Source organism: Leptospira saintgironsiae (genome assembly GCF_002811765.1).
GTDB lineage: Bacteria > Spirochaetota > Leptospiria > Leptospirales > Leptospiraceae > Leptospira_B > Leptospira_B saintgironsiae.
In genome coordinates this window covers 56,921-172,263 of sequence record NZ_NPDR01000006.1, presented here as the reverse complement: position 1 = coordinate 172,263, position 115,343 = coordinate 56,921, and the positions used below count along the sequence as shown (strand labels likewise).

107 protein-coding genes (2 of these 107 running past the window's edge) are annotated in these 115,343 nt (G+C 39.1%); 55 read left to right on the top strand and 52 right to left on the bottom strand.

Annotated features, from left to right (window positions below; all coding sequences use genetic code 11):
- The 3 genes in view from CH362_RS14470 to CH362_RS14460 are tightly spaced (at most 20 nt apart) and all read right to left on the bottom strand, a layout consistent with a single transcriptional unit that may run on beyond the window.
- Nucleotides 1-195, bottom strand: the 5' portion of a protein-coding gene (locus CH362_RS14470) for a rhodanese-like domain-containing protein (protein WP_100711139.1). 156 nt of this gene lie to the left of the window's left edge; 195 of the gene's 351 nt are visible here — the first part of the coding sequence; the start codon lies at nucleotides 193-195; the stop codon falls past the left edge of the window.
- 20 nt (nucleotides 196-215) lie between these two features.
- A complete protein-coding gene (locus tag CH362_RS14465) occupies nucleotides 216-1,091 on the bottom strand; it encodes a CheR family methyltransferase (RefSeq protein ID WP_100711037.1) in 876 nt (291 codons plus the stop codon).
- Nucleotides 1,092-1,094: 3 nt separating this feature from the next.
- The gene (locus CH362_RS14460; protein WP_100711138.1) at nucleotides 1,095-1,364 is read right to left on the bottom strand and encodes an STAS domain-containing protein; all 270 of its coding nucleotides are present in this window, start codon (nucleotides 1,362-1,364) and stop codon (nucleotides 1,095-1,097) included.
- Between the two features lie 176 nt (nucleotides 1,365-1,540).
- Here CH362_RS14460 and CH362_RS14450 point away from each other — a divergent pair, with 176 nt between their 5' ends.
- A complete protein-coding gene (locus CH362_RS14450; protein WP_100711035.1) occupies nucleotides 1,541-2,290 on the top strand; it encodes a menaquinone biosynthetic enzyme MqnA/MqnD family protein in 750 nt (249 codons plus the stop codon).
- A gap of 23 nt (nucleotides 2,291-2,313) precedes the next feature.
- On the opposite strand, the gene CH362_RS14445 is transcribed toward CH362_RS14450, so the two are convergent.
- The 4 genes from CH362_RS14445 to CH362_RS14430 form a co-directional block, all read right to left on the bottom strand.
- Nucleotides 2,314-2,988: an LIC11874 family lipoprotein gene (locus tag CH362_RS14445; protein ID WP_100711034.1), complete on the bottom strand. Its 675-nt coding sequence runs from the start codon at nucleotides 2,986-2,988 to the stop codon at nucleotides 2,314-2,316.
- Nucleotides 2,989-3,071: 83 nt separating this feature from the next.
- Nucleotides 3,072-4,427 (bottom strand): ammonium transporter, encoded by a 1,356-nt coding sequence (locus CH362_RS14440; RefSeq protein ID WP_100711137.1) that lies wholly within the window; start codon nucleotides 4,425-4,427, stop codon nucleotides 3,072-3,074.
- Nucleotides 4,428-4,487: 60 nt separating this feature from the next.
- Complete coding sequence (locus CH362_RS14435; protein ID WP_100711033.1) at nucleotides 4,488-6,344, bottom strand: SpoIIE family protein phosphatase; 1,857 nt, start codon at nucleotides 6,342-6,344, stop codon at nucleotides 4,488-4,490.
- Nucleotides 6,345-6,581: 237 nt separating this feature from the next.
- Nucleotides 6,582-7,808: an alpha/beta fold hydrolase gene (locus CH362_RS14430; protein WP_100711032.1), complete on the bottom strand. Its 1,227-nt coding sequence runs from the start codon at nucleotides 7,806-7,808 to the stop codon at nucleotides 6,582-6,584.
- Between the two features lie 98 nt (nucleotides 7,809-7,906).
- Here CH362_RS14430 and CH362_RS14425 point away from each other — a divergent pair, with 98 nt between their 5' ends.
- Entirely contained in the window at nucleotides 7,907-8,341 is a 435-nt protein-coding gene (locus CH362_RS14425) for a hypothetical protein (RefSeq protein WP_100711136.1), read from the top strand.
- A 1-nt stretch (nucleotide 8,342) separates the two neighbouring features.
- On the opposite strand, the gene CH362_RS14420 is transcribed toward CH362_RS14425, so the two are convergent.
- A complete protein-coding gene (locus tag CH362_RS14420) occupies nucleotides 8,343-9,890 on the bottom strand; it encodes a glycerol kinase 5 (protein WP_100711031.1) in 1,548 nt (515 codons plus the stop codon).
- A gap of 106 nt (nucleotides 9,891-9,996) precedes the next feature.
- A complete protein-coding gene (locus CH362_RS14415) occupies nucleotides 9,997-10,425 on the bottom strand; it encodes a host attachment protein (protein ID WP_100711030.1) in 429 nt (142 codons plus the stop codon).
- 410 nt (nucleotides 10,426-10,835) lie between these two features.
- Between CH362_RS14415 and CH362_RS14410 the strand changes: the two genes are divergently transcribed.
- The 8 genes from CH362_RS14410 to CH362_RS14375 all read left to right on the top strand — a co-directional run bounded on the left by CH362_RS14410 (nucleotide 10,836) and on the right by CH362_RS14375 (nucleotide 19,048).
- Entirely contained in the window at nucleotides 10,836-11,588 is a 753-nt protein-coding gene (locus tag CH362_RS14410) for a hypothetical protein (RefSeq protein ID WP_244280597.1), read from the top strand.
- A gap of 67 nt (nucleotides 11,589-11,655) precedes the next feature.
- Nucleotides 11,656-12,285, top strand: coding sequence for an HmuY family protein (locus CH362_RS14405; protein ID WP_100711028.1), 630 nt, complete (start codon nucleotides 11,656-11,658; stop codon nucleotides 12,283-12,285).
- Nucleotides 12,285-14,786, top strand: coding sequence for a TonB-dependent receptor plug domain-containing protein (locus CH362_RS14400; RefSeq protein WP_100711027.1), 2,502 nt, complete (start codon nucleotides 12,285-12,287; stop codon nucleotides 14,784-14,786). The genes CH362_RS14405 and CH362_RS14400 overlap by 1 nt, the downstream gene beginning before the upstream one ends.
- A gap of 6 nt (nucleotides 14,787-14,792) precedes the next feature.
- Nucleotides 14,793-15,143: a bleomycin resistance protein gene (locus CH362_RS14395; RefSeq protein ID WP_100711026.1), complete on the top strand. Its 351-nt coding sequence runs from the start codon at nucleotides 14,793-14,795 to the stop codon at nucleotides 15,141-15,143.
- Nucleotides 15,140-15,997 (top strand): heme/hemin ABC transporter substrate-binding protein, encoded by an 858-nt coding sequence (locus CH362_RS14390; RefSeq protein WP_100711025.1) that lies wholly within the window; start codon nucleotides 15,140-15,142, stop codon nucleotides 15,995-15,997. The genes CH362_RS14395 and CH362_RS14390 overlap by 4 nt, the downstream gene beginning before the upstream one ends.
- A complete protein-coding gene (locus CH362_RS14385) occupies nucleotides 15,994-17,124 on the top strand; it encodes a FecCD family ABC transporter permease (protein ID WP_100711024.1) in 1,131 nt (376 codons plus the stop codon). The genes CH362_RS14390 and CH362_RS14385 overlap by 4 nt, the downstream gene beginning before the upstream one ends.
- Nucleotides 17,121-17,948 carry an ATP-binding cassette domain-containing protein gene (locus CH362_RS14380; RefSeq protein ID WP_244280596.1) on the top strand — a complete coding sequence of 276 codons (828 nt, stop codon included), beginning with the start codon at nucleotides 17,121-17,123 and terminating at the stop codon, nucleotides 17,946-17,948. Before CH362_RS14385 ends, CH362_RS14380 begins: the two co-directional genes overlap by 4 nt.
- Before the next feature lie 14 nt (nucleotides 17,949-17,962).
- Nucleotides 17,963-19,048: a hemin-degrading factor gene (locus CH362_RS14375; RefSeq protein WP_100711023.1), complete on the top strand. Its 1,086-nt coding sequence runs from the start codon at nucleotides 17,963-17,965 to the stop codon at nucleotides 19,046-19,048.
- Between the two features lie 56 nt (nucleotides 19,049-19,104).
- On the opposite strand, the gene CH362_RS14370 is transcribed toward CH362_RS14375, so the two are convergent.
- From CH362_RS14370 to CH362_RS14360, 3 genes are all read right to left on the bottom strand, one after another.
- Nucleotides 19,105-19,533, bottom strand: a complete 429-nt coding sequence (locus tag CH362_RS14370) for a DoxX family protein (protein ID WP_008595326.1) — start codon at nucleotides 19,531-19,533, stop codon at nucleotides 19,105-19,107.
- 145 nt (nucleotides 19,534-19,678) lie between these two features.
- Nucleotides 19,679-20,251 (bottom strand): MORN repeat-containing protein, encoded by a 573-nt coding sequence (locus tag CH362_RS14365; protein ID WP_100711022.1) that lies wholly within the window; start codon nucleotides 20,249-20,251, stop codon nucleotides 19,679-19,681.
- 56 nt (nucleotides 20,252-20,307) lie between these two features.
- Nucleotides 20,308-21,543, bottom strand: coding sequence for a metallophosphoesterase (locus CH362_RS14360; RefSeq protein ID WP_100711021.1), 1,236 nt, complete (start codon nucleotides 21,541-21,543; stop codon nucleotides 20,308-20,310).
- Between the two features lie 133 nt (nucleotides 21,544-21,676).
- Here CH362_RS14360 and CH362_RS14355 point away from each other — a divergent pair, with 133 nt between their 5' ends.
- Nucleotides 21,677-23,440 (top strand): GAF domain-containing SpoIIE family protein phosphatase, encoded by a 1,764-nt coding sequence (locus tag CH362_RS14355; protein ID WP_100711020.1) that lies wholly within the window; start codon nucleotides 21,677-21,679, stop codon nucleotides 23,438-23,440.
- 43 nt (nucleotides 23,441-23,483) lie between these two features.
- Here CH362_RS14355 and CH362_RS14350 read toward each other — a convergent pair whose 3' ends face one another.
- Nucleotides 23,484-24,629, bottom strand: coding sequence for a M14 family metallopeptidase (locus tag CH362_RS14350; protein ID WP_100711019.1), 1,146 nt, complete (start codon nucleotides 24,627-24,629; stop codon nucleotides 23,484-23,486).
- 373 nt (nucleotides 24,630-25,002) lie between these two features.
- On the opposite strand from CH362_RS14350, the gene CH362_RS14345 reads away from it, so the two are divergent.
- Together CH362_RS14345 and CH362_RS14340 are read left to right on the top strand one after the other, a co-directional pair.
- The gene (locus CH362_RS14345) at nucleotides 25,003-25,287 is read left to right on the top strand and encodes an LIC10816 family protein (protein ID WP_100711018.1); all 285 of its coding nucleotides are present in this window, start codon (nucleotides 25,003-25,005) and stop codon (nucleotides 25,285-25,287) included.
- Nucleotides 25,288-25,344: 57 nt separating this feature from the next.
- Nucleotides 25,345-26,043 carry a DsbA family protein gene (locus CH362_RS14340; RefSeq protein ID WP_100711017.1) on the top strand — a complete coding sequence of 233 codons (699 nt, stop codon included), beginning with the start codon at nucleotides 25,345-25,347 and terminating at the stop codon, nucleotides 26,041-26,043.
- A 43-nt stretch (nucleotides 26,044-26,086) separates the two neighbouring features.
- Here the strand turns inward: CH362_RS14340 and CH362_RS14335 are convergent, their stop codons facing one another.
- Nucleotides 26,087-27,109: a zinc-dependent alcohol dehydrogenase gene (locus CH362_RS14335; RefSeq protein WP_100711016.1), complete on the bottom strand. Its 1,023-nt coding sequence runs from the start codon at nucleotides 27,107-27,109 to the stop codon at nucleotides 26,087-26,089.
- Nucleotides 27,110-27,199: 90 nt separating this feature from the next.
- On the opposite strand from CH362_RS14335, the gene CH362_RS14330 reads away from it, so the two are divergent.
- Complete coding sequence (locus CH362_RS14330) at nucleotides 27,200-27,811, top strand: TetR/AcrR family transcriptional regulator (RefSeq protein ID WP_100711015.1); 612 nt, start codon at nucleotides 27,200-27,202, stop codon at nucleotides 27,809-27,811.
- On the opposite strand, the gene epsC is transcribed toward CH362_RS14330, so the two are convergent.
- The 4 genes from epsC to CH362_RS14310 are packed head-to-tail and all read right to left on the bottom strand — an operon-like array spanning nucleotide 27,808 to nucleotide 29,623.
- Nucleotides 27,808-28,353, bottom strand: a complete 546-nt coding sequence (gene epsC, locus CH362_RS14325; protein ID WP_100711014.1) for a serine O-acetyltransferase EpsC — start codon at nucleotides 28,351-28,353, stop codon at nucleotides 27,808-27,810. The genes CH362_RS14330 and epsC overlap by 4 nt on opposite strands.
- Before the next feature lie 9 nt (nucleotides 28,354-28,362).
- Nucleotides 28,363-28,764, bottom strand: a complete 402-nt coding sequence (locus CH362_RS14320; protein ID WP_100711013.1) for a phage holin family protein — start codon at nucleotides 28,762-28,764, stop codon at nucleotides 28,363-28,365.
- Between the two features lie 8 nt (nucleotides 28,765-28,772).
- Nucleotides 28,773-28,961, bottom strand: a complete 189-nt coding sequence (locus CH362_RS14315) for a hypothetical protein (RefSeq protein ID WP_100711012.1) — start codon at nucleotides 28,959-28,961, stop codon at nucleotides 28,773-28,775.
- 59 nt (nucleotides 28,962-29,020) lie between these two features.
- Nucleotides 29,021-29,623 (bottom strand): hypothetical protein, encoded by a 603-nt coding sequence (locus tag CH362_RS14310; RefSeq protein WP_100711011.1) that lies wholly within the window; start codon nucleotides 29,621-29,623, stop codon nucleotides 29,021-29,023.
- 235 nt (nucleotides 29,624-29,858) lie between these two features.
- Between CH362_RS14310 and CH362_RS14305 the strand changes: the two genes are divergently transcribed.
- The 3 genes from CH362_RS14305 (at nucleotide 29,859) to leuA2 (ending at nucleotide 32,683) form a co-directional block, all read left to right on the top strand.
- On the top strand, nucleotides 29,859-30,584 hold the full coding sequence (locus tag CH362_RS14305) for a hypothetical protein (protein WP_244280595.1): 726 nt from the start codon (nucleotides 29,859-29,861) through the stop codon (nucleotides 30,582-30,584).
- Complete coding sequence (locus tag CH362_RS14300; RefSeq protein WP_208859590.1) at nucleotides 30,532-31,143, top strand: tetratricopeptide repeat protein; 612 nt, start codon at nucleotides 30,532-30,534, stop codon at nucleotides 31,141-31,143. The genes CH362_RS14305 and CH362_RS14300 overlap by 53 nt, the downstream gene beginning before the upstream one ends.
- A 298-nt stretch (nucleotides 31,144-31,441) precedes the next feature.
- The gene (gene leuA2 / locus CH362_RS14295; protein WP_244280605.1) at nucleotides 31,442-32,683 is read left to right on the top strand and encodes a 2-isopropylmalate synthase LeuA2; all 1,242 of its coding nucleotides are present in this window, start codon (nucleotides 31,442-31,444) and stop codon (nucleotides 32,681-32,683) included.
- Here leuA2 and CH362_RS14290 read toward each other — a convergent pair.
- From CH362_RS14290 to CH362_RS14270, 5 genes are read right to left on the bottom strand one after another with little or no spacing between them, the layout of a single operon-like run.
- Nucleotides 32,669-35,101 carry a hypothetical protein gene (locus tag CH362_RS14290; protein WP_100711009.1) on the bottom strand — a complete coding sequence of 811 codons (2,433 nt, stop codon included), beginning with the start codon at nucleotides 35,099-35,101 and terminating at the stop codon, nucleotides 32,669-32,671. The two genes, leuA2 and CH362_RS14290, sit on opposite strands and share 15 nt — an antisense overlap.
- Nucleotides 35,102-35,122: 21 nt before the next feature.
- Entirely contained in the window at nucleotides 35,123-35,740 is a 618-nt protein-coding gene (locus CH362_RS14285) for a TetR/AcrR family transcriptional regulator (protein ID WP_100711008.1), read from the bottom strand.
- Between the two features lie 40 nt (nucleotides 35,741-35,780).
- Entirely contained in the window at nucleotides 35,781-36,380 is a 600-nt protein-coding gene (locus CH362_RS14280; RefSeq protein ID WP_100711007.1) for a TetR/AcrR family transcriptional regulator, read from the bottom strand.
- Between the two features lie 5 nt (nucleotides 36,381-36,385).
- Nucleotides 36,386-39,685 carry an efflux RND transporter permease subunit gene (locus CH362_RS14275; protein WP_100711006.1) on the bottom strand — a complete coding sequence of 1,100 codons (3,300 nt, stop codon included), beginning with the start codon at nucleotides 39,683-39,685 and terminating at the stop codon, nucleotides 36,386-36,388.
- Nucleotides 39,682-41,244 carry a TolC family protein gene (locus CH362_RS14270; RefSeq protein ID WP_244280594.1) on the bottom strand — a complete coding sequence of 521 codons (1,563 nt, stop codon included), beginning with the start codon at nucleotides 41,242-41,244 and terminating at the stop codon, nucleotides 39,682-39,684. Before CH362_RS14270 ends, CH362_RS14275 begins: the two co-directional genes overlap by 4 nt.
- 146 nt (nucleotides 41,245-41,390) lie before the next feature.
- Here CH362_RS14270 and CH362_RS19175 point away from each other — a divergent pair, with 146 nt between their 5' ends.
- The 5 genes from CH362_RS19175 (at nucleotide 41,391) to CH362_RS14250 (ending at nucleotide 48,006) form a co-directional block, all read left to right on the top strand.
- Entirely contained in the window at nucleotides 41,391-41,576 is a 186-nt protein-coding gene (locus tag CH362_RS19175; protein ID WP_125169724.1) for a hypothetical protein, read from the top strand.
- Nucleotides 41,577-41,745: 169 nt separating this feature from the next.
- Nucleotides 41,746-44,043, top strand: a complete 2,298-nt coding sequence (locus CH362_RS14265; RefSeq protein WP_100711004.1) for a hybrid sensor histidine kinase/response regulator — start codon at nucleotides 41,746-41,748, stop codon at nucleotides 44,041-44,043.
- Nucleotides 44,044-44,085: 42 nt separating this feature from the next.
- Complete coding sequence (locus CH362_RS14260) at nucleotides 44,086-45,057, top strand: YheT family hydrolase (protein ID WP_100711003.1); 972 nt, start codon at nucleotides 44,086-44,088, stop codon at nucleotides 45,055-45,057.
- A 113-nt stretch (nucleotides 45,058-45,170) separates the two neighbouring features.
- Nucleotides 45,171-46,382 (top strand): acetyl-CoA C-acetyltransferase, encoded by a 1,212-nt coding sequence (locus tag CH362_RS14255; RefSeq protein ID WP_100711002.1) that lies wholly within the window; start codon nucleotides 45,171-45,173, stop codon nucleotides 46,380-46,382.
- Between the two features lie 349 nt (nucleotides 46,383-46,731).
- The gene (locus CH362_RS14250) at nucleotides 46,732-48,006 is read left to right on the top strand and encodes a sensor histidine kinase (RefSeq protein ID WP_100711001.1); all 1,275 of its coding nucleotides are present in this window, start codon (nucleotides 46,732-46,734) and stop codon (nucleotides 48,004-48,006) included.
- 11 nt (nucleotides 48,007-48,017) lie between these two features.
- Here the strand turns inward: CH362_RS14250 and CH362_RS14245 are convergent, their stop codons facing one another.
- Nucleotides 48,018-49,226 carry a sensor histidine kinase gene (locus tag CH362_RS14245; RefSeq protein ID WP_100711000.1) on the bottom strand — a complete coding sequence of 403 codons (1,209 nt, stop codon included), beginning with the start codon at nucleotides 49,224-49,226 and terminating at the stop codon, nucleotides 48,018-48,020.
- 59 nt (nucleotides 49,227-49,285) lie between these two features.
- The gene (locus CH362_RS14240) at nucleotides 49,286-49,819 is read right to left on the bottom strand and encodes a chemotaxis protein CheD (protein ID WP_244280593.1); all 534 of its coding nucleotides are present in this window, start codon (nucleotides 49,817-49,819) and stop codon (nucleotides 49,286-49,288) included.
- A 696-nt stretch (nucleotides 49,820-50,515) separates the two neighbouring features.
- On the opposite strand from CH362_RS14240, the gene CH362_RS14235 reads away from it, so the two are divergent.
- From CH362_RS14235 to CH362_RS14215, 5 genes are read left to right on the top strand one after another with little or no spacing between them, the layout of a single operon-like run.
- Complete coding sequence (locus CH362_RS14235; protein ID WP_100710998.1) at nucleotides 50,516-51,046, top strand: chemotaxis protein CheW; 531 nt, start codon at nucleotides 50,516-50,518, stop codon at nucleotides 51,044-51,046.
- 47 nt (nucleotides 51,047-51,093) lie between these two features.
- Nucleotides 51,094-52,710 carry a HAMP domain-containing methyl-accepting chemotaxis protein gene (locus tag CH362_RS14230; protein ID WP_100710997.1) on the top strand — a complete coding sequence of 539 codons (1,617 nt, stop codon included), beginning with the start codon at nucleotides 51,094-51,096 and terminating at the stop codon, nucleotides 52,708-52,710.
- Between the two features lie 3 nt (nucleotides 52,711-52,713).
- Nucleotides 52,714-54,537 carry a chemotaxis protein CheA gene (locus CH362_RS14225; protein ID WP_100710996.1) on the top strand — a complete coding sequence of 608 codons (1,824 nt, stop codon included), beginning with the start codon at nucleotides 52,714-52,716 and terminating at the stop codon, nucleotides 54,535-54,537.
- Nucleotides 54,538-54,543: 6 nt separating this feature from the next.
- Nucleotides 54,544-55,590: a chemotaxis-specific protein-glutamate methyltransferase CheB gene (gene cheB, locus CH362_RS14220; protein ID WP_100710995.1), complete on the top strand. Its 1,047-nt coding sequence runs from the start codon at nucleotides 54,544-54,546 to the stop codon at nucleotides 55,588-55,590.
- 17 nt (nucleotides 55,591-55,607) lie between these two features.
- On the top strand, nucleotides 55,608-55,976 hold the full coding sequence (locus tag CH362_RS14215; RefSeq protein ID WP_100710994.1) for a response regulator: 369 nt from the start codon (nucleotides 55,608-55,610) through the stop codon (nucleotides 55,974-55,976).
- Here CH362_RS14215 and CH362_RS14210 read toward each other — a convergent pair.
- Nucleotides 55,973-57,106, bottom strand: a complete 1,134-nt coding sequence (locus tag CH362_RS14210; protein ID WP_425269067.1) for an acyltransferase family protein — start codon at nucleotides 57,104-57,106, stop codon at nucleotides 55,973-55,975. The two genes, CH362_RS14215 and CH362_RS14210, sit on opposite strands and share 4 nt — an antisense overlap.
- Before the next feature lies 1 nt (nucleotide 57,107).
- Nucleotides 57,108-58,130 (bottom strand): DUF2804 domain-containing protein, encoded by a 1,023-nt coding sequence (locus CH362_RS14205; protein ID WP_100710992.1) that lies wholly within the window; start codon nucleotides 58,128-58,130, stop codon nucleotides 57,108-57,110.
- 137 nt (nucleotides 58,131-58,267) lie between these two features.
- Between CH362_RS14205 and CH362_RS14200 the strand changes: the two genes are divergently transcribed.
- Together CH362_RS14200 and CH362_RS14195 are read left to right on the top strand one after the other, a co-directional pair.
- Nucleotides 58,268-59,155, top strand: a complete 888-nt coding sequence (locus tag CH362_RS14200) for an LIC_13029 family protein (RefSeq protein WP_100710991.1) — start codon at nucleotides 58,268-58,270, stop codon at nucleotides 59,153-59,155.
- Nucleotides 59,156-59,194: 39 nt separating this feature from the next.
- Nucleotides 59,195-60,982 (top strand): transglutaminase-like domain-containing protein, encoded by a 1,788-nt coding sequence (locus CH362_RS14195; protein ID WP_100710990.1) that lies wholly within the window; start codon nucleotides 59,195-59,197, stop codon nucleotides 60,980-60,982.
- A 51-nt stretch (nucleotides 60,983-61,033) separates the two neighbouring features.
- Here the strand turns inward: CH362_RS14195 and CH362_RS14190 are convergent, their stop codons facing one another.
- A complete protein-coding gene (locus CH362_RS14190) occupies nucleotides 61,034-61,627 on the bottom strand; it encodes a DUF6962 family protein (protein WP_100710989.1) in 594 nt (197 codons plus the stop codon).
- Nucleotides 61,628-61,656: 29 nt separating this feature from the next.
- On the opposite strand from CH362_RS14190, the gene CH362_RS14185 reads away from it, so the two are divergent.
- The 7 genes from CH362_RS14185 to CH362_RS14155 all read left to right on the top strand — a co-directional run bounded on the left by CH362_RS14185 (nucleotide 61,657) and on the right by CH362_RS14155 (nucleotide 67,324).
- Entirely contained in the window at nucleotides 61,657-63,003 is a 1,347-nt protein-coding gene (locus tag CH362_RS14185) for a hypothetical protein (RefSeq protein WP_100710988.1), read from the top strand.
- Nucleotides 63,004-63,065: 62 nt separating this feature from the next.
- The gene (locus tag CH362_RS14180; protein WP_100710987.1) at nucleotides 63,066-63,887 is read left to right on the top strand and encodes an aldo/keto reductase; all 822 of its coding nucleotides are present in this window, start codon (nucleotides 63,066-63,068) and stop codon (nucleotides 63,885-63,887) included.
- 83 nt (nucleotides 63,888-63,970) lie between these two features.
- Nucleotides 63,971-64,420: a MarR family winged helix-turn-helix transcriptional regulator gene (locus tag CH362_RS14175; RefSeq protein ID WP_100710986.1), complete on the top strand. Its 450-nt coding sequence runs from the start codon at nucleotides 63,971-63,973 to the stop codon at nucleotides 64,418-64,420.
- Between the two features lie 104 nt (nucleotides 64,421-64,524).
- A complete protein-coding gene (locus CH362_RS14170) occupies nucleotides 64,525-64,962 on the top strand; it encodes a DoxX family protein (RefSeq protein ID WP_100710985.1) in 438 nt (145 codons plus the stop codon).
- A 322-nt stretch (nucleotides 64,963-65,284) separates the two neighbouring features.
- On the top strand, nucleotides 65,285-66,640 hold the full coding sequence (locus CH362_RS14165; RefSeq protein WP_100710984.1) for a sensor histidine kinase: 1,356 nt from the start codon (nucleotides 65,285-65,287) through the stop codon (nucleotides 66,638-66,640).
- A 64-nt stretch (nucleotides 66,641-66,704) separates the two neighbouring features.
- Nucleotides 66,705-66,986 (top strand): GNAT family N-acetyltransferase, encoded by a 282-nt coding sequence (locus tag CH362_RS14160; protein WP_100710983.1) that lies wholly within the window; start codon nucleotides 66,705-66,707, stop codon nucleotides 66,984-66,986.
- Entirely contained in the window at nucleotides 66,983-67,324 is a 342-nt protein-coding gene (locus tag CH362_RS14155; protein ID WP_100710982.1) for a VOC family protein, read from the top strand. Before CH362_RS14160 ends, CH362_RS14155 begins: the two co-directional genes overlap by 4 nt.
- On the opposite strand, the gene CH362_RS14150 is transcribed toward CH362_RS14155, so the two are convergent.
- Both CH362_RS14150 and CH362_RS14145 read right to left on the bottom strand, forming a co-directional pair.
- On the bottom strand, nucleotides 67,321-68,559 hold the full coding sequence (locus CH362_RS14150; protein WP_100710981.1) for a BaiN/RdsA family NAD(P)/FAD-dependent oxidoreductase: 1,239 nt from the start codon (nucleotides 68,557-68,559) through the stop codon (nucleotides 67,321-67,323). The two genes, CH362_RS14155 and CH362_RS14150, sit on opposite strands and share 4 nt — an antisense overlap.
- Nucleotides 68,560-68,569: 10 nt before the next feature.
- Nucleotides 68,570-69,436, bottom strand: a complete 867-nt coding sequence (locus tag CH362_RS14145) for a pirin family protein (protein ID WP_100710980.1) — start codon at nucleotides 69,434-69,436, stop codon at nucleotides 68,570-68,572.
- Between the two features lie 75 nt (nucleotides 69,437-69,511).
- On the opposite strand from CH362_RS14145, the gene CH362_RS14140 reads away from it, so the two are divergent.
- Nucleotides 69,512-69,982 carry an LIC13081 family protein gene (locus CH362_RS14140; protein ID WP_100710979.1) on the top strand — a complete coding sequence of 157 codons (471 nt, stop codon included), beginning with the start codon at nucleotides 69,512-69,514 and terminating at the stop codon, nucleotides 69,980-69,982.
- Between the two features lie 102 nt (nucleotides 69,983-70,084).
- The gene (locus CH362_RS14135) at nucleotides 70,085-71,788 is read left to right on the top strand and encodes a hybrid sensor histidine kinase/response regulator (RefSeq protein ID WP_100710978.1); all 1,704 of its coding nucleotides are present in this window, start codon (nucleotides 70,085-70,087) and stop codon (nucleotides 71,786-71,788) included.
- Nucleotides 71,789-71,790: 2 nt separating this feature from the next.
- Here the strand turns inward: CH362_RS14135 and CH362_RS14130 are convergent, their stop codons facing one another.
- From CH362_RS14130 to ilvB, 3 genes are all read right to left on the bottom strand, one after another.
- Nucleotides 71,791-72,381, bottom strand: a complete 591-nt coding sequence (locus CH362_RS14130) for an anthranilate synthase component II (protein ID WP_100710977.1) — start codon at nucleotides 72,379-72,381, stop codon at nucleotides 71,791-71,793.
- Nucleotides 72,378-73,796 (bottom strand): anthranilate synthase component I family protein, encoded by a 1,419-nt coding sequence (locus CH362_RS14125; RefSeq protein WP_100710976.1) that lies wholly within the window; start codon nucleotides 73,794-73,796, stop codon nucleotides 72,378-72,380. The genes CH362_RS14130 and CH362_RS14125 overlap by 4 nt, the downstream gene beginning before the upstream one ends.
- Before the next feature lie 134 nt (nucleotides 73,797-73,930).
- Nucleotides 73,931-75,658 carry a biosynthetic-type acetolactate synthase large subunit gene (ilvB, locus tag CH362_RS14120; RefSeq protein ID WP_100710975.1) on the bottom strand — a complete coding sequence of 576 codons (1,728 nt, stop codon included), beginning with the start codon at nucleotides 75,656-75,658 and terminating at the stop codon, nucleotides 73,931-73,933.
- 311 nt (nucleotides 75,659-75,969) lie between these two features.
- On the opposite strand from ilvB, the gene tpx reads away from it, so the two are divergent.
- From tpx to CH362_RS14095, 5 genes are all read left to right on the top strand, one after another.
- Nucleotides 75,970-76,485: a thiol peroxidase gene (gene tpx / locus CH362_RS14115; protein ID WP_100710974.1), complete on the top strand. Its 516-nt coding sequence runs from the start codon at nucleotides 75,970-75,972 to the stop codon at nucleotides 76,483-76,485.
- A gap of 31 nt (nucleotides 76,486-76,516) precedes the next feature.
- Nucleotides 76,517-77,173: an SGNH/GDSL hydrolase family protein gene (locus CH362_RS14110; RefSeq protein ID WP_100710973.1), complete on the top strand. Its 657-nt coding sequence runs from the start codon at nucleotides 76,517-76,519 to the stop codon at nucleotides 77,171-77,173.
- Between the two features lie 10 nt (nucleotides 77,174-77,183).
- Nucleotides 77,184-77,990 carry a hypothetical protein gene (locus tag CH362_RS14105; RefSeq protein WP_100710972.1) on the top strand — a complete coding sequence of 269 codons (807 nt, stop codon included), beginning with the start codon at nucleotides 77,184-77,186 and terminating at the stop codon, nucleotides 77,988-77,990.
- A gap of 69 nt (nucleotides 77,991-78,059) precedes the next feature.
- Nucleotides 78,060-78,479 (top strand): DUF3995 domain-containing protein, encoded by a 420-nt coding sequence (locus CH362_RS14100; protein ID WP_244280591.1) that lies wholly within the window; start codon nucleotides 78,060-78,062, stop codon nucleotides 78,477-78,479.
- Between the two features lie 107 nt (nucleotides 78,480-78,586).
- The gene (locus CH362_RS14095; RefSeq protein WP_100710970.1) at nucleotides 78,587-79,012 is read left to right on the top strand and encodes an acyl-CoA thioesterase; all 426 of its coding nucleotides are present in this window, start codon (nucleotides 78,587-78,589) and stop codon (nucleotides 79,010-79,012) included.
- Nucleotides 79,013-79,062: 50 nt separating this feature from the next.
- Here CH362_RS14095 and CH362_RS14090 read toward each other — a convergent pair whose 3' ends face one another.
- A complete protein-coding gene (locus tag CH362_RS14090; protein WP_100710969.1) occupies nucleotides 79,063-80,550 on the bottom strand; it encodes an aldehyde dehydrogenase family protein in 1,488 nt (495 codons plus the stop codon).
- 402 nt (nucleotides 80,551-80,952) lie between these two features.
- Between CH362_RS14090 and CH362_RS14085 the strand changes: the two genes are divergently transcribed.
- The 4 genes from CH362_RS14085 (at nucleotide 80,953) to CH362_RS14070 (ending at nucleotide 85,745) form a co-directional block, all read left to right on the top strand.
- Nucleotides 80,953-82,476: an HDOD domain-containing protein gene (locus CH362_RS14085; protein ID WP_100710968.1), complete on the top strand. Its 1,524-nt coding sequence runs from the start codon at nucleotides 80,953-80,955 to the stop codon at nucleotides 82,474-82,476.
- A gap of 146 nt (nucleotides 82,477-82,622) precedes the next feature.
- Complete coding sequence (locus CH362_RS14080) at nucleotides 82,623-83,915, top strand: LruC domain-containing protein (protein ID WP_100710967.1); 1,293 nt, start codon at nucleotides 82,623-82,625, stop codon at nucleotides 83,913-83,915.
- Between the two features lie 109 nt (nucleotides 83,916-84,024).
- Entirely contained in the window at nucleotides 84,025-85,074 is a 1,050-nt protein-coding gene (locus CH362_RS14075) for a PAS domain-containing sensor histidine kinase (RefSeq protein WP_100710966.1), read from the top strand.
- The gene (locus tag CH362_RS14070) at nucleotides 85,071-85,745 is read left to right on the top strand and encodes a response regulator (protein ID WP_008594648.1); all 675 of its coding nucleotides are present in this window, start codon (nucleotides 85,071-85,073) and stop codon (nucleotides 85,743-85,745) included. The genes CH362_RS14075 and CH362_RS14070 overlap by 4 nt, the downstream gene beginning before the upstream one ends.
- Here the strand turns inward: CH362_RS14070 and CH362_RS14065 are convergent.
- Genes CH362_RS14065 through CH362_RS14050 form a run of 4 tightly spaced genes read right to left on the bottom strand, consistent with a single transcriptional unit; the run spans nucleotide 85,742 to nucleotide 91,036 of the window.
- A complete protein-coding gene (locus CH362_RS14065) occupies nucleotides 85,742-86,347 on the bottom strand; it encodes a DUF1554 domain-containing protein (RefSeq protein ID WP_100710965.1) in 606 nt (201 codons plus the stop codon). The two genes, CH362_RS14070 and CH362_RS14065, sit on opposite strands and share 4 nt — an antisense overlap.
- A 3-nt stretch (nucleotides 86,348-86,350) precedes the next feature.
- A complete protein-coding gene (locus tag CH362_RS14060; protein WP_100710964.1) occupies nucleotides 86,351-87,178 on the bottom strand; it encodes a hypothetical protein in 828 nt (275 codons plus the stop codon).
- Nucleotides 87,179-87,187: 9 nt separating this feature from the next.
- Nucleotides 87,188-88,699, bottom strand: a complete 1,512-nt coding sequence (locus CH362_RS14055; protein WP_100710963.1) for a FecR family protein — start codon at nucleotides 88,697-88,699, stop codon at nucleotides 87,188-87,190.
- 3 nt (nucleotides 88,700-88,702) lie between these two features.
- Nucleotides 88,703-91,036, bottom strand: a complete 2,334-nt coding sequence (locus CH362_RS14050) for an adenylate/guanylate cyclase domain-containing protein (RefSeq protein ID WP_100710962.1) — start codon at nucleotides 91,034-91,036, stop codon at nucleotides 88,703-88,705.
- A 152-nt stretch (nucleotides 91,037-91,188) separates the two neighbouring features.
- Between CH362_RS14050 and CH362_RS14045 the strand changes: the two genes are divergently transcribed.
- From CH362_RS14045 to CH362_RS14035, 3 genes are read left to right on the top strand one after another with little or no spacing between them, the layout of a single operon-like run.
- Nucleotides 91,189-92,208, top strand: a complete 1,020-nt coding sequence (locus CH362_RS14045; RefSeq protein WP_100711133.1) for a mechanosensitive ion channel family protein — start codon at nucleotides 91,189-91,191, stop codon at nucleotides 92,206-92,208.
- Nucleotides 92,209-92,257: 49 nt separating this feature from the next.
- Nucleotides 92,258-93,115 (top strand): LA_0991 family prenyltransferase-like protein, encoded by an 858-nt coding sequence (locus tag CH362_RS14040; protein WP_100710961.1) that lies wholly within the window; start codon nucleotides 92,258-92,260, stop codon nucleotides 93,113-93,115.
- A 42-nt stretch (nucleotides 93,116-93,157) separates the two neighbouring features.
- Nucleotides 93,158-93,961 carry an SDR family oxidoreductase gene (locus CH362_RS14035; protein WP_100710960.1) on the top strand — a complete coding sequence of 268 codons (804 nt, stop codon included), beginning with the start codon at nucleotides 93,158-93,160 and terminating at the stop codon, nucleotides 93,959-93,961.
- A 161-nt stretch (nucleotides 93,962-94,122) separates the two neighbouring features.
- On the opposite strand, the gene CH362_RS14030 is transcribed toward CH362_RS14035, so the two are convergent.
- The 8 genes from CH362_RS14030 to CH362_RS13995 form a co-directional block, all read right to left on the bottom strand.
- On the bottom strand, nucleotides 94,123-95,073 hold the full coding sequence (locus CH362_RS14030; protein ID WP_100710959.1) for a class I SAM-dependent methyltransferase: 951 nt from the start codon (nucleotides 95,071-95,073) through the stop codon (nucleotides 94,123-94,125).
- Nucleotides 95,070-95,729 carry a M15 family metallopeptidase gene (locus CH362_RS14025; protein WP_100710958.1) on the bottom strand — a complete coding sequence of 220 codons (660 nt, stop codon included), beginning with the start codon at nucleotides 95,727-95,729 and terminating at the stop codon, nucleotides 95,070-95,072. Before CH362_RS14025 ends, CH362_RS14030 begins: the two co-directional genes overlap by 4 nt.
- 136 nt (nucleotides 95,730-95,865) lie before the next feature.
- On the bottom strand, nucleotides 95,866-96,420 hold the full coding sequence (locus CH362_RS14020) for a C40 family peptidase (RefSeq protein ID WP_100710957.1): 555 nt from the start codon (nucleotides 96,418-96,420) through the stop codon (nucleotides 95,866-95,868).
- Between the two features lie 72 nt (nucleotides 96,421-96,492).
- Nucleotides 96,493-97,437, bottom strand: a complete 945-nt coding sequence (locus CH362_RS14015) for an alpha/beta fold hydrolase (protein ID WP_100710956.1) — start codon at nucleotides 97,435-97,437, stop codon at nucleotides 96,493-96,495.
- An 18-nt stretch (nucleotides 97,438-97,455) separates the two neighbouring features.
- Nucleotides 97,456-98,256: an SDR family NAD(P)-dependent oxidoreductase gene (locus CH362_RS14010; RefSeq protein ID WP_100710955.1), complete on the bottom strand. Its 801-nt coding sequence runs from the start codon at nucleotides 98,254-98,256 to the stop codon at nucleotides 97,456-97,458.
- Nucleotides 98,253-99,101, bottom strand: coding sequence for a metal-dependent hydrolase (locus tag CH362_RS14005; RefSeq protein WP_100710954.1), 849 nt, complete (start codon nucleotides 99,099-99,101; stop codon nucleotides 98,253-98,255). Before CH362_RS14005 ends, CH362_RS14010 begins: the two co-directional genes overlap by 4 nt.
- Before the next feature lie 46 nt (nucleotides 99,102-99,147).
- Nucleotides 99,148-100,110: a M24 family metallopeptidase gene (locus tag CH362_RS14000; RefSeq protein WP_100710953.1), complete on the bottom strand. Its 963-nt coding sequence runs from the start codon at nucleotides 100,108-100,110 to the stop codon at nucleotides 99,148-99,150.
- A gap of 77 nt (nucleotides 100,111-100,187) precedes the next feature.
- Complete coding sequence (locus tag CH362_RS13995; protein WP_100710952.1) at nucleotides 100,188-101,282, bottom strand: AraC family transcriptional regulator; 1,095 nt, start codon at nucleotides 101,280-101,282, stop codon at nucleotides 100,188-100,190.
- Between the two features lie 128 nt (nucleotides 101,283-101,410).
- Here CH362_RS13995 and CH362_RS13990 point away from each other — a divergent pair, with 128 nt between their 5' ends.
- Nucleotides 101,411-102,694 carry a citrate/2-methylcitrate synthase gene (locus CH362_RS13990; RefSeq protein WP_100710951.1) on the top strand — a complete coding sequence of 428 codons (1,284 nt, stop codon included), beginning with the start codon at nucleotides 101,411-101,413 and terminating at the stop codon, nucleotides 102,692-102,694.
- 103 nt (nucleotides 102,695-102,797) lie between these two features.
- Here CH362_RS13990 and CH362_RS13985 read toward each other — a convergent pair whose 3' ends face one another.
- The 4 genes from CH362_RS13985 to dusA form a co-directional block, all read right to left on the bottom strand.
- On the bottom strand, nucleotides 102,798-103,781 hold the full coding sequence (locus tag CH362_RS13985; RefSeq protein WP_100711132.1) for a cytochrome-c peroxidase: 984 nt from the start codon (nucleotides 103,779-103,781) through the stop codon (nucleotides 102,798-102,800).
- 110 nt (nucleotides 103,782-103,891) lie between these two features.
- On the bottom strand, nucleotides 103,892-105,601 hold the full coding sequence (locus tag CH362_RS13980) for a 7TM-DISM domain-containing protein (protein WP_100711131.1): 1,710 nt from the start codon (nucleotides 105,599-105,601) through the stop codon (nucleotides 103,892-103,894).
- A 258-nt stretch (nucleotides 105,602-105,859) separates the two neighbouring features.
- On the bottom strand, nucleotides 105,860-106,801 hold the full coding sequence (locus CH362_RS13975; protein ID WP_100710950.1) for an MBL fold metallo-hydrolase: 942 nt from the start codon (nucleotides 106,799-106,801) through the stop codon (nucleotides 105,860-105,862).
- Nucleotides 106,802-106,848: 47 nt separating this feature from the next.
- Nucleotides 106,849-107,898, bottom strand: coding sequence for a tRNA dihydrouridine(20/20a) synthase DusA (dusA, locus tag CH362_RS13970; RefSeq protein WP_100710949.1), 1,050 nt, complete (start codon nucleotides 107,896-107,898; stop codon nucleotides 106,849-106,851).
- A gap of 184 nt (nucleotides 107,899-108,082) precedes the next feature.
- Between dusA and CH362_RS13960 the strand changes: the two genes are divergently transcribed.
- The 4 genes from CH362_RS13960 (at nucleotide 108,083) to CH362_RS13945 (ending at nucleotide 113,658) form a co-directional block, all read left to right on the top strand.
- Nucleotides 108,083-108,988, top strand: coding sequence for an LIC10647 family lipoprotein (locus CH362_RS13960; RefSeq protein ID WP_100710947.1), 906 nt, complete (start codon nucleotides 108,083-108,085; stop codon nucleotides 108,986-108,988).
- Nucleotides 108,985-110,922, top strand: coding sequence for an FAD-dependent 5-carboxymethylaminomethyl-2-thiouridine(34) oxidoreductase MnmC1 (gene mnmC1 / locus CH362_RS13955; RefSeq protein WP_100710946.1), 1,938 nt, complete (start codon nucleotides 108,985-108,987; stop codon nucleotides 110,920-110,922). The genes CH362_RS13960 and mnmC1 overlap by 4 nt, the downstream gene beginning before the upstream one ends.
- Nucleotides 110,923-110,937: 15 nt before the next feature.
- The gene (locus CH362_RS13950) at nucleotides 110,938-112,803 is read left to right on the top strand and encodes a RecQ family ATP-dependent DNA helicase (protein ID WP_100710945.1); all 1,866 of its coding nucleotides are present in this window, start codon (nucleotides 110,938-110,940) and stop codon (nucleotides 112,801-112,803) included.
- A gap of 105 nt (nucleotides 112,804-112,908) precedes the next feature.
- Nucleotides 112,909-113,658 carry a hypothetical protein gene (locus tag CH362_RS13945; protein WP_100710944.1) on the top strand — a complete coding sequence of 250 codons (750 nt, stop codon included), beginning with the start codon at nucleotides 112,909-112,911 and terminating at the stop codon, nucleotides 113,656-113,658.
- A gap of 1 nt (nucleotide 113,659) precedes the next feature.
- On the opposite strand, the gene dinB is transcribed toward CH362_RS13945, so the two are convergent.
- Together dinB and CH362_RS13935 are read right to left on the bottom strand one after the other, a co-directional pair.
- Nucleotides 113,660-114,763 carry a DNA polymerase IV gene (gene dinB, locus CH362_RS13940; RefSeq protein WP_100710943.1) on the bottom strand — a complete coding sequence of 368 codons (1,104 nt, stop codon included), beginning with the start codon at nucleotides 114,761-114,763 and terminating at the stop codon, nucleotides 113,660-113,662.
- Between the two features lie 42 nt (nucleotides 114,764-114,805).
- Nucleotides 114,806-115,343 carry the 3' portion of a ComF family protein gene (locus CH362_RS13935; RefSeq protein WP_100710942.1) on the bottom strand. Its footprint extends 191 nt past the window's final position, so only the last 538 of its 729 coding nucleotides appear in the window; its start codon lies off the right edge, out of view; it ends in the stop codon at nucleotides 114,806-114,808.

Here is a 115,343-nt window from a genome sequence, read left to right as displayed (position 1 = left end):
TCTCAAAGGCAAACTATCGATTGGGATATTTACCGCTCCAGGAAAATGACGTTTTTCATATTCACTAGGATTTCTTACATCCACAACTAGAGCGCCCTTCTCTACCCATTCTGCGAGTTCTTTATCTTCTCTATTCTTGCAGGAAGAAAAAGAAAAAAGAGAAATAATTAGAAAAACATAAAATGTTTTGAACATAAAATTTTCTCCAACCAATATCAAATTTTAGGTTTTTTCTGATAAACAGTATGACCTAAGAACTTATATGCTTCTGAAATCCCAAAAAGAGTTTCAGAATGGCCTATCACCAAAAGACCTCTGTCCTTCAAAACATGCTCGAAGTTCTCAAAAATTTTCTTTTGAGTAGGCTTATCGAAATATATAATCACATTTCTGCAAAAAATACAATCCACCTTCTCCCTTATCGGATAAGGAGTTTCCAAAAGATTTACCTTATGGAATTCGATCATAGATTTGATCTCAGGTTTTACCTGGTAAGTATCCTGATTTTTTCCGGAAAGATCTTTCACTTTTAGAAAATATCTTTTTTTAAGAGCCTCACTCACAGGCTCCAAACGATCCGCTTTATAAATACCTTCTTGAGCGGTTTGTACCACATTTGTGTCGATATCGGATGCGTGTATTTTAATGTCCCAACCTGGCTTATGCATAAAATATTCCGCACAAGTTACAGCGATTGTATAAGGTTCCTCGCCCGTCGAACAAGCACTAGACCAGATACGAAGCTGTTTTTTTCCGGACTTCAAGGCCTTCTCCTCTACTGAAGGGAAGAAGGTATCTTTCAAAAATTCGAAATGGTGATTTTCTCTGAAAAAATCAGTTTTGTTGGTGGTGATACGATTGATGAGTTCAGTAAGTTCGCTTTGAAAAAACTTACGGTCGGCTTGCAGTCCTCGGATATATTCCGAAACATTCTGCATCTTATGCATTCTTGCCCTGGAATTCAACCTGGATTGGACCATTATCTTTTTATGATCCGCCAAGAATATTCCGGTTTCCTTATACATCAAATCCTTGATGAATTTGAACTCTTCGTCTGTGATCTGAGAGAAACTGGAAAAATTATCATCCATATATCAGCGAATACCTAATGCTTGGTCCAGAGAAACTAACTTAATAATTTCCAGTAATTTAGGACTGACATTGATCGTTTCCAAAAGTACACCCTGGCCTCGGAGACGATTTGCAAAAGCAACCAGGCTCCCTAAAGCGACCGAGGTAAGCACTTGCACTCCATCCAAATCCAAAATTACAGAAGCAGGATTCCCTTCTACATGAGAATTCAAATAGGCACGCAAAGCCTCATGATCACCATTTAGGATCTCATAATCTACTTTGATCAGCATCGGTTTTGACGGACTCATTCCATAGATTGGACGAACAGGTCCCTACCTCGGAATACAGTCGGGAAACAGCCTGGAAAAGGAAAGGAAAAACTAATTTTTCTGGCTAGGAAGGGATATATCGTTTTTCTGGTAAATAGGCTAAAAAAACGGATCTTTTTTCTGGAAAAAAACAAAAAGTGAGAATCGGAATCGTCAAACACCTGAATGCGCGCCCCCTAACCTGGGGATTCGAGCAGAATTCAGAGCATAAAGTCGTACCAGAAAATCCCTCCCTCTTAAAGGATTATCTATTACGCGGCCTGGTAGATGTTGGATTAATATCCTCCATCGAATGTGTCCGAAACTCGGACGTACTTTCAGTTTCTATGAAAGTCGGAGTCTGTGCCTCCAAACAAGTTCGCTCCATTAAGTTTTTCAAAAATAAAAAAGAACCTTACCCTCCTTACAGAATTCTCACAGACAACGGTTCCAGGACCAGCATGGCCCTGGTAAGAGTATTAGTACATAATGATTCTGGAAAATTGCCAGAAGTGGCTCCTACAGATCCAAAGATCATTAAAGAAGAAATTTCTATAGGCCGAGGTTCCCATATGCTTTTCGGGGACAACGCGTTATTTGCAGAATGGGATCCGGATGTTTATGAAGTAAAAGATCTGGCAGAATGGTGGTATGAAACCACAGGAACTTCTTTTATCTTCGCACTCTGGGCTTCCAAAAAGCCTTTGGAATTACCCGACAGCTTCTATGAGGATTCTCTAAAGTACGGTCTGGCACATATCGAAGATATCATCCAAAAGGAATCCAGACTTCCTACCGATCTGGTCAGAACCTATCTCACCCAAGAACTACATTACGAAATAACGGATAGCGACCGAAAAGGCTTTGAATTATTTGGCAAGTATTGTAGCGAACTGGGGATTTTGTAAGTACCCAATCTCCACTTAAAAACTTAAAAAACGAATGTAATCCTGTAATCCCAGGACTTGTTCCCGAACTTCTCCACAGTGTCAGCTAAAGGCAATCTATAAGCTAGTCTTCCTAAACTTTGTTCTCCACGGTTTGTATAACAAACAGAAGTGATTGGAAAATTCACTTTGAAGTTAAGCGCATTTCCGCGGATCAATCTCAAAGTTTCGCTTAAGACCTTTTTCTCTCCGTCCATCTGCATGGACTCCAAAGATTTGCTGATAGAAGGAAATTCTCTTTTGATATAGATCGTATTCGCCTTCTCTTTTTTGATCTGAACATTTCCAAGAAGCACATTCTCTAACTGAGAAATATCAGTAAAATCCACCTTATAAGTGACCTTTGCTTTTTCGCGGAATACTCCAGGTTCTGCTTCAGAACTTTCTAATTTTTGGAAGGTATAATCTTTTAGTACGAGGCTTTTGGAAAAAAATCCTTTGTTCAATCTGTTCTGTATTTCTTCTTTTCTGGTGGGAAGGAATTTGATCAAAGATTCTTCCGACTTACGTTTAGTTGGAACCACATAAGAGATTTCCAAAGTTCCGCTTAGATTAGAATTGATAGTCAGAGTTTCTTCATATTCGAAACAGCCGAAAAAAAGAAAACAGAGTAAGAAAAGCGATTTTTGGAAGAAGCGGATGGAAAAACCCGAACGCATACCTCAATTCGGGCGGAACCTTTCTTTTCGTCAACGTAAAAGAAAACCCCCACAGTCACCTGCGGAGGTTTTCGTAAGTCCGATTATTTGGAAATTGGATACGCTTCGTTTCCGTGTTCCAGAATATCCAGACCTTGGATCTCTTCGTCTTCTGAAACTCGTAGACCGATGGTGAATCTGAGTCCTAAGAAAATCAGTAAACTTGCTCCGAATGCCCAAACAAATCCGAGCCCCACACCTTGTAGCTGGACCAATAACTGCTCAATCCCGCCACCGAAGAATAAACCATTCACTCCGCCAAAAGCCTGTTCTGCGAATAGACCCACAGCAATAGTTCCCCAAGCTCCACAAACTCCGTGAACAGAAACTGCTCCCACAGGATCATCCACTTTGATCTTATCAAAGAATAAAACGCTGAATACTACAAGCACCCCGCCAACGAGTCCAATGATGATCGCAGAACTGATACTTACGTTTGCACAAGGAGCTGTGATTGAAACAAGTCCTGCCAAAGCACCATTCAAAGAAAGACCTATATCAGGTTTTTTGAAAAGTATCCAAGTTACCACCATAGAAGAAACTGCACCTGCAGCTGCCGCAAAGTTAGTCGTAACTGCGATAATAGCGAAAGTTCCTCCACCTACTGAAGTAGTAGATCCAGGGTTAAATCCGAACCAACCCAACCATAAAATGAAAACTCCAAGAGCTGCAATCGTCATGTTATGACCTAAGATCGGAAGAACTTTCCCATCCTGGTATTTTCCGATACGAGGCCCAAGAACTATTGTTCCGGCAAGTCCAGCCCATCCACCCACTGAGTGAACTATAGTGGAGCCTGCAAAATCTATAAATCCTGCCTCTACCAAATAACCTTTGTTATCCGGGTTGAATAAGTTGGACCAACCTACTGAACCGAAGATTGGATACACAAAAGCTGTGATCAATACGGAGAAGATTACATAATCTACGAACTTGGTTCTTTCTGCCATGGCTCCCGAAACGATGGTAGCAGCAGTTCCAGCAAACACCAATTGGAAGATGAAGAATGTAAACTTACTTGGATCAGGTTTTCCATCCACCATCAAAAGACTATCAGCCAAGGATATAGAACCGAATCCGATACCACTAATGATCTGAGGTCCGAACATGATCGAAAATCCGATCAACCAGTACGCCAAAGAACCTAAGGAAAAGTCCATGAAGTTCTTCATTAGAATATTTACTGTATTTTTTGCTCTTGTAAACCCGGCCTCGACTAAAGCGAAACCTGCCTGCATAAAAAATACTAAAAAGCCCGCGATACAGGTCCATAACCAATTCGTTTCATCTCTTAAAGTTGCGACTGCGCTTAACGCGGATTCAGCAGTCACAGGATTGGCTTCGTCAGCCCAAATTCCGCTCGAGGCAAAGGCGAGCGTAAGTAATATCAATATGCGCATATGTTTTCCTAAATCTCCTATATATTTTTTGAACACGATTCCTGAACTTCGCTTTATCGATTAAACCGCTTCTTTCCTTTGTTCCGAAACGACTACATCTCCTGATTTTCTTTTTACTAGTTCCTCCAACTTTTTAAGGGAAATTTTTAGATACTCGTTCGTAGGCGCACTTTTGATCCCTTGTTGCAGGACCTTGATCGCCTTAGGAGTTTCATTATCTTTCAAATAACATCTAGCTAATCTTAAGCTGGACTTTGCGTATGTATGATCGATCGCGAGAGAACGTTTTAATGCTCTCTTTGCTTCTGGAATATTCTCCAGTTCGTAATACGCTCTTCCTAAAAGATAATGGATATGCTCGGATTCTTCTCCGCTGGTTTTGATATATTTCTCTAAGAACTGTACGCTCTTTTCGAAATTTCTATCTCTGTAATACATTTTTCCGAGAAGGACCAAACTGTCTTTGAGAGACTCGTCCATAGAGAATACTTCCAGTGCCTTGTCGTAAGCTACTTGGTCTTTTTTTGCTTTCGCAGCTGACTTTGCTAAAGAGAGCAATGTTTTAGCTTTTCCAAGTTCTGGATTGCATTGGAGTGCAAGTAAAGAAACGTCATCTCCGTTTCTCATATCTCCTTTATATCTTTTGAATCTTCCGATCAAAGAACCTACCAGGTCGGCAACATAGATCTTATCTCTTTGTTCTTCAATGGTTGATTTTTCTTGGCGGATCCATTCTATAAAACGTTGATTCCCTAACTCTTGGCGCTGTTCATTCTTCTGCTCGGTAATACCGTCAGTAGGTAAGAATAAAATATCTCCAGGTAAGATCCTTCCGTGTTTCTCTTCGAAATTACTTCTTTCTACTTCGAAGATACCAAGAGGAACACCTTGGGTGTCTAGCTCTTCTATCCTTCCATGACCGTTATGGTAATGTAGCATTTTTTGGTGAGCTGCATTCACATAAGAGTAAGTATAGTCGCTATAAACTTTCAGAATGAAAGCAGTGAAATAAGTTCCATCCGGAAGCTGTGGCCGGATGGATTCACCCAACTCGGCCAAAGTTTCGGATAGTCCCATACCAAGGGAAGTACAACGTTGGAATTGGTAGTGGATGGACATTGTGACTAACGCGGCAGGAATACCGTGTCCAGATACATCCACTATGATTGCGGTGATCGAGTTTCCTTGTCGGACCACATTAAAATAGTCTCCAGAAACTTCAGTCATCGGTTCATAATAAGTTCCGAAATGTAAACCATTCCAAGGAGCAATCGTAGTCTCTACGATCTGGCTTTGGACGTTACGGCCCATTCTCATATCCCATTCCAATTGTTTTAGGATCTGAGCCTCTCTTTCATTCGCATGAACCAAACCTTGGATCAGACGAACACTTGTGATTGCAAGGGCAAGCTGGGAGCCGAGTGCTTCTAAAATTTCGAGATCGTCTTCTCTGTAGAAAAATTCTGTGTCCGATTCTACAGCGATAGTACCAAGACAATCTTCTTTGTACATGATCGGAACGCACATAACTGCTCGAGTAGTTTCTCCCTCGTCTATGTATTCCGCGTGATGTGTTAAGTCTTGTATAAGCAAAGGCATACGAGTCTTAAAAGTGAATCCCGAATAACCTTCATCTTGACTGAGGTCTCTGCGAGGCGGAATTGTTTCCTTAAAGAAGCGAGAAGGAACCAAAAGATTTCCTCTCCACATCCTGAGAGTGGTATTATCACACTCAAAGATATCCTTACAGAGGCTTATTACGATATCGTAAAGTTCCTCTTCCTTATCCGCGTTTGCAAATTCCTTACTGATATAAAGAAGGATATCGATCTTATTTTTTTCGGTTAAACCGCCGACAACCTTCCTTGCACCTCGGAAGCTAACTACTTTTCTTTGCCCAAATTTGAGTTCTATCATGGTCAAGCACCTCTACGTATCCGATTCTTTTTCTCTTTGGATTCGTTTCGCTCTACCCAGATCTTATGCAATTAGCGTACCAATTCCCTGGATATAGATATTATGCCCAATTTCTGGGTGTAAATTTATACTGTGTTTAATATTTAAGCATATTTATATTGAGACATACTTGGGATTTGGTGATATATAAGGAAGAATGCTACTCTTTTAAGGCAGCAAAAGTGGAATTATGTAGTATTAGGTTCTGATATTCTGTCTAAATTTTCTTTTTAATCGCAAAAACCAGCTCTGCTTTTTAGAGGTCCCATGTTCTCTTAAGAAGGTTTCTACCTTGGGAAACACATCGTCTTCTGCCTTCTCCGCAAGGATCAAACAGCCGTGACCATAATCGTCGCTTGCTCCTTCTTCCTTAGAGATCACATAAAATTTTTTGATCTTAGTCCCTGCTCTTTCGTATACAAATCGGACTGTGTCAGGAGTTGCGATTGCGTCATTTGCTCCTGCGATAAATAAACTAGGAACAGTGATCTCTTTTTGAAGATCAATATAATTATAAAATCCGTTCAGAGAACTCATCTTTTTTGTTTCTATCCAAGACATGAATTGCTCAATCAGGCCTTCGCTGATATTTTCGATCGCATTTTTCATTACCTTCTTAACTATTCTAGGCCTGGTCGCTTTTGGATTATAAAGTATCTGATCAATAGGAGTGTAAATTTCTCCAGCTAAAGGTGCAAGCATAGAAGCTCCAAACTTCAGATCCAAAACTTTTCTGGCACGAGGGAATCTAGAAAGTAAACCGATGAGACTCAAACCTAAATGATTCAAATTTCCAGGCCCACCCAAAGAAACAAAACTTGCGATCTTTTCTTTTTCAGATTTGGATGTGATTCCTAGGTAAGAATAGAAGATCATTGCGCCCATAGAATGGCCGACCCAATTCACACGCTTGCTTTCGGTTAAAGAAAGCACTTTGGAAATAATCGCAGGAACATCATATTTTACTAAATCATCAAAGGTGAAGTCCTCATATCCTCCCCTGCTCTCATGGTAGGAACTCCCAGCCCCTCTCAGAGAAACTGCAAATACTTCGTAACCTCTTAATTTTAAATAATAAGGAAGAGAATGTCTTTTGTCCAAATCGATCACATACTTATTCGTAGCAATCCCATGCACCACGATTACTGGAGCAAGATCAGGATTTGGAATAGGAGGAATATGTCTATGTAACGCAATATTCCATCCGTCTTTTGTTTTTGCAAAATGTACCTCGTCTGCAATATCTTCCTGACCATAAAGACGAGAAAACCAGTCCAATAAAACAGGATATAAAACAAGTACAGCGATCAGAAATAGAGAAAATACGATAGCAAGTGATGAAGCGAAGACTGCAAAGAATATGATCGCGAAAAACGTAGTGATCAGATAAAAAGGGCCTCTTCTGTTTTTCAGGATAGCGATCACAACAGGAGAGAATCACTGAGACAATACGAATGTCAAGTATTCCCAAACATGCTTGCCTGGATTTTTGTCCGGATAAGGATGGCGAAATAGTTTTTACGATGGATAAAAAGTTAGACTACAGACTTTATCGCTCTCCCTCCGGCTGGTACAGCATGGTAATCCCCGGCCATTGGCAGAATATTGTAATCGAAGGCATCCCTGCTTTTTTCGAAGAGAATGGTTCAGGTGCTATGCAAGTTTACGCTTTCGAAAATAAAGAAGGCGGTTTCGATCCGGAACAGGAATTAGAAAGATATCTTGCGACTCATAAAATTGAATTTGTGAGAGAGATGGCCGCATTTTTCGAAAACAACGAAGGTGCCAAAATCATCGCGTGCGAATTCTTAAAAGAAGATGGAAGACATTGGCTGGTCTATCTGGTCTCCACTAAAAAAAGAATGATCTTAATCACTTATAATGGAGACGAGGAGCCTACTGAAGAATTGGCGGAACAATTGACAACCGTAGTCAGCTCCATTCGTATCCAAGAATAATTTAATCTATCTTAAGAGTGGATTGTACCGCTCTATGCCAACGTTCCAATTTTGATTCTCTAAATTTTGGATCCATCTTAGGTTTGAAAATTTTATAACCTCTTTCGAGTTTACTCAATTCTTCCAAACTTTTCCAATAACCGGAACCGAGACCTGCAAGATAAGCTGCACCAGTAGCAGTCATATCAGGCTCAGGTGCACGTTTCACTTCTACATTACAAAAATCAGCAAGACATTGTAGAAGTATATCTGATTGGGAAACTCCCCCATCCACCATGATGGAACGTACAGGAACATTTGTGTCCTTCTTAATACCTTCTAATATATCAAATAAAGATAATGCAATTCCCTCGAGCACTGCTCTAGCAACATGCCTTCTATGGGTTGCAAGAGATAATCCGAATACAGATGCCTTAGCATTTGGATTAAAATGAGGATATCTCATTCCAGAAGCAGTCGGAACAAATATCACTCCCTCTGTATCATTTGTTTGAGAAGCAAGTTCGTTCAGAGCTTTTGGAGTATCCGAAAGACCAATTCCTTTTCCAAGCCAGTCTATCAGAGTTCCTACAGTTCCAGTAAAACCTTCTAACATATAAGTTGGCTTCCCGCCGAGTCTCCAAGCAACCAGTGGGAACAAACCTCTTTTAGAAAGTTTAGGTTTATCCCCCATATTCATATCTACAAATGCACCCGAGCCTTGGGAAATTTTAACTCCACCTTTTTCAAAACATGCATGTCCGAATAAGGCCGCCATTTGATCTCCAACCACAGCTCTGATCGGAATTCCAACACCAAATAGAGAAGGATCCGTAGTTCCGAAATCTGCCGCTGTATCTTTTACATTCGGAAAAATTTTTGCAGGAATATTAAAGATGCCACAAAGAGGAGCATTCCATTGTAATTGAAATGGATTGAACATTCCAGTGACTGTTGCATTAGAAGGATCTGTAATATGTTCTTTTCCTTTTGTGAGTTTGTACACGAACCAAGTATCTAATGTACCAAAAAGAATCTCACCCTTCTTCGCTCTTTTTCTAAGTTCTGGATTTTTATCGAATACCCATTTTAAACGAACAGAAGCATGATCCGTCGTGAACTTAAGCATATAAGTTGCAATCAACATTGGATTGCCAGTGATTGTTCCTAAAATTCTGGAAACGAACTGGATCACTTTCCAGATCTTGTTTGAATTCATCTCTGCAGAAGTTTTACCTGCTCTTACATCTGCCCAACTGATCAGCTTTGTTAAAGGTTTGCCTGTAGATTTATCCCAAAGAAGGAAAGATCCTCGTTGGTTGCAGATCCCAAGTGAATCTACATTTGCAGCTTGGAACTTTTTATTCTTAAAAGTTTTTTTGAGAATGGAAACAAGTGCCTGCCAAAGTTTTTCAGGGTCATGTTCCAAGGCACCAGGCTCGCTCACAATAGGAGGAGTTTTTTCGTATTGGCGAGAAACTATTCTGCCCTTCTTATCAAATAAGATAGCTCGGATCCCACTTCCTCCACTATCGATTGAAAGAATATATTTTTCTTTTGAGGCAGCCATTGAACTCTCTCCAATTTTTTACTGGGGTAGAATCCTTTAGGATTCGGCTGCGTCAATAAAAAAGCCGCCATGAAGGCGGCCTTAATAGTATCGACTCGAATGGATCTTATGCTTCGCTTACAAGCACGCTCTTAAGATGGTTCATCAAATTGGACTCTCTTTCATGTACGATATCTTTAGGCATCTTGTGATAGATCTTTTCTTTAGACTTCTCATCCAGTTTGCCCAGGATCATTCCCATAAAGCCAGGTTCGGAAATCAAAATAAAATTGGAAAAAGAATCCTTCTTCCTTTCCAAGTTCATAAAATCGCTAAGTTTACCTGCGAAAGCCGCAGCCACTCTCTTTTTCGGTTCATGAAAAAAATCAAAATCAGATCTGGAAGCCTGGCCTGCTCCAGTAACTAGATCCGAATTTCTGAGTCTTCCTTCGGGATTCTCCATAGATTGCACCAGCTTCAAACCGTTAGTCGGCCCTTGGTATTCGAAAATTTTTGCCTCGCTTCGGTTTGCAACCACCACCCATTTTTTCTTCATACTGTACCCTCCTATTATGGAACTCTCCGTCACCGAAAGATTCGGAATTCGGCCCAATAGTTTTAACCCAAGGAGAAGGACCTATCAATTACTTTTCCCAAAACCTTCTTCTTTTAAGGATTAGAAAAATGAAATATACTATCTGTAATAAAATGGAATCTCTCTAAATCCAAAATTATTCTGAACGTAAGACAGTCTCTGTAGACAAATATCAATCCTTCCGACCGCCAGAATGCCTGGCTTTTAGGGAATTCTTTGGTGGACTTTTCACTATCGCTTCTGAGAATTGTTCTCATTCTTGGTTGACAGATTCCGAGAGATTTTGATTTTGAGTTTTAGACTCATTTCAAAATCTAAACACAGAAACCATGACTCCTACTAATGAGAATTGAGTCTCAACAGGAGAAAACATGAAACGGAACGCAACCAAGACGCTATTGACGATGATTCTAGGAATATCCTTCTTAATGAATTGCGACCAAGGCTCGAAAGAGTCCAACGCTGCACTCGTACTCGGAGCTTTAAACAGCGCCTGTGTGGACGCAGCAGTTGCTAATGATGAGATCGCAGAAACTGCAATCACTGCAGGGATCAATACTTTCCAATTGATCTCCATCCCAACTGCGGGTGCAGCAAGACATATCAGATTAGAAGGAGCATTGCTCCAGGCTCTAAGCGGACACGGAACCATCTACCTAGCAACTGGATACACTGATTCTTTGGCAGGAACTACAGCCACACCTACTACTACTGCAGGTGACGGAAGACTCGTAGTGAACATCTACCAAGGTGGGCCAATGGTTTACGCAGGTTATTCTGCAACCACAGCTTACGGAACGGATGATGGAACTGCAACTGCAGCACTTGGAGGAACTGGAACTAGTTTGTTCTCTTCCTTCACTACTACTGCAAGCGACGTTTGTTTAGATATTAGCGCGGACACAACTCCTAAAGTTACTATTTGGGGAAGTGGATACAAAGGTGCAAACTGCAAGAAGAGATGCACCCTTACTGAGTCTAACGCGATCATCAATAAAGCGGATTGGCCAAGTGGAGCCGGAATTGGTTCTTCTGGTAGCACTAGCACTTATTACAAAACTGGTAGCTCTGCTTCTGGAGTAACTGCGACTAAGGTAGTAACTTATAGTACTACTGCGCTTTAAAAATTTTAGGCGGTCGCTTCGGCCGCCTACTGTCATTATTAATTTTTGAAAAAAGGGGGATTCGATAATGAAAACATTATATTCAATTTTCATTATTCTCATAGCAACTTTAACTGTTTTCTGCGGACCTAGCACCGGAGGAGACGATGGTCTTGCGATTTTAGCCGCATTGGAAGATGGCGGTGGAGGATGTATCAAAGCCCCCGGCGATACAACCACAACAGGTTCTGGGACTTTTACTACCAGAGTGAATGCAACTGCAAGCGGTTGTTGGGTTTATTTAGATCTTAAAGCAGGTGGAGTAGAAACGACTAAATCCGGAACTTGGGATCTAAAATTTAAAAGATTTATAATCGGTACAAATAGTGGAACAAGCGGCACCAGAGATGCGGGTGCTTGTTTTAATGCTGGCGATACCAACCTAGCAAGTGTAACCGGAGGAGACTGTACTCCGGAAGTAGACGAGCTCATGTCTCAAACCGGAGGAGGCGGATTCGGAACTGCTACAGAAAATGCAAGCCCTGCACTTTGGGATTGGTACGATTATAACGGAACCACCCATATTCTTACTCCGAAATCAAGAGGGTATTTGATCCAAGGCTCTAACGGAACTTCCTTTTTCGGATTAGAGATCACGGATTATTACGACGACGCAAGCACGAGCGGATTTCCTAAATTTATCTGGAAGAACCTTTGATGGGGAATATAAAACCTTCCTCCATTCCTAGAATACTTTATCTGATCTTATTTTCAGGTTTATGTTTCCTAGGAGTTCCTCTTTTCTCCCAAGGAGAAGTTCTTCCTGAAACGAAAACGGAAGAAAAAAAAGATGATTCTGATAAATCAAAAGTAAATCCAGAATCAGGAAAAGATATTAATAATGGAAACAATGATAGAGGTTCTATCATCACCGTTACAGGTACTCGTCGAAAAGGTTTTTTAAAAGATTCCACGATCACTACTGAGGTGATCACAAGAAAAGATATAGATGCAATGGGAGCGAGAGATATCTCCCAAACTTTAGGTAACGTTCCAGGTATCGAAGTTCGTCCAGCACAAGCTGGAGAAAGAGGATCTACAGTTCGTTTACAAGGTCTTTCAGGTCAAAACGTTTTGATCTTAGTGGACGGACAAAGAACCACAGGACGTTTTAGTGGTTCCATCGACTTAACCAGATTTAAAGCAGAAGATATAGAAAGAATTGAGATCGTAAAAGGTGCGTCATCCGCTCTTTACGGTTCTGATGCGATCGCAGGTGTGATCAATATCATCACTAAGGAACAAAAAGATCCTTACTCGGCCAACTTCAGGACTTTTATGGGAGGGGGAAATCCTATCTACTACGGAACAGGAACAGAGTTCCGCAACTACGCATCCGTAGGAGTTCGTAGAGGAATTGTTTCCACCAACTTTACAGCCGGCTGGCATAGAGGAGATGGTTACGATCTAACTCCAGACGCTACCTTGGGCCCAAAAAACGGAAGAGTAGAAAGTCTTTCCCCTAGTTACTCCCCTTTTCCGACTGACACTCCTCTTTGGACAAAACTTTATATTTATCGTAAAAAACTTCCTTATGAAGGTCCTTTAGAATCTACTTCAGGTAGTGCATTCGAAGATATAAACGTTTCTAATAAAACTACCTTTGATATTTCGGAAACTTTTAAATTAGGATTCCAATTCTATTATAGATATCTAAACCAAAATGCAGTAGATGCAGTTCCTCCAAGAGGGGTATATGATAGAAGTAATAAAACCCATGACTTTATGGGCGCGGTTAACGCAGATTGGGAAATTACTAAAACATTAAACTTAAACGTAAACACTAACTACGCTAGATTTTTTGATACTTATACTTACGACCAAAGAAAGTCAGACGCACAAGATAAAAGAGAGAAATTAGACAACGCAGTCACTGAACTACGAACTCGTTTAGATCATAAGATTGCAGACGGGCATGTTATATCATACGGTGCAGAGACATTAATAGACCAATTCTCTTCGGCAAGGATTGCACCTGATTGTAAAAGAAATTTTCCTAATATCTGTGCCAGTGATATCTTAGGTGGAACAGATCCTTACCAAACCCAAAACGGATACGCCCAAAGACAAAGAAATGCATTTTATGTGCAAGACGAATGGAGAGTTTCCAGCGCTCCAAGGATCCAGATTGTTCCAGGTATCCGCTCTGACCATGACTCTATCTACGGAGGACAAATTCTTCCTAAATTAGCAGTTCGTTATGATGTGACTGATAAATTCCGCATTAGAGCGGCCAACGGTTTAGGATATAGGGCACCTAGCTTCCAAGATCTATATTATAATTTCATAAATCCAGGCGTAGGATATAGAGTAGCAGGAAATCCGGATCTAAAACCTGAACTTTCTCGCAGTTATAACTTGGGAGGAGAATGGGAGCCTAATAAAGTATTCTGGTTCAGCTTTAACTTCTTCTATAATAATATCGATAACCTAATCGGATTCAGAACGAACCCAACCAGAGACGCATCTGGATTACAGATCTTCAATACATCCAATTACCAAAAGGCTCTTACAAAAGGATTTGAATCTTCTGTAACTCTTAGAGTTCACCAAAATGTTTCATTGGGTGGCGGTTATACATACACAGATACAAGAGACGAATTAACCAATCTTCCTTTAGAAGGAAGAGGTTATCATAGATGGAATGCAAATATTCGTATAGATCACCAACCTAGTGGGTTCAGCTTCTCTCTATTCGCAATAGTTTTCGGAAAACAACCATACTACTGTCAGAAAAATCCACTTTGGTGTGATCCTCAGTTACCAACAGAACTTTCTGCGCTTAGCGCTCAGCTTACAACACAAGCAACGAATACGATTAACGCATTATTCGGGAATATTCCAGGTGGTATCCAAGAATATTGTACTGAAAGAAACTTATCTTATTGTACTACTGGGCCTACTTACGGTGTAAGAATGGTTAATGCTCATACCAATTTAAATATCAGAGTTTCCCAAAAGGTTCTAGGTGCTTTCGAAATATTCGCAGGTGTGGATAACGTTTTAGATACATTCGACCTGACTTATAATCCTCAGAAGCCTAGGTTTTATTACGTGGGGATTGACGGAAGATTTAATGCGACGTCCGGTCCGGCAGATTATTCTGCGGCACCGATGCCTTCGACCTCACCGACAGCGGTTCCGTCTACACTTCGGTAAAGAAAAATGACAGATCCGAAATTACTCTCGATCGTTCCTCAACTTCCGGTTTTAGATCTTCCAAGATCCAAAAAATTTTATACGGAAGTTTTGGGCTTCGAACTAAGGGCAGAATATTCTAACTTATTAATATTCTTCCTGGATGGACAAGAACTTCATTTATGGGGATGTGATGATCCTAAAATTCCTGAAGTGTCCAGTTGTTATATTCGTGTTCAAAATATAGATTCTTATTTCGCAAAATATAAATCCGCGATTCATCCTAAAGGGACCCTGGAAGACAAACCATGGGGGATGAGAGAATTTTATGTTTCGGACCCAGACAAAAACCTTTTAAAATTCGGAGAACCGATATGAAAAAAATCCTATTATGGGCTTTGTTCCTTTGCCTTCCCGTAAGCTCTATTTTCGCTGAAAATAAAGAACTTAGAATCGTAACATTAAACGGAACTATTTCCGAAATCGTTTTCGCATTAGGAAAAGGTAAACTAGTTGTGGGAAACGACACTTCTTCCCTTTATCCTCCGGAAGCAGTAGCCCTTCCTAAAGTAGGTTACCAGAGAATGCTTTCCGCAGAAGGTATTCTTTCCTTAAAACCAAATCTGATTTTAGGATTAGAATACGCAGGTCCGCCTGAAGTAATTGAACAACTTAAATCTGCAGGTTTAAAAGTGATTATCTATCCTGGATTACCCGGTGTAGAGCCTGCATTAAATAATATTCTTGCGATCGGAAAAGAGATCGGAGCTGAAAAAGAAGCTCAAAAGATCGTGCAAGATATCCGTAAAAAACATTCTAAAATTGCGGAGAAGGTTTCAAAATTAAAATCCAAACCAAAAGTGTTATTCGTATACCATAGAGGGACAAGCCTCGCACAAGTTTCTGGAATAGAAACGCCTGCGGATGAAATGATCCGACTCGGTGGAGGGATCAATGCGGTGGATGGATTTAAAGGTTTTAAACCAATCACGCCAGAAGCGGTAATTGCAGCACAACCGGATATCATCCTTATTCCAAGTAGAGGTTTAGAAAGCCTTGGTGGAAAAGACGGAGTGTTCTCACTTCCTGGTGTGAAAGATACTCCTGCTGGAAAAAAATCCAGAGTAGTTGCGATAGACGATCTAGTTCTTTTAGGTTTCGGTCCAAGACTTGGTCAAGGTATCGAGGAATTATTCGAATCCTTTCATCCTAAAACGCCTGAGAAAAAATGATCGTATCTTCTCCGGAAACTTCTTCCCCTGAAACAAAACCAAAAAGGGAAGAAAAGAAGAAAAAAATAGGACGTAAAGTCCCGGCTATTCTCGTATATGCACTGTTAGCTGCTGGACTTTTCGGAATAGGAATACTTTCCCTCAAATTTGGGTCCATTCAACTTTCAACGGGAGAAATCCTGAAAGTATTATTATTAGGACAAGACTCCTTATCCGAGTTGGAGGTCCCACATTCTATTTTGGTTTGGAATTTGAGATTACCTAGACTCATATTATCTATGTTAGTCGGCGCATCTTTAGCCTCAGCAGGAGTTTGTATACAAGGGCTATTCAGAAATCCATTAGTAGAACCAGGATTTATTGGAGTAAGTCCTGGAGCTGCATTAGCTGCTTCTGCATGGATCGTATTCTCCGAAAAAATTCTTACATTCTTCCCCGCTGAACTAAGAGGAAAAGAAAGTTTCTTATTACAATTATTCGCATTTGGTGGAGCATTATCTGTTTCATTCTTCTTGCATATTGTTTCCAAAAGAGAAGGAGGAGGATTTTCCTTAGTTTTGGTTCTCGCAGGGATTGCAGTAAATGCCACTGTAGTTTCTCTTTTAGGATTTTTATCTTATCTAGCAGATGATACTCAACTTAGAAACCTAACTTTCTGGAGTTTAGGAAGTATGGCAGTCGCAAGCTGGCATAAAATTTATTTATTGGGTGCTGTTCTTCTCCTCGTGATCTTCTTCTTTCCTATGTTAGCAAGAGGTTTGGATGCTTTGGCGTTAGGAGAAGCGGAGGCTTTTCATACTGGTTTCAAAGTAAGAAGGATCCGAAATCTTACAATCGTTCTAGCAAGTTTATTAGTAGGTGTAAGTATTTCTATCTGTGGAAATATTTCATTCGTTGGTTTGATCGTCCCTCATATTCTGAGAATGGTTTTAGGGCCTGGTCATAAATCATTATTGCCTGCTTCCTTATTCGGAGGAGCACTTCTTCTTGCTATAGCAGACTTAACAGCACGCACGATTGCATTCCCTTCAGAACTTCCTATCGGAATTATCGCAGCGGGTATTGGTGGTCCATTCTTCTTATTCTTAATCTTACAAGCAAAACGTAGAGAAGGAGAATTCAGATGAGTCTAGTATTATCAGACATTTCCTTATCCAGGGGAGGAAGGTTCTTATTATCAGGAGTCAATTTAAGTTTGTATCCTGGAGAACTTCTAATCGTGCTGGGTCCAAACGGAGCAGGAAAATCTACCTTACTAAAATTATTTTCAGGAGAAATATCTCCAGACAAGGGATTGGTGCTATTGGATGGGATCCCTTTATCTGAATATGATTCGGAAGATTTGGCTCTTAGAAGAAGTGTCCTTTCTCAAGAATCAGAGATCCATTTTCCATTTATCGCTGATGAGATTGTTCGAATGGGAAGGTCCTGCTCTAAATTAAGAGTTCCTAAACCATTAGAAGATCAGATCACTGAAGAAGCATTTCATTCTGTCCATTTAGGAGAAAGAGAAAGATTCCAAACTTATAATAAACTTTCTGGTGGAGAAAAGCAAAGAACTCAAATGGCGAGGGTTTTAGTACAAGATAAAGAACCTACCCAAAGAGAAAGTTATGTTCTTTTAGATGAACCGGGAGCCTCTTTAGATCCGAACAGAATACATTCTTTATTGGAAAAAGCGAAACAACTTAGTAAAGAAGGAAGAGGAGTCCTCTGTATCCTTCATGATCTGAACCTTGCCTTGAGATATGCAGATCGTATTGCAGTATTAAAAGAAGGTAAAATACTATCGGACGGAATTCCTGAGAATATACTGGATGAGGAATTTGTCCTAGAACATTTCAGATTGAGAACTAAAAAAGTTCCTTTCCCGGAAGGAGGGCATTACCTAATTCCCCTCGGTCCCGCAGAACCAAATACAATAAACAGCCTACCCTATACACAACGCTAAAGGAGTCAAAGAAAATGTCCATCGCTGAATCGTTAGAAATCGAAAATATCATCAAAGATTGGAAACAGATCAAAGAAACACAACCTCGTCTTAGAATGAGAGAGATCGCTTCCCAACTCAAAACCTCGGAAGGTGGATTATTGGCCGCCTCTGAAATTTCAAAAGCGGAAGGATTCCCACAAGTTTCTTCTCTCCAAACTAATTGGGGAGAATTATTCGCAAAATTCGGAGAATTGGGACATGTAATGGTCCTCACTCGAAACGAAGCTTGTGTACATGAAAGAAAAGGAATATTCGAAAAAGTAAGTTCCGGTCCTGGACATATCTTAGTAGTTGGAGCAGACATCGATCTAAGACTTTTCCCAGGAATCTGGAAGTTCGGGTTTGCGGTAGAAGAGCCTAAACAAGATTCTACTCAAAGATCTTTTCAATTTTTCAATGAGAATGGAGAAGCAATGTTCAAACTTTTCCTTACAGATAAATCCAATGTATCTGCATGGGAAAAGCTAAGATCTGAATTCAAAAACGGATCTCCCGACTTCTCCCCTCTATTCTCTTCTGAAAATAAAAAGGAAACTGCTGCCGCAGAAAAAAGAGAGATCAGCTCCGAAACCAAAGAGGAGTTCTTAAACGAGTGGGGAAAATTAGAAGACACTCATGAATTTTTCTCTCTATTAAAAAAACATGGTGTTTCCAGGATCCAATCCATGGAAATCGCTAATGGAAAATTTACAAAGACCGTAGAGCCCAAAGCAGTATTAAGAATGTTGGAAATGGCTTCCCTGGACAGAAGTCCTATCATGGTTTTTGTAGGAAATCCAGGATCCATTCAGATCCATACAGGAGAAGTCACCAATATTAAGGTTTTAGAATCTTGGTGGAATGTTCTGGATCCGGAGTTCAATTTACATTTGAGATCCGATCTGATCTCTAAAGTTTATATCGTAGATAAACCTTCTAAAGACGGAGTCATCCACTCTATGGAAGTATACGATGCAGATGGAGAATTGATCGTTCAGTTTTTTGGAAAAAGAAAACCGGGACAACCTGAAAGAACCGACTGGGTTGGCTTATTAGACAAGGTGTCCGAACCAGTCTGATATTAAAATGAGATCGTTAGCTCTTTTTAATATTCCAAAGAGCTAACGATATTTTTTTAAACACTCTTATGTGTTTCTATATAAAAATCTGCCGAGATACGACCGGACCCATACAAAGAAAAGTGTAAAAGTAAAAGTAGGATCATGGATGCATAAGGTAGATTTGATCCTGCGGACACAAAACCTTCTCTTGCATGGATGAACAAAACGGCCCCGACTAGTACAGGCAATTGTAAAATCGCGGAAAATCTAGTCAGAAGTCCTACCATCAGCAACACACCACCACAAATGTGAGCGATCACTATATAATGAGCGAGTAACGTAGAAGCATAAGGAGCATTATTTAATTCCATGAGTCGGATAAGAGCATCCGTATCCGCAAGGAATGCAAGTCCCTTATACACCAGAACCCCGCCTAAATATACGCGGACCATATCGATCCACCAATCCCGATGAGTCTCTAACCAATCATGCCATCTTTCCATAAGGACCTCCGTCCTGCGATGGAACATTCTATCTTTCTTTTTTTGAAAATCAAGACCTCTTGTAAAAAAGAGGTCTAATATAATCGAACAATCGTTTATTAATATTTGTTTAAACTCATCCGAAAGGGTTATCGTTTAATAAGGATTATTTACAGAGTAGCTTTCTATTCTCTAATCTGCATCTTGTAGTTCTACCAGCTTTGGTATACTTACCGTTCCCGTTACCTTCTGCTGTAAATGATCCACTAAAAACAGAACCATCTCGAAACACATAACGTCCTGCGCCTGATTTTTTATCTTCTGACCAATTCCCTTCGTATCTATCTCCGTCAGAATAAGCTAAGGTCCCCCAACCTTCTCTCATCTCTCCGGAAAATCTGCCAGAGTAAACGTCTTTGGTATCATATACATAGACACCTTCTCCGTTTTTACAATTCCCTTTCTTACATCCTGCAGAACCTCTAGCAAAAGATCTTAAGCTAATATCGGGACTTGGCTCTGGTTTTCTTTCGATAGGTTTACCATCTGCGTCTTCGTCAAAATATTCTCTGGAAGAAATATCAGAATCTTGATCCCTATCATCTGCTTTCTTTTTAGGTTTTAATCTTTCGATCTCTGGGTTGGACTTTGGCTTTGGTTTGGAACAATTGGAAAAGGAGAAGTAACTGGAAAATAGGAAAACGGATAAGGCAATAGAACTGAAAACTTTTTTGATCATTCTGGATCCCGGATTCCCTACAGAGAGCCCGGGAAGATCAGAATGTCAATAAAGTTCTAAGACTGTTTTTCCAAAACAAGCAGAGTGATTTCGGAAGGAGCGCCTATCCTCAAAGGAGGTCCCCAATATCCAGTTCCTCTACTTACATAAAGTTGTGTATCTTCCCATTTACTTAGGCCAGCCACAAACTTTTGGAATAGATGGATGAACACATTTCCTGGAAAATATTGTCCCCCATGAGTATGGCCGGATAGCTGAAGATCATATCCTACTTTAGCAGCTTCGAAAACCGAATTAGGTTGGTGAGCGAGTAGGACCTTATAATGTGCGCTTTCCGTTCCAATAGAAGCTTGTTTAGGATCTGTTCTATGACCTGGGATAACGGTATGAGCCTTATAATCCGTTACACCTGCAACGGCGATCTTTGCACCATTATGATCTATTAGTTTATTCTGATTTAATAATACGTTTATGCCAAGATCTTCTAACTCTCTGATCCAAGCGATCACTCCGGAATAATACTCATGGTTTCCAGTCACGAAAAATGTTCCGTATTTAGATTCCAGATCTTTCAGAGGAGAAACATGATGTTTGAGCATATTTACTGTTCCATCTACCAAATCTCCGGTGATAGCAACCAGATCCGGCTCCAAAGAATTTGTCTTAGAGACTACACCTTCTAAAAAATTTCCTTTGATCGTAGGCCCAATATGGATATCAGAAAGTTGTGCGATCTTAAAACCGTGGAGACCGTCAGGCAGATCTTTTACCTTGATCTTCACATATTTGACAGTAGGAGTTTTTTTAGCCTGGTAGAATCCAAAAGCGGTCAGCCCGCCTGCGATTCCCAAAAGTGCAAACGAAGAAAATCTTGCTAAAAAGTCCCCTCTTCCGAATCTTTCCGATCCGAGTAACGCCTCGGTTTCGGCTGATGCGACAGAAATACTATTGGATTGTAGAAGGTCCGAAAGATAAATAACACCTTTCCAAACCAAATTTCCCAAATCCCTGAAGACTACAAAGGAAACGAGTATCGTTGCAAACCCCAAAGTAGTAAATGCGGAGTATGCCCAGAACTTCTGCCACCCGGTTTCTCTAAAAAATAAACTTAAAAGATAAGCACTAGGGGTGAGAAGGACCAGAAAAACCACTCCGATCCAAAGAGAAACCTTCTGAAAAGTTCCGAGTTCGAAAGGTGCGATCAAACGACTGGTCGCGTAAGAATAACCTATCAAAAGAATTACCGTAAAAACACTGAGAAAAATCACTAACCTTTGCAAATCGAACTCCATTGCCTGACTCATATATCCGACCGAAAAAAAGGGTGGGAGTTCCTCCAAAAAAACACCTTTCTCACATTTTGTTCCGACAGAAAACGACAATCCGTTGACTTACTCGCCGATCCATGAGAGTCTTGCCCCATCTATGTCCACCATTGACTCGGAAGCCAGAAAATACAAAAGTCTACTGAACACGAGTACGATCCTAAATGCTAACCTGGACCTTTACCAACTTCTCCCTTTGATCATGTTGTATTCCAAAGATCTGTTGGAAGCAGAAGCAAGTTCCCTATTTCTTTTAGAAGAGAAGGATGGATTTTTATACTGCGAAGTTGCCTTGGGTGAAAAAGGAGAGATAGTCCAAAAATATGCAAGGCTAGAACCTGGACAGGGTATCGCAGGTTGGGTGGCCAAAGAGAAAAAGGCAATCGTACTGGAAGATGCATACACTGATCCAAGATTCAATCCGGCCTTAGACCAAAAAACCGGATTTAGGACTAGATCACTTGCATGTGTTCCTTTATACATTGCGGACAAGGTAATTGGAACACTAGAAATTCTGAACAAATCAGACAACAGAAGTTTCGAAGCCTCGGATGTAGAGGTTCTAAATTCACTTTCCGAAATGGCGGCAATAGCGATCAAAAATGCTCAGGCTCACGAAACTCTGAAAAAGAGGGTGTTGGAACTCCGACTACTTTACGAATTCGAAAAATTAACAGTCGCAGAGAAGAGCATAAACGAATTAGGGAATTGGCTTTTAGACAAGGTTCTCGAATTTCTAGAAGCAAAAGCAGGAACCATCTATTTGGCAGACCCTACTCTGGAAGTACTACGAGTACTTGCAGCCAGAGGAATTCCAGAAGAAGCAATCCATAATATACAAGTCCCTTACGGAGAAGGAATTTCAGGCTGGGTCGCAAAAGAAAAACAAAGCTTACTCATCCAAAACCTAGACGAAGATCCAAGATACGATAAAAGTGCAAAATATAAATTTGAAGCAAACTCTCTTATCTCAGCCCCGCTACTTTTCCGTGGAGAATTATTAGGAGTTATCAGCGTAAACAACAAATACTCAGGATTTGCATTCACTCATGCTGATCTAGAAATGTTGGGCGCAATCGCAAATAGACTCAGTGTCACGATCAAAAACGCAAATTTATTCCATAAGGTTTTGGATACAGACAGAGAATTAAAACGCGCCAGAGAAGTGATGCATAAAATACTTCCTTCCAGCCTTCCTTATGTAGGTGGCCTTGAGTTCGGAGTACAACATATTCCTTATGATAATGTTGGCGGAGACTTTTATAATATTCTAAAATTAGACGAAAACCGTAGTGCAGTTTTGATCGCAGACGTTTCGGGTCATGGACTTTCTGCTTCAGTTGTTGCCACAGTCATTCATACAGTAGTGAGCACTTTCGATCCTGAAACATTAGGAAGTCCTTCAAAATTTTTCACTGCTCTGAACTATGCGTTATATAATAAATTAGCTGGGAATTTCCTAACTGCATTTTATGCGATCATTCATACCGGCACAAATACAATGTCCTATACTAACGCAGGTCATAATCCACCAATCCTGTATAGAAGATCAGAAGGAAGTTCATTACATCTAGAAACAAAAGGAAAATTAGTGGGAGTGATCCCGGATCTATTCTTCGAAGAATATGTAACTGCTTTCCAACCTCAAGACAGATTGGTATTATACACAGATGGACTCACTGAACATTCCAACTCTGATAGAACCAGAAGATATAGTGAAGACTTACTTACTTTAGCCGTCCGAAATCATTCTCAATCACATTCAGCGGAGGCCGCAGAAAGTTTGATCAAAGAATGTAGGACCTATTGCCATAGATCCGATTTTGAAGACGATGTTACTCTGTTGATCGTAGACAGAGTTTAAGATCTAACGCGCGAGATTTACGATCGGTTCGGTCAGCATAGAATTACAGTTTAGAAAATCTGGTGATTGCTTCTGGAACAATTCCGAAAACATGATCCATTGCGGCCAGTCGCCAATCTTCTCGGTTCGGATAGAACATTTGTTTAAATTCTTCTCGAACCTTATCCGCTTCTGCTTCGGATTTGGAACCGTGGAAACGAATACGATTCTCGCTAATCATTAAGAAACTTCCACGTATAGCGCCCATCACATTCAAATTTCCGAAAGTTCCTAACTCTACAGTAATAGGGAAAAGATCTTTCTCTTTTGTTAAAATTTTACCAAAAAAATCAGTAAAATCACCGGAAGTCCTATAAAAGTCCTCTTCTCCTTCATTCAGAAGAAGACCAAAATCACCGAAAACTTTGTTTAAATTTTTATCTGCTCTAGAACCACTTTCTGCATTATGCATTAAGCTAAGTCCATTCTTTGCTCCATAACCAGTATGGAAGTCCAAGATCAAAATACGGTCATATGGTTTTAAAACTTTTTTAAAATACTTTCTTAAAACTCGGACCACAGGCTCAGGTTTTCTTCCACCATAATAGATCCCTTTTGGGAATTCATACTGCCCGTTTACTGCTGCATCCAAAACATATTTAGCACCGAAACGGATCACTACTCCTAAAAACCGGATAATGAAGAATATATACTCAAATAAAAAATTACCGAACTCAGAACCCGGATTTAAGAAACTTTGGATCTTTCTGTATTTTTTGTTTTTAAACTTCTTATGAAGTTTCTCTCTTTTTAAAGCGAAGTTACGGTTTAAGTCTACGTTTCTTTCGTTCACTCTTAGGAAATTTTTGAAACCGTGTGCATTGATCCCATGTAAAATGAGAAAGTCAGAATTTTTGGGAAGTTTATAAGGGCTTTTATCATCCAGCAGGAATTCCTCAATCCATCTGCGTTGGAATGCAGAACCGGCAAATCCCTCTACTCCATGGATACCTGAACTCATGATTACTAGACGTTTTGCAGGCTTTTTCTTTTCTCCTAAACAATAAACATCCAGTTGCCCTCCATCTTTTGGGATCTCCAGACATTCATAGTCAAAGCGTTCAAACTTGGATTTTAACTGCTTTTTGTAAGATAAGAAGGCCTTTCGACAGGCTTCGTAGGTTTCTAGATAGTAGGATAATACGTCCACTGAATCTCGAGCATACGGACCGACGTTTTCCGGTCCAAAAAAAATTTTACCTTTAGATTACGATTCGATGAAAAGAAGAAGGCCCGCTGGCGCTGAGCATTCGCTACAACGGAACTTCCACCCTTAATCAAAAACTTATAATACTTTAAAATATCATAATGTACTAAATATAATATAATACATCTCAATAGAAACTATCACTTCCGTGATAAATAAAATAAAAATATGATTTAACCCTTAAGAACTATAACTCTAACACTATTATTAATCGCTCGTTATATTACATGATGTTTTTTTAAAATAATTTTTCAACTTAAGTGAAATGTGTGAACATCCTCATCGGTCTAACCTAGTACCTTAAGGAGGTATGAACATGGATACAGTGACCATCTTCGCATTAGCGCTTTTGGCTGTTCCTGTGTTTGCCCGGTTTGCCCGAGTATCCAAGGATGCGATGAATCGCTATCACCTAATCGGATTGGGAAGTCTTTTCCTAATTCTTGGTGAAGCTACGAAGATTACTGCGGCTAAAGTTACGCCTATAGCAGCAGTTCTTCCTATGATTGACATCGCAACTGCGATCCTAGCTTACGCGGGGGTACTTTTCGGGGTAGTATGGCTGTCGCTCTACTACGTCAAACACCCGAACGAAATCTAAAAGAATCCTCCTAATTGAAAAGGAAAGGAAGGCGGGACATGTTCCCGCCTTTTTTAGTTGGAAAAGATAAAAGAAGAATTATCTCTGTTATCTGTGAGCCTAGAATTCAAACGCCCGGATACCAAACATTCCATCCTATACGTAGCCGATCCAATCTGCGCATGGTGTTACGGCTTCTCTCCTATTTTCGAAAAGATCAGAGAAAAATACTCAGACAAGATTGAATTCACATTAGTACTCGGTGGATTAAAATACGGACCAGAGGTTGAAAACTTCACAGAAGATGTTACTGAAAAATTAAAATACCTCTGGAAGGAAGTGGAAAGGGTCTCTAAAAGAAGTTTCCACTACGATATACTCAAAAATAGAAATTTAAAATATGATTCTGAGCCAGGCTCAAGAGCAGTTATCACTGCCCAAAGGATCAATCCAAGTCTGTCTTTTGCTTTTTTAGAGAAGCTACTTGAAAGTTTTCATTCTAAAGGAAAGGACCCAAATAGTTTCGAAACATATGCAGAAATTGCTTCTGAACTTTCTATTCCTTTAGATGAATTTAAAGAATTGTATTATAGGGAAGAAACTCTATTAGAAACCAGAAACGATTTCAATTACGGATATATTTTAGGTGTAACTGGATTTCCTTGTTTGGTGTTTTCAGACGGCTTGGACAGAGGGATCTTAACCAAAGGATATTCTTCCTTTGAAGAGGTGGATGCACTTTTAGGGGATTATTTCAGATCTATAGGGCAGTATTAAAAAAATAAGGACGAGCCTCCTCGTCCTTCAAATCCAATGTACTTTATCTTACTACGATCAACTTAGTCTCCTCTTCCAAAAAAGCATCTGCCGCTTCCGACCAAGATGCTTTACGTGTGGTAACCTTAGAAGGATCGAAACCTTCCTCTTCTACTAATCTCAAAATTTCAGGAATCCATTCCCTAGATCTCACTCTTCCTAAACGGATTGTAGCTCCATTATTATATAATTCTAAATAAGGGATCGGAACATTATTGGTCCAGAAAATAGAAGCGGATCCAAATTCTCCTTCTATTCCAACAGATCTAAGCCCACAATCCCAACCTTCTGCAGTTCCGTTTGCATCTGCCACAATATCAAACTTACCGAAACTTTTAGGGTAAGATATCACCTGCTCAACTTTCACTCCATAAGATTCAGCGATCTCCAAACGTTTTTTATCTGTGTCCACGTATACGAGATCCGCGGCACCCATATGTTTTGCAAGAGCCGCAGTATACAATCCAATGCTAGAAGCAAAACCTCCGAGCACTAAGACCGATCTATTCTTGTTTTGTTTTAGATGCATCCCTACTAATTTCCATGCTTCTACAATATTATCGCTGATACTTGCGATCGCCGCAGGATCAGTTTTATTTGAAAAAGGAATTAACATCTCTTTTGCATAAGGAACCAAAACAGATTCAGAAATTGCGCCCCCAAATTCTTTTGCACCTTTCCCCATTCCATAAGCGCTAGTATGAGGAACAGTGCTGCAACTTTTAGTCAGACCTGTTTCACAATTCGCACAATGCCCACAGGAAATTTGGAATGGAACGGCAACACGAGTTCCTTTAGGGAAGAGTGAAGATATCTCTTCGCTTGTTTCTATAATTTCTCCTACGAATTCATGGCCCAAAGGAAAAGGAGGGCGGAATAATGTTTGTCCTCTTAAAATTGGAAGATCCAAATCGCATCTGGCAACCGCCAAGGGACGGACGAGTGCCTGGTTCGGCCCTGAAAGTTTAGGATCCGGGACTTCCTCCCATTCTACCCGATTTCTTTTAGAAAATAGCAATTGTTGCATGGTTTTCCTCCAATAGACCAATCAGTCTATCCGCAATCGTCCTCATAAAAATAGAATAGACCAGTTAGTCTATCATTTTATTTTAGTCCGATGAGCAAACGAAAACCGGAACTGGGCCAGCCAGAAGGTCCTTTCGAAAGGATAGCATCCACTGCTGTTCGCCTTATGTATTCTCAAGGTTATGCTGGAACTTCCATAAACCAGGTGATCGACGAATCAGAATCTCATAAGGCAAGTTTTTATAGATATTTCCAAACCAAAGAAGATCTGGGGAAAGAATATTTAGAGCGCCAAGGCAGAGATTTCCAAGTTGGTTGGGAAAGACTGATGGAAAGATCCGAAACTCCAGAAGAGTTCGTGCATAGATGGATGGCACTTTTGAAAAAGCAGGTCAAGTCAGGAAAATATTTTGGATGCCCTCTTGCTCGATTTATGGGAAGTCTAGATAAACCCGAACCCGATCTCGCAGAGAGAAGTTCTACTGTACTTGGCTCTTGGATCTCTTGTTTAGAAAATTATTTTGAAAAGAATAAGAAGGCTCTTACACTTCCTGCAGATTTCGATTCCCGAAAGAAAGCAGAACTGTTTTTGAAATTATTCCAGGGAAATTCACAATTTTATGTGATGACCCATGATCCTAAATATTTTAATGAATTAGAAGAAGAGATGCTTTCTGAATTAAAAAGCATCATAAAAACCTAAACTATTTTAGTTTTTTTAAGGGAGATCTTTACCTTCTTCCCTTTTAAACGTACGATTTTACCGGGAGCACCCACAACAGTGCAATTATCAGGGATATCGTGATCTATAACTACTGCTTCTGCACCTATCTTCACATTATTGCCCACGTGCACTGGACCTAAAATTGTTGCCCTTGCACCGATCAGCACATTGTTTCCCACAGTAGGATGACGTTTACCTTGGTGATTCCCTGTTCCACCTAAGGTAACTCCATGAAATAAAATACAATCATCCCCTATCTCTGCAGTCCCACCAATTACAATTCCCATCCCGTGATCAATGAATAATCCGCTGCCGATCTTTGCACCCGGATGAATCTCGATCCCTGTCAAAAAACGATTGAACTGAGAAATAAACCGAGCTAGGAATTTTAATCTTATCTTATATAAAGGATATGCAATGTACTTATGCAGCAGAATGGAATGTAATCCCGGATAGAGTATAAATTCCATTCCCCTAGCTGCAGGGTCGTTTTTAAATATTGCCTGGATCTCTCGAATCATTCGGAAAATCTAATGGGATTTTTTCTTTTTACGATCTGATCTGGAATATTCTTCCTTACTTTCTCTTTTGGCCACATAGTTTGCCAAGGTTAGGATTGCTCCTCCCCAGAAAGCGGCCCAAAAACCAGGGACGAATATTTTATCAGGGAATATATTAGCGATCCAGAATAGAACAATGGCATTCACCACAAGGCCAGCAATCCCCAAGGTCAGAAGATAAACAAGATACCCGACACCGAAAGTGACAAGGACCAGAAACCATCTTAATACGAAATTTAAAAATCCGAAGAATAGAACGATTACTATTACGTCCCAGACATGATTGCTGACACGAAATCCAGAATCGATCAGAGGGAAAACGAATACTACTACCAAGGATTGTAGTAAAACGGAAAAAAGAAGTCTGTACATCTATGTCCTTAAACTGTAGAATCTAGGAACTGTCCCAAATGAGGAGGCAATCCGCCTGGAGGAACCACCAGTGTTTGTGGTTGCACTATAGCATTGTCCGATACGGAAGCTACTTCTCTGGGCTGGTCTCCCACTAACGCAGGAGCCGAAGAATCTGAATATAATATTTGTCGAGATCCGACAGCCATGTAAGGCATATTCTTCTTCCTTTCTGTTATATTCTTCCTATTAGACGAATTAGAAAAGCAAAATTATTCTAGCCTTCTATAACTAATCCACAATCCATTTTTTCGACCACGAATCCGGTATAGATCAATGGATAAAGCAAATATGTTCCAAGACCTACAACCCAGGCAAATCCAGTGCGAGGAGTATCCCTTACTCCTGTACTTTGGAAAAATAAACGAACAGATCTAAATGGCTTTTTGCCAGAGTCAGATAATGCCAAAGTTTTATCAGTGATCCCCAGACCACAGTTATGAGTGAGTTTGTTTCCTTCGATGCTGATCAGAACTTCTTTTCTTTCGGATCTGCTCCAAGAAACTCTTCTGGTAACTGTGCCCTCTAATTCCAATTCTTTGGATCTGGCACCTGTTCCGACTAAGATTGGAAACTTAGCGTATTCTCTATCTAACCTTCTGTCCTTGCCTTCTACTCCTGTAGCGAAAGTTGCCATCAAAGTTTTTACGTCATATTCCAGATCATCTTCGAATTGGACAAGTACTGGCATTTCAGATCTTTGTTCTCCAGAAGAAGGTAACTGAATTTCAGGATTTTTCTTTTCTGCTCCGGAACAGGATATAAGGAATGAAAAAACAGATAAAAAAAGTATAATAGAATATTTAGAGAATGAATTCATAGAATGTCCGGCACTTCTATGAAACCCTGTAAAGAATTTCTGTCCAGCGAAAATCGAAGTTGGACGAATACAAATAAGTAAAGGTTACAAACAAAACAGGTTATAGAAATTTATTTACTATGTCCGACTCCGAATCTGGGTCAGATATAAAGAAACGCCTATGCCGAAACGAATACAAATCATAATCTTATTATCCATATACTCCTGTTCTTCATTTCCAAGGGGAGATAAATCTTTGATCTCAAGAGAACATCAATATTCTCTATTTTACACGAATGAAGAAGGCAATGTATACAGAACAGACCTAAGTCTCAAAACCAAATACAAAGACGCATTTGCAGATTTAGAAAAATTTGATTCTGAATTTATAGCACCGCAAAAACAAAAATATACGGAAAGGATCAAAGAAGTTTCCTTATATAAATCAGAACTCAAAAAAGACAGCAGCTCTATTATCAGAAAATTAGGAGGAGTTCTTGCAATCGCTGCGATCACTCCTGTTCCATTTGCTTTTGAAACTACTTTAATTTTGGGAACCATATACGTAACTTACCAAAGAGTTACTGAAACTTCAGAAGCCAAGATCAGGAAAAAACATGTGGAATTCCTGATCAACGAATGTGCCAACTCGGAAGATAGTTTAGAAGATTTCAAAGAAGATCATCTAGACAAATTCGTTTCTCATTGGAAAAAAGAATTTATGAAAGAATCCAATCATTTTGTGAATGCAGATGATTGGGACGATGTCCGTTTATTAGATACTCTTATGGAAAAATACCAGATAGATAAAGAATGGCTCAAGACTAACGCCGACTGGGAATGGAGAGCTTCTTCCCAACATTGTAATAGAGAAACTAAAGAGGAAAAAGATAGTCGTATCCATAAGGAAGAAAAGAAATGGAAAAAGAATGGATCCAAGACTGAAAACCGCATTGGACTATCTGAAAAAAGGGGACTCTAATTCCGCAAAGTCCATATTGATATCTTGGACAGAGTCTGAGCCGAATAACCCTAATGCATTCTTTCATTTAGGAATGTGCCTTTCTCAATTAGGCGAGATGGCCCCTGCAGAATCCGCGCTGCAAGAATGTATTCGTTTGGAACCTGGACATGTTCAGGCCTGGGTAGGACTTGGAGTATTATTTGCTCGTAAGAAGGACAAACCTAAAGCGGAATTCCATCTTTCCAAAGCATTGGAATTAGATGATAATGATGTATTCGCCAAAAAGAATTTAGCCGCAGTTTATACGGGCGCTTCTAAATTTGATCGTGCATTAGATTTACTCAAAGATCTACCTGAATCGGAGCTTGCCGATTCCCCTACTTTATATGCATTAGCGATTTGTTATGTAAGAACAAATCGTTTTGAAGAAGCCAGAGAAACTTTCCGTAAGTTAGAGATCGTAGGGATACCAGACCAAGTCAAAAAAGAATATCTTCAACTTAAACAATTATTGGAAGAGAAACAATTCGAGCAGGGCGGTATCTGGAGTTTCCTGAAAAAAGAAGAAGATCAATAACGAGCGACAGCGATACAGTTTTTTTTCTTTTTTACTTGACTTCCTTTTCCAATTTGCCGAGTCTAAAAGTAAGTATGACGCAAAATTTCTTCCAAGCTAATATGCTCGGTCTCCTCTTACTCCTTCTTTGGAGTTGAGAGGACGGAAACTTGCGTGTGCAAAAACCCGCCTCTGAGCGGGTTTTTTGTTTTAGGGCTATTCCCGGCAAAATCTCTCGCTTGAGGCCGGAAAAAGAGAGTGCCCAATGGAACAAAAACCTGACTTAGATATAGCAACACAATATCCTTCTATCCAAGAAATGATCTTACCCGGCCAGGGTTTGAAAACTCCACCTGTATCTCCATTCTTCATGGATGTTACATTAAGAGATGGCAACCAAGCATTACGCAAACCTTGGAATCTGGAAGAAAAAGAGATCATATTTAAGAGACTTGTAAAATTAGGAGTGCAAGGGATAGAAGTTGGATTTGCTTCTGCGAGCAAACAAGACTTCGAAGCATGCTCTTACCTTTCCTCTTTAGCTCCGGAGAATGTTGCGATCTCCAGTCTTTCCAGAGCTGTAGAGAAGGAGATAGATCTTTCCTGGGAAGCGATCCGAAAAGCACCTCATCCAAGGATTCATATAGTTTATCCAATCAGCGATTTTACGATCAGAAATGTATTGGGAATTTCTGAAAAAGAAGTTAAAGAAAATATAATACGATCCGTTTCTTACGCACGAAAATTGGCAGGAAATTACGGAGAAGTTCAATTCTCTGGAGAACATTTTGGTGATTCTTTAGAGAATATGGATTTTGCAGTGGAAGCATTTCAAGCCGCTTTGGATGCAGGAGCAGATGTTGTAAATCTTCCAAACACAGTAGAAAGATACAGACCATACTTGTTTGTTGCAATGGTCCGAAAAGTTGCAGAGTCATTACCTCAAGGAAGTAAAATTTCAGTACATACCCATAACGATTTGGGAATGGCAACCGCCACCACTGTGGAGAGTTTTTTCGCAGGAGCCACTCAATTGGAAACCGCATTAAACGGCTTGGGAGAAAGAGCCGGGAATACAAACACTTACGAAGTTGCAATCGCTCTTCATAATTGTGGTGTTAAAGTAGATTTGGATCTTCAGACAATCTATGAAACTTCCAGAATTGTTTCTCGTATGTCAGGAGTTCCAATCCCGGAAAAGGCTCCTTTGATTGGAGATGATGTAGTCGCTCATAGAAGCGGGATCCACCAAGACGGAGTTTCTAAAACAAAAGACATGAAGAAGGGAGCTTATCGCGCCTTCGATGCAAATCTGATTGGAAGACCAGAAGGAGATCGGATCGCCTTTACAAGCCAATCGGGTAAATCTGCAATTTATGAAATCCTAATGCAGTCTGGCGTATCAGTTTCTAAAGAAGAAGCTTCTAAATTGCAGCCTATTTTGAAATCAATCTCCGAAAGTTCAGGAGGAGGAGAATTGTCTATAGATGAGATCAAAACCGAATTGGGAAAATTAAGAAGTATCGATGCGTCGGATCGAAAATTACTACGGAATAACTGAGTTTTTGGTTACTTTAATTCTGCGAATCTGAACTCCGGACTTGCCTTCTACAAATACTCTGAATTCGACATCGTCTATGACTGGATTTGTAATTTCGAATATCAAAGTTTTGGAGTTCGGATCTTCTCCTTTTTCTTCCTGAGATAAAAGTGAAGATCCTCCGTTGTACGCTATATCAAACCTAGCATGATCGAAATTTTCGCCAAAGAATTCTACCTTATATTTTCCTTTAGGCAAGGTAAGTAAAGGCCCATAAACCAAAGGGCCTTGGTGTCTTGTCGCGGAAATGGTCCCGTCTGAATTTATTTCCCCCATCCTGGAAAAAAATCCCCCGTTCGCAGGTATCCAATCAAATTGGATCGGCTCGGGTAATACTTTTGTTTGAGAAATTTTCAACTCGTAGGTTTGTAAATTTAAGTTTTTATGATATAAGAACTCAGGGTATCTCTGGATGGATTCTGCAGGAAAATTTCCCTTCAGGATAAGATCAGCTATATGAGTAAATTTAATAAAAGGATCCGCTCCTGATAAAGCCCCATTTTGGATCATATATACATTCTTACCTAAAGAGAGCAATTTCGGAACTTTTTGTAAAAATTCTTCAGAGTCATTGATTAAGTATATATTCTTTCCATAAATATATCTCAGAGGACTAGCAATCTGTCTCTTGGTAGTAAAGTAAAATGCATTTTCGGAAGGAGTAGAATTTGCAAATGTTTCATATCCATTCTCATATCCTTCCATCATGGTTTGGAAAAGTATAAGTTTAGATCTCCAAACAGTATAAACAATCCCTGCGCCAGCAAGGACTATCAATAACATGGTTTTCAAACTCTGTTTTAGATTTGGAATATTTCTGATCCCGATGAGCGATCCTAAAATTGCAAAAGGAATTGAAAAAAGCATCCATCTTCTGGAGGCCCAAAAATGATCGGGTGCGATACTGGGGCTTACTAAATAAACCGCCAATAAGAACATTCCTATAAAAAATACAAAGGAAGAACTCACATTTTTTTTTCTGAAAACGAATAGATCAAATGTGAAAATCAAAAACACAAACAACCAAAAAGGAACGTACCAGAAAAAGACCGATAAAGAATGAAAGGTAAGATATTTTGTCGCCGCCAGTTCAGGTATATTTGATAAGAACATTGGCCTCACAAAATAGACAAGTAGACCGCTTAGAACTATAGATGATAATACAGAAATTCTTAATATTCCTTTATTCTTCTCAATAAAATTCCTGATCCATTCAAGTTTATAGCGGCCCTTCTTCCAAACTACAATTTCCAGCAAAAGAATGGTCAGAGAGACTGCCCAAGCAATCCCTACAATTTGTAAGAATTTGTGCTCCCATAAATGATAAATATATACTTTCGAATAAACAAATGCATAAACAAATGACAATACACTCGTCAGAAGGAATGCAGAGATAAAGTATAAAGAATTTTTGAAATACTTTTCAAAAAAAATTAGCAGAAATCCGGAATACAGTACTAAAGCAGGCAAATATACGTAGCTATCTATTCTAGTAAAAGAACTGATCCCAAATATCAGTCCAATACAGAACATAGGGACAGGACTTTTTCTTTTAAAAAATATTTGGATCAGATATGCAGTGAATATTATTAAAAATTGAGAAATCGCCTCGGATAATGCAGATCTTACATTCCAAAGCTGAGAAGAGTTCAACACATACATAACAGAGATCAAAGATGCGGAAAGAGGATCCGACATCCTCCTGATCACTAAGTATAAAAAGAATACTGAAAAAAATCCAAAAACTGCATTGACCCTGAGAAGTCCGTCTATTCCAAACAGATCATAACCAATGGCCAAATATGCGGGCAATATATGGAAAAATCGCGGAGAACGATAAGTCTCAGAGTTAGAAAGCCCTAAATTAAATTCGGAAGCAATAGATTGATAATCTACCATTACTGAATCATCAAATATTTCTCTGATCAATTTCGAATCAGGCACTTCTAAATTTAAACCTCCAGTCTTGGAAATCGCTACTCCGAATATAGTGTATTGTCCTTGGTCTCTTCCTCCGTCTAAATACCAGGTAGGAAATCCCGCGTATAGATACAAAGTAAGCAAAGAGAACAGAGCTAAAAATATAATTTCAGGTTTTCTGATTTCGAGTCGGATTGATTTACAAAGTTCTACTTTTCTAAAAGAAAATGAACAAATAACAAAAAGAATAGAAAGTATAAATAAAGAAAGAACGATCTTTTCTATGCTATATATGCCAAGCATAGTAAGTAGAAAGGAAATGATACCTATCGAGAGTAAAGGAGTAATTACGGATAAAAGGACAGTTCCTATTCTTCCTGGACCTTTAAGTTTTCTAAAAAGAAAAAATAGGGTAGCTGAAGATAAGATCCATCCTGTAAAAAAAAAGAATACGATCAAAATAGAAAAGTTTTCCTAATTTTAGATATCGTCTCTTTTTACGATCCCATAAAAGATAATATTATCTAACTCTTGGACTAGATCTCGGATAGAATACGGAGTCTGTGCTAAGAAGTTTGGATCGAACATCGCTTCGGAAGCTGCTGAGTGGATCAGAAGTACGATATCAGGATTCACATCAGAACGAATTTCGCCGTTCTTGATCCCGGTCTCGATCATCTTTCTCATAGTTCTATTTATATTTTTTTCTTTTAGAGACTGGATTTGTTTCCAAATATCAGGTGCTTGGTCACGGATCTCTCTTAGAAATTCGTTCATTCCGTGGGGGATTTCGGAAGAGAGGCAACCTCTCATTGATTGGATCTTTTCTTTAATGGATTTGTCTGGGTCTTGGAAGATACCTTCGATACGTCCGTGAATTCTGAGATGTTTATCAGTCATCACTTCTTTTAACAATTCATGTTTGTTGGCGAAGTGTTTATAAAGTGTTTTACGACTTATCCTAAGAGTTCGTGCGATCTCTTCCATTCGAGTTTTCGCAAAACCGTATCGCAAAAATAGTTCAAACGATTTTTCGAATATTCTCTCACGGACCTCGTCCTTCTCTTGGGTTAGTTCTTGTTCCACGGCGCTGTGCACTTTATTATCCCCCTTCCGCTTAGGAAACGATTTTTCAATCTCAAGACGATTTTAACGTCTCCTTTCCTCTGCGTATTATGCCATAAAGAAAAATATTGTCCAGTTCGGATATATTGGCCCGACGCTCGGTCGGGTTTTGTTCCCACTTGTAAATCGCATCTGAACACGCGATTAATGCCATGATGAACAAGTCGGGCCTCAAGTCCGCTCTGAATTCTCCTAATTTTTTCCCCTCTTCCAAGAAGCTTGCAATTTCAGTATCTATTAATTGGACCCTTTTCGCCTTCACCATTCTCCATATTTCTGGAATTTGATCCTGCAATTCCTTCCATAATGCAAAATGGCTGGGTCTACAAACGTCCAGTAGCTCCTTTCTCATCTTTACGAATCGTTTAGAAAAGTCCAGAGCCTGATTGTTTCGAATTCTTTTAAGTTTAAAGGCCGCCTTGGTTTGCCTATATTCGGCAGCCGCTTTTAAAACTTCTTCTTTGTTCGAATAATATTCGTATAAGACTTTTTTTCCGATTTTGGACTCTTCTACAAGGTCCTCCATTCTAGTTTTCGCATAACCTTTGCGTTGAAAAACCCGAGAAGCCCCAAGTAAAACTCGGAGCCTATTTTTTTTCTCGGCGAAGTCCATGATATTTATCGGGCATCCGGATCCGGAGAATTTCTACGGACCAGATTGTTCAACTTCTCTATATAAGAGAATGCTGCCGGAACCACTACTAACGTAAGTACGGTAGAAGAGATCAATCCTCCTATGATCGCAACACCCATACTTGTCCTTTGTTTGGAAGCTTCGTTTAATCCAATCGCAATTGGAGCCATACCTGCAATCAAAGCGAATGATGTCATTAGGATCGGACGTAGACGTTCTCTTCCCGCCTCTATGATCGCTTCTTTCATTTCCACACCTCTTTGTATGAGCTGGTTCGTGAAGTCCACGAGTAAGATCGAGTTCTTGGTAGCCACCCCGATGAGCATGATTAGCCCTATCATGGAGAATATATCCAAAGACTTTTGGGTTAAGAATAGAGCGATAAACGCTCCACAAAGCGCAAGAGGAAGAACCAACATGATCGCAATAGGTGTGATAAAACTTTCATACAAGGAAGCAAGAACCATGTAGATGAATAACACCCCAAGTCCCATAGCAATTCCAAGAGAAGTTCCCATCTCCTTAAAGTTCTCAGCCTGTCCTGTATATCCGATACGAACTCCTGGAGGAAGAGGCAATTCTGTTTGTGTAAGTTTTGAAACTTCTTCCATTGCCCCACCCATACCTGGTCCATCCGGATTTACGTCGGCATAAATTTCAACGGATTGGTTTCTGTTCATACGGTTAATAGTTGCAAGACCTGTCGTTTCTTCTGCCTTTGCAACGTTTTGGATAGGGATCATCATGTTATTAAAATTAGGAACAAAAGAATTATAGAAGTTGTCCTTCAAATCTCTCTGTCCTTCTTTCAATCGAACACGAATATCGTATTCTACTCCATTCTCACGATAAACTGCAGGAGTAGTTCCTTCTACCAAGGTTCTTAATTCTGTTCCGATCACGGTTCCAGGAATTCCAAGTAGAACTTCTCTTTGGCGATCCGGTACTACTCTGAATTCTGGAGCACCAGCTCTGTAACTTGTATCCACATCCAGAAGTGCTTTAGATTCTCTTAATTTTTCGAAAAGTTTTCTAGAATATTCTTCTACAACTTTTCCGTTCTGTCCGCTAACAACCAAGGTGAAAGGTCTTTGTCCTCCACCTACGTTATCCACATCTTTTACGATAGGATTTGCGTAAGAGAATGATTCCAATTGTTTACGAAGAAGGTCTTTGAACTGAGAAGTGTTCATATTTCTTTCTTTCGCTGGGATCATTTCCACGAACATAGTCGCAGTCCTGTTCGTATTGAACATAGCTACCAATTTAACTTCTTTATGAGATGAGATCTCTTTATACGCTTCTTGTGCGATCTCCGCCATTTTATGTACGGAAGTACCAGGAGGCATATCCAAGGTGACTTGGAATTTTCCTTGGTCCTGAGCAGGTAAGAAGGTTTTCGGAATATACTTGGTCAGCATTAAGCTAGCGACAAAGATCAAAACCGCACTGCTCAATATGAACACTGGACGTTTTAAGGTGAATTTCAAAACGCTCGCATAAATATTTTCTAACCAAGTTTGGAATACGTTAAATCCGGATAAGACGGAATCCAACGCCTTCTCTACAGGAGAAAGAATTCTTCCTAAAACTCCGAATACAAACTTCAAGAGTTCGAACACAGCGGAGAAAACTCTTGAAACAATTCCTTTCGGAGCCTCTTGTGCTCTTATCTTGGAGAATGCAATTTCTTCTAAAGTGGTCGTTGCACCATTCTTCTTTTTTTTCTTTCCTTCTGTCGGAACACTTAAGAATTCCTGTGAAGAATGTCCATGACCTGCTTGTGCATGTGATCCTGAAATTTTTCCGCCAAAATAAGCGGATAACATTGGAGCAATTGTAAGTGCATCATAAAGAGAGATCAAAAGAGCAAAACAAACTGTTAGTCCGAATTCTCTTAAGAACTGTCCTACTACCCCGCTCACGAATGCGATCGGTAAGAACACTGCGATCACAGTCATTGTAGTCGCGATTACTGCTAATGTTACCTCTTTAGTTCCTTCTGTAGAAGCTTCTCTTGCAGTTTTACCCATTTCCCTATGTCGGAAAATATTCTCACGAACCACGATCGCGTCATCTATTAGAAGTCCAACGGCCAAGCTTAAAGCAAGAAGTGTCATTACGTTTACAGTAAATCCTGCAACCGCCATCAAGATGAATGCACCTAAAAGTGAGTTAGGCAATGCAAGCCCTGTGATGATAGTAGATCTTACACTTCCTAAGAATAAAAGCACCACTACAATGGTAAGGGCGATACCAATGATGATTGTTTCTTTTACATCATAGATATTATCATCAATCTGAATGGAGTTATCATTTGCGATAGAAAGGACAGCGCCACCTTCTCTTCTTGCAAGTTCCTTATTTAGTTCTTCAATTCTTTTCTTAACTTCTTGGGCAACCGCAACAGTATTCGAACCTGATTGTTTAAATACTAATAAGAAGACAGCCTTCTTACCGTTAAAGTACGCGCGAGTACTTTCATCCTCTAACGTATCTACCACTTCTCCCAATTGTCCGATCCTAACCGGAACTTCGTTCCCGAATAAGGAAATTGGAGTGTCTCTGATCTCTTGAGGAGATTTGAATTCATTAATAGTTCTATATACTAACTCAGAATCCGCCTTACTCACTTTACCTGCAGGGATATTTGTTCCACCGGAAGCCAAACGATTGGAAACCACGGAAGCAGGGATCATATGTTGTTTTAATTTTTGGCGATCTAAAGCGACATGGATCTCTCTTTTACGTCCACCGTAGATGGTAATATTTCCCACATCCTTAGCGGTTAAAAGATTTTGTTTGATCTCTTCGTTAGCGATATCGTAGATCTGTGCTTCACTCAAGTTTGCATTCAATGCAAGAATGATGATTGGCTGATCCGCAGGGTCTATCCTTCTGATGATAGGTTCTTTGATATCATTTGGTAGTTTAGGTTTTACCGCAGAGACCTTATCTCTCACCTGTTGTTCCGCGTATTTTACGTCGGTCTCTAAGGTAAACTCAAGGATGATCGTTCCAGATCCTTCACTACAAGTAGAGCGGATCCTTTTCACCCCGGAAATAGTAGAAAGTTCATCTTCCACTGGTTTTGCGATCAGAGTTTCGATCTCGTTAGGAGCCGCTCCTGGATAAGGCACAGTCACTGTGACTACCGGAATGGTTACGTTAGGAAAAAGGTCTACACCCAACTTGTTCAGGGAAAGATATCCCGAAACAAGAATGATGAGAACCGTACAGGTAATAAATATCGGTCGTTTGATCGATAGCTCTGCAAAATTCATTTTTGGTCTCCGGTATTTTGGTTCAGAACTTCTTCGGCATCCATTCCATATTTGCGGAATAGAGTTCCTTTAGAGAGCTCGTATTGTACTAGCGCCGAGTTATAATTCACTTTCGCCTGCATTAGTCCGTATCTAGCCTGAGCTACCAGGTCTAATGCGTTCTTAACATTTACGGATGTGGCTCTTCCGTATCTGTATCTGGGCAGAATGCCCGAGTAAAACTTCTCCGCTTGAGAGAGATTTTTTTTAGATTCTTCTAGGATCTCGTAAGTAGTGTTGATCTTTTGCAACCCCTGTCTTACGTCAGTTTTGACCTGCTCTTTTGTTTGTTCCAAAAGAAGATCCAGCTTTCTACTTTGTGTTTGTGAATTCCTAAATTCCGCTCTTGCAGTATCGTTACCGAGAGGGTAATCCATTTTGATTTCTGCGGAATTCTGGGTAAATCTTCCGCTTCCGATCCCGTCGAAACTCTGAGGAAAATTGCGATCATATTCGCGAGAATTGTAAGTCCCACTCACATAAAGAGAAGGTAATAATCCATTTTTAGCGATTTCTAAAGCGGCTCCCGCATTCTGTTTTTGTAATGCAAGACTCTTGAAATCGTATCTATGTTTGAAGGCTTCTTCCGTTTCTGAATCTTCTGGACCTAAAGAAGGAAGAGAATCATCCAAAACTAAAGCAAAGTTTACTTTGGTTTCCGGATCTTTTCCGAGAGAAACAAGTAAATCTCTCCGAACTCTATCCTTCTCTAATTTAGCTTGTCTATGTTGATTTTCAGCAGAGATCAAAAGAGCGTTCCATTGTCCGGACTCGTAATCTTCTGCAACTCCCATACGCACTTTAGAAGTAGTAATATCTTTTACATTCTTAACACTTTTGACTAGAAGCTCTGCGGTTCTGAGATTTTCGTCAGCTAAGGATAAATTCCAAAAAGATAATAGAGACTGGACCACTGACCTGGAAAGAGTGTTCATCGCATCCAATCTTCGGACTGCGGAACTTCTCCTACTGATCTCCAAAGATCTTCTTTGCTGGTATCCGAAAATATTTTTCAATAATTCTTGCTTCAGAGTGAAACCAAGATTTGCAAAGTGAAGGCTTGGCTGAGCGAATTGTTGTGCGATTGTTCCTTGTTGTTCCGGTCTTTTCCCCGCATCGGTTTCATAACGGTTGTCGGAAACTGTTAAACTCGCAGTAGTTCCTGTATTAAAAACTTTTGATAAGCCTGCTGAGAGTGTATTACTTGTGATCTCTCTACCTTGCAAAGTATATTGAGGTAAAGGTAAGTTATTCGTCTTTTGAGTATTAGCGGTTAAGGTCCCGATAAAATTATATTTACCGTTTTCCTTCTCCCAATCATATTCAGAGTTTTCTAAATCCAGTCGGCTCATCTTTGCCTGAACTGAATTCTCTAAAGAATAACGGATAAGAGAAGTAGTTGTCCAAACTCCTTCTTTCTCCAAATCATCTCGATTTTCTCCCGAGATAGAAAGAGCACTTAGGAAAATGCCTAAGTAGAATACGCTGCGAAAGGTTGCTTCATTCTGTTTGTGTTTCATAACATCCAACGGGAAACATTTATAGTATATTTTGTTTCCACCCATAGGAAACAAAATCTCTTTTTATTGTTTCCTATGTCAACAGAAAAATTTTCAAAATTAAAAGATTTTATTGATATTGAGTCTCATTATAAGAGAATCTGGACATGAGCATACGTGGAGCTTCTTCCCTTCGTCACCCATTCCAAGACCTATGCAGAAAGCTGGAATCCAGGCAAAACGATCCAGAAAGATTAGAAAACTATCCTTCAGGGTCGGAAATTTGGAAATTTGCCCCTGAAAAATCTGATAATGAATTTTTAAGTTCCAGACAAGAGGGAGAAGTTTCATAACCCGAAAATTTTACTTCTTCCTCTCCCCAAAAAATCCTTTTCAACCCGTTCCTTTCAGATACTAAACATGGGCTTTCTCATGTAGGATTTACTACCTTCTCTCGGAAATTCCGGGGCCTTTTCCGGATCTTCTCCGTCCTATATTGATGTTAAAGTCCTTAGTACGAAGATGAATCAGATCCCGGCAGACATTCTTACATTCATTAAGTTTTTTGAACATTCAGATGGGACTGCCATATACGTGAACGAACTTCTAAGGGACGAGAAAGGGAAACTCGAAAATATAAAACTCCAATACTGTAATGACCAAGGCGCTAAACTTTTACAAATGGAGAAGTTATCGATTACGGGAAAAAATTTCACGGAGTTAAGACCCGATGTCCCTGACATTAAACCTGAAATTGCCACTTTCATGAATTCCATTTGCAAGGCGGGATCCGAATGGAGAGGGATCCGTCAATCAGTTCTCACAGGAAAGTATTTTGACACTACTATGCTTTGCCCTCAGGATGATTGGATCATTTCCATCGCAAAAGATCTACACCAAGAAATAAAAGAAAAGGACATTTTTAGAGAAGCCGCCTATAGGAATGAGGATGCAGTTTATTATCTGGAACCTATTTTTGATGATAAAGGATCCATTACGGATTTCTTATATAAGGATTTAAATCCGGCGGCCGAAGCGGAGATAGGAATGCCCAAAGAGGTCGCGATCGGTAGGAACTTATGCAATCTATTTCCTCAAAACCTGGAATTAGGCACTTTCGATCTTTATAAGACCGTATACCTAACCCAGCAAGCTGAGAAAAAAGAATATGAGATCAAGGACGCTCAAGGAACCCCTGGGTTTTATTTACTTCAGATCAGCAGAGTGTATGAAGGACTTCTTATCAGTAATAAGAATATTACAGAAATTAGAAATGTAGAGAATCAACTCAGAATACAAAAAGAGCAATTGGAATTCACTTATCTCGCATCCAACGATGGATACTGGGATTATAATATTAAGACAAAACAACTTTTTCTATCTGAAAGATGGAAAACAATGCTCGGCTTTACTGACCAAGAGATTCCCTCAGATGATCCTCAGGTATGGAGAAAATTAGTACATCCTAAAGATTTGAGAATTGCACTTTCTGCATTCAAAAGACATCAGGAAGAAGGAACACCAAGATTCGATAAGGTTTTAAGATTTAAAACAAAATCTGGAGAATATATGTTCATTCGTTCCAGAGCTTTGATCATCGAAGACGAAAACGGGGAACCTACACGTATTGTAGGAACTCATACTGACATTTCCGCTGCAAAACAATCTGAGCTTGCTTTAGAAAAAGCAAAAGAAAAGGCAGAACAAGCAGACAAAGCCAAGTCCGAATTTTTAGGAATGATCTCTCATGAAATGAGAACTCCTTTAAACGGAATATTTGGAATGGCAACCCTTCTCGCAAGTTCCGAAATGAATCCGGAACAAAAGGAATATCTAAAAGATCTTTCGGATTCCACTGAAATTCTTTCCAGGCTGATCGACGATCTACTACAAATTATCACCTTGGATGCCGCAAAAATGGAGATCAAGGAAGAACCTTTCGAGATCAAAACGTTCATAGATTTTATTCGTATATTAGTAGAACCTAAAGCTTTAGAGAAGAATATAGAATTTAAGATACTCATATCCGAAAAATTCCCAAAAGTTATCATTGGGGATAGAACTAGGATTGAACAGGTATTATTGAACCTGATCACAAACTCGATCAAGTTTACAGACAAAGGTTCAGTCACACTTTCTTTAGATTTAGAAGGAGCCGATTCTATTCTATTCAAAGTAAAAGACACAGGTATAGGAATTAAGGAAGAAGCCAGACAAAGGATCTTTGATGCATTTCACCAAGAAGATCTGGCAGATACTCGCAAATACAAAGGTGTGGGGCTTGGACTTTATATAGTCAAAAGATTGATTTCCAGAATGAAAGGAGATATCCGTTTACATTCTGAACCTGGCCTCGGTTCAGAATTTTCTGTCATTCTTCCTTTAAAAATGGAAACAGAAACATCTCTTAATCCAGCACGAATCCAGTCGGAAACAGTTCCTACATTCTCTTCTAGTGCTGTGCTTATTGTAGATGATAACGAGATCAATGTGAAGATTCTCGCAAAACATTTGAGCAAAACAGGAATACAATCCGACTCTGCTTTAAGTGGCAGAGAAGCATTAAAACTTTTAGATACAAATGAAAAGAAATACGATCTAATCCTATTAGATCTACAAATGCCTGAGATGGATGGTTATCATACAGCGGACGCGATACATGCTTTAAATTCTTTTAATGCAAAAACTCCTATCGTTGCAGTCACTGCTAGTTCTTTCTCAGAAGCATATGAAAAATGCGTTCAACATGGGATAGAAGGTTTTATCGGCAAACCATTCCAACCAAAACAATTGTATAAAGTTCTTACCGATTTTCTCTGACGAATGCTTGTCTAACAAAACCTGATCCGGAAAATTGCCGGCATGGAGACTCTTCGTCCCTTCAAACCTCCTTTTCATCTCAGACATCCTTTTGTACAAACAGTTTTAGCTTCTTTAATGAGGCAGAATACTCCGGATCATCCTATGGACAAAGCCGCTTCTCCCGTTGTTATAGATGCAGGCAAAGGAGTTCGTTTATTAGGCCATTACTCCAAGGCTCCACAAAATAAGGCTCTGCTCGTTCTTATACATGGCTGGGAAGGAAGTATGGATTCCAATTATATCCAAAGAACTTCCAGAAGATTTTATGATAAGGGAATTTCTATTTTTAGATTGAACTTAAGAGATCATGGTAACACTCATCATTTAAATCCAGAACCATTTAATGGAAGTTTAATACGCGAAACATACGAAGCTGTCCGTAAGGTCGCAAAAGAATTCGGACATAAACTTCCTGTATATCTGGGCGGATTTTCTATGGGTGGTAATTTTACGATCAGAGTCGCCAGAGAACACTCCAGAAACAAACAAAGTATTCCGAATTTAAAACATTGTATTGCTGTTAGTCCCCCTCTTCATCCAAAGTCTGCGACTGAAATGATGGATTCTAAACTGATTATAGGAAAATATTTCTTAGACAAATGGAGACAATCCTTAGCTAAGAAGAATGTACATTTTCCGGATCTACATCCTTATCAGAATATCATGAAAGGAAAAACAGTTATGGAAATGACTGATAGGATTGTAGCATCTTCTGCAGAGTTTAAAAACTCTGATGATTATTTTAATTCTTATACATTGGGTCCAAAGGATTTTGAAAAACTCAAAGTAGATCTGACAATAGTTACATCTGCAGACGATCCAATCATACGTCCTGATGAATTTAACGAGATCCCCAAAAATTCCAAACTTAAGATATTTATCCAAAAGTATGGAGGCCATAACGGATTTTATGAAAATTTAAAAGGAGACTGTTGGTACTTCAGAGTATTCGATAAAGTTATATTCGGATAAAAAGAAGTAGCTTGCTTTTCCCCCCTTTCTTCTAAACTCAAGCCGGAAGCATATTTCGTTTTTGAACATAAGTTCAAGAATAACCGAACGGCTTTCGTTATAGGAGAAATACTATGTCCAACGCATACGTTATCGATGCGGTTCGCACCCCAAGAGGGAAAGGTAAAAAAAGAGGAACACTTGCCTCTGTTCACCCACAAGAACTTTCTGCTTCTACTCTAAAAGCAATCCAAGAAAGAAATGGATTAAATCCTGAAATCGTAGAAGAAGTTGTCTTAGGTTGTGTTTCACAAGTAGATGACCAAGCTGCATGTATCGCCCGTTATGCGGTCATGGCGGCACAATGGCCAAATGCGGTTCCAGGATATACTGTAAACCGTTTCTGCGGATCCGGATTACAAGCAGTGAATAATATCGCAAACCACGTTCAGTCAGGAGCTATGGCTGTAGGTTTAGGTGGCGGAATTGAATCCATGAGCCGTGTAAAAATGGGAGCGGATCTTGGAGACAGGGATTTTAATATAGGAAATCCTAATATACAAAAACATTATAATCTTGTTCCTCAAGGAATTTCTGCGGACCTGATCGCAACCAAGTATAATATCAGTAGAGAAGAAGCGGATAAATTCGCAGAATCTTCTCAGCTCAAAGCTGACAAAGCAATCAAAGACGGCGCATTTAAAAAATCCATCATTCCTGTTAAGTTAGAAGATGGAACAGTAGTGGATACTGACGAAAACCCTCGTATCGAATCTGACTACGCATTCCTTTCAGGCTTAGGTGCAGTTTTCAAAACAGTTGGAGAAAGAGAATTAGATGCGATCGCCCTAAGATCTTATCCTGATGTAGGAAAGATCAATCATATCCACACACTCGGAAACTCTTCCGGAATCGTGGATGGAGCTGCTTCCGTTCTGATCGCTAATGACGAAGGTGTCAAAAAATACGGACTAAAACCAAGAGCAAAAATCCTATCTACTGTAGCTACAGGAGAAGACCCAACTATCATGTTGACTGGACCTGTTTCCGCTTCCAAAAAAGCGCTCCAAATGGCAGGACTAAAAGTAGAAGATATCGATCTTTGGGAAATCAATGAGGCATTCGCTTCCGTTGTATTATATACCCAAAAAACTCTTGGTATCCCTTTAGAAAAGATCAATGTAAACGGCGGAGCAATTGCTTTAGGACACCCTCTGGGAGCAACTGGAGCTATTCTTCTCGGGACCGCATTAGACGAATTAGAAAGAAGAAATAAACGTTACGCACTCATTACTCTCTGCATAGGCGGGGGAATGGGAATCGCAACCGTAATCGAAAAAATTTAATTTCTAGTTTTTTACGTTATCTAACGCCGTTTTTCTTCTAGGAAAACGGCGTTTTTTATTTTTATACACCTTCTCCAATTCTTAAAATAAAATAACACGTTCTGTTTAGTCGTAAATTATAATATACTCCAAAAGTGTTATTATATTGAGATTTCTTGATATATTATTTTGTAATATCCGATATTCATAATTTTGAAAAAAATTTTTTTCACTTCTACCATCTTAGTATACAAAAGTCACAAAATTTAATATTTCAATTTCCTGCGTTACTCTAGATTTATGGCTCATTAAAAATATATTACATAGATTTTTCCGAATATTCGGGAATGCTTTTGGATGGAGCGCGTCTATGACGAACGCTGGAATAGAAAAAAAGGATGTTCGGCAATCGGAAAGCCGGACTAAAAAAAATATTTTGTTAGTTGGGACTGATCCCGAAAGAACGGAACTGATTACCAAAATTTGTGAAGAAGTAGGTCTTACAGTTTTTCATTTTCCTGTATTGGAAAATCTAAAAATTGATAGAGACTTCGGGATCGTTTACTCCGAATTAGATGTTTCTCAATTCGAAACATTAGCCCGAATGTTTTCTAAGTCAAAAAGATCCCCTTCTTTTATCTTAGGTTTGGATAACCCAGATACTAAAGCTATAGTCAAAGCGGTACGTTTAGGCGCATATGACTGTATTGACATTAACGAAACTTCTCCCAAAGAGATTAAAGAGACTCTCAGGCATATTAAGGAAAACTGGGAGTTGGATCTTCTCCAAGATAATCTGGAAACGGAAAGATTTAACAAGATCCAAGGAGACTTGGATTGGAATTCATTTCGTAAAGATCTGATCCGAAAAGATCTACAAACAAAAAGTGCGTATCTGATCTCGAATATTAGAACTTCCTTAAGCCAGGGTTCTGGTTTTGGGGCATTAGTATCTGCAATAGGCCTGATACGCAAAAAAGCTAAGCAGAATGGGAATCATTACGAAGTACCAGCAACTCTGATAGATCTATTGGTATCAAACGCGGAAACTGCAAATAGGATCATAGAAATTTTCAACGAAATGGATTATTTCATCCATAACGCCCAAATTAAGGAAGAATATTCAATTTCCCAGATACACAATCTATTCAAGAAAGAAATACAGAACGTATACGAACTTGCGAGATTCAAAAAGCTTCACATTAAGATCTGCGAAGATAAGTATGTAAGTTCCAGAGCAGCCGTAGGTATCCACGAAGAAAGTTTTAAAAAAGCAGTCGAAGAACTACTTCTGAATGCGATCAAATTTTCGGAAGCGGAGACAACGATCTATGTATTATTCACTCTGAAAAAAAGAAAACTTTTGATCTCTGTTTTAAATTCTCCCAAGATCGAAGGTGGAAGTAAAAAAGGTATTCCGAATGAAGAATCAGAGTTTGTATTCCAACCATTTGCAAGGTTGACTAAATATGTGCATGAGGACATTCCTACTTTGGATTATGGACTGGGTTTACCCTTGGTGGAAAAAATAGTATCGAACCATGAAGGGAAAATTGCCACATTCAATGTAACAAGCTTTTTAGATGAAGAAGAAGAAACAATGGTACTAATGGAAATGGATCTACCCATTTCCCAAAAAGTTTAGAAGGTTATCTTCTACTCTATGACTGGAAAACGCATCGTAAGACAGATCCCTTCTTTTCTGGTATCATCCAGATTCAGGTTCATTGTCTGAAGATGCACTTTTCCATTCTGTAGTTCCACTAACTTTTTAACTACAGGAAGTCCTAGTCCCATTCCGAACTGTTCTTGATCGAAACGTTCGTCCATAAATTTGACCCCTCTATAAAAAGGCTCAAATACAAGATCCTCATGAAAGTCTTGTATATAACCTGAAAAAGGAGGATCATTGATCACTTTAAATTGTAGTTCATCCCCAATCCGAAGAACAAGAATTAGGACACTGGATTTGTCAGGTGAATACTTTAATGCGTTAATCAAAACTTCTTTTGCAATAGTAGAGATCCAAGGTTTCTTAAATCTCAAACGATTAGAAAGAATATGCAAATTATCTGATACTAGGATCTTTTGATCTTTGAGAAGAACAGAAGGAGTAATATCATCTATTACTTCTCTCAATACATCCACAAACTCAGCAACAGTTCCGATCTCCTCAGGAGTTTCGCTCTCTTCAAAGAGTGCCTGGGCAGAAGATAAAAATTGAGTAAACCGAGAGGCGCTCGCCACCCCGTCTTGTAAAAGATCAAAAAGATTAGAGCGAATTTCTACGAATTCCGCGCCTTCTTTTTTCTTAGCTTTGGAAAGTATCATAGAAAGAACACTCATCAAACTTCCTACGCCTGTTCCTTGCATCAAAGTGATATTGATCTGTTTGATTGCAGAATCCATCCAAGCGGTGGAAGAATATCGATCCTTAAGAGATTGTTTCCAATCAAATATCTCCAAGGCCCTGCGATAAATTTCTATCTCAGCTTTTTTAACACTTTCTCCGGTCGGATGAATAGAAATATTCTTAAAGTCTGAAGGAAGTTTACTCTCCATAGGCAGGAATAGAGTTAATAAATTCCCATCTGTTGTTCTGGAGGTGACGGTATGATAGGCTAAATAGATCTCGTCTGTGTTTTTCAGACGTTTTACCATTTCATAATGATTGAGGCTAGGATCCTTCGCCCATAAGGAAGCTTCGTGTTCCCTATCTACTGGATGGATCCAATCTAGATAATCAAAAGTAGCATCCAACTCCTTGCCGATCAATTTCGCAAAAGTATCATTGGATTCTATAATTTTACCGTTTTCTTCGGTGAGAATAGCGGGTGAAAGTAAAATGCGTACGAGGGAATTCAATCTTTTCTCCTAAGCGGCACCGATAATAATTTCTGAACCTTCTAAGATTTTGTTCGAAATCAAAAGAAAGTAGTCGGCGTTTTTTTCCGCATATTCTCCCGTATTTTGTCCAAATAAGCCGCTTCGTTTTTCTCGATCATGTTTTTCTCTAGATCGATCTGTACACGTTTTACAAACACTTCAAAAGTATGAGTGAAAAAGCGTAGATTTCTATAATATTGGCCTCCGGTTTCTTCTCCGGAAACAGAAATTTCTTCTGATCTTAAAAATTCTTTCACGAACTCTACGTTCCTTTCGCCAATCGGAACACTTTTAGAGCCTAATCTTAAAACCTTTCCGCCACCAATGATCTTTGCTTGCAAACGGCTTCTTGGAATTCCCTTCTTCACAAATTCATTGATCAATAATTCCATAGCGTTGATCCCGAATCTTCCGGAATCATCGACACCTGCTTTTCCGGGGAGAAGTATATGATTCATCCCGCCGAATCTATTGAATGGATCGAATAGACATACTGACACACAGGAACCTAGAAGGGTTTTCATAGCGACTGGAGTTTGGGAAAATAAACATTCTCCTACATTAACAAACACCGACGGTATTTTTTCCTCTTCTTCAATAACTCTATTTGATTCCAAACAATCCGCCCGCGCTCAGTATACTCTAATACGACTCTAAGAATCGACCTAATGTAACAACGCTTCTTTCAGAAGAAAGTGAAATTATATTTTTCTAAAAATTCCAAAAGAAATTTCACGAAATCTATTTACGTTTTCTTGAAATACTAAAGTGGATCGTGTACTACCTTGAACATGCGATCACAAAGATGTTTCCAGAATAGTAAAGGGTAATCCTTTATATCTATTTTTATTAAATAAGTTTGAAATAATTCCATAAGAACTTAAAGAGTATTTTGTTTTTTCTACATTAACTTCGTCTTATCAAAAATTTGGAAGTCAGGAATCAAAAAAGAATAGAAATATATTAGGATTATTTTTTTATCCATCGAACATCTTGCCGACTCAGTTTTTACAAAGGTGCGAATGTAAAAGATCGGTTTAGAAAGAACGAACTTCGGATTCTTTCATTATACATAAAAGAAAGATCCAAAGGTTTTGTTAATAATCTGACATAATTTAAGGTTCTAAGAATCTTTTTAAATAAATTATTTTAGTATGTCTGCTCTCGATCTTTGTGTTAAAATCGACGGGCTATGTTGAATTCGAGACACATAAAACAAATTCTTTTCGGGTATAGAGACTACTCGATAAAGAATATCGAGGATAAATATGGCAGAAAACGAAATAGATCTTCTATTAGAAGAAGATGAAACGGATGATGAGGATACACTAGAGAATAAGTTTTTAGTATTCTCACTCGCCGATAGAGAATACGGGTTAGAGATCAAATACATCATCGAGATCATAGGGATGCAACCGATCACGGAAGTCCCGGATATGCCTGCCTTTATCAAAGGAGTGACCAACCTTCGAGGCAAAGTAGTCCCACTAATCGATGTTAGGCTAAGATTCCATATGGAATCCATTCCTTATACAGAAAAAACCTGCGTAATTATCTTAAATATAGAAGGAGAAAGTCTCGGACTAATCGTAGACACCGTCCGCGAAGTAGTAAGTATTCCTTCCGAAAACACAGAACCCGCTCCAAAGATGGGAGACGGAGAAGCTAATCGTTTTATCGCCTCCTTCGGAAAAGTAGAAAATTCAGTTAAAATCCTACTCGATGTGCGTAAACTACTGAGAGACGACGAGTTGGAAGTCCTACACGAAAAACTTCCAGAAAGTGGAACTCCAGCCTAACCAATTAAAGAAACAAAAGAAATTTATAATAAATAAAGGATAGAAGAATGAGCGTCAAAGCCAAATTAACCATAGGATTCTCAACCGTAGTCGTTCTGTTGATCTTCGTAGCAGGATTTGCAATATATCGTTTAAATACTTTTAATGCAGTAGTTACTAAAGCAGTCAATGTTTCCGCCAAAAAGTCGACCATGCTTTTGGCAATGAGAACCGCAATACTCAAGGTTACCCGAGCGGAAAAAAACACGATCCTTTCCACCGAAGAAGAGGATATGAAAAGGTATATCGGTGAAACGGAAACGAATTTATCACTTTTACCTCAATTGGAAACAGATGTTTATCCACTTCTCCAAGAAGCGGGTAAAAGGAATATGGACGAATTAAAAATAGTAGAGAAAGATTATAGAGCTACTTTGAAAAAAGTTTTAGATCTTGCCTACATCAACAAAAACGTAGAAGCAAGAGAGATCTCGCAAAAACAATTGAGAGCTCATTTGGACAAGATGGAAGGTTTCCTAAACCAGATGATCGATCGTGCTCAAAAAGAATTGGATGACGCAAATAAAAACACGGATGAGTTGTATGCAGAAACCACTTTCTTGATGATCTTAATCCCTATCCTTTCTTCTTTGATTGCCGTAGGTTGCGCAGCTTGGATCACCATTTCAGTCAATAAGGCTCTAAGTACTGCATTAGAAGTAGTAGGTTCAGTTTCTTCTGCGGCAGCTCAAGTATCTGCAACTGCATTCTCTTTAAGCCAATCCTCTAACGAACAAGCGGCCAGTTTAGAAGAGACCACCGCAGCAGTAGAGGAAATGTCTTCTACGATAGAGCAGAATTCACATAATGCAAAAGAGACAAACTCTATGGCAGAATCTTCTTCAAGAGATGCAAGTAAGGGAAGAAAATCCGTTCTGGAAACCTTAAATGCGATGAAAAAGATCTCAGGCAAAGTTAATATTATAGAAGAGATCGCTTATCAAACCAACTTACTGGCGTTAAATGCTGCGATCGAAGCTGCGAGAGCCGGTAAACATGGAAAAGGATTCGCAGTAGTAGCGGACGAAGTTAGAAAGCTCGCAGAAAGAAGCCAGATTGCGGCCCAAGAGATCAATGGACTTTCTAAAGATTCAGTAGAACGCGCAGAAGATGCAGGAAAACTAATAGAAGAGATCGTTCCAAGTATAGAAAACACTGCGAAGTTAATCCAAGAAATTTCTGTTTCTTCTGATGAACAAGCAAGAGGTATCACTCAAATCAATACTGCGATGGTTCAATTGGACCAAGCTACTCAAGAAAATGCAGCTGCATCCGAAGAGTTAGCCTCTACTGCGAAAGAGTTGAACGAACAAGCAGAAACTCTTTTGGAAGTAATGGGAACTCTGATCAAGATCAGAGAAGAAGTATTAACTGCTTCCAAAGGGAAATCCAAAAAGCAGGATAGAGGACCTTCTCTTACAAATCAACCGATCAAGTCTCATTTTCACACTCCTCATTTCGATCTAAAACATGCGGCTTCTCAATTCGGGAACGCAAAGAAAGATCCTAAAAAGAATTCCAATGGAAAAAATTTCCTTCCGCTAATAGAAGAAGAATCTGAGGCAACTAGCCAATCCGAAACTTCTTCCGGCTCAGAAGAAAACTCCGGCGAAATCAAAGTATAAAATATGGATCGAGAACATCTTCTTTCGGAATTCGTTTCGGAAGCCCGAGACCTGATCGACTCCGCAGAAACTTCTCTTCTGGCATTAGAAGAGGAGATTGAAACAGTAGGTCAAGGGAATCCAGAAACTTTAAACAAAGCTTTTCGCTTTTTCCATACTCTTAAGGGCTCTTCCGGTTTATTAAAATTGGAAACAGTTGTCAAGATCACTCATCTTGGCGAAACACTTCTAGATATATTAAGAAATCAAGATAAAGTTACTGAGTTCGATTTCAGTGACGATCTAATGGAAACTCTGGACCTTCTCCGCAGGATATTCGATCGAGTGGAAGAAGAAAGAACTGATTCCGGTTTCGAACAAGAAACTGAAGTGATTCGAAATAAACTTAAAGAACAATTGGATAGAATTTCCAAAGGTTCTGAAAAAGAGAAAAAAGCTCCGGAGAACAAATTCGGCTTTTTTGAAGAAGCTGCTTCGGCTCCATCAACTCCTAAAGGATTTGGATTTTTCGAAGAAGAGACTAAACCTGCAGTTGTAGAAAAAATTCTGGCTACTTCTTCAGAAGCTAACCCAATTATACAAGAAGTCCAAGTTGTGGAGAAGAAGAAAGATATTCGTATTACCACGGATAAACTGGATCAACTCATGGACTTCATGGGAGAATTGGTAATAGCAGAGTCCAATGTAATCCATCATCCTGAATTAGAAGGATTAAGATTAGAAGGTTTCCGTTCTGCAGCAAGACATCTTCATAAGATCGTAAGAGATCTACAAGAAGTTACTTTATCCATGAGAATGGTACCTCTATCTTCTACCTTCCAAAAGATGAACCGGTTGGTAAGAGACTTACAAAAACGTTCCCAGAAAAAATTAGATTTCAAGATTGGCGGAGAAGATACGGAAGTTGATAAATCCGTAGTTGAGATCATCCAAGATCCGATCATCCATTTATTAAGGAATTCTATTGATCATGGTTTAGAAACTCCTGAAGAAAGAGCCGAACTTGGCAAAAAAGATAAAGGAGTTATCCGCTTACAAGCAAGACAATCCGCAAATGAAGTTTGGATCCTAGTAGCGGATGACGGAAGAGGATTGGATCGAGAAAAGATCATCAATAAAGCCAGAGAAAAAGGCATCCTAAAAGGAAATCCTGAAGAAATGAGTGATAAGGAAGTGTTCCAACTCATATTCACTCCAGGATTTTCTACTGCAGAAAAGCTCACTGATATTTCAGGCAGAGGTGTCGGAATGGATATCGTTCTGCAAAATATCAAAAAGTTGAACGGTAAGGTAGAGGTGCGTTCCAAAAAAGGAGAAGGCACCACATTCATTTTAAGAATTCCACTTACTTTAGGGATTATTGAAGGAACCGTTTTCGAAGTGGGAGGAACTTATCTAACTCTTCCTACGATAGAAATTAGTGAATTGGTGAGTCTAAAAGACCAGAAATTGATCCATCCTTATAAGGACCAAGAGGTCTTGGACTTAAGAGGGATCTATATACCTGTGATACGGATCAATGATCTACTCGGTCTCAGGGAAAAGCTGGAATACAAAAGTAAGAACCCTGTCTTGATCATTCTTGAGAATGAGGACAGATTTTTAGGGATACTCGTGGACGAAGTATTAGGAAATCAGAATATTGTGATCAAACCACTCTCCTCTTCTATACAAAAAGCCCAAGGTGTAAATGGATTTACGATCTTAGGTAACGGAAGAGTCAGCTTGATACTGGATACTAAATTCCTGTTCGAAAAATTCCACGGAACCACGGCTGCAACATCCACCGGCGAAAACTCAAATCTAAGTTTGGAAAAATTGGCTTAAGTTAGAATGATAAGTGTGTATATCATAGACGATAACCGGATTGTCCGTGAGATAATCGCTTCCCAATTGCAAGAGGATCCTAGATTCACAGTTGTTGGATCTTCTACGGCAACTGAAGCGATGAAAGAAATTCTAAAAGCAAAGCCGGATGTAATCACCTTAGATGTAGAAATGCCTGATATCAGCGGGATAGAATTTTTACAATGGCTAATGCCTAAATTCCCTATTCCGGTTATTATGTTAAGCTCATTCACAGAAGCAGGTGCAAAAGTAACATTAGATTCCTTGCAAGCTGGAGCCTTGGACTTCGTTCAAAAGGCTGACGGAAGTGAAGAGGATTTCCTCAGAATGATGCTGGAACTTAAAAATAAGATCCGAGCTTGCGCTAAAACAAATGTATCAGATGTACTAAATCGAAACCAAAAAACTTCTCAAACAAAAAACCAAAGTAGTTCTGCAATTTCTAAGATCAAATTGATCGCGATCGGAGCTTCTACAGGTGGAACCCAAGCGATTGAATATTTACTTAGAAATCTTTCCGGAGAACTTCCTCCTATTCTAATCGTTCAACATATGCCTGAATATTTCACGGGAATGTTCGCAGAAAGATTGGATTCTGTTTCCCCTTTAAAGATCCAAGAGGCAATAGAAGGCCAAACTATCTCTAAAGGAAACGTATATGTTGCCAGAGGAGATCATCATATGGAACTCGGAGAACCTCCATATTATAATATTCGAATACATAAAAGAGAGAAGGTCACAGGCCATAGACCTTCCGTAGACGTACTATTTCATTCAATTTCAAAATCCCCATTAGCTTCTTTTTGCGCTGCATTTCTTCTTACTGGAATGGGAAAAGACGGAGCAAAAGGACTCAAAGCACTTTCTGAAAAAGGTGCACTGACATTCGGGCAAGATGAATCTACATCTGTAGTTTACGGAATGCCTAGAGAAGCATATGAGATGGGTGCAGTAAAAGAACAGATCTCTCTCGACAATATCCCTGAGAAAATTTCCGAACTATGTTTCGGAACAGCAAACAGTTATAATTAACAAAGGTAAGGAATAAAATGACTAAAATACTCTGCGTAGATGACGCTCCCACGGTTTTAAAACTTTTAGATTTCACTCTTACGGAAGAAGGTTATTCCGTATGCAAGGCCGCTGGCCCTGATGAAGCTCTTACTAAAATAGAATCGGAAGGTCCTTTCGATATAGGTATCTTCGATGTGAATATGCCAGGCAGGACAGGAATAGAACTCACTAAAGAGGTTTTAAGAACTGAAAAAGGAAAAAGTATGAAAATACTTATCTTAACTACTGAATCCAGCGATGCCATGAAATCACAAGGAAAGGATGCTGGAGCAAAAGGATGGATGATCAAACCTTTTAACGACGAGGACCTTCTCGCCGCGGTAAAACATCTGATCGGTTCTTAAATTTTCCAGTAGAGTCTTTTTTTATCTAAAAAGAAAAGGATCAAAAACCATAAGGCCAACACAGTTATAGAATATAAAAAGGAACTCAACTCCGGAGAATCTATCCAGCTTTTATAATATTCTAGATAGATCAGATTTTTCAAAGGGATCTTTTTCCCTTCCGGAGAAGAGACCATGATTATATTTAAACTTCTGGCAAAAATCCCTGAGCCGAAAAACACAAGCAAAGCATTCTTTCCAAAAGGAAGAAGAAAACTTTGTAGAGCCTTAAACTCGAATCTATCAAATTTTTCTAAAATTAAAAACAGGGAAATAACAAGCAAGGCCCAACCTGCAGTCCAAAGGGAGTAAGTCCCGGTCCATAAACTTTTATTGATCGGATAATAAATTCCCCAAACTCCGCCCACAAGTAATACAACAAAAGCACTTAACGCGACCTTGCCTGAAATAGAAAGAAGAGACTCTTTCTCGCCCAAAGAGACTTTTATAAATTCTCCCGCAAAAATCCCACAGAAAACTGATCCTATAGCTGTAAAAGAAGTCAAAAGTCCTTCTGGATCCCAGACCTTTCCGAATTTCCATAAATGTGCTTGGCCGAAAACTTCTCTGTCTAACCAAGCTCCCCAATCTTTTCCTTCTTTCATGCTTGGTTCTAAAGCCCCAGGAGGGGAAACAAATTCCTGCAAATACCAATATGAAATCAGCAAAGATATAAATAGAAAGATCCTAAATTTTAGATTTCTCTCACGATATACAATCGCTCCGAAAAAGTATGCGAATCCTATTCTTTGCAGGACTCCAGGAAATCTAAGATTGGAAAAACTCCATTCTCCAAAAAAATTCAAAAACAATCCGAGAAAGATCAGAATAGCAGCACGTTTTAGTATTTTAGGAAATTCTTGTATTCCATTGGATACTGAGTAAGGAATAGAGGCGCCTACAACAAAAAGAAAAAAAGGAAACACCAAATCAGTCGGAGTACATCCATCCCATTTTGCATGTTTGAGAGGCCAATACATATTGGACCAAGTACCAGGGTTATTCACCAGGATCATCCCCGCCACAGTCAGGCCTCTCAAAAGATCTATAGATAAGATACGAATTGGATTTTCAGATTTCAAGTTGTGAATACTACCAAAGAGATCTATGAAATTCTGTGAAACCCCAGACATCTTTGATCTGGACTTCCTTTCCCTTTTCCGGCCTGAAACTTCCTGAAAATTTTCCTACAAATTGCCTGAAGTATAATTTAGTCCAGATCAGATTTACTTTTTCTCTTCTTTCTCCCTTTGGTTCGAATTCTAAACGGATACGTCCATCTTCGTCCCAAAGTCTCCAAGGTTTATAAGGATCTTTATGAGAAAAATCGAATATACATCTACTGACTCTCTGTCTTTCAGAATCGATCCAGTAAGCATTCTCAGGGAAAAAACTTTCGTTTACTAGAGCGGCAAAATTAGCCCCTATCTTTGTCCTATCTGGAAGAACAGAAGAGAACGCAGCCCAGTACCAATTTGTTTCCCTTCTCAAATAACCACCTGACCAATCATAGACCATAGTGGCTCTGGAAGGATCTCTGACCAATTCCTTCTGCTCATATTTTACGCTAATACGATCAGGAATCAAAGGGGAACATTTTTCAGTAAATGTCCATCGACTTGGTTCAGAAGGATTCAGGACTCTAAGTGGATTATGAGTGAGTAGAGAATATGGAAATTCGCCTGAAATTTCCAATTTATTTCCAAAGTTTGCATCAAGTAGAAGTTTACCTTCGGAGTGAGACTTTCGGATATCCAGGAAGGATTTTCCCTTTTTGAAAGAGATCTCGTATTCATCCGGATTAGCAGGGAATTTTAACGCAAGACCTAAGTCGGGCCCTTTTACATCGAATTCGTAAACTTTGCCCTGATCGAATTTATACAGATAAGCAAATACGTTATACGCATATCCAAGACTTACAGCCGCGATCCCGACCAAGCAGTCTTCCATCATGATCCCTAGATAATTGAAAGAATGGAACGCGAACTTCTTTTTAAGCCCTTTGATCTCTTTTCCAAAAAAATCCAGAAGAGTAAAATCGTGATGATTGAATTCGATCGGACCATCCCAAACTCCATAGTGTACTTGATTTTCGGGTCCGATAATTTTTTGCATAGATTTCGCTCGATTTTCGAACGCTTAGTTGAAAAATCAATGGGATTTCTACCTCATCAACCAAATCTGCTTTACAATTAACTTTTTCATACCAAGATCGACCTAACATTCGTTCGGGAATATCGGCATAACCATTCATGGGAGAAATCCAGAGCAAGCCTGCAGGAAGTAGAGAAAATCTCGAAGCTTCTGACTTAAAAACTCTGAAAGATAAAAAAACTTCCCGAGAGATCTCAGTTCTTCTTTATCGAGTATTGTTTCGAAGTGAAGAAGTTCGGGGAGGTTCGGTCAAAGTAGTTAAAGAGACTTTCATCCGTACCCATTCCAACCACCCGGAACAATTTCCAATCTTAGACAGAGCCAAGTTCGTTCGAGACATGATCTCTGTATTCAAAACTTCTACTGTACTTAATCCAGAAAAGTTAGAGTCATTCTTTGCCTCTGTGCATGCTGCATTTCAAAGCGAGATCAGATATTTATTAGGTAAATCCACTCAGTTCACATTCGATATCATGTTTCAGGTGATAGAATCTATCCTTCAAGAGATGAGTCACCCAGAAGACCAAAGAACTGTGGATGTAAAAGATAGAGAACTGATCTTAAAACATTTTAGAGCTTATAACGATCTTTCTAAATTTTTCAATAAGATGGGAACCTCTAAGGCAGTGATCGATAAGAAGGACGAGATCATCACCGAGATCTCTATCAATCATAAAGAGATCACCATTGTTTCCATCGAGAATATGTTCCGAAATATTCTGGCCCAGATCCTTCTTTCCCGTAAGTACAATTGTGGGACCCTGATCGATAAATGGTCTACCGAATACGGTTTTGGCCCGGAACAAGCTCAGTCTATGAGAAATCATATCCAAGAAACGGCACCCCTAACCGATTTCAGGACACAATATGCAAACGCGTTACGCGCCATTGGAACTGAGAATGATATGGATCTTATGTTCCTTAGAACTCTATCCAACTATTATTCATCTTGGGTGACCCAGGTATCTGAACAGATCCCTGCTTAAAACGGTTTGATTTTTGGAACAGAATCCGTCCAAAGACGGATGGATATTTTGCGTATTCCCCTCTTTTCGATCCTCGTATTCTCTTGTTTATTCGTTATGGAATTGGCTTCCGAATCCGCTTATTCTTCCATGAGCTGGGAGCCCGCAGAACCGAAAACATTTTCTCTTTCTCCTTTAGCTTCCGAGGAGAAGATCAAATCCTCCCAAGGAAGTTTACTGATCGGAGAAGACCTTTATTTACCCGCCAATTTTCCGGATACAAACGGAAAGAACACTGGTGGTTTGCTCATCAGAAATATTAAGACCGGAACCGCAAATCGACTAGATCTAAAAGAAACTGTCAGAGGTCTTGCATTCGATAAAGAAGAAGGGCAAATTTATGTACGACTCAAAAAGGAGATCGTAGTATTGCAGAACGGTTCCTTAGAAATTAAGAAGAAGGTCCCATTCTTCCAGACAAATGTTTCTTGGGGAAATATCGGTTTTGCACAGGGAAAACTTTTTGAGATCAGAGAGAATAAACTGATTTTTTATGATAAGGAAACTGGATCTGAAAGTGAACAAAAGGATCTACCTCTTCCTAAAGTCTCTTTTACATTCGATTGTTCCGGAAAAGAAATATTCTTTTGGTATTCCAAGGATGGAACGAATCTACATTCCTATGATCCTGTTTTGAATAAGATCAAAAACAGTTTTACAGTGCATTTAGAATCTAAAGAAGCAGGAAGACTCTCTTGTTTCAAAAACGATCTAGTGGTTCTCAGTCCGGAATCCGAAGTGTATCAAAATTTAATACGGATCGGGAATGATTATTATCCTGGGAAAGAGGAAAATCTTGTATTAAAAGGAAATCTAAGTTATAGATTTTCTCCGAGTAAGGATACGATACGTTTTGTTTTAAAGATCACCCCAAAGGAAAATTCGCCGGAAACCGAGATCGCGGTAGCCATTCCTCCTCAGGAAACTTCTTCTCAAATATTAAGCGAGGAAAAATTCCATCCGAATGGAAAATTGACCGAAGATAAACAGAATAACCGCACATTGATCATTCCTATCCCTGCCTTAAGTTCGGGACAAACCTGGGAAGAAACAGTATATTCAGCTAAATTAACAAGATATAATATAGATTCAGGACTTTCTAGTTTCCAAACTTCTTGGGAAGATTGGAAGGTGCCGAACGAATGGAAACAATATCTGGAAGATACCTCCGTTTATAAGATATCCGATCCTGAAATCGTTCGGATCAAAGAAGAACTCAAATCTTCCAACTCGAATATAGAAGAATATATCCAAGCGGTTTACAAATATATCCGCAAGAATATGGTATATAAGCAGGATGGTAGATTTGATCCGGCGCCTACTGTTCTACAAAACGGACATGGCTCCTGCACAGAACATAGTTACGCTCAGATCTCATTATTACGCAGTGCTGGAATACCGGCAAGAATGGCCTGGAACTGGCTCCCCGTAGGAGAAAAAGTAGAGTTAAATCATAAAATTGCGGAAGTATGGCATCCTTCCTTCGGATGGATTCCGATGGAACCATTGGCTCCTCCGAGAACTAGAGCAGGGTTAACATATGCAAAACATATAATATTCGCAGTTCTAAATCAGCCTTATCATTCCATCATCAAAGGTGGGGATACATTGGCCAATTTTACGAAACCTGCCGGCGGAGCGGCCAGGTCAATCTCCATAGAATTGACTCCGGAGATTTCCCATAGATCCATAAAACAATCCGATTCGGGAGCAGAAGAAATTTATCCGAAATCGAATCCTGTAAAAAATCGTGTATTAGAAAAATCGGAAGAAAGGATCGTAGAGTAAGGGAAGAAGAGAACGCCGCAGTATTATCAACTGCTGCGGCGTCTTTTAGAATTATCCGATCCTTTTTAAAGAATATCCTAAACAATAAGAAGCGGCAGCTAATCCATAATGGAATAGATCCACTCTAGGAAATCCTGCGATTGTTCCTACAGTTCCTATCACAAGTCCGGACAGAATAAAAAGTAGAGCACCTGCAATCCCATACAATGCAGCAGTCTTATGAGAACCTTTATACTTTTGGATACATACTACTATAACAGCGATCAATGCAATTGCTCCGATCAATGTTGTATATAAACCTAAAGGATAAAGATAACTTAATATAGCTAAAACCAAAAGAATTAAGCTAAGAAGATTCCAAGTTTTGCCATCTATCTTTCCGAAACCTGCATTAAAAAATGCGATCCCAATCCAAGGAACTCCAACCACTCCTGCAATATGCACGATAGGTCTATAAATTGGGCTGATCCAATCTCCACCTAAAAAGAAAACAACACCAAGAAGTGCACCCAACCCGATCAAAAAAAGACCGTAGGCTCCTCCTTTTTTAGAAACACTCTTTTGAGAGGAAGACTGGACGGAAAGACCGGCCCATACGGCAAAGATTGCCAATACTAAATCAGAAATAGCGGTACTAATTTGCATGACGAACAAAGAATCCGATCCAAATCAAAATGCAAGAAGGATTCGTTTTAAAATTGATTTTCCTAGAGTCTTCTCTATTCTCAGGACTTTTTATTATGAGTTTGGACTCTTGGATCTCTACATCGGATAGTATTCGTAAGGAAACTAAAAACCCTTATTCTGGTGGATGCACATTCATTATCGGAATTTTGGCTTTTGGTGTATTTGGAAGTATTGCCTCTTTATTTTTTGGAGTAATGTTACTAACTGGAGAAGATAAGCTATTTCCAGGATTCGGATTCTTTTTCTGTATTTCACTCGTTACTATTTTTATTATCACTATGAGAAGTTACAGAAAAGCCTCTCATATAGTTAAAACGATTGAGATCCAAACAAATACTTCTCTACTTTCTTTGAGAGAAACAGATAAGTCAGATGTTGAACTTCCGCTTTCTGAATTTATCTCTTATATGATCTTATTCAGAGCAGAAAGATCCACTTCTTCTGGAACTAGCATCAACACAAACAGTACCTGGAAATATTGGGACCTATACTTGGTATACAAAGATGGAAGTTGTATTTTATTAGAAACTTTTAGAGATGGAGATTCTCTCAAACAAGGATTAGAATTTTTTAAAACAAAACTTCCTCTTCCTGTTTTGGATAGATCAGATCTAAGGATCACAAATCCAGAATCAAAAGACATTCCTTATAAACAAGATCCTAAAAAGATAGAACCTTCCGCTTGGGTTAAAACGGAATCAAAAGACCAGGGAACCAAGATAGAGATTATAGAACCTAAATCCGCAGGAAAAACCTTTATCACTCTGTTGGTCCCTGCATTATTTTATGGGGCATGGTTCACGGTCGTAAATTCTTTCTTTGGAAACTTCGAAAATATGATCTTTCTAATCTTCCTGATCCCGTTTTCTATTTTCTTTCTGGGGATTACCACTATAATGACTGTCTTTATTTTATTTAAAAAAACAGAGGTAATCGCAAATTCACTCGAATTAAAACTTCGTTATTCTACAAGGATCCCTATCTTAAGTAGCTTATTATATAAGGAAAGAAGTTTCCCTCTTTCTTCTATCCGAAACGTTCGTACGATACGTATGGAACAGGACAATCAGATACTTTGTGTCGCATTAAAATCTTATAATGGACCAAAACAAAGGACATTCCTGGATCTTTTGTATAATGTCCAAGGAGTCAATCTTTCCGGGAAACAACTTCCCGGAGATGCGGAACTTCTGGGAATTATAACCTTGGGATCCTGGCTGCCCAAAGGTCCAGGATATAGCGATCTAGTATATGCAGAGAATGTATTGGAGTCCGTTTTGGGCCTAAGAGAAGAGTCCCTGACATTCTCTGATTTGACCTCTTCTAAAAAATAAACCAATATTGTTTTGGTAGAAGAATGGATCCGACTTAAACAGAAAGGAGTCTAAGAGCAAGTATGCAAAATTTAGTCTTAAATCAATCCATCCAACTCAATAACGGAGTGGAGATGCCAGTCTTTGGCTTAGGAGTCTGGAAAACAAGATCCGGAAAAGAATGTACAGATGCAGTTCTGAACGCACTTGAGTATGGATACAGACATATAGACACCGCTAAAATTTATGGAAATGAATCAGATGTAGGCCAAGCAATCAAAAAGAGCGGCATCCCAAGAAAAGAATTATTCATCACCACAAAACTATGGAATAGCGATCAAAGAAATCCACGCAAGTATTTGGATGAGTCCTTACAAACCCTAGGACTGGACACAATTGATTTATATCTGATCCATTTTCCTGTAGCTGGAACGAGAAAACAGGCATGGAAAGAGCTAGAAAAAGCATATAAAGAAGGTTTGGTTCGTGCGATCGGGGTAAGTAACTATACGATCCCTCATTTGCAGGAATTATTCGAATATGCAGAGATTGTTCCAACTGTGAACCAAGTAGAATACCATCCATTCTTAAACCAAAACGAACTTCTAAACATTTGCAAAAAGAATAATATAATCCTAGAAGCCTATAGTCCCCTCGCCCATGGCCAAAAAATTTCAGACCCAAAACTTGTGACTCTTGCTGCAAAATACGGAAAAACTCCTGCTCAAATCCTGATCCGTTGGGCAATCGACAAAGGATTGGTTGTGATCCCAAAATCTGTGAAAAAAGAAAGGATCCTAGAGAATTCACAAGTATTCGATTTTAAACTGAGCGAATCAGATCTGGCGGAAATGGAAACCTGGAACGAGAATTTCAGGACCTGTTGGGATCCTACAGGTGCTTAAATAGACTTTGGTTTAGATTCTTTTTTTGTTGACTTTTTTCTTTTCGAGAGGTCTATACATTAATAGTTCAATCTTAAAGTATTATGGCCACTCATTATAAAGGAAAGCCTAGAGATATAAAGGTACTCGATGCCTATATCAAATTGAGCCGTTGTGCGGATTCTATCCGTACAATGGAGGAAAAATTCCTTAACCAGTACAATCTGACTAGCGGCCAATTCGGATGTTTAGAAACTCTTTATCATCTGGGCCCAATGTGCCAAAAAGAGATCGGTCAAAAAATATTCTCCTGCGAAGGGAATATCACACAGATCATAGACAACTTAGAAAAAAGAAGTCTAGTACTCAGAGTCAGAAGTGAAGAAGACAGACGTTATTTTATCATCAATCTTACCGAGAAAGGAAAGGAACTCATCGGAACTTCTTTCCCTGATTATTTAGAGCAGTTGAAAGGCAAGATGTCCTGCCTCAGCGACGAAGAACTCAAAAATTTAGGACAGATCTGCAAGACTGTCGGACTCAAATCCGCGTAATATGAAAGGAGGGATCTATGTTTTTCGGATTTTTCGGCCCATTACTTTAATATTAAACTATTAACCAATAGACTATATATACACGAACCATTTAGGAGGTGAGCGTGATTCAGAAAATTCTCAAAACGGACTCGGATATAACATCCTTAATTTTAAGGGTAACACTTGCGGTTGTGATGTTCCCACATGGAGCACAAAAGGTACTAGGTTGGTACGGTGGATACGGATTCTCCGGAACGTATGCATTCTTAACCGGAGCAGGCTTTCCAGGCTTCTTAGTAATACTTTTATTCATCGCTGAATTTTTAGGACCTATCGGATTACTTTCAGGTCTTCTTACAAGAGTAGCCGCAGCAGGAATTGCAGTCGCGATGACAGTAGCAATACTTCCCCATGCAGAGCACGGATTCTTTATGAACTGGGCAGGAAGCCAAAAGGGAGAAGGATTCGAATTCCATCTATTGATGGTAGCGATCTCCTTAGCATTGGTGATCAAGGGAGGAGGAAAACTTTCCTTGGATGGGGCAATCTCCAAAAACTAAAACGAATATATACCTAACTACCAACTTCAGAGAGGTCTTCGGACCTCTTTTTTTTATCCAAAGAAGGACTAGATCTTTCGAATAACGTGCAACTTCCACGACGAAAAATTGTTTTAAAAAACGATCCAGATTTCCGAAAAAATAAAATTCTAATCACAAGTATTTAGTATTCAATTCTTTTCAGACTATTACTTAAAGAAGGTAGAACGGGATCTTACATAATTCATTATGAAAATAGAAACAATTAAAATTCCATTCTGCTTTTTATTCGAACTAGAGTATCATTGTTTTGATAGATTCCAGTAGTCTATTCATAACAACTATGGAAAAGGGAAAGAAATTCGGTCCACTTGATCGGATTTTCAAATCGATCCAAGGATATCTAACTCCAAAGGCTCCGGTCTCCTCCGGACTTTCCTATTGGAGAGAACTCATCTTAACTTCTATATTATTCAGTATGAGTATACTCGGAACCATAGTATATTTCCCGAGCGTATACCTTGCATGGACAGAAGGCAAAACTGAAGTTTTATGGATAGATTCATTTTCATTAGGGCTTGTTTACTTACTTCTACTTGTTAAAAAAATCAATTTTTCGATCAAGGCCACATTGATCCTAACAATGAATTATTGTTTAGGACTCTCTCTTTTGATATTCGTAGGACCGGAAGGAGGAGGATTACTTTGGTTATTTCCTTTTCCAGTTCTTGCAGGAGTTCTATTCGGGCTCACTCCTTCTTTATTTGGGCTTCTTGCAAATATGTTAGCAGTCTTTATAGCATCCAGAGCACAATTTTATCTTAGCCTTCCTTGGTCTATGGCTCCAGAAAGATTATATGTTGTCGGTCTGAACTTTTTTATCGCAAATACGATCGTATGCGTTCCTCTAACTATACTTATGAGAGGATTACAAGAAAGTGTACAAAGAAGGCACGAATATCTTACAAATCTTAGATTAAGAAAAGCTCATATATATAGATCCAAACGTACTCTGGAAAAAGAGATCGCCACTAGGATAGAGATCGAAAGAACCTTAGAAGAAAATTTAAGAGAGAAAGAAGTACTTCTTCATGAAATCCATCATAGGGTTAAAAACAATCTGCAGATCGTTTCAGGAATGCTAAATTTACAGAATATGTATTCTACTGAATCAGCTACTTCTGAAATTTTATCTAAGGCTCAAAATAGGATCACTGCAATGGCGATGATCCACGACCATCTATACAAGCAGGACAAATTTGCAAATGTGGATATGAAAACATATCTGGATTCTCTTTTAAGACATTTGGTTACTTCTTATTTTCCATCTGGAAATCGGATCGGCTTCGAAGCAGATATGGATCCTATTCGGCTTTCTATGGAAAAGGCAATTCCTTGCGGATTAATTGTTACTGAGCTGATCTCTAACTCTCTTAAACATGCATTCCCAAGCGATGCAAAAGGGAATATTTTTGTTCAATTAAAGGTAAAAGAAAATAAGGTCCATCTTACAGTTAGAGACGACGGTGTCGGAATGCCTGGCATACAAGAATGGTTTGGGCAAATTTCTTCTCAAAAACAGGACCAGGATTCTTCTTTAGGTTTAATGATCATTCGCTCATTATGCAGTCAACTTAAGGCGGAGCTTGATCTGAAAAACACAGGCGGAACTTCCGTTTGCTTGATTTTTAAAACTTAATCGAATTCCATTGTTTTGGCTCCACTAAACCTTCCCAAAGTGAGTCGAACTCTTAGAGGGCACAATGAATTCAGTCCAACATGATATTGCCGGCAAAAAATTCCTGATTTTACAAGACGGAAGAGAAGCTCATTTGGTTTATAGAGAGATCGGTTCCCATGTTTGGGATCTGTATCATACATTTGTTCCTACGGATTTTAGAGGAAAAGGGATCGCTTCCCAACTCGCAGAAGCCGCCCTCAAAACAGCAAGAGCAGAAACAAAAAAGATCATCCCAAATTGTTCCTTTGTGCAAACTTATCTAAAAAGACATCCTGAATATTCTGATCTGGTGATTATGGAATGATCCATCATATCGCAATTTCCACACAAGATCCGGAAACATTAAAAAAGTTTTATATAAATATACCTGGCTTATCATTTGAAAAGGATCATTTTTACCAGGACGGTAAACTCAGATCTTCCTGGTTTTTAGCAGGCGTTACTCGTATCATGATCGAAAAAGAAGAAGAGCCTAAGGCACCTCATGCACTCATCTTCTCTGCACCAAAAAAGGAAGAAAGAGAAAAGATAGATTCCTTATTTGGAAATTCTTTTATAGAGAAGACTGACTACACAAAATATTTTAAGGATCCTGATGGGAATCGTTTAGGATTCAGTTCTTATCCAGAACCCTGGGATTAGGTTGCAGCCAAAGCTTTTGCTGCGATATAAGAAGTGGTCCATGCATTTTGGAAATTAAATCCGCCTGTGATACCATCTATATCTAAAACTTCTCCGGCAAAATAGAGTCCCGAATGAAGTCTGCTTTCCATTTTAGAAAAATCTACTTCTTTACGACGAACCCCACCGCAGGTCACAAATTCATCTTTAAAAACTCCCTTGCCAGAAACTTTCAGAACAGTTCTTTTTAAGATCTCTTCTGCTTGGTGTAATTCTTTGGAAGAAATTTCGGACCATCTTTTTTCGGCCCCGCAGGACTTCTCCCAGACTCTTTCCCAAAATCTGGAAGGAAGATCAAATTCGGAACGACTTCCTGGCTTTTTAGAAGGACTATCCTTCTTCTTTTCTAAAAATATTTCTCTCAATTCTTGTCTGGAATGATTAGGGACCCAATCTACAAGTAATTCTGCTTTGTAATCTGAATCGAATAATTCGCGAGCAGCCCAGGCGGATAGTTTTAAGACTGCAGGACCACTTAATCCCCAATGTGTAAAAAGAATGGGGCCTCTTTGTTTTAGTTTAGAGTTTTTGAATATGATCTCTACGTCGGAGACCGTAAGTCCCTGAAATCCATCTAATAAAGGATCTGAGATCTCAAATGTGAATAAAGAAGGAACGGGAGATTCTATAGAATGTCCCATATTTTCCAACCATCCCCAAACCTTTCGAGAAGATCCACTTGCTACCAAAACAGAATCGAAATATTCTTCTCCCTCTTCTGTTTGTATCCTGAATCTTTTGCCGTTAGGATCCTCATTTTTATAAATTCCTAATATAGAAATTTTGGTTTGGATCCTTACTCCTGATTTTTTGGCTTCTTCCAATAAACAATGGATGATGGTTTCAGAATTATCTGTGACAGGGAACATTCTGCCATCGGTTTCTGCTTTTAATTTTACTCCTCGAGATTCGAAAAAGCGGATCGTATCCTTTGGTTGGAATATCTCGAAGGCTCTTTTTAGTTCCTTCTCCCCTCTTGGATAACGTTTAGATAATTCCTCTGGATCAAAACAGGAATGAGTGACGTTACATCTTCCTCCCCCTGAAATTTTTACTTTAGAAAGTACGTTGGGGGATTTTTCGTACAGTTGTACCGATATTCTTCCTTCCGAAAGAATTCTAGTTTGTATGGCTCCGAAAAAACCGGCGGCACCGCCGCCGATCACTGCTAATTTTTTAGTCTGGACTTCTTCCATGAATGGAGAGTTATATTGTCCCCATTTTTCCTGCCGAATAGTCCTCAAAGGCCTGTTGTATTTCTTGAGGAGTGCTCATCACAAAAGGGCCATAACGTGCCACTGGTTCGTTCAAAGGTTGTCCCCCTAGGATCAAAACTTCCCAGGCAAAATTTTCAGGAGCACGAAGGCCTATACTACCTTCTCCGCCTTGGTAAAATACTGTCTCACCCTCTACCAGATCGTGTTCAGCATCTGTATCAATTACAGTACCTGCTCCCACGAATGGATATGCTAGAATATTATAATCTTTTGGCACTGGCACTTCTGCATAAGAACCTGGAGAAAGTTTCAAATGGAAAAATACAATTGGAGTCTGAGTTTGGATGATTGCATTGGTTCCCCAAAGATCTCCTGCGATCACCTTTGCCCAAACACCGTCTTTTTCTGCCACAGGAAGCTCGGAGGAATCCATTTCCTGGTAATTTGGGGAAATAAGTTTTTTATCCCTTGGGAGATTAACCCAGATCTGGAATCCATGCATTCTTCCGCCTCTATTCTGAAAATCGGTGGAGGGAAGTTCTGAATGCACAAGGCCTGCACCTGCAGTCATCCATTGGATCCCACCTTCTTTTAATTTTCCTGCATGTCCCCAGGAATCTCTGTGTTCCATTTCGCCGGATAGAAGATAAGTAACTGTCTCGAAACCTCTATGAGGATGATCGGGAGCGCCTATAGCTTTGCCTGGTTCGTAATTGACAGGCCCCATCTCATCCAAAAGTAAAAACGGGTCCCAATAAGAAAATTGCGGAACTGGGAATGGTCTGCGGACTGGAAATCCTCCACCTTCGATAGTTTTTTCGGCGATTCTTGTTCCGGTTATTCGTCTAAAACCCATATTTCCTCTCTATATTACATTGGACTCGAAAAAGGATCCTAAGGGAATTCTTTTTAAAGAAAGAGAGAAGTTTCCATGGCGACGACTACTATTGCTTTTACTGTGCCGATTTCTTTAAGCAGAGCGTTCGATTACGTTTCTAATTTCGAACGTTTATCTGACTGGTCAGGAAATATTCTCTCCTTTAAGAAAAATGAAAGTACTCCTGGTTTTCAAGTGAAAACTAAGTTTTGGTTTTTCGCATGTAAGTTCGAATACCAAATTCTAGAATCCAAGTATCCGAGTAGATTAGTAGTGAGGATCAAAAGTAGATTTTCAGATCAGACTGAAACCTTCTGTTTTTATCCTGATCCGAAAGGTTCCGATACTGATACTAAGATCCTTTTTACAAGCCAGATGGAATTATCTGGATTTTCTAAAGTTTTTCGGTCCTGGATATTCTCCAGGGTGTTCGAAAACACAAGAAAAGACATCCGAAAACTGCAAGAAATCCTTTCTCAAGGCAAAACCTTAGGAATTCGTAATTTTCAGGTGATACATGATTAAACCTGAAAATAATGATTAGGAAGTTAAATCCTTGTGTTTTTACTTTCAAAAAGGAGAATATCCCCCATTATTTTTTAGTCTTAAATAATATAACATTTCATTATGGAAAATCTTCCTTATAGCGTCGCTCCTCTACCCGAAAATGAAGAAGAAAGGGTACAAGCATTAAAACGTTATAGGATCCTAGACACACCTCCTGAAGAAAAATACGACGGAATCATAAAAGCCGCCTCCCTAATTTGCGGGACACCGATGGCTTTAGTATCTTTAATCGATTCAGAAAGACAATGGTTCAAGGCAAGAATGGGGATCAAGGACAAGGAGACTCCCAGGCGCGAGTCCTTTTGTCAATTCGCACTTTATGAAAACAAGACCTTAGTGGTAGAAGACGCTCAAAAAGATCCAAGATTTAGACAAAATCCATTTGTAGTAAACGATCCGAATATCAGATTTTATGCAGGTGCCCCTCTAAGAACTCCTGATGGTTATGTTTTAGGAACATTATGTGTATTAGATTCTCAACCTAAAACATTAACCGACTCTGAAATCCAAGCCTTAGAAGCATTGGCAAATTCTGTGGTTTCTTTTATGGAATTAGATGCTAAATCTCAGGCATTGATCCAGTTGCAGTCTGTTGCACTAGAATTACAAAAAGCTAAAGAACAATTCTTTATTAATATGAATCATGAACTTAGGACTCCCGTACATGGTATCTTAGGAATGGTGGATCTATTACATCAAACGAATAATCCAGATCTTCAAAAAGAATATCTGGATTCATTAACTGAAAGTTCTGATCATCTGATCCGTTTGATCAATGATGTTATTGATTTTAGCAAAGCCGAATCAGGCTCCTTACATTTCAGTTTTAAAGAATTCGATATGATCTCTCTTCTAGAAAGATATGCGGAAGAAGCTTCAGACAAAGCATTTAAAAAAGGATTGGCATTTAAAACAATTCTTCCACCTGCAAGAGAAAATATTGATGTAAAATCTGATTCTATACGGGTCAGACAAATTCTTTCTAATTTAGTTTCGAATGCATTGAAATTCACCGAAAAAGGTGGGATCACAGTAGAGTTAGGTGTAGAACGAGAAACCGAAGCCGATATAACTCTCTCTTTGAGTGTTAAAGATACAGGCATTGGAATAGAATCTCATAGGATCCCAACATTATTCGAAGCATTCTCTCAAACTGATATCTCTATATCTAGGAAATATGGAGGAACAGGTTTAGGTCTTTCCATCTGCAAACGTGTTTGCGAAGCATTGGATTGGAATATATCAGTGGAAAGTGAATCAGGCAAAGGTTCTAAATTTGTTTTAGAAATGACCCTTCCTAAAGCCAACCTCGCTGAAAAAGTTAAAATAGCAGAATCCAAAAATCGGATCAATTTCGATTTCTCTGAACATAGTGATCTAAAAATCCTTGTGGCAGAAGACAATCCAGTTAACCAAAGATTGATCCAAAAGATGTTGGAAAAATTAGGATTAAGTTCCTCGGTTGTTTCCAACGGGATAGACGTTTTAGCATATTGGGAGCAGAATGATGTGGACCTTCTTCTTTTAGATATTCAAATGCCTGAGTTGAGTGGATTAGAAGTAGCAAGGATCCTAAAGAAAAAACCTAGTACAAGAAAGGTCCCTTGGATCATAGCAGTCACCGCCCATGACAGCACTGAAGACAGACGAGCTTGCGCAGAAGCTGGCATGGACGATTATTTAGGGAAACCTTTCCGGAAAGAAGATCTGGGAGAAAGGATACAAGAATTTTTGAAAGTCCTGCCTTCCTCCCTTGCTTCCTAATATTATATTAGAAAATTCGAAAGCATTTTTCTTCCACCTTCGGTCGCAAAGGACTCAGGATGAAATTGAACACCTTCCATTCTTTTTTCTTGGTTACGAATTCCCATGAGTTCTGAGCCTGCATAAGCAGTCCTTTCCCATTCTTTTCCCAAAGAATTTTCATCAACCACCAAAGAATGATATCTCATAACTTTTAGATCAGAAGGAAGATCTCGAAACACTCCTTTACCATCTGTTTTTATCTCTGAAATTTTTCCATGCATCGGATATTCTGCTTTTATAATATTTGCCCCCGCAAAATGAGCTATACCCTGCATTCCAAGGCAAACTCCTAAGATTGGGACTTCTCCTCCTAATTGTTTCAAAATTTCCATAGAACATCCGAAATATTCAGGATCGTCAGGAGTTCCTGGACCCGGAGAAAGCAAAATCCTATCGTATTTTTCTCGGACGATCTTGGAAACATCCGTTTCATTCTGGCGGATCACATCCAATCTGAATCTATAGGGAAACTCTTCTTCTAAAATTTCTCCTAGGTATTGGAATAGATTATAAGAAAAAGAATCATGATGATCTACGAGTAATACTTTCATTGAGCTGCCTCCATTGCTTTCAAAACTGCTCCTAATTTATGGCCGATCTCTTCGTATTCTGCGTCTGGATCCGAATCCATTACAATCCCTCCGGAAGCTCGAATTACCGCTTCTTCTTCTTTTCTGAAATAACTTCGGATCGGAATACAGAAGGAACAATTTCCATCAAAGCCGAATCTTCCTACAGCTCCTCCATACGGTCCTCTCGGATCATTCTCTATCCTATGAATGATCTTCATCGATTCTATCTTTGGAGCACCGCTTAAGGTTCCAGTCGGAAAAGAAGAAGCTAATCCAGAAAACATATCCTGGCCTGCTCTTAAGATTCCGGAAACTTCAGTCGAAAGATGTTGCACATGACTGAATCTTTTAAGAGCAAAAGAATCTCTTACCTTTACGGTTCCAAATTTGGAAACTCTTCCTAGATCGTTCCGATGCAGATCCACAAGCATATTATGCTCTGCGATCTCTTTAGGGTCGGATAGAAGTTGAAGTGCAATTTTTTGATCTTCTTCTTCGTTTATTCCTCTTCGAATGGTGCCTGCTAATGGAAAACTTTCAGCAAGCCCATCTTTCAAACGAAATAAAAGTTCAGGACTTGCTCCTAGATGAACTTCTCCAGGAAAACTCATGAAGAACATAAATGGTGAAGGGTTTACCTTTCGAACTGATTTGTATAATTCGAAATCCCCTTTTTTTCTGGCTAAAGAGGTCTCACCTTCTCCAATTAAAAAAGTTTTTCGGAATCCTACTTGGCATTGGAATGTATTTCCATTTCGGATCTCTTCCAAAACTTCATTCACCATAGATCTATGTTCTTCTTTAGTTTTAGAAAAACCTAAATCAACAGATTGAAATTTTCCTTTGTCGGGAGTTTTCTTTTTATAAATTTCCTCGAACAAATTATATCGATCTGTTCCGTAATGAAAATATTTGGATTCTCCTGTTCTTCTGTCTAAGAGGATCCCATCTTCCATCCAAGCAAAATAGAACTTAGGAAATTTAGAATGTTCTTTTAGAAGAAGGCTTGGCTCCATATCATTTGCGGCCTCATAAGAAAGATAACCGTAAAGGCCTCCTCCACCAGATTCTGTATATTCTAAGAAAGATTTCCTAGGAGGAAAAATTTCTGAGAACAATCGGTATGGATTTCCTTTACCGATCTCTTTTCCGTCACATTCCAATTTGTCTCCCTTTGCTTTGAAGACTCTCTTTGGGAAAGCCGAAATAAAACTATATCTGGAATTATCCGATTCAGGTCCTAAACTTTCGAATAAAACTGCAATATCAGTTTCTTCCATTAACTTTTGAAAATATTCTAATACACCTTCTTCCTTTAACGGAAAAGATCGGGCGATTGGTCTTGGGAAAAGGGCATTTGCTTCTTTTCTGATATTTTGTATCTCTATGGACATACTAGTCTCCTTAATTTCGAACCGAATAGGTTCAGCAATACATTAGAAAAAAGGAATATGTAGATATGATTAGGCCCGGGCGGGCCACCAAGAGATCCCGTTTACAAGAAAGAACAGCCTGTAAACGGAATTTTTCAACCTAAGAGCATCTCCAAATTACTTTTTCCAGGAGGAACCATAGGAAGAACTTGAAGATCCTGATCAATCGGTACAACGATCAGTCCTGGCCCCTTCTCTTTCAGGAAGGCTTCCAGATCTTCTAAATTTTTCCCTTCTTCTCCCAGATCTAAACTGGAAATCCCAAAAGCATTTGCGATCTTAGAAAACTTAGAATGAGAAGGATAAGAACTTCCATTATATCTACTTCCATAAAACAAATTCTGCTGCTGGCGGACCAACCCCAGATTTCGATTATCGAATATTATAATTTTCAAATCCGATTGTAACTCACTCAAAGTATCCAATTCTTGGATATTCATCAAAATGGAGCCGTCACCAGAAAAACAAACGATCTTAGAATTAGGATCTGCAAGAGAAGCCCCAATTGCCGCAGGCAACCCAAAACCCATAGTACCCAATCCACCAGAAGTTAAGAAAGTTCCGCTTTTCTGAAATGGATAATATTGAGCCACCCACATCTGGTGTTGGCCTACATCCGTACTGATCCTTGCATTCGGCCCTAAAAATTCCGCAACGGACAAAATAATATCCTGAGGTGAAAAACCTTTGGGAGTAGAAATAGAATTTAATGGATATAGTTCTTTATAAGAACGGATCTGTTCTCTCCATTCTTCTCTTTTGTGAATTGGAAATTCTCCCATATTCTCCAAAAAATATTTTAGGTCTGAACAGAATCCGAAATCTGGCCTTCTTAACTTTCCAATTTCCTTATAATCGATGTCCACATGGATCACTTTTGCATTTGGGCAGAATGTTTCCAATTTTCCAGTGGCCCTATCATCAAAACGAACTCCGAATGCTAAAAGAAGATCGGATTCAAATAATAATCGATTTGTATAAGGAGCTCCGTGCATTCCTAACATTCCCAAAGACAATTCATTGCTTTTCGAAAAAGAATCCAAACCCATCAATGTACAAACTACAGGAATGTCCTGTGCTTCTGCCAATTGAAGGATCAGATCTTCTGCACCAGATCCTTTTACTCCTCCGCCTATGTACAAAACAGGTTTTTTAGAATTTTCTAATAGAGTATAAAATCTAAGTTTATCTGCTTCTGATATAAAGATCCTAGGTGAATTTTTCTCTTCTTGAGAACTCCAAATGGATTCAATCTGGGACATAGAAAGCGAAATAGGAGAAGCCTGTATATCCTTAGGAACATCTATCCAAACTGGGCCGGGTCTTGGTCCTTCTGCGATTTGAAATGCTTCCGGCAAAACACGAATGAGTTCTGATACGGAACGAACTAAATAAGTTTTTTTAGTAATAGGTAAAGACAATCCGTAAGTATCTATTTCTTGGAAAGCATCCGTTCCAATCAATGATAGAGGCACTTGGCCTGTAATTGCGACTAACGGTATAGAATCTGATTTTGCATCCGCAACTGCGGTGATTAAATTTGTAACTCCTGGGCCGGAAGAAGCTAGACAAACAGCAGGTTTTTTGGTGACTCTCGCTTCTCCTTGAGCCATAAATCCGCCGCCCTGTTCATGTCTTGCGAGAATATGACGTATTCCACTATTATGAAGAGCATCGTATAACGGCAAATTGGCACCGCCAGGAATTCCATATACGTTATGGATCCTTCTCCTTTTTAAATAAGCAACGATCAGTTCGGCTCCGTTCTGGGGAACCGTATCTTCTCTAAGCCAGGCCTTGTTTTTTTCAGTAATCGTTTCCATTTTTGCCTCAAATATAGTGTAGAAATAAAAAAAGCCCCCCTCGGCTTTACGCCGAGAGGGGCTTTTCGAAGATTGCTGCCTACGAAAAAACCTTAGGGCGTAAAGCCTAACCGGGGTAGCGTGACCACTACCACCATCCAGAGGACGACCCAAAGGGTTTGGTTAGACTGTAGACCTAATTTATTCATTACGTAGAAAATGACGGATAAACCGCTTAAGATATTCACGATTTACTGATAAAAATTTGCAAGAACTTTTTATCGTTGCTCAAATCCATACACGACGTATGATTCCTCCCCAAGGAAATAAAAATGGCAAGCGTCACTCTTAAAGGTAACCCAGTTCAACTCGAAGGAAAATTATTAGAAGTAGGTGCAAAGGCTCCAGACTTTCATGGAACAGCAAAAGACTTAAGCACCAAGTCTCTCAAAGATTACAGCGGAAAAGTAAAAATCTTAGTTTCAGTCCCAAGTTTAGATACATCTGTGTGCGCAATGGAAACTAAAAAGTTCCATGAAAGAGCAACAAAGTTAGATGGGATCGTAACTGTAGTTGTCTCCGGAGATCTTCCGTTTGCAATGAATCGTTTTTGCACTATGGAAGGATTAGATTCTCCGAATTTAGTCACACTTTCTCAATTCAGGGACTTCTCCTTTTCAAAAGCATTTGGAACACATATCGCTGACGGAGGTTTACAAGGACTTTCTGCGAGAGCAGTTTTTGTTTTAGATAAGAATGACACAGTTCAATATGTGGAATTAGTTCCTGAGATCGCAAGTGAACCAAACTACGAAGCCGCGATCGGAGCTGCTAAAAAATTAGTTTAAAGGAAACAATCTTTTCAAAAAGAATGTATTCATGCAGAAGCTGAAAGGCCTTTGGAAAAGCTTATTCATAAACTTAAGCCAGGCCTTGCTTCTGCTCTTAATATTTTCGCTTACCAACTGCGATAAAAATCCTTCTTCCGATTCTGAAAAATTAATCTCCTATCTCGCAAAACCTTCCTTGGCGATGTATGGGGATAGCATTGTAGCCTCCTGGCCTGCAGAAGAACAACTCTCCGATTTTAATACAATCAAATTTGCTTTTCCTGGGATAGATACTAACAGGATCCTAACCTCAGTGCAAAATGATACAAATCGTTATAACGCATGTTTATATGAAGGAGGGATCAACGACTTCTTAGGGAATTATTCTCCAACCCAAAGTCAGGTAGATGCGACCATAAACAGACAGATCCAAAGTATACAAATACTTCTAACAAGATGTGAACATGTAGTCGCTTTAAATCTTTGGAATATTAAATTCCCTTGGCCAACACTTGCAGTAGCAATGATCACCGCAGAGATGAAAGAAAAGATCACATTTGTACCAAGAATAGATACAGAACTATTGATCCAAGATGATATGTTGACGGACGGAAATCATCCAAACAAAAACGGATATTATATTCTTTCTAAAGCAGTCCGAGAACAGTTACAACCATTCTTTCCCATCCTATATCTGAACGAATAAGGCAATAAAAATGAAAAGAAAAAGTTTTATAGCCTTGGTTTTCGCATATTCAGTTTTTATAATTCCACTTTTGTCGACCCCAGATAATGAAGAAAGGCCAGTACATCCAAACCTGAACCAGGAATTAGCAGTATATAATAAAGTTTATGTTGCTGGAACAGCTACAGATAGAACTCCCAGACAGGAAGACGGATATGAAAGAGATAGAAAGATCTCCGCATCAGGCGAAATGAAACTTTCGGATTCATTTTCAGTAACTGCAAATTACGGATATATAGATCATTATTCCACTACTAGAAAGATCTGGAGTGGCTGGGATAGATGGGCAGTAGGCGCAAAATATTATGTAAAAACAGATTTTGCATCATTCGGGGGTGGAGTTCAGTTTTTCGGACCATCTGTTTCTCAACCAAGAGAGGCAGATATCAATCCAGATCTATTTTTGATCCGAGCCTATTTTGGAGGATTAAAAAGATTCGGTGCATTTTCAATCCAAGGAACTGCAAACTTTGAGTCTGAAACAAATTCCTCCGGAAAAGAAACTGCAGAAGAGAGTTTTAAAAGATTCTTATATTCAGGACTAACTCTTTCGTATAGTCTACCTTCTAAAACAAATTTACTTTTAGAATTTAATCATAGAACTACTGTATCAAATACGATTACACCATACTCGGATTATTTTGTGATTGCTCCTGGGATACAATACCCTACAAACCAAAACGGATATCTAACATTTTCTTTGATGTTACAAACAAGGACAGATTCAAATATAGATCGTGGATTTAAAATAGGATATTTATATTTTTTCGGAGATTAAAACCTTCTTACTCAAAACCAAAGTATAAGATTGCTGGACAAACTGAAAGTTTTACGCGGAAATATACGGATGGAAAAGATCTTAGGTTTAATCACAGCTTCCATTCTATTCTTCTTATCCGCATTACATATCTACTGGGCATTCGGTGGAAAATTGACATCAGTCACAGTCATTCCAGAAACAAATGGCAAACCTACATTCGTTCCAAGTAGAGGATTAACCTTACTTGTAGCGCTTGCACTCTTTGGATTTGGTATAGTCGCACTCTGGGCCTCTGGCAATATTTTTTATCCAAATAAGACAAGCTCAATATTCTCCCTCTCGATCTCATTCATCTTTTTAGGAAGGGCAATCGGAGATTTTAAGTTAGTTGGTTACTTTAAAAAAATCAAAAATACCAAATTTGCAAAATACGATTATATAGTTTATTCCCCTGTTTGTATTCTTTTGGGAATTTCTTATCTCTATCTTGGCTGGATAAATTTCTAATCCTATACTTTGTTTTTCCAACCAATAAATAATTTGATATAAAACAATAATTTTACATTTTCCAAATCTTCACACTTTCAAGTTTAGAAGAATAGGAGAAGAAGCAAATGCAAATTTCTAAATCATTCTTTTACGAAATCCCCGTCCTATGGAGCCAATGTGATCCAAATGGTCATTTGAATGTTGGAAACTTCCAAGTATTCCTACATGAAGGTCGAATGGTCGCATTGGAAGAAGCAGGCCTTTCCTTCTCTCAAATGAAATACGAAAACATAGGCCCAATGATCTTAAGGGGAGAAACAGATTATAAGGCAGAAATTCGTTATCCGGATACTGCCTTAATAGAAACTCAGTTTGGTGAAATCTCAGGCTCCAGATGCAAGGTGTTTCAAAAATTAATCCGAAAATCAGACGGTAAAGTTTCCTGCGAATCCATCTCTCATTGTATCATGTTTGATTTCGGCAAAAAAAGACCTTGGAAATATACGGATAATTTTCTGGAAGGACTGGGGCTTTTGGGAAGTGCAAAATAAAAAAAGCCCTCCGAAGAGGGCTTTCAAATCGAAGAAAGTAGAAGATGTTTTTAAACGAAGAACTTCTTAGTGAATTGAAGCATTTTATCCACGAAACCTGTGTAAGGTGGATATAACATTTCAATCGAAGAGAACGGAGCTTGTTTGAATACAGACTTCTCGTGAGAGAATGTTCTGAATCCATACCAGCCATGATAGCTTCCATGTCCAGAGTGATTGATCCCTCCGAATGGAAGATTTGGGTTCGCTAAGTGTACGATAACGTCATTCACCGCTGCTCCTCCGGAAGATGTTTCCTTGAGAACTTTGTTGATATGTTTGTTATTACTTCCGAACACATAAAGTGCGAGTGGTTTTGGTTTAGATAGAACCTTCTCCACTGCTTCGTCCAAATTTTTGTAAGTTAGTATAGGAAGCACTGGTCCAAAGATCTCGTCTTCCATGATCCTTGCATTTGCTGGAACATTAGCGATCAATGTAGGCTCAATATAGTTTTGAGAAGAATCTGTTTCTCCTCCCATTACTACTTTTCCACCTTTTTCGACTGCTTCGTGAATGTATCCAGAAACCCTTTGGAAGTTTCTTTGGTTTACTAAACGACAGAAGTCTTTGTTACTTTTGATATCAGCAGAACTTTCTCCATAAAAAGATTTTACTGCAGCCTTCGCTTGTTTTACGAATTCTTCAGTCTCCCCTTCTGGCAGAAGTAGATAGTCAGGCGCAACACAGGTTTGTCCTGCGTTCATGATCTTTCCCCATACCAATTTTTGAGCAGCCTTTTTCAAGTTTGCTCCAGGTACGATGATAGCAGGAGATTTTCCTCCTAACTCTAAGGTTACTGTAGAAAGATTTTTAGCAGCAGCTGCCATTACAATTTTTCCTACATGAGTACTTCCGGTGAAGAAGATATGATCGAACGGTAACTCCATTAGAGCCGTTGAAACTGTATGATCTCCTTCAAATACCGCAACTTCTCCTTCTTGGAAGGTCTCTTTTACTAGTTTAGTAAGTAGTTTAGAAGTTTCAGGTGTGAACTCAGAAGGTTTAATGATCGCAGTATTTCCTGCGGCAAGCGCTGCAGTTAAAGGAGCAATCGCAAGATAGAACGGATAGTTCCAAGGAGAAATGATCAGAGTCACTCCCTTTGGTTCATAAGAAATAGAACTTCTTGCTCCAAAGAGTGAAATCGGAGTTTTTACTCTTTCCGGTTTCATCCAAGTTTTTACGTGTCTGATCGCGTCTTTTAATTCCGCGATAGAAGGCATAACTTCAGTTAAATCCGTTTCGTGAGGAGCTTTTCTAAAATCATTTTGTAAAGCCTGTTTGATTTCTGGGGTAAGTCTCTCTACTGCCGCCAGTAATTTTTTCAATAATACGACTCGATCCTTGGCTTTGGATACTTTCAGAACCTTATGAAAATGACGTTTTTGGACATCGAATACTCTTTGCATCTCCTTAGGGTTCGCAGCGGGAAAAGAAGCCGTTCCGCTGGAAGCGGGAGAGACTGAGCTCGCCGGTTGTGTAGCTGTGCTGGACATGAGGGGTCTCCTAAGTTCTAACATTCTTCCGGTTGATCCGGATTGGTAGAGAACCAAGGTATAATTTCATCAAATTAAGGAATTTGGTGCAACCTTTTTATTGAATGATCATTCCGTAACTTTTCAATAAAATATACCCCACCTGGACCCAAGTCGCTTTATATTCAACCCGTTATGATAAAAATTTTCCTACCTAAACAAGTGATAGATTAGTCCAAAAGGATTATTTTCTATTGACGTTTTTGGAAATTTATTTCTGACAAGAATTGAAAGATAAATATTTCTATTGGTTATTTTTTATAAGTTTGATCCGTATAATTCGCTTAGCAGAATCTTATTTTTCATATATAAGTTTCGCTAATTCTTGACAGAGACCACTAACGTTTTTCAGAGTTACATGATATGAGCCAAGGGAAAACCCTAGAACTTTTCCATCACAAAGACCAAGGTATATTCAGCAATCTGAAGGACCTAAATCATCCTATTTCGGAAAATATCCCGTTTCATTTTAAATTTTTCAATCTTACTGAGAGCGTGGATAGCATTCTCTCCAAGACACTGGATCGTTATCTTTTACATTTAGATATCATATTCGTAAGGGATTCTGTGCTTGCGGCGATGAAAGAGACCATTACTAACACCATCAAAGCAAATATCAAAAGGATCTATTTTAGAGAACTCCAGGCGGATATCCAAAATCCTAGCGTTTATCGCAGCAAGATCACTGGTTTTAAACAAACTTATCTGGATAATAAGGAGAAGTATGAGGATCTTCTCTTTAAAAACAATTACGTTGTACTAGTTTCTTTCATTCACAATAAGGACGCGATACGTATCCGTGTGATGAATAATGTAAAACTCAGTCCGGAAGAAGTAGATCGTATCAACGAAAGGATCGAAAAAGCAAAAACATATAACGATCTTGCAGAAGCATTTTTAGAAAAAGGTGACGAGACAGAGGGCGCAGGACTTGGACTGATCATGACCCTTATGATGTTAAAAAACGATGGTCTTGGCGCAAGTTCCTATAAAGTAGAAAGCCAAGGCAATAATACTTCTGTCATCATTGATATTCCTATTCGTATCCAAAAAGAGAATGTCCAGATCCAAAAAGCAGAAGAGATCATCAAGGAAGTAGACCAACTTCCTACATTCCCTAAAGCAATCCAAGATATCCAAGTTGCGATTGATAAACCGAATTCAAGTATCGGCCAGATCGCCGAGATGGTGAAGAAGGACGTGGCTCTTTCTGCAAACATTCTGAAACTATCCAACTCGGCAGCTTTCCGCAGAGGGAACAAAGTTGAATCTTTGGATAGAGCGATCCAGCTTATCGGTTTGAAAGAGTTGCAGGTTTTATTATATTCTCTTGGAACAAAACAGATCCTGGAGACCAAATTCCCAGCATTCTTAACAATTTGGGAAAAATCCAATCAATGTGCGTATTACTGTAAATTGATCGCTCAAAGATTAACTATGCCTAAGGACGCAATGAGTAATCTGATGTCAGCGGCGCTTCTTCATGATATAGGAGAGATCATTCTTCTTTCCTTGGAACAAGAACGTATGGGCAAGATCCAAAATTATTCTGCATCCAAGGAAATAGCTTCTTCCCTTTCTATGGAAGAAGCTGCATTCGGTATCACTCATACTAAGATCGGTGCATTGATCGCTGAAAAATGGAATTTCCCTGATCTATATTCTAAGGCTATGGAATTCCATCATAGACCTCAATTGGCAGAAGATCAGTACAAGGAGATCATATATCCTATTTATCTGGGAGATATGATGATCAAGATCAATAATGAAGAAGCCAAGTTCTCAGAGATCCCTGAAGAAGTGCTGAAACATTGTAAGTTTTTCTCTTCCGGTGATTTCCATTCTTTCCGGACCAAAGCTTTAGAAAGTTTCCAAGCTACTGCATAATTCGCCGGTACTCCGGCAATTAGAGATTTCTTTCGAACAAAGTACCAAAAATAGTATTAGCCGAAGGTTCTAGTAATCTAAACCTTCGGGTGTATTGCTTATTGAGGGGATATAAGCATAATCATGACATCCGTACGGGTGCATCTATGACAAAAAAAATCCTAATATGCTTTTTGGCCTCTCTCAGTATCTCTTTCGCCTCCTGCACATCCTCCAGCGATCCTAATTACGCGTGGTTGATGAGTCTTGTAGCAGGATCCACTGCGGTGCAGGCTCCATCCGGTCCTACTGATTTCGGAATCGATATCAATGACGAGACCGCTCCTGTTGATTTCGTATTCGATACTACTCGCACAATCACAGTAAATGTTCAAGTAATAGATCCTGTTGCTCCGGTGAACGGTTCTATGGTGCAAGTTACTGTACCTTCTGCCACACCTGGCGCCGCTAGTAATAAATCCGTCTTCAAAGCTTATACAAATCCAAGCGGAGAAGTTACCGGTAGTTTTACAATTGATGGTGATACTAAAACAGTTCATCTAACTGTAGAAGCTTACGGTAAGTTTTATGAAGCAGATATTTCTATCGTAACTGTAAGTAAGGTGGATAGAAGGATCTCTATTAGTTTTACTGCGACCGGTCAGCAGATCATAGACACTGATGGAGACGGTGTACAAGATTTCGAAGATGTATTCCCAAATGATCCTACAAGAGTAAGTTCTATCCGAGTTCCTGCTGAAGATTATTATACCACTTCGTATGAAGACTTATTTCCTAAACAAGGAGATGCTGACTTCAACGACTATGTGATCCGTTCTTATTTTGAAGAAGATCTAAACAAATTCGGTGAAGTAGTACGAGTGAGAGGTTATTTCACTCATGTTGCTAAGGGCGCTGGGTATAATCATACTCTTCGTTTCGGATTGCCTGGAGCAAGTGTAACAAGTTATTCACTTCTACGCTATGCAGCGGACGGAACTACATTGGAAGAAAACTTAAGTGGAACTCCTGCATCGATCTCTGATCTGGAAATTTTAGGAAATAGCTCTACTACAATTTCTAAATCAAACGCATCTAAAACGGATACTGTTTTCGTAAAAGGTAAAACCGCAAAATTAGAAGTAATACTTTCCGCTCCAATTTCTAAACTGGTGCTTGGGCCTGCTCCTTATGATACATTCATACGAGTGGTTAATACCGGCAAAGATATACATGCTGCAGGTAAGTATTTCGATGCAGAAGGTAAGGACATCTATAGAGATGCTACTGGATTCCCTTGGGTACTTCTTGTGCCTGGAAACTTCCAATGGCCTTACGAAGCTACTGACATACGTAACTCCTATCCTACTTTCAAAACATGGTATGAATCTCTTGGAACCACCAATACGGATTGGTTCCGAACTCCGAATACTTCGGAAGTGTTTCCAGCTACGCCCTAATTTGGGACTCCTGAAAGAGTAAAAGCAACCTCCCCCTTCCCTCATTCGGCCGAGGGGAGGGGTTTTTTTCCTTTTCGAGCCATAAGCCGGACTATATCCTGAACTTTAAGTGGCTTCAGGACTCCTCAAACGAAAAGATACCAAACAATCGGGCTCATACTCCGGTAAGGAGCAGGCCTCTAAATTCCTATCTCTGGTAGAAGAGATCTCCCCTATTGTAGCCTTGGACGAAAACAATATTGTCCGATTTGCAAACGCGTCCTTTAAAAAAGAATTCAGACTTAGATTTGCAAACCCAGCAGGTAAAAACCTATTTAACCTATTAAGATTAGATACAAAAGAGGAAGCTAACCTAAGAGAAAATCTTCACAAGGCTCTAAAAACAAAATTACAAAACCAGGAATTCAAAAAAGGAAAGAAGTCCTACGGATATTCTATCTTCCGATTCAAAGATAGCCTGGGTATGATCCTAAAAGATATTACAGAAAATAAAAAGTTAGAAAAGAAGATCGCAACTCTCCACACTCAGGTACTCGCTTCCCAAGAAGAAGAAAGATCCAGACTCGCCAGAGAACTTCATGACGGAGTTGGACAACTTATACTCGCTGCAAAATTACATTTCCAAGCGTATCAAAAATCGGAGAAGGAACATCCTGAATCTTTCGGCTCCGGCCTAGGGCTTATCGATCGAGCTAGCCAAGAACTTCGCGAAATTTACACAAATTTGCAACCTTCTTCCTTAAAAGAACTTGGACTGGAAGCTGCATTAAGCTCTCTAGCGAACCAAATTTTTCCGATACAAAAAATTAAAGTAAAATCCGAGTTTAGAGTTCCCGAAAAAATTCCTCAGGAAATACAGAACCAAGTTTTCAGAATATTACAGGAAATTTGTGCGAATATTTTGAAACATTCCCAAGCGAATAAAGTGGAGTTAAAGATCTTTTCTGAAAAAGATACATTGGTAGTTTCTGTAAAAGATAACGGAAAAGGATTTAAAGAAAAAGAAGCCAGAATAAAATCTACCGGAAACGGATTGGAAAATATTCGGAGAAGAACAGAGGACCTGAACGGCACTCTCTTTTTAGAAACGGAACCAAACAAAGGTACTCATTATGTGCTTAGGATCCCGTTAAAAAAACGTTCCAAGGAGAAAGTATGAACGCCCAACCCTCCGTTTGCAAACTCTATCTTGTAGACGACCACGCAATCTTAAGAGAAGGTCTTAGACTGATCATTTCCGGACAAAACGATCTGGAGATTATCGGTGAAAACGGGAACGCCGAACAGGCGCTAGACGAAATCGGTAAATTAGAACCCGATATTCTAATCACAGACATTTCCATGCCGGGAGTTAGCGGTATTGACCTCGTAAAGGGAGTCAAAAGATATTATCCAAAAGTCCAGGTCATCATTCTGTCCAGACATGATAACGAAGAATACATCCAAAAACTGGTGGATCTTGGTATCAATGGTTACGTTCTTAAGGACGATGCTGGAGAGGATCTACTAAGAGCAATCGATGCTGTTCGCAGAAAGGAAACTTACCTAAGCCCAAGGATTGCAACTCGTGTTCTTTCAGGAATAGGCCGCAAAAAAACTGGGGAACTTCAGGAAGAAGGCCCATCCGTATTCTCAGTACTTTCCGACAGAGAAAGACAGATCTTAAAATTGATCTCTGAGGGGAATTCCAACGAGAAGATAGGAAAACTTCTTCATATATCCCCTGCTACTGTAAAAGTGCATAGAGCAAACATCATGAAAAAGTTGGACTTACACAAGGTTGCAGACTTGGTAGTCTACGCAATCCGTGCTGGTATTGTAGAGAGTTAATTTCTAACGCAAAGCAAAGCTTTAGGCTGATCGCATCCATCCGAGAAGCCTTGGTTGAAACTATCAATGCTGCTACTACCAGCGTTCGCGGTTCCATAATCTCCAAAATCTGTAGGAGCAGAGCTTCCCCAGCTTTGGCAATCGTCTGGGCTAAGAGCAAAACTTGAACTGATACCTGTCCAATAATTTCCAGATCCAGGAATTCCGGTCGCATTATCCATAGAACTTGTAGGAATTCCGGAACTGTTTGTATGAAAGATCAAAGTCTCTCCAGGATTCATCGCATAATAATTCGTATTTGGAATTAAGGGCCAACCCACCCCACCCGGAACTCTGGAAGAAGAAGCAATCAGCGCCACGTATTCCAAAGCAGATCCAGGTAAACTTGGAACCTCTGCAGTCTTTGCACTTTGGCAAATCAGATCTGCTCCTCCAACCCCTCCTAAATTTCCCATATTGGTTGAAGTAGTAACAAACAGATAACGTGTTTTTCCTAGAAGTCCCAAGAGAATGATCTCATCTCCGCCTGGAAACGGTTTGGAACAAGAATAACTAAAAAGCCCGGAAAGAAGAAGGACCAAAGAATAAATTCGAAGAGCCATAGATCAAAAGCTCCTTGTATATTGGACTTCCCATCTATTCTGAGAAAATCCGGTATTTGCAAAAGTATTTAGATTTCCGCCTCGATCAGGACTCACCTTGAATTGAACGGTATCCCCTTGTGGAAGTTTATTTTCCAACCAAAGAGAAATTGCTACACTTAGGATTGCCACTCCACCAATAAAAACCTGATTGTTTTGGTGCATTTCATATTCTTTCTTATCATTCTCTCTTGCCTGCCAAAGATAAAGAGTGAATGAAGAAGGTAGATTTAAACTTAAGACAGCAATATTCATCGGGTCGTTTAACGGTTTTGAGGCGAGAATATTCCCCGACTCTCTTTCTGAATTTCCTAGATAAGCAAGAGCTCCAAACCACGCCCAGATACTGTAAGATTTCCAACGTTCCCCTTTAGAATAATATCCTGTTCCAGGTATCCAAACAAACTTGGAGGTTTTAATTCCTTTACTCGCCTCTTCTTTTTCAGCCAAGGCGACTGCCTTAGGACGGTCTTGTTCCACTTTAAAATTAGTCCAAGGAGTATAAGAAGAAGGTTTTCCGAATCTGTTCAATGCGGCGATTCTGTATTCGTAGGTTCCTGCTTCTAAGGAAAATTCTATCTCATTCTCAGAAACTTTCTTTTCTAAGAATAATTCTTGAGGAGGTTCTGTTTTTCGGACTTCTACCACGTAACCGCGGCTTCCTTTTACTTCTTTCCATTCTATATAATATACGAAACTTTTTTTCTCAGCGAATACACCTGAGGATACGGAAAAGAATATTAGAATAAACTGAAATACGATAGCGAAAGTTTTTCCGCGGAACAAGAACATGCCTTCTCCTTAAGGGCGGGCGCCACTGGATTTTGTTTCCGGGGCTTCCAATTCTTCCCTAAGTAATATTTTGAAATCCGCTTCTGATCTTAGGTTAGGGTCCGTATCCGATTCTATGGTCCACCTGAATGTTCCTATATCCAGTTTTTCCAAGTCTTTGAATACCAACCGATCCCCTTTTGTCTTTTTTTCGTAGATTAGCTCGTCACCTGAGCCTCTCTTATAGAAAAGACGAAATTTCCATTCGCTTTGTTTCTGTTTGGCGGAGAATTTCCAACGGAAAGAGATACTTTCTTTGCCAGTCATGTCCACCAAAGTGCCGTTTTTCGGGAAATCCACGGAAAGATCCGAACTCGCTTGAGTTTCTAAAGTCGTAACAATCTCTTGTTTTGTATCCGCGACTTGGATGACAGGAAGAGAGATAGAAAATTTACGTATTTCAGAAAATGTCTCTGTTCCAGCAAGATTCGTATAAGATTGTATTCTCCAATAATAAGTACCGGGATCTAATGTGAGTGAAAAATTCGTGCGGAATACCTGGGTCTCTGATAAGGCTCCAAAATTTGGATCATTAGAGATCTGCAATTTATAACCGCTTGCTATCTTTTGTTTTGCCCAGGAGAAGGCGACGGTCCTATCTTCTTGAGAAAGATCTTTTTTAGGATAATGTAATTCTACTGGAAAATTGGGAAGAACTCTGAACTTTCTGACCTCAGATATTTTTTTACCGTCTTTGGAATTGATCCTCCAATAATAGATCCCTTCCGGAAATTTTTGTTTATAATAAGGCTCTTTAGCGGGTCTTTTAGAAATATAAACTGAGAAGTCTCGTCTAGGAGAAATCTCTAATATACCTTCTTCTCCGCCTTCCCATCGAAATTCAACTGTCTGTTCTAATTCTGCAGGAAAATATCTATGAGAATCTTCAGGACTTACAAGACCCCAATTTTGATTCAGTTTATTTCCGTTTAGAGAACTTTCTTTTTCGCCTAATGTTTGTTTGACTGTTCCATCTTCGGACCATTCTACCTGTCCTCTTTCTACATCTACTCTTGTACCGTCCGCATTTCTGGTGACTTGGAATTTAGAACCTAGTTCTGCTTCTAAACCTACTGTCCCAGCGATTACAGACAGGACTTTTTTTCCACTCTCTACTAGTATATTTCCTTCATTCAGATCTAAATTTTCTTTGTTCTCTTTTAATTGGAGAACCACCATGGACTGAGGATCTAATTCTATACGAGTACCTGATTTTAAAAATACTACTGCTTCCGATGCTTCGTCTGTTCGGATAGAATCTCTATCATATACAGGCATTCCTTGGTCCAGATCTTCCCATAACATTCTGTCTGGAAATTTTCTTTGAGCTGTTTTGTATCGAAAAGAGACGGTCCCCATAATCTCTTTTCCGACTCCCCCGTTTGATTTAGATTCAAAATATAGGAGATATAGAGATAGGAAGAGTACAAGGAAACAACCTATACCTACCTGCCATTCTCTTTTATAAATTCTCCAATCCATATCTTAATCCGCAATAGCCTTGGAAGGAGAATCAGGTTCAGGTATTCCACAAACCTTGCGGAGTTCTTGTAAATTTTTAGGGCAGTCCGGATCTTCTAACCAACCTAATACTGCATAAAGTTTTTGTGGTTTTTCTTTTCCTCTGATCCAAACAGGAGGAAGTTCTTCGAATTTATAATGATCCTTTACTTTTTCATAAGATGTTTCCGAAACAAGTATATCTGTTCCGAATTCTTTCGTTAAATATTCTATACGAGAGGCAAGATTGACTGCGTCTCCGATAACTGTGAACTCCAGTTTTTTTTCAGAACCGATCTGACCTACTACCACTGGTCCTGTATTAATTCCACATCCGAATCTTGCGAGAGGCCTTCCAATCTCGTTTCCAATACGATTGAATTCGAATAAGGCGCTTCTCATCAGAAGTGCGGAGTTGATCGCATTTCTTGCATCATTTTCATCAGTGTACAATGCGCCCCAGTGAGCCATGATCGCGTCTCCGATGAATTTATCCACGATACCTTCTGTGAGATAAATACATTCCACCATTTCGGTGAAATATGCGTTTAAGAAATCTACCACCTCACTTGGTTTTAATTTTTCGGACATACCAGTGAAGTTTCTTAAATCGGAGAAGAATACTGTTACGTCTTTCGTGACACCTCCTAAAGGCATATCTCCCGCAAGTGCACGTTCTGCGATTTCTTTGTTCACAAATTTTCCGAAAGTATCTTTGATCTTCTCTCTTTCTTCTAATCCGTGAGCCATTTTTAGGAATGAATTTGTTAGAACTCCTACCTCGTCTCTAGTTACTGGTTTGATCCCTACTTTATAATTTCCTCTTTCAATCTGTCTAGTAGCACTCAATAGATTAACAAGTGGAACAGTTAAAGTTCTGGAGAATAGGAATACCACTAAGAATGCAAGACTCAAGATTGAGATCAGAATATAAAAGTTCTGCCTTCTAATCCTATAAACTGCTTCGAAAGCTTTGTCCGCTTCGATGGAAGACACAACTGCGAGGTTTCCATCTTCTAATTGTTGGAAAGATCCTAGGGTTTCTTTTCCTTCAAAGATAGAAGTTTGAGATCCATTGTCTGCAGGACTTCTTAATAAAAATTGGACTAATGGATTTTTAGAATAATCTTTTGCAGAAATAGTTTCGGATTCTTCTGTGTGAGCAATTAATCTTCCCCGCGAATCTACTACCCAAATAGCAAATAATTCAGTTTGTAAAGCAGACCTGGCAGATTCCCATAGATCTTGAGGAGAAATTAAAAAGAAACCGAGTCCTTTTCCGGATTTATCCTTCTCTATAAAAAGTACTGCAGGAAATCCAAACTTAGAGCTGATATTTTCTAACCGAGTGGATTCGAATTCGGAGGCGAAAAATTTTTCTTTTTCTTCTTTGGGAATGGAAACCCATAAAGCACGGATCTCATCTTCTTCTTTCCTAAGATCTCGAACAAATCTTGGATTAAAAACAAGTGATGATTCTCCCTGCTCGTATTTCCCCCAGGCCAGAATTTTAGGATGAGTGGAAAAAAATCCTGAGATATAATTGGGAGGAGAAGTTTTTCTAGAATCAGAACCTTTAGAAGGTCGAAGATCTCTTTTATCCGAAAACTCGGATGATTTGCTAGAAAGTTCTTTGATCCTAAGACCTACTTGCAGTCCGGTCAATCTCGCCAAACTTAAGTTATATTCTTGGATCAAAGATACAGTATAATTCCGGAAAAGGCTTGTAGCAAGTCCGATCACAAGTCCCATACTCACCACTACAATTGCAGAAACGATCGCAAGAAGTTTAACTCGAATAGTAATTCTAGACGCTTTAAAGTCTTCTCCATGATTTTTAGGAGGCTCTTGCTTTTCTTTTCTAGATTTTTCAGGAGTTATATTAGGAGAATATGATGTATATACTTTGGTAGGTTCTTTTTTTTGACCGGAAAGAATCTCCTCCATCAATTTTACGAATTCGTTGGATTCGTTTTCGGAATAACAAACGAGTACAGATCCTAAATGAGATCTAAGGAAACGATCTAATTTTCGTGCAGAGTCCGGGGAAGAACGGAACTTTGCTCCATCCATCGTAGAAAGACGTATCTTATCTTCTTGGAGCTTTTTTACCAAATCTCTGAATAGCTGGCTATTTTTCCAGCCGCTTGCTTCTGATTTCGTTCCCCAAAAAACTACCTCTTGGATACCTCTAGTATGGATCTCATCCATCCATTCAGAAAGATTTATACCTTCTTCTGGAAAATGTTTAGAGTATGCGGACATAGTGTCCGTCAGAGGAACTTCTAAAATTTGATTTTTTCCGACTCCCTCTTGCATGGGGATAGGAGTCTCTGAAATCTCCCTAGTTTGTCATTACAAAATCCAATTTTATCCCCCTCTAGATTTGCCCTCGGTTTGCCACATAATTCGGCACTTCCATTTTTTCTTTTCTAGAAAATACTTCCTCTTAATTTGGGAGAATGATTTGGATGGACTCGATTTTAGGTTCTAATTGGTTGTTAGGAGCAATTTCGGTTATTTCCGGAATTCTTTTGGGTTATCTTTTTGGCGGTTTCATTGTTCCGAGACTTGCAAAAACTCTTACGAAAGATCAGTTAGACACCAAACATCCTCTTTACACTGCACTTCTTTCCTTAGTTAGATTTTCCTTTTTTATCTTTGGATTATATACTGCTCTTCGATTCTTAAAATTAGATGTTTCCTCGGAAGAAAAAATTTCTCTATATCTAAAAGTATTCGGGATCTTGGTATTTACATTTTCCTTTGCAAGGGTTGGTTCCGGAGCTTTTACTTTGTATTCTTCAAAGGCAGAAGGCCTTCTACCCTCCGCATCTATATTAAACAATATAGTTAGAATGTTGATCTTACTCACTGGAGGTTTGGTCGCATTACAAACTTTAGGTATCTCCGTTACTCCAGCTTTGACTGCATTAGGAGTAGGAGGTCTTGCATTTGCATTAGGTTTGCAAGAAACTCTTTCCAATTTGTTTGCAGGACTTGGAGTTTTACTCGGGAAAAAAGTATCTGTAGGAGATTATATTTCTTTAGAAACAGGAGAAGAAGGTCTGGTAGAAGATATCAACTGGAGAACCACTTCGCTCAAAAAAAGAAATGGAAGTACGATTATTATTCCGAATGCTAAGATGTCCAAGACTACATATACTAATTATAGTCTTACAAACACAGGACTTTGGACTGAATTAGAGATCAGTATTCCTAAAGAAGGAAATATAGAGAAGTTAGAATCCATACTTGGTCAGGCAGCAAATTTTTCCTTAACTCAGATTTATGGAAAAAGTGGTTATAACGAATCCAAAATTTCGTTTCGTTATGTTTCTTTCGGACAATCTAATATTGATTTGGTGATCCATCTTCCCTTAAAAAATATAGATGACTCTGGACAAATTAAATCCATTTTCATAAAATCCTTGCATTCTCAATTTAGATCAGAAGGAATCGATAACATATCCGCGAAAGCAGTAAAATAATTCGAATCAAACTAATCTATTCGCGGAAATCAGTCGTAATAGAGATCGTATGCGAAACGTTTTAGAAAACAAACTTTGGTTTTACGCTCACGTCCTCAGCTTGGATGTATGCCTTGGCGTTTTAGGTTCCGGAGCCTTGGCCGCAATAGTAACGGGCGCCAAGATGAAAACAGTTTGGTGGTTTCTTCTTCCCCTAAGCGTTTGGGTCATCTACACCTTAGATCATTTATTAGATGGAAAGAAGGTGGGAGAAGATTCAATCAACCCGCGTCACAAATTCCACTACGATCATTCCAAAGTTTTGACAATACTCTGCACAATTGCGGCAATCATTTCCGCAGTTCTCGCATTCTTATTATTAAGAGAGATCGTTTTATTAGGCGGAGTATTATTATCAGCTTTGGCTATTCTTCATCTAGGGATCGCTCGTTGGGGAAAGATACGTTTCGGAAAAGAATTCTCAGTAGCATTGATCTATACTTTAGGTGTCTGGTTCGGTCCTCTATTGGTTGTAGGGTTTCGTTCTTGGACAGTTCCCCTTCTTCTTTTCTTATTCTTTTTAGGCACCGTTCTAAATTTAGTAATGAACTCTCTCATGGAAGCAGAGTTAGACGCTAAGGAAGGCCAAGTTTATCTATTAGGAGTTCTCTCTCCGAAGCTTGCTAAGGAGTGGGTATTACGATTGTCCTTGCTCGGATTTCTGGCTGCCTTAGTATTGGCCGGCGGAATAAGGAAATGGGCGCCGGGCACCTCGGTTTCGGCCTCTTTGGTGATCGCTCTGATCTGTGCAGTTCCGGGAGGAATACTGCGTTACGCAGATAAATTCCAAGATTCTCAAAAGTATAGGATCCTTGGAGAAGGTGTTTTTATCTTGGGATTGTTCCCTTGGTTTTTAAACTCCTTCTAGATCCTAATGCCGCCTAAGAAATTTAATATCGGAGATAAAAATATGGGAGAATTTTTCAAAGACAAAGTTGTATGGATTACTGGAGCTTCTTCTGGGATCGGCGAGTCTTTAGTAAAAGAAGCCGCGAGAAGAGGAGCGACATTAGTTCTTTCTTCTAGGAGAGAAAAAGAACTCAAAAGAGTTCGCAAAGAAAACGGACTAACAGATTCAAATAGCATGATCCTTCCTTTGGATCTAGAAGATTATAAAAAGTTAGGAAAAGCTCCCAATCAAGTTATCAAAACTTTCGGAAAGATAGATGTACTTATCAATAATGGTGGGATCAGCCAACGTTCCTTCGCTCATGAAACTTCCATCGAGACTTATGAAACTCTTATGAAAGTGAACTACTTCGGTAATATTGCTCTGACTCTTGCTGTACTTCCTCATATGAGAGAGAGAAAACAAGGTTGGGTTTCCACAATTGCGAGTGTTGCGGGACTTATCGGAGTTCCATTGAGAACTGGATATTCTTCCACAAAATTTGCTTTAACTGGTTTTTATGAAGCACTTAGAGCAGAAAATACGAAAGAAAATCTGAAAGTTACGTTGGTATATCCTGGTTTTGTGAAGACTAATATTTCGCATAACGCGCTCAAAGGGGATGGAAGTCCTCAGAAAAAAATGGATAAAGTAATCGAGAATGGAATCGATGCAGACGAATGTGCACGCAAAATTCTGGATGCGATCGAGAATGAAGATCTGCAAGTGATCATCGCAGGTGGAAAAGAGAAATTCGGTCTATTCTTAAGACATTACTTCCCTAAATTTTTTGCGAAATTTTTGTCTAAGACTTCAGTTACCTGAGTGTAGGAATTCCTACCGCATTTTTTTAAAAACGACCCCCACCCTGCGTTGGGATTGGGGGGAGTGGCCCGTGGGAGTCCCTTGCCCTATATCATAAAACTGTAAGATCTTCAATCACAAATTTGGAGTGGTCTCGTAGGAGCTCCAACAAATTTGCAATCCTACTTCTTCATCTTCCAAACAAATCGGATCTTTTCATTTCGAAAATCTTCCGGATGAGTTTGTTTCGTAATATCCTGGATATCTTCCCAAAGAAGTTCGTCTGCTTCTAACTTGAACTTTCTAAAATTTGTAGAGAAAAAGAGAACTGCACCTGGCGCGGAAAAATCTCTAAAGATTGAATTTAGTAGGAAAGAATAATCTCTTTGTACATCAAAAATATCTCTCATCTTCTTGCTATTTGAGAATGTAGGAGGATCTACTATGATAAGATCGTATTGTGTTCTTTTAAGATTTGTCCGTTCCCTTTTCAACCATTCTGTAATATCTTCTCTAATAAACTCATGCTCTTCGTGAGACAATCCGTTGAGTTCGAAATTTTCTTTGGACCAATCCAAATATTTTTGAGAAAGATCCACGCTGGTAATTTTTTCTGCGCCACCATCAGCAGCATAAACTGAGAATGCTCCAGTATAAGAATATAAATTTAGAACATTCTTCCCAGAAGCTTCTTTTCTAAAAAGATCTCGAGTAGTTCGATGATCCAAAAAAAGACCTGAATCTAGATAATCGCTTAAGTTTACTTTAAACTTCAATCCACCTTCATTCGCTTCAATGGATTTTTCTTGGGTATCTAACTTTTCGTATTGTAGATTTCCCTTTTTACGTTCTCTGGTTTTCCAAAACAAATTTTCCGGAGCAAGTTGAAGAATTTCAATTATAAAGTTTCGGATTGTATTTCTTTCCGATTCTCTTTCTTCATCGGACATCGGATAAGAATTTAAGTATTCAGAGACTAAACAATAATTTTCATAAAGATCTATTACGATTGGAACCTGGGGGATATCACGATCGTAGATCCTAAAGCAAGTGATCCCTCTTCTTCTCGCCCATTTTTTCCAATGTTTGGACATCCTGGTCAGGCGATTAGAGAACATTTCTAAATGTTTCATTTCTCCCAAAGTTTTGGATCCACCTCTACTAAGGGATAAACTTTTGCATCCCCGTCGTTATAATGCCACCATTCAGAACTGATCTGTTTGAATCCATGCTTTGTTAGAATTCCAACCAGGACTTTCAGATTTTTAGAAACAGTTGGCTCCAAGTCCTTACGTAAAGGAGAAGCTTTATAAGTGAATTCATCGTAAGGACTTGGCATTTCCAATTCATTTCCTTCCGAATCTATTAACGTGAGATCCACTGCTCCGCCTCGATTATGAACAGAGCCACCTTTTGTCGGATTTCCAACATATCTTGGATTTGGGACCTTCTCCCATAAAATTTTTTGTGCGTAAGGGGGACGATATCCATCCCAAATTTTGATCTTATATCCATACGTTTGGAATTCTAAGTTGGCTGCTTTTAATTTTTCTGCAGTTTCTTTTCGGAGTAAACAAGTTTGAAAAGGATAGATGATGGAGCCAGTAAAATTTTCAGGAGTAGAATAACGAAGATCTATCTCTATATTTGGGTCTATATCTTTTACGTTTACTAATCCTTTTTCGATCTTTAAAGGAGGAGGGCTTTCTTCTAATTTAAGGACTGGAGGTTTTTGGCAATAGAAGAACGTAAGCAGAATTAAGATCAGACCAAAACCACGAACTCTCATGCAAGGACGATTTCAGCCCTTAAACTCTGTGTCAATCAATACTGAATCAGTGGTTTCAGGAACGAAGCGACTATAGTCCGTCCTAAAATAAAGGTTATCTATCAATATTAGTTCACGGGCTTCAGGAGCGAAGCGACTATAATCTTCCAGCCAATACAAATCTGGTCTTATAGTAATTCTCATCCAAGGAATTAACCGTTACACCTTTCACCACGGAAGCATGTACAAATTTTCTATCCTTGAGATAGACCCCAACATGACTGATCTTCTCGCCGTATATATTAAAAAATACTAAATCTCCCTCTTGCAGATCTGATTCGGAGATCTTTTTGACCTGCTTGGAGATACTTTCGGAAGAGCCTGAAATTGTTTTGGAATATGCTTTTTTGACCAACTTTGCAGCAAGACTAGAACAATCTATTCCTGATTCGTCTTTCCCATTATCTCTATGAGGAGTTCCGATCCAATGTTGAGTTTCTTTGAACAATTCCAAATTATCTCTGGGATCGATCTCTAATTTCCAAGTTTCATAAAAATATTTATGAACTTCTTTATCGGATAAGGATTTTGCCTGATCTGCGACAAGTACCAGGGCGAAAAAAGGTATGATCAAAAAAGAAAGTGCTCCCGAGTTTGGGAGAACTTTCTCTTTCCATAAAACTAGAATTTTTTGGATTCCGTCCGAGATCATGCATATCTGACCCTTTTAGAACGGATCTGGTTTCTTTTTTTCTAGTTTAGACCGATTACTATTTTACGTTTTTCAGCCGATCTCCCAGACAAATTCTCTGATCTTTTCACTCACCATGTCAGGCATTGTTCTTTGAATCCAATGATTGCTATCATATGTATATTCTTTATAAGAATCACAAATCCTTTCATGAAGTCTGTATAACTCCGGTCGGATCGCAAAATCTTTGAGTGGAATTAGAACCTGGACTGGAGCCTTGATATGTTTAGGTTCCGGATACTTCTCTCCTCTAAGCAGCTCTCTATATAAATTCACATTGGAAACTGTTGTAGCAACAATCTCTTCTTTGGATTTATTTCTAAGAGTATCGTTCTTTGGAACTCCTCCAGTATTCATTGTGTACTTCCAGAAAAATTTACTGAAAGTTCTCCAGATCCATTCAGGCACAAAAGGAATTTGGAAATATAGAATGTACCAAGATCTTTTGAGCTGAGAAAGTGCTTTGTATAGGGAAAGTGGATTTCCAGAAAGAGCCATTTGGAAAGCACTCCTACGCCCAAGAACCGGATGAGGTCCACCCATTGCAGTATATGATTTTGCCCAAACTGATTTTTGTTCGTCTGCAACAAAGGCCCAACTGATGAGAGATCCCCAATCATGAGCAACAAGATGTACAGGCTTATCATTACCTACAAATCGGATCACAGATTCAAGATCTTCGAATATTCTACGAACATTATATGCTTTTTGTTTTTTAGGCTTATCGGACTTTCCGGAACCTCTTAGATCCAGGGCGGCCACATTATAATCCTCTTTTAAGGATTCCATCTGGTAGGACCATACCCTATGATCGTCAGGATATCCATGAACGAATAGGACTGTAGGTCTGTTCGGTCTTTCTTTCGCTGTATGATTATATTTCACATACAAAGAAACATCACCATTATGAACAAAGGTTTCTTTAAAAGCCTCAGTTCTTTCTTTTTTTACTCCGTTTTCCAGTTGGGTAGCCGCCATATTTTCGCCTCTTTTCGTTTAAGAAAATTTTTGTCCGAGCCTTTCCATTCCTCTTAAGAAACCAGGAGACAGTCTGGTCAAAAAGCGCAATAACTTCGCAGTAAATCCTGGGAATACATGCATCTTTCTTTTTTCTATCCCTCTTACTATGGCTCGAACTACCATTTGAGGGCTGTCTACGATCAAAGAAGGAACTACTTTAGGTTTATCTGTTCCAAATTGTTGAGAATGTAGTATGTTTGTGTTCGCAAAGAAAGGATACACGTTAGTCGTATATATTCCTTGGTGTCTATAACCTGAATCTAATGCTTCGCCCAATGCTCTGATCCCAAATTTAGAAACAGAATAATATACTAACTCACCTGGCGCTGTAATCCCTGCGCAAGAAGATAGATTTACGATCTGTCCGTATTTTCTTTCCAACATTGCAGGTAAGAATAAACGAGAAAGATAAATTGGAGCGTATAGGTTTACATCCAAAATCAATTTCCATTTGTCCATTGGAACATCCAGTAATCTTCCGCCGAATGCTAAGCCTGCGTTATTTACTAGAATATCTATCTTAGGTTGGATCTTAATCGCTTCTTTATAAGCTTTTTCGCAACCTGATTCGCTGCTTAAGTCCGCTGCAAAACTTCCAAGTATTTTGCCTGGAACTGATTTAGAATTTTCTAAATAGAATTCAGCCTTGGTTTCAGGTGCTTTCATATCAGTAAGCACTAAATTGGCGCCTTTCTTTAACAGTTGTTTGGTTAATTCTTTACCGAAACCACCGCTTGCTCCGGTGATTAAAACATTTTTCCCGCTTAGTCTGCTCATGCAATTTCCTTGTATTTATGCTCTGGCGATTCGAATATTATCTTACTTAATTCCAGATTATCTTCTTGTTCCGGATGAAAATTAGGACGGAAGTATCTGAAGAATGCACCCAGCGCATGAAAGAAGACCTTTTCGTCTATAAAGATAAAACGAAAAGCATCTTTTCTGGTTTTCCATTTAAAAGTAAGTCCCTCTTGCCATAAAAGAATTTCAGCGCCTATAAATGTTGCCGCCCAGAATACGATTGTCACTCCAAGGAAAGTGATCATTCTTCTAAAATAATTTCCGCTGATATCCAAGAACACATCGTAGGCAGCTGATTTGTGTTCTATCTCTTCTGCTGCATGCCATTCCCAAAGACGTTTCATCTCTGATTCTGCTTGGTCTAATGCCTTAATTTGAAGACCTATAGTAGCAACAAGAGAAGTATAATGTTCCGCGCCTGCAGTTGCCGCCAAACAAGACTTAGCTGGTAATACTTTTTCTACAAAGTTTACAAAGAATGAATTCACAAAATCAGTGAATGTTTTGATCTTAAAGCCCTGGTCTTCTAGGATTTTCCAGGTTTTTTTATGCTCTCCCGCGTGCTGGGCTTCTTGGCCCATGAATGCTTTTGCATTTCTGAGAACTCTCGGATCTTTAATGTTTGGTAGGAATTTCTGGATACTTCTGATAAAAAATCTTTCCCCATCCGGAAAAAATAAAGTCCAGGTATTCAGAATATGGGTTTTATAAGCGGAACCGTCCATCCAATGTTTACTGGTGCCGTTCTCGCTAAATTCGAATTTAGGTTTTCTGACCGGATAAAAATGAAAATCCTTATCCTGTAATATTTCGCTGCTCATCATAAGCCTTCTAAATTAAATATTAAAATTATTGAATGTATTTCAATTAAGCCGGGACTTTTTCTTTTTGTTTTTTAGCGCCTGTGACTGGTTTAGAAGATTTAGATCTTTTCTTCTCCTTCCAAAGACGAACATGAGGAAGATCCTCATCTAACCAATACGCAGTGGAATCTGTAACTACTAGGATTTCTTCCCATTTTGCTCCGAAGGATTCTGATTCTTTTGAGCCAGAATAAATCTTACCAATATGAGGTTCTACTGCCCAGAGTCCTGGCTCCGCTCTGAAGTCGGAACCTTCTCCCCATAATGGAGAATGTCCTGAAACTCCAGGAATCAGATCTTTTATCATTTGAGGGAATAAGTATGCGAATGTTTGGAATGGAAATCCATTCACTCTTCCGCCTGGGAAATTATAAGCAGGAAGTCTTCCTACTTTATGACCTAAAACTCCCTGGGGATAGATAGAATGACAGTTAACGTATCCAGATGCACGTATCCTTGCATCCACTTCTAAATAGATTTCGGATAAGGATCTTTCTTCTAAAACTCTTCTTATGATTAATTCTCTGTATTCTTCTAAACTTAAAAGTGCTTTATCATGTTCTGGATTTTCGCCGTATGAAAATGCATAACCAACATCTGCAGCTCTTCCTGCAAACGTAGGAGCTACATCAAGGATCACAGCCATACCTTCTTCTAATCTACGATTAGAGGGTTGGAACTTTCCTCCGAAATGAGGGAGTAAACCTTCTCCTTTTCTTAAATAATTAAGAGAGAGTGGACGTTTGAATCCTCTAAATGCAGTTCTATCTCCAAACCATGCAAAACCATAATGGAAGAAGGACGTGCCTCCAGCGTTTCGGATATAATCGTCAATTTTGCGAGCGGCTTCTTTTTCGGTGATCCCTGGATATAATTCCTTGCGTACGGATTCCACCGCTTCGTAAGCCAAGGCTTGCACTTTGCGGTAAGATTCTAGTTCTTCTTTAGGATATGTTTCTCGGGACATCGGTCTCTTCTCCTTCCTTGCGGAATCCGACAGGAAGGTTTTATCCTAACCGATATGCGAAAAACAATCGTCCGAACTTATAGTTTGCTACCCTTTTTTCGCCATTCTAGAGGAGTCATTCCTGTGATTTTCAGAAACTGTGCATTAAATGTGGACTTAGTATTGAATCCAACATCGTATGCGATGGAGAGAACAGTTCGTTCCAGGTCCTCTAATAGAAGAGTTTTGGCCTCTTCTACCCTAAATGAATTTAGGAATTCATTGAAGTTTTTGCCGTAGGTCTCGTTTAAAATGCGGGAAAGTTGGTGAGGAGATACCAATAGTTTTTCGGCGAAGTCCTGGATTTTCAGACTTTCTTCTTTATATATTTTATCCGCCTCTACCAATTCATTGATACGAGTATGAAGTTGGTCCAGATCCAATCCATTTAGCTGGGTTCTCTCGTATCTTTTCTGTTGGATCTCCGACTTCAAAGAAATGAAAAAATTCGGATATCTTGAGGAGAATAAAAATACAAGAACGATCCCTAAAGTTTGGAAACTAGAACCTGCAGCTAATAAAAACTGATTCTTCAAAAAATATCCGAACCAACAAAGTTGAATCGTTGTGAAAACTACGAACAGGATCGTATAAACTAGAGAAGAAAGTGGGATCTCAGTTTCCTTGGAAGCCTTTCTAAACAACACCCAAAGAAAAATGGAATAAACAGTTTGGTGGATGGAACCAAAAATTGTAACTCCAGTTAGAATATCCACCTTGGAACCGAACATTGCATTTCGGATATATTCTCTGATCTCTTCTGCAGGTAGAATAGTATAGGCGATTAATTCCCCGAGTAAGAGTAGAATAGCCGGAATAAAATGTTTTCCAATCTGGATCTCTCTGTCCAAAGCAAATTGGACCATATTCCTAGACACCAAAAGTAATGTAGGACCCACAGCCCAGACCGCGGGGAAGAATGCAGGCCAGAACCAAATATGATCCGCGGCCCATGGCACCAGACCTAAGCCCAATCGACTCTCCACCAAGGCGAGAATGATGGCTAGGTAGAAGATCCCACCTGGCATCGCATTTTCCCTTTTCTTAGCGAGCTCCATCGCCGCGAGAAGTAGGCAAAGTGCGGTTCCAAATTGGATCCAAAAATGAAGAAAAAAACCGGGGAGATGCTCCAAAACAAAATTCCTTCGAAACTTCGGGAGAGTAAATCTGAAGGAGAAGTTTTGTCCAGCCGAAAGGGAAAATTGCAGGCTTTGCCGAAGGAAGGTTTGACTCTTCTGCCCTTCCCCTGTTTCCTATCGGTATGAGCGATTTCGTAGAGTTGAAATTCGGAGACCAGGTCCACCGTCTTCCAGTAATCACCGGAACTGACGGGAATAAAGGAATCGATATTAGAGATTTGCATAATAAGACGGGACTAACTTCTTACGATCCCGGTTTTTTTAATACGGCATATGCCCAAAGTAAAATTTCCAGAAGGGATGCTCTTACTGGAGATTTGCAATATAGAGGCTATGATGTAGCGGAATTAGTACATTATTCCACTTTTGTAGAAACCAGCTACCTGCTGATTTACGGAGATCTTCCTAACGAAAAACAGCTGAAAGAATTCTCCATGAAACTTTCCAAACATAGTTTGATCCACGAAGACATGATCAATCTATTTGATGGATTTCCAGGGAGAGCTCACCCACTCGCAGTTCTTTCCGTAATGGTTTCTTCCCTATCCAGTTATTACCAAGACGAATACGAAGAATATTTAGATCGTGGAATTGACCAAGCAGCTCGACTTTTAGCTAAGATCAGAACGATCGCTGCATTTTCTTATAAAAAAATGATCGGGCAACCTTTCGTTTATCCAGTGGATCGTCATCCATACTGTACAAATTTCTTATATATGCTTTTTTCTATTCCGTCGGTTAAATACCAACCTTCTGAAGAGCATGATAGGATCTTAAATCAACTTTGGATCTTATATGCTGATCATGAGCAGAATGTTTCGAACACTACTGTTCAGCTGATCGGTTCTACCCAAGCAAATATATTCGCTTCTGTATCTTCTGCGATCAACGCTCTTTGGGGTTCCAGAGAAGGTGGAAGACAGATTGCAGCAGTAGAATTGATCGAAGATATCATCAAATCTAAACTTTCAGTTCCTGAGTTTTTCGAAAGATTGAAAAAAGGGGAATTCCAACTTCACTCCACATGTTTCGGTCATGATGCATACAAGGTGAAGAGCAAACGTTCTACAATAGCTCAAAAGCTATTCTTAGATTTTTACAAACAGAAGAAGTTAGATCCAATTGCAGAAATCGCTCTACAAGTAGATGATTATGTAAGTAAAGATCCATTCTACCTGGAAAAAAATCTATATCCAAACCTAGAGTTCTATAGTGCGATCCTATTCCATAGTTTAGGAATTCCTAAAGAACTTTTCACTGCAATGCAGGCGATAGGTAAACTTCCTGGATGGTTAGCTCACTGGAGAGAACAAAGAACCGGTGTGAATTCTTCTCATAAGGTTCGTCCACGTCAGATCTTCACTGGCGAAACTCACAGAAAGTACAGACAGATCCTGGAAAGATAAACCTCATCTATAACCGAAGGGAGAAGGCAAAAAAAAACCGTCTCCTTTCGGAGCCGGTCTGAATAGGTTTCAATTCTGTAAGTTCGTTTGATCTGAGATCTAATTAATTAGACCGATTTTTATCCGATAATGCCTTCAAGAAAGATACTATCGAATCCACCTCTTCCGAGGAAAGCTCTTTTCCAAGCTGCAAATATGCCATTTTTTTAACCGCTTCCGGCAGGGTTGCTACCTTTCCATCATGGAAATAAGGAGCAGTTAAGGCTATATTTCTAAGAGACGGAACTTTGAAGAAATACTTTTCAGCATCGTTCTTACTCACTGCGGATCTTCCAACGTCGGTCGTGTTTTCGTAAGGATTCACCTGTCCTAGCTTACGGAAGCTGTTTCCTCCTAATAGAGGCCCGTTATGACATTGGATACATCCAGCGCTTAGGAAGGTTTCCAGTCCCTTCTGCTCATCAGAAGTTAAAGCTCTATGATTTCCTGCTTGGAACTCATCGAAACGGTCTCTGGTGATCAGAGTTCTTTCGAACGCAGCAATCGCCTCTGCCAAATTGTCATAGGTGATCTTTTTGTCCTGATCCGGGAATGCTTTTGCAAACAGATCCACGTATTCCGCGATTTCAGAAAGTTTTTTCTCCACTGCAGCTTCAGAAGGCATAGCCATTTCTACTGGATTTAAGATAGGACCTTTTGCCTGAGCCTTTAGGTCAGCCGCTCTTCCGTCCCAAAATTGAACGAAATGGAATCCTGCGTTCAAAGATGTAGGAGAATTCCGATCTCCATTTTTCCCAAGCGCACCTGGAGAAGTAGGGAGATTGTCTACTCCAGCGGTTTTGCCAAGAGTTCCGTGGCAGGAACTACAAGACTGTGAATCGTTGATAGAAAGACGTTTTTCGAAATAGAGTTTTTCGCCTAAAGCAATCTTAGCCGGAGTATCCTTTTCGGAACCTGGCATTTTTTCCGGAAGAATTCCGAAGGAAGTCTTCGCGTCTTGCATAAGCTGTTTTGTTTTCTCGGATGGGCCGCATGCCGAAACCAAGGCCAAAATTAGACCCAAGTATAGTATTTTTGAATTCTTCATATTTTCATCACCACAGATTAGAATCATTCTAATCTTGTGTAGAATACCCTACCGAGGATTTGAGACAACTCTTTTTCAGAAGAATCCAATTTCTCTTCTGAAAAATTCGTTTAAGAATGCAATCTGAGTTCGAATTCGAATTTTCCAGGCTCGCTCAATAGGAAAAATCTTGCTCCTAACTTTTCGGCCCTCACTTTTAGGTCCGCTTCCAAAAGAGAAGAAGGTTCTTCTTTGATTTCCACAACTCCTGTTGCTTGTAACCTGAGTAGTATCGAATCTCCTTCTTTTCCCCAGAAAATTTTGGATTCACCGGACCTTCTCGCACCTATCTTTACTGCGTCGGAGAAGATCCTTTGGACCTGGAGGCATTCGTCTATTCTCAAAAACTGGGAAACAGTTTGGATCTCTGAATGTGCGAATAACGGGTTTTTCAAGACGAACTTTCTCATTTCATCTTCTACTAATTCTTCTTTTCCACCCTGATGATGCATCAGGTCCAAAATATCTCTGACTCCCGAGAGAGTTTGATTGAGTTCGTCTTTAAGTTTAGAAAGTGATTTGTCAGAACTTTCCTTAGATTCCAACTGATCTATAAGAGAATGAAATCCTTTGTCCATAGATTGGTCCACCAAGGTTGCATACTTTGCTTTTTCCTCGGCGTTTAACCTAAGTTGTTCATTATACTTGGATTGTAATTCGGCGAAGGCTTCCACCTTCTCCAGATCTTTAGTAAATCTTAATGATATAATATAAGAATTGAATGTTATAAATCCTACAAGCGCTGCCGGAAAACTATAAGGTATGAGGAAGTAAACTTCGTATAATCCCCAGATCACATCGTTCACCATAGAAATCGCAAGTATGATCCCGGAAAGGAATACTGTTCTGGCTCGATCTTCCTTCTGCCACCAAGCATATCCTAATGTTACCAACAGGACCAAACTGTAAAATGGAGGAACATGCATAAAGAAGGAATACAGATAGATAAGTTCTTCTTCTCCCAATACAAAAACAGAAAGGACAAAAATGAACATTGTGCTCATTAAGATTGCCATCCATTTGGCCCCGAATTGTTTCGGATACATTGTCCTCAGGATCATGTATACAGAAGGCACCAAACACGCTTCGCAGAAATATTCCATTCTGATACGCCAATCTAAAGTCAATTCAGGTGTAAGAATATACTGAAGGCCAGAAGTTACGAATGAATAGAAGGCTACTAAAAAGCAAAATAGTGAGAAAAATAATGGCACTAAATCTTTTCGATAAGATGCGAAGAAGATCAAGTGATACAAACCTACTGAAAAAATAATCGCAACTAAAAGTGTTTCCCAGATCATTTCACGGACCACTTTTAATTTTAAAGAATCTATATCTCCTATCAGGAATGGATTTCGTATTCCACCTTTTAAAAAATTTCCTCTATAATTCGAAACATTTACGATAAGTTCAGTATCCAAGGAATCCAAAAGATAGATCTGAGAATTTGGATGTGCTAAGAACTCTGTATCAAACCTATTCGTTCCATTGATCCCGTTGGCAAAGATCATTCTTTTTCCGAAATATACTGAATACACACCCGGGATTCGGGGCACATAAATGGCGAGATTCCTCTGCTCTGGAGTTTTATGGATCTTTAATCTATAAGAACCATGTCCTTGTAATGTAAATTCTGGAGAATAATCCCTCCAAATTCCAGGAACAGGAAAGTATTGTCCACTAGCCGCATAACCTGTATTAGGTGAGTATAAATTTCCCCAATTGAATTCCCAGTCTCCTTTAAGAGGATAAATTTCTCCCCAAGGGCTAGCTGTACTCAGGTCTATACTTCCTTTATAAAGAAGAGGAGTTTTTTCAGAAGTTTTTGTAGAGCAAGAGATTAAGAGGAAAAAGGTACAAAGAAGGACTACTAGATTTCTTTTTCTATCAGATCTTTCCGCTAGCACGCCCACATGTATATTCAAAAAATTCGAAACAAGGAAATCAAATGAAAAACTTCGCCTAAGAAGCACTAGACTATTTGGGATTCTTATCTTTAAGTTAGAAGTATTAAAAATATATACTTAAGGGATGGAAACTTATTTCTTATTCTTTCTAGATCTTTCTATCTTAAATGCAATCCCTTGTGCGTTGATCTGAGAATCGAAACCTATAAATCTTTCTTCTTTTTCTCCAAAAGGCAGATGTCGGGTATGAATTTGATCCTCTAAATAAGAACGGACTCTAGCTTCACAAAATCCAATCAATGATTCTCCTTCCAAGCCTGTCTTTTCTGCCGAGACTAGAACGTTTTTCATAACGTTAAGACCTTCTTTCATTTGAGAAGCTCCTGATCGGATATCTTCCCAAACCCCAAAATGTGTGAGATAAGCTTTGTCCGCACCAGTAGCAAGTATCTTATCTACTGAAAGTATTGCTTCTTCTGGATCAAAATCAGTTGGAGTTGTAGAAGGAAATAATAGAGAATCTTTTCCTTTTCTAAATAATGTATAACCAATCCCAAATGTATCTCCAGTAAAGATCCCGTTTGTCAATGAATCATAAATACAAAAATGATGATTTGCATGTCCTCTTGTATGCAGGAATTTAAATGTTCTTTTTTGCCAGGACAATTCTTCTCCATCACTCATAGTGCGAACACGATCACTCGGTACAGGAAGAATTTCACCATACAACTTGAAATAATTCTCTTCTCCATATACCTGGATGGAACTTTTAATAAGACGAGTTGGATCGATTACATGAGGCGCAGCTTTTGGATGTGCAAGTACAGTTGCATTCGGACAAAGAGAGATTAGTTTTCCTGTTCCTCCCGCATGGTCCAGATGAACATGAGTAATGATGATATAGTCTACAGACTCAGGAGTAAGTCCTTCTTCTTTTAATGCTTCTAACAGAAGAGGGACTGCATAATTAGTATTATTTTCTACGAATGTAGCTTTGTCCCCGTCCACAATCAGATAAGCACAGGCAAGTCCTGCTTCTACATATCCGCAATCTATGGTTCGAATCTTGTCCAAAAGTTTCTCCGCAAATAGTATGCAGTAGTTAGACGAGCGTTCTCCGATTAAACCACCGGATTCGCAACCTCTTTGGCCTCAATTTTCGGAATTCCTAATTTACGATCCAGGTATTCGTCGGGAATAAACTGCAATGCTTCTATAAGTAATTTAGGACTAGGGTTAGAATACATTTTCTCTGTGAGAATCCTGCGATAGGAGCGGGCACCCCTGATCTCATGAAATGCTCCAAGTAAATGTTTTAAGATACGACTTGGCTTTTCACCTTCTGCAGTTTGAGAAGAAACATATTCCTGCGCTAACTCGAAAATATCTCTGCGACTTAAGCTTAAAGGTTCTGTTCCAAAAAATTCAGAGTCAACTTCAGAGAATAAGAAAGGATTTTCATAAGCTGCCCTTCCTATCATCACTCCATCCACTTTGTCTAAATGGGAATGGATATCCGAAATGGTTTTGACTCCTCCGTTCAACTCTATCACAAGATCAGGAAAACTTTTTTTGATAGAATACACATCGTCATAACGTAATGGAGGAATGGTTCTATTCTGAGCCGGACTTAAACCTTCTAATATTGCAATTCTTGCATGTATAGTGATCCTTCTCGCACCAGCTTGGCTTACGGATCTTACAAATTCATACAAATCTTCTAATGTTTCTTTTCCTCGAACACCAATACGACATTTCACTGTAACTGGGATAGAAGTTTTAGAATCCATTTCTGAGATACAATCAGCGACTTTATTCGGGTCCTTCATCAAACAGGCTCCGAAATTTCCTACTTGGACCTTATCGCTTGGGCAACCCACATTCAGATTGATCTCTGAGTAGCCGTATTCTTCTCCAATCTTAGCACATTCTGCAAGTTGAGAAGGATTGTCTCCGCCTAGCTGTAATGAAACAGGAGATTCTTCCTGAGAAAAACGTAAGAATCTATGTTTGTCCCCTCTTAGTATGGCACCAGTAGTCACCATTTCTGTATAGAATAGAGAATGTTTAGTGATTAGTCTTAAGAAAAAACGGAAATGCCTATCCGTCCAGTCCATCATAGGGGCTACGGATACGGGGTATAAGATAGGCTGTTTTTTTTCGAAAGACATATACTTCGACTAATACGATCCTCGGTTTTCGGTGTGAGCAGTCAAGCCCCATGAAATGGACTTGGTTTGATTTCCGACCGTTTCAATTTGGTTCTGGACGATGGATTCAAAGAGACTAAATCCGGTTTTTTTCCAAAAAATCATAACCTGCTGCCTATTTCTTATTCTCGCTTCATGTAAGAGTATGAGCGGGATTTTAGACTCGATCATTATCAATGCGGGTGCTGAATATACCGCCTTAGATTTTTTTACTCACCCATCCAATGTCCAGGGAATACCTATCAGTAAGTTCAGTGCTCCAGGTTCAGGCGCAGATACAAGCGTAGTAAGTAGAGGCTCCACAACTACACGTGCATTTTACTCTATCGGATCTGTTCCAAGTAGGATCCCAGGCACAAGAGATATCAAAGGATTTTTTTCTTTCTTAAGTGGGCTCGCTTGGTCCTTTAATTTAACTTCTCCCCGAACATATAGAGGAAATCTGATCAATTATCCTGATGACGGAAGACGTTATCTCGCATTCGACGATTATGTTTCCAATCAACTATTCCCTCTTCCTCCTCAGTTAGGAAGAAATATGGAATACACATACGAAGATTACCAAATGTATTTCACACTTTATTTAGGGTATTACGAAGGTAAAAATGTAAACTTTGGCGTTGGTCCAATATACGGTCTCGCTGTTTATAGAATGGATATTATAGAAAGAGAACATAGAGTCTCCAGTGTCAAAAACCAGTTACAAGAACTAAAAGGACTTCGTTTATTATTAGAATATAATATAGGCCAATACTTTCCGGAAACCATTCTTTATAATGCCTATCTTTTTTTGGAGATCACAAGTTTCGGAGATTTGGACGGTAAAGGTCTGAATATCAAAAATCAGGTCACAACTGCAAATGGGTTACCTGCTCCTTCTCTTTACATGAACATGACTACCTACAGGATGGGGGTTAGAAAAGAAATACAACTTTCTAAAGTGCCTCATAAAAAAGAAGAAGGACCGGCATATCCCCCTTTGCAAAACCTGCCCTCCGCAGGGCTTCCACCTAAAGAAGATACTAAATCAGATTCGGAAAATCCTGGATGATAGACTGGAAAGAAAACGGCACCCCAGTTTCCAGAGAATTTAATGATATTTATTTTTCTCCAGAAAACGGTTTGGAAGAAACCAAACATGTTTTCTTAAAGGGAAACAGATTGGAAGAAAGATTATCTTCTCCTGAAATTCAGCATATATTTTCAATTTTAGAATTAGGATTTGGGACTGGTTTAAATTTTTTCGCCGCCTGGCAGCTTTGGAGAAATTGTAAAAGTAAATCTAACGCCAGAATCCTAAGATTTACTTCCTTCGAAAAATATCCATTAGAAAAGGATGATATTCTAAAAGCAATCTCAGCGTTTCCCGAGCTTAGCGAATTACTAGAATTATTTTTAGAAAAATATAAATTACTCGTTCCTGGATGTAATACGTTTCTATTCGAAAAAGAAAATCTGATTTTGGATCTATGGATAGGAGATGCTACCCAGCTTCTTTTAGAAACATCCGGAAAATTCGATACATTCTTCTTAGATGGTTTCGCACCTTCTAAAAACCCAGACCTTTGGGGAGAAAATATTTCTATCCAACTCAAAAGACTTTCAAATAAGAATGCAAGCTTTGCCACATTCACTGTGGCAAGAAGCGTCAAAGATTGTCTGAGCGGTGCAGGCTTCTCCCTTTCTAAAATTCCAGGTTATGGAAGAAAGAGAGAAATGCTGATCGGTGTTTACGGATCCGAACCGGAACCAGATACAAATCCGATCCCATTTTTAAGAAAAACATACTCTTCTAAAATTCCTGAAAAAGTATCCGTGCTCGGGGCTGGGCTTGCAGGAGCAAATATCGCAAGAGCACTTGCTTGGAGAGGAATTCAGGTAGAAGTTTGGGATGATCATAACGCGTTACGTGCATCTTCTGTTCCAATGGCAGTTTCTCATCCTCATATTACCAAAGGAGAAACTCCAACCAGTTTATGGACTCTTCGTTGTCTAGGAAATTCTATCCGTCGCTATTCTGATCTTTTACCTAAGGATTCTTACCAAATCTCTGGTACATTACAACTCTCGGGAGAAGATCTTCCTTGGGAAAGATTGGAAGAAGGTGTTAAGGCGCATTTTTTATCCAATGAATTGGCGGAATTAAAAACGGAACTTGGAGAAAAATTTCCCGAAAATGCAAAAGGTATTTTCTATCCTGCTGGTTTTTGGACGGATACTCCTGCATTAGCAGAAAAACTTTTAGATCATCCGAATATTCTACTCAAACAAGGGAATATAGGATCAATCTCTTTCGAAAAAGAAGAATGGACATTACTCTCCGAGAACAAAGAAATTTTAAGTAAGACAGAAGTTTTAATCTTAGCAAATTCTTTCGGGATAGAAAGTTTATTACAAGGATTATGGAAAGAGTCGCCCTTCTCCCTTAGGTCCGTTAGAGGACAATTAGAAATATTAGAAGATCAGAATATAGAATCCGAAAAAGATCCCATCTATGTGGGAGAAAAATATCTGACTCCTTCTAAAAATGGGATCAGAGTAAACGGCTCTACATTTGATGAATTCGAATTAGATCCAAATCCGAGAACTAAAGATAGAGAGGAAATTTTAGAATATTCTCAAAAGACATTTCTAGGTGTCCACTGGAAACAGATCAATATTCGCTCCGATTTCGTTGGGATTCGATCCCAAACTCCAGATCGATTTCCAATCCTGGGCCCAGTCCATTCTCCGGAGCCTTTTCGAAAAATATACTCCGGTATGGGTCTCGCAAAAAATAGGAAGAAAGAATTCCCTTTTTTAGAACCGCAAAAAAACCTGTTTGTGTTCGGTGGCTTGGGATCCAGGGGAGTTTTGACTTCCCTATTGGGAGGGGAAATTTTGGCGGAGATTCTTTTAAACGAACCTTTATCTATCGAAAATAGCTTGTACTCCTCTCTGCATCCCTCAAGATTTCTATACCGCAAAATCCGAAATCTAGATTAAGGAAGAAGTTTCAACTTGTCTGCAAACACTGGAACAGTCTCCTCTTCGATAGAGGATTGGAAAAAGATCCTACATACCCATTTCGGGTTCTCCCAATTCAGGCAAGGCCAATGGGAAGCAGTCCAATCATTATTGGGAAAAAAAGATGTACTCGCAATTCTTCCTACAGGCGGAGGAAAATCGCTCATCTACCAATTACCTTCTTTTGCAGAATCTAATTCTCTTACGGTAGTAATTTCTCCATTGATCGCACTCATGAAAGACCAAGTAGATGGATTAAAGGCAAGAGGGATCCAAGCTGCTTATTGCAACTCGACTCAAGATGATTTAGAACAAGTCAGAGTATTATCTTCTGCAGCCACGGGAAAGATTAGAATATTATATATTTCTCCTGAACGAGCAGTCTCACGTTCTTTTTTAAATCTACTTCCAAAACTTCCAGTAAGTTTGATGGCAGTCGACGAGGCACATTGTGTCTCACAATGGGGACATGATTTCCGTCCTGAATACAGAAAACTTCATACATTACGTTCTTATTTACAAGAAGGGACTCCTTGGGTTGCCCTTACTGCTACCGCGACCGATAGGGTCAAAAAGGATATCTCAGATAGTTTAGGATTAAAACTCCCTTTACATGTACAGGGAACATATGCCAGAGAAAATTTAAAATTTTCAGTGGTATACCCAGACTCAGAAAGAGAAAAAGAAAATTTACTTTTAGAAATATTAGAAAAGGGTAATTTTCAAAAATCAGTTTCTGGAAAAGTAATCATCTACTGCTCAACTCGCGCAAAAGTGGACGAAATTTATGAACTTCTACGCAAATCAGGATACAAAGTAGGAAAGTATCACGCTGGAAGAACCGATTCCAGTAGAGAAAAAGCACAAGAAGGATATTCATCCGGAAAAACGAATATACTCGTAGCCACAAATGCATTCGGAATGGGATTAGATAGTCCGAATGTTAGGTTGGTTCTTCATTATCAGGTGCCTTCTTCTCTCGAAAGTTATTACCAAGAAGCTGGAAGAGCAGGAAGAGACGGTAAAAATTCGGATTGTGTATTATTCTTCTTACCTGGGGACTTAAGCGTCCAAAGTTTTCTTTTATCCAAGGAAGCAAATTATAAGGGGGGAGAAACTCTACTCTCCCATGTAAAATCTTACGTAAGTTCTCCTGATTGCAGACAAAAAATTTTATGTGATTATTTCGGAGAAGAAATATCTAATTGTGGTTCCTGCGACACTTGCGCCGACTCTGCGTCCTCTCATTCTGCAAGACTTGCTTACACTGAAAGAGAAAGATTAAAGGCAGAGAAAAAAAAGGAGAAAGAATCACATATCTTCGACCCAGATGAGATCAAATCGATCGAAGGATTAATCTCAGAGTATCCTGCAAAATTTGGCAAAAAGATCATCGCAGGAACATTAAGAGGAGCAAAATCCAAGGACATACTTCGCAGAAGATTAGATAAATCTGAATATTATTCTTCTTTAAAGCATGTTCCTGAAGAATCTATTCTAAAACTTTTAGAAGATTGGCAGAAGGGCAAAAAACTATCCATCAAAGGAGATAAATATCCTAAAATTTATCTAACTGCATTCGGAAAACCTAAAGCATCTTTTGATGATCCGGAAAAACCTCGTAAAAAAGTTCCACTTAGCGGGGATAAACTCATCCTGAACGAACTTAAAAATTTCAGAGACAGGATCGCGAGACGCAATAAATGGAAGAAGTTTATGGTGATCCAAAACCCTGTACTTGTTCGGATCGTCTCCCAAAGACCAGAAAGCCTAGAGGATCTAATGGCAATCAAAGGTATGGGAGAAGCCAAAGTTAGACAATATGGGAAAGAAATTTTAGCTATTTTAGAGAAGTTTTGATCTTTTCCACTTTCTGGACCCTGAAAATCGCCTTGCATACATCTTAAAGATTTCCTAATCTGACCAGCCAATCCATTTGCTGATTTTATACATTAGGAAAACAATATGTTTCTGATCCGTCTTATTTTTCCCTATTTCAAGGTTTCTAAAACCAAAGCCTTAAACGAAGTAAATGTTTGGCTTCAAAGTAAAGAAACAAAAGATTCTCTTCCTGCTACGGATTATATTCCTTTTATGGATAACCTAGCCTTCCAACAATACAAGGATAGAATTTCCAAAAAGATGGGAGTCCCAGAGTCCGAATTGGAACTCTATAGATCTACAGAAAGGACCAAACTTTTATACAGACCTTTTTTTATACTCTTCTTCATTGGAATGTTATATTTGGGGATCAATCTGTTCTTAGAGATCCAACCTTATTTGGGAAAATCTAGATTAGAAAAACCGTTTATAGAAAACATTCTTCCTTCGGGAAAAAAAGAATTATTAGAGATGGATGGATCCTTCTGTAGATATATGATCAATAATGCTTCCGAGATCGCAGAAGATTATTTTTATATAGGTTGGTATCTATTCAGCATCGGCTCTATTTGCACATTTTTAGGATCGATTATGGATTCCAAACATCATGGGATCTTAAAGATTGCTCTCCCATTTGTAGGGTTGTTCATATTAAGTATAGCCTGGAAAATATTCGATAATTCTAAACTAGCAGGACTTGCAGCAGGAAGATCTATGCTTCATTATAATGAAGAGAAAGATTCAGACAAAAAATGCAGGCAAGAATGGGCAAATCTCAGACAGGGAATCGCAAACCTAGTGCCTTCTGGGATAGATGGAGATACCTCTAAATAGTTTAAAATAAAGAAGGAAATAGATCTTCTTCGTCTTCAATCTTGGTTTGTGAATTTTTAGAAATACTTTCCGGATGAGAAAGACTTAAGCCTAATAGACGGATCGGAAAAATAGATTTGCCAGATTCCAATATGAATTCTTCCAAAAGTTTGGATCCGATCCGATATAGTTCATTTTTATCCATATAGGAATAATCTTCGGTAATACTTCTGGTCTTTTGTGTGAAGTCTGAAAATTTTACTTTGAGAGTGATTGTTTTTCCTGGAAAAGATTTTTGTAAAAGCCGTCTTTCTAGTTCTTCTGCAATGTCCGAAAGCTCCCTAAATATCTCAGAGCTATTTTCAAGATCTTTAGCAAAAGTAGATTCTGCACCTAAGGATTTTCTTTCCCTAAAAGGTTCTACAGGTCTATCGTCCAAGCCTCTACAAACAGCAAAGAACCAGCGACCTGATTTACCAAAATTTTGGCCTAACATCTCCAAACTTTTTTCTTTTAGATCTTTTCCTTTTTTAATCCCAAGTGCATGCATTTTTTTTAATGTAACTTTTCCGATCCCCGGAAATACAGAAACATCTAATGAATCTATAAACTTTTCGATTTGTTCAGGACGAACGATTGTCATTCCATTAGGTTTATTTTGGTCCGTTGCAATCTTGGCTAAAAATTTATTAATCGAAACTCCTGCAGATGCAGTTAACTGAGTCTCTTCGAAAATTTTTTCTCGAATTGCTTTGGCAACCTCACTCGCATAGGGAATATTTTTCTTATTTTCAGTGACGTCTAAAAATGCCTCGTCTAAGGAAAGCATCTCTACAAGGTCAGTGTATTCTAAAAAGATCTGTCTGATTTTGGAAGATACTTTTCTGTATGCTTCGAAACGAGGAGTTACAAAAATCCCGGAAGGACAAAGCCTTGCTGCTTGAGAACAAGGCATTGCGGATCGAACTCCGAATTTTCTTGCCTCATAACTTGCAGCGCATACAACTCCCCTGGAATCCGGAGGACCTCCAACAATGATTGGTTTGCCCTGATAACTCGGATTATCTCTTTGTTCTACAGAAGCATAAAACGCATCCATATCTACATGTAGAATTTTTCGAATCATCTTCTCCAATCTATACTAAACGGATATATAGAATGGTCAAGTTTAATCCGAGACCCTTAGATAGGTTAAAACATAAACCGACTTTGTACCATTCTTCTTTAAAATTCGACTCGCTTCGTTCACGCTCGCACCAGTAGTAAAGACATCGTCCAATAATAATACGTGAGAAGGACAACGATCTTTCCAATCTGGTTTAATCTCCCAAGCAGAATATGCATGAAAGAATCTTTCTGAAAAACTTTTGCCTGCCTGTCTTTCTGGACTCGTTTTCATTAATGGATCTACTAAAGGAATTCTTAATATTCTCCTTGTTTCTTCATACAATCTACTGCTCGGAGAGAACGGTCTGAGATCTGAATTGAAAATTCTATTTTTTGAATAACTAGGCAGAAGGATACACGCGTCCAGATCCAAGGTCTTCAGCTCTCTCAATGCCCTTCTGATCCCCAAAGAAAGAAAAATAGAAACTGGATACTCTTTATTCGATTTGAGTTTATTTAATAATTCCCCCAGCAAATCGTTTCTATCCCTGAGGCTAAGAACTTTTGTAAAGAATACATTTCTGGAATCGCAGAATTCA

Coding starts and splice junctions, on each gene's coding strand:
- CH362_RS14465 (WP_100711037.1), bottom strand. CDS start 1,091: ATGGATGATAATTTTTCCAGTTTCTCTCAGATCACAGACGAAGAGTTC.
- CH362_RS14460 (WP_100711138.1), bottom strand. CDS start 1,364: ATGCTGATCAAAGTAGATTATGAGATCCTAAATGGTGATCATGAGGCT.
- CH362_RS14445 (WP_100711034.1), bottom strand. CDS start 2,988: ATGCGTTCGGGTTTTTCCATCCGCTTCTTCCAAAAATCGCTTTTCTTA.
- CH362_RS14440 (WP_100711137.1), bottom strand. CDS start 4,427: ATGCGCATATTGATATTACTTACGCTCGCCTTTGCCTCGAGCGGAATT.
- CH362_RS14435 (WP_100711033.1), bottom strand. CDS start 6,344: ATGATAGAACTCAAATTTGGGCAAAGAAAAGTAGTTAGCTTCCGAGGT.
- CH362_RS14425 (WP_100711136.1), top strand. CDS start 7,907: ATGGATAAAAAGTTAGACTACAGACTTTATCGCTCTCCCTCCGGCTGG.
- CH362_RS14420 (WP_100711031.1), bottom strand. CDS start 9,890: ATGGCTGCCTCAAAAGAAAAATATATTCTTTCAATCGATAGTGGAGGA.
- CH362_RS14415 (WP_100711030.1), bottom strand. CDS start 10,425: ATGAAGAAAAAATGGGTGGTGGTTGCAAACCGAAGCGAGGCAAAAATT.
- CH362_RS14410 (WP_244280597.1), top strand. CDS start 10,836: ATGAAACGGAACGCAACCAAGACGCTATTGACGATGATTCTAGGAATA.
- CH362_RS14405 (WP_100711028.1), top strand. CDS start 11,656: ATGAAAACATTATATTCAATTTTCATTATTCTCATAGCAACTTTAACT.
- CH362_RS14400 (WP_100711027.1), top strand. CDS start 12,285: ATGGGGAATATAAAACCTTCCTCCATTCCTAGAATACTTTATCTGATC.
- CH362_RS14395 (WP_100711026.1), top strand. CDS start 14,793: ATGACAGATCCGAAATTACTCTCGATCGTTCCTCAACTTCCGGTTTTA.
- CH362_RS14390 (WP_100711025.1), top strand. CDS start 15,140: ATGAAAAAAATCCTATTATGGGCTTTGTTCCTTTGCCTTCCCGTAAGC.
- CH362_RS14385 (WP_100711024.1), top strand. CDS start 15,994: ATGATCGTATCTTCTCCGGAAACTTCTTCCCCTGAAACAAAACCAAAA.
- CH362_RS14380 (WP_244280596.1), top strand. CDS start 17,121: ATGAGTCTAGTATTATCAGACATTTCCTTATCCAGGGGAGGAAGGTTC.
- CH362_RS14375 (WP_100711023.1), top strand. CDS start 17,963: ATGTCCATCGCTGAATCGTTAGAAATCGAAAATATCATCAAAGATTGG.
- CH362_RS14370 (WP_008595326.1), bottom strand. CDS start 19,533: ATGGAAAGATGGCATGATTGGTTAGAGACTCATCGGGATTGGTGGATC.
- CH362_RS14365 (WP_100711022.1), bottom strand. CDS start 20,251: ATGATCAAAAAAGTTTTCAGTTCTATTGCCTTATCCGTTTTCCTATTT.
- CH362_RS14360 (WP_100711021.1), bottom strand. CDS start 21,543: ATGGAGTTCGATTTGCAAAGGTTAGTGATTTTTCTCAGTGTTTTTACG.
- CH362_RS14355 (WP_100711020.1), top strand. CDS start 21,677: ATGTCCACCATTGACTCGGAAGCCAGAAAATACAAAAGTCTACTGAAC.
- CH362_RS14345 (WP_100711018.1), top strand. CDS start 25,003: ATGGATACAGTGACCATCTTCGCATTAGCGCTTTTGGCTGTTCCTGTG.
- CH362_RS14335 (WP_100711016.1), bottom strand. CDS start 27,109: ATGCAACAATTGCTATTTTCTAAAAGAAATCGGGTAGAATGGGAGGAA.
- CH362_RS14330 (WP_100711015.1), top strand. CDS start 27,200: ATGAGCAAACGAAAACCGGAACTGGGCCAGCCAGAAGGTCCTTTCGAA.
- epsC (WP_100711014.1), bottom strand. CDS start 28,353: ATGATTCGAGAGATCCAGGCAATATTTAAAAACGACCCTGCAGCTAGG.
- CH362_RS14320 (WP_100711013.1), bottom strand. CDS start 28,764: ATGTACAGACTTCTTTTTTCCGTTTTACTACAATCCTTGGTAGTAGTA.
- CH362_RS14315 (WP_100711012.1), bottom strand. CDS start 28,961: ATGCCTTACATGGCTGTCGGATCTCGACAAATATTATATTCAGATTCT.
- CH362_RS14310 (WP_100711011.1), bottom strand. CDS start 29,623: ATGAATTCATTCTCTAAATATTCTATTATACTTTTTTTATCTGTTTTT.
- CH362_RS14300 (WP_208859590.1), top strand. CDS start 30,532: ATGGATCCAAGACTGAAAACCGCATTGGACTATCTGAAAAAAGGGGAC.
- leuA2 (WP_244280605.1), top strand. CDS start 31,442: ATGATCTTACCCGGCCAGGGTTTGAAAACTCCACCTGTATCTCCATTC.
- CH362_RS14280 (WP_100711007.1), bottom strand. CDS start 36,380: ATGGACTTCGCCGAGAAAAAAAATAGGCTCCGAGTTTTACTTGGGGCT.
- CH362_RS14275 (WP_100711006.1), bottom strand. CDS start 39,685: ATGAATTTTGCAGAGCTATCGATCAAACGACCGATATTTATTACCTGT.
- CH362_RS14270 (WP_244280594.1), bottom strand. CDS start 41,244: ATGAAACACAAACAGAATGAAGCAACCTTTCGCAGCGTATTCTACTTA.
- CH362_RS19175 (WP_125169724.1), top strand. CDS start 41,391: ATGAGCATACGTGGAGCTTCTTCCCTTCGTCACCCATTCCAAGACCTA.
- CH362_RS14265 (WP_100711004.1), top strand. CDS start 41,746: ATGAATCAGATCCCGGCAGACATTCTTACATTCATTAAGTTTTTTGAA.
- CH362_RS14260 (WP_100711003.1), top strand. CDS start 44,086: ATGGAGACTCTTCGTCCCTTCAAACCTCCTTTTCATCTCAGACATCCT.
- CH362_RS14255 (WP_100711002.1), top strand. CDS start 45,171: ATGTCCAACGCATACGTTATCGATGCGGTTCGCACCCCAAGAGGGAAA.
- CH362_RS14250 (WP_100711001.1), top strand. CDS start 46,732: ATGACGAACGCTGGAATAGAAAAAAAGGATGTTCGGCAATCGGAAAGC.
- CH362_RS14235 (WP_100710998.1), top strand. CDS start 50,516: ATGGCAGAAAACGAAATAGATCTTCTATTAGAAGAAGATGAAACGGAT.
- CH362_RS14230 (WP_100710997.1), top strand. CDS start 51,094: ATGAGCGTCAAAGCCAAATTAACCATAGGATTCTCAACCGTAGTCGTT.
- CH362_RS14225 (WP_100710996.1), top strand. CDS start 52,714: ATGGATCGAGAACATCTTCTTTCGGAATTCGTTTCGGAAGCCCGAGAC.
- cheB (WP_100710995.1), top strand. CDS start 54,544: ATGATAAGTGTGTATATCATAGACGATAACCGGATTGTCCGTGAGATA.
- CH362_RS14215 (WP_100710994.1), top strand. CDS start 55,608: ATGACTAAAATACTCTGCGTAGATGACGCTCCCACGGTTTTAAAACTT.
- CH362_RS14205 (WP_100710992.1), bottom strand. CDS start 58,130: ATGCAAAAAATTATCGGACCCGAAAATCAAGTACACTATGGAGTTTGG.
- CH362_RS14200 (WP_100710991.1), top strand. CDS start 58,268: ATGGGAGAAATCCAGAGCAAGCCTGCAGGAAGTAGAGAAAATCTCGAA.
- CH362_RS14195 (WP_100710990.1), top strand. CDS start 59,195: ATGGATATTTTGCGTATTCCCCTCTTTTCGATCCTCGTATTCTCTTGT.
- CH362_RS14190 (WP_100710989.1), bottom strand. CDS start 61,627: ATGCAAATTAGTACCGCTATTTCTGATTTAGTATTGGCAATCTTTGCC.
- CH362_RS14185 (WP_100710988.1), top strand. CDS start 61,657: ATGCAAGAAGGATTCGTTTTAAAATTGATTTTCCTAGAGTCTTCTCTA.
- CH362_RS14180 (WP_100710987.1), top strand. CDS start 63,066: ATGCAAAATTTAGTCTTAAATCAATCCATCCAACTCAATAACGGAGTG.
- CH362_RS14175 (WP_100710986.1), top strand. CDS start 63,971: ATGGCCACTCATTATAAAGGAAAGCCTAGAGATATAAAGGTACTCGAT.
- CH362_RS14165 (WP_100710984.1), top strand. CDS start 65,285: ATGGAAAAGGGAAAGAAATTCGGTCCACTTGATCGGATTTTCAAATCG.
- CH362_RS14160 (WP_100710983.1), top strand. CDS start 66,705: ATGAATTCAGTCCAACATGATATTGCCGGCAAAAAATTCCTGATTTTA.
- CH362_RS14155 (WP_100710982.1), top strand. CDS start 66,983: ATGATCCATCATATCGCAATTTCCACACAAGATCCGGAAACATTAAAA.
- CH362_RS14150 (WP_100710981.1), bottom strand. CDS start 68,559: ATGGAAGAAGTCCAGACTAAAAAATTAGCAGTGATCGGCGGCGGTGCC.
- CH362_RS14145 (WP_100710980.1), bottom strand. CDS start 69,436: ATGGGTTTTAGACGAATAACCGGAACAAGAATCGCCGAAAAAACTATC.
- CH362_RS14140 (WP_100710979.1), top strand. CDS start 69,512: ATGGCGACGACTACTATTGCTTTTACTGTGCCGATTTCTTTAAGCAGA.
- CH362_RS14135 (WP_100710978.1), top strand. CDS start 70,085: ATGGAAAATCTTCCTTATAGCGTCGCTCCTCTACCCGAAAATGAAGAA.
- CH362_RS14130 (WP_100710977.1), bottom strand. CDS start 72,381: ATGAAAGTATTACTCGTAGATCATCATGATTCTTTTTCTTATAATCTA.
- CH362_RS14125 (WP_100710976.1), bottom strand. CDS start 73,796: ATGTCCATAGAGATACAAAATATCAGAAAAGAAGCAAATGCCCTTTTC.
- ilvB (WP_100710975.1), bottom strand. CDS start 75,658: ATGGAAACGATTACTGAAAAAAACAAGGCCTGGCTTAGAGAAGATACG.
- tpx (WP_100710974.1), top strand. CDS start 75,970: ATGGCAAGCGTCACTCTTAAAGGTAACCCAGTTCAACTCGAAGGAAAA.
- CH362_RS14110 (WP_100710973.1), top strand. CDS start 76,517: ATGCAGAAGCTGAAAGGCCTTTGGAAAAGCTTATTCATAAACTTAAGC.
- CH362_RS14105 (WP_100710972.1), top strand. CDS start 77,184: ATGAAAAGAAAAAGTTTTATAGCCTTGGTTTTCGCATATTCAGTTTTT.
- CH362_RS14100 (WP_244280591.1), top strand. CDS start 78,060: ATGGAAAAGATCTTAGGTTTAATCACAGCTTCCATTCTATTCTTCTTA.
- CH362_RS14095 (WP_100710970.1), top strand. CDS start 78,587: ATGCAAATTTCTAAATCATTCTTTTACGAAATCCCCGTCCTATGGAGC.
- CH362_RS14090 (WP_100710969.1), bottom strand. CDS start 80,550: ATGTCCAGCACAGCTACACAACCGGCGAGCTCAGTCTCTCCCGCTTCC.
- CH362_RS14085 (WP_100710968.1), top strand. CDS start 80,953: ATGAGCCAAGGGAAAACCCTAGAACTTTTCCATCACAAAGACCAAGGT.
- CH362_RS14080 (WP_100710967.1), top strand. CDS start 82,623: ATGACAAAAAAAATCCTAATATGCTTTTTGGCCTCTCTCAGTATCTCT.
- CH362_RS14070 (WP_008594648.1), top strand. CDS start 85,071: ATGAACGCCCAACCCTCCGTTTGCAAACTCTATCTTGTAGACGACCAC.
- CH362_RS14065 (WP_100710965.1), bottom strand. CDS start 86,347: ATGGCTCTTCGAATTTATTCTTTGGTCCTTCTTCTTTCCGGGCTTTTT.
- CH362_RS14060 (WP_100710964.1), bottom strand. CDS start 87,178: ATGTTCTTGTTCCGCGGAAAAACTTTCGCTATCGTATTTCAGTTTATT.
- CH362_RS14055 (WP_100710963.1), bottom strand. CDS start 88,699: ATGGATTGGAGAATTTATAAAAGAGAATGGCAGGTAGGTATAGGTTGT.
- CH362_RS14050 (WP_100710962.1), bottom strand. CDS start 91,036: ATGCAAGAGGGAGTCGGAAAAAATCAAATTTTAGAAGTTCCTCTGACG.
- CH362_RS14045 (WP_100711133.1), top strand. CDS start 91,189: ATGGACTCGATTTTAGGTTCTAATTGGTTGTTAGGAGCAATTTCGGTT.
- CH362_RS14040 (WP_100710961.1), top strand. CDS start 92,258: ATGCGAAACGTTTTAGAAAACAAACTTTGGTTTTACGCTCACGTCCTC.
- CH362_RS14035 (WP_100710960.1), top strand. CDS start 93,158: ATGGGAGAATTTTTCAAAGACAAAGTTGTATGGATTACTGGAGCTTCT.
- CH362_RS14030 (WP_100710959.1), bottom strand. CDS start 95,073: ATGAAACATTTAGAAATGTTCTCTAATCGCCTGACCAGGATGTCCAAA.
- CH362_RS14025 (WP_100710958.1), bottom strand. CDS start 95,729: ATGAGAGTTCGTGGTTTTGGTCTGATCTTAATTCTGCTTACGTTCTTC.
- CH362_RS14020 (WP_100710957.1), bottom strand. CDS start 96,420: ATGATCTCGGACGGAATCCAAAAAATTCTAGTTTTATGGAAAGAGAAA.
- CH362_RS14015 (WP_100710956.1), bottom strand. CDS start 97,437: ATGGCGGCTACCCAACTGGAAAACGGAGTAAAAAAAGAAAGAACTGAG.
- CH362_RS14010 (WP_100710955.1), bottom strand. CDS start 98,256: ATGAGCAGACTAAGCGGGAAAAATGTTTTAATCACCGGAGCAAGCGGT.
- CH362_RS14005 (WP_100710954.1), bottom strand. CDS start 99,101: ATGAGCAGCGAAATATTACAGGATAAGGATTTTCATTTTTATCCGGTC.
- CH362_RS14000 (WP_100710953.1), bottom strand. CDS start 100,110: ATGTCCCGAGAAACATATCCTAAAGAAGAACTAGAATCTTACCGCAAA.
- CH362_RS13990 (WP_100710951.1), top strand. CDS start 101,411: ATGAGCGATTTCGTAGAGTTGAAATTCGGAGACCAGGTCCACCGTCTT.
- CH362_RS13985 (WP_100711132.1), bottom strand. CDS start 103,781: ATGAAGAATTCAAAAATACTATACTTGGGTCTAATTTTGGCCTTGGTT.
- dusA (WP_100710949.1), bottom strand. CDS start 107,898: ATGTCTTTCGAAAAAAAACAGCCTATCTTATACCCCGTATCCGTAGCC.
- CH362_RS13960 (WP_100710947.1), top strand. CDS start 108,083: ATGAGCGGGATTTTAGACTCGATCATTATCAATGCGGGTGCTGAATAT.
- mnmC1 (WP_100710946.1), top strand. CDS start 108,985: ATGATAGACTGGAAAGAAAACGGCACCCCAGTTTCCAGAGAATTTAAT.
- CH362_RS13945 (WP_100710944.1), top strand. CDS start 112,909: ATGTTTCTGATCCGTCTTATTTTTCCCTATTTCAAGGTTTCTAAAACC.
- dinB (WP_100710943.1), bottom strand. CDS start 114,763: ATGATTCGAAAAATTCTACATGTAGATATGGATGCGTTTTATGCTTCT.